Annotated in this window: 85 protein-coding genes, 2 rRNA genes, 3 pseudogenes, 1 riboswitch and 1 other annotated feature (1 of these 92 running past the window's edge); of the genes and pseudogenes, 42 read left to right on the top strand and 48 right to left on the bottom strand. The window is 64.2% G+C overall.

Annotation, left to right across the window (positions count from 1 at the left end):
- The 4 genes from GCU53_RS00620 to nudC all read left to right on the top strand — a co-directional run.
- Window positions 1–1,950, top strand: a 23S ribosomal RNA gene (locus tag GCU53_RS00620) (it extends 942 nt beyond the left edge of the window).
- Between the two features lie 156 nt (window positions 1,951–2,106).
- Window positions 2,107–2,222, top strand: a 5S ribosomal RNA gene (rrf, locus tag GCU53_RS00625).
- Window positions 2,223–2,533: 311 nt separating this feature from the next.
- Window positions 2,534–4,186 carry a FimL-related protein gene (locus GCU53_RS00635; RefSeq protein ID WP_167520007.1) on the top strand — a complete coding sequence of 551 codons (1,653 nt, stop codon included), beginning with the start codon at window positions 2,534–2,536 and terminating at the stop codon, window positions 4,184–4,186.
- 144 nt (window positions 4,187–4,330) lie between these two features.
- Entirely contained in the window at window positions 4,331–5,164 is an 834-nt protein-coding gene (gene nudC / locus GCU53_RS00640) for an NAD(+) diphosphatase (RefSeq protein WP_152389735.1), read from the top strand.
- A gap of 65 nt (window positions 5,165–5,229) precedes the next feature.
- Here the strand turns inward: nudC and GCU53_RS00645 are convergent, their stop codons facing one another.
- Both GCU53_RS00645 and GCU53_RS00650 read right to left on the bottom strand, forming a co-directional pair.
- The gene (locus tag GCU53_RS00645) at window positions 5,230–5,544 is read right to left on the bottom strand and encodes an SCP2 sterol-binding domain-containing protein (protein ID WP_152385911.1); all 315 of its coding nucleotides are present in this window, start codon (window positions 5,542–5,544) and stop codon (window positions 5,230–5,232) included.
- Window positions 5,545–5,598: 54 nt separating this feature from the next.
- On the bottom strand, window positions 5,599–6,309 hold the full coding sequence (locus GCU53_RS00650; RefSeq protein ID WP_152385912.1) for a histidine phosphatase family protein: 711 nt from the start codon (window positions 6,307–6,309) through the stop codon (window positions 5,599–5,601).
- A gap of 202 nt (window positions 6,310–6,511) precedes the next feature.
- On the opposite strand from GCU53_RS00650, the gene sohB reads away from it, so the two are divergent.
- The gene (sohB, locus tag GCU53_RS00655; protein WP_167520104.1) at window positions 6,512–7,534 is read left to right on the top strand and encodes a protease SohB; all 1,023 of its coding nucleotides are present in this window, start codon (window positions 6,512–6,514) and stop codon (window positions 7,532–7,534) included.
- A 22-nt stretch (window positions 7,535–7,556) separates the two neighbouring features.
- Here the strand turns inward: sohB and GCU53_RS00660 are convergent, their stop codons facing one another.
- The 5 genes from GCU53_RS00660 to cfa form a co-directional block, all read right to left on the bottom strand.
- Window positions 7,557–8,597, bottom strand: a complete 1,041-nt coding sequence (locus GCU53_RS00660) for an IS630 family transposase (RefSeq protein WP_152385914.1) — start codon at window positions 8,595–8,597, stop codon at window positions 7,557–7,559.
- A gap of 90 nt (window positions 8,598–8,687) precedes the next feature.
- Window positions 8,688–9,185, bottom strand: coding sequence for a DUF934 domain-containing protein (locus GCU53_RS00665; RefSeq protein ID WP_152385915.1), 498 nt, complete (start codon window positions 9,183–9,185; stop codon window positions 8,688–8,690).
- A complete protein-coding gene (locus tag GCU53_RS00670) occupies window positions 9,169–10,827 on the bottom strand; it encodes a nitrite/sulfite reductase (RefSeq protein ID WP_152385916.1) in 1,659 nt (552 codons plus the stop codon). The genes GCU53_RS00665 and GCU53_RS00670 overlap by 17 nt, the downstream gene beginning before the upstream one ends.
- A gap of 220 nt (window positions 10,828–11,047) precedes the next feature.
- Entirely contained in the window at window positions 11,048–11,269 is a 222-nt protein-coding gene (locus tag GCU53_RS00675; RefSeq protein ID WP_152385917.1) for a DUF2970 domain-containing protein, read from the bottom strand.
- Between the two features lie 13 nt (window positions 11,270–11,282).
- Window positions 11,283–12,446, bottom strand: a complete 1,164-nt coding sequence (gene cfa, locus GCU53_RS00680) for a cyclopropane fatty acyl phospholipid synthase (RefSeq protein WP_152385918.1) — start codon at window positions 12,444–12,446, stop codon at window positions 11,283–11,285.
- 286 nt (window positions 12,447–12,732) lie between these two features.
- Window positions 12,733–12,866: riboswitch (cobalamin riboswitch) on the top strand.
- A 105-nt stretch (window positions 12,867–12,971) separates the two neighbouring features.
- Here cfa and GCU53_RS00685 point away from each other — a divergent pair.
- Genes GCU53_RS00685 through GCU53_RS00695 form a run of 3 tightly spaced genes read left to right on the top strand, consistent with a single transcriptional unit; the run spans window position 12,972 to window position 18,018 of the window.
- Window positions 12,972–17,270: a cobaltochelatase subunit CobN gene (locus GCU53_RS00685; RefSeq protein WP_244306960.1), complete on the top strand. Its 4,299-nt coding sequence runs from the start codon at window positions 12,972–12,974 to the stop codon at window positions 17,268–17,270.
- Window positions 17,271–17,272: 2 nt separating this feature from the next.
- On the top strand, window positions 17,273–17,725 hold the full coding sequence (locus GCU53_RS00690) for a MotA/TolQ/ExbB proton channel family protein (protein ID WP_152385919.1): 453 nt from the start codon (window positions 17,273–17,275) through the stop codon (window positions 17,723–17,725).
- Complete coding sequence (locus tag GCU53_RS00695; protein WP_039804382.1) at window positions 17,722–18,018, top strand: DUF2149 domain-containing protein; 297 nt, start codon at window positions 17,722–17,724, stop codon at window positions 18,016–18,018. Before GCU53_RS00690 ends, GCU53_RS00695 begins: the two co-directional genes overlap by 4 nt.
- 52 nt (window positions 18,019–18,070) lie before the next feature.
- On the opposite strand, the gene GCU53_RS00700 is transcribed toward GCU53_RS00695, so the two are convergent.
- The 4 genes from GCU53_RS00700 to GCU53_RS00715 all read right to left on the bottom strand — a co-directional run bounded on the left by GCU53_RS00700 (window position 18,071) and on the right by GCU53_RS00715 (window position 23,293).
- The gene (locus GCU53_RS00700; RefSeq protein ID WP_208845399.1) at window positions 18,071–19,213 is read right to left on the bottom strand and encodes a lactonase family protein; all 1,143 of its coding nucleotides are present in this window, start codon (window positions 19,211–19,213) and stop codon (window positions 18,071–18,073) included.
- Window positions 19,214–19,424: 211 nt separating this feature from the next.
- On the bottom strand, window positions 19,425–20,960 hold the full coding sequence (gpmI, locus tag GCU53_RS00705) for a 2,3-bisphosphoglycerate-independent phosphoglycerate mutase (RefSeq protein WP_152385920.1): 1,536 nt from the start codon (window positions 20,958–20,960) through the stop codon (window positions 19,425–19,427).
- 378 nt (window positions 20,961–21,338) lie between these two features.
- Window positions 21,339–22,691 carry a GntP family permease gene (locus GCU53_RS00710; RefSeq protein ID WP_152385921.1) on the bottom strand — a complete coding sequence of 451 codons (1,353 nt, stop codon included), beginning with the start codon at window positions 22,689–22,691 and terminating at the stop codon, window positions 21,339–21,341.
- Between the two features lie 77 nt (window positions 22,692–22,768).
- Window positions 22,769–23,293: a gluconokinase gene (locus GCU53_RS00715; protein ID WP_152385922.1), complete on the bottom strand. Its 525-nt coding sequence runs from the start codon at window positions 23,291–23,293 to the stop codon at window positions 22,769–22,771.
- A gap of 335 nt (window positions 23,294–23,628) precedes the next feature.
- Here GCU53_RS00715 and gntR point away from each other — a divergent pair, with 335 nt between their 5' ends.
- Window positions 23,629–24,660: an HTH-type transcriptional regulator GntR gene (gntR, locus tag GCU53_RS00720; protein ID WP_152385923.1), complete on the top strand. Its 1,032-nt coding sequence runs from the start codon at window positions 23,629–23,631 to the stop codon at window positions 24,658–24,660.
- Between the two features lie 227 nt (window positions 24,661–24,887).
- Entirely contained in the window at window positions 24,888–26,714 is a 1,827-nt protein-coding gene (edd, locus tag GCU53_RS00725) for a phosphogluconate dehydratase (protein WP_152385924.1), read from the top strand.
- Window positions 26,715–26,721: 7 nt separating this feature from the next.
- Here edd and GCU53_RS00730 read toward each other — a convergent pair whose 3' ends face one another.
- A complete protein-coding gene (locus GCU53_RS00730; RefSeq protein ID WP_152385925.1) occupies window positions 26,722–27,591 on the bottom strand; it encodes a MurR/RpiR family transcriptional regulator in 870 nt (289 codons plus the stop codon).
- A gap of 174 nt (window positions 27,592–27,765) precedes the next feature.
- Between GCU53_RS00730 and zwf the strand changes: the two genes are divergently transcribed.
- The 8 genes from zwf to GCU53_RS00770 all read left to right on the top strand — a co-directional run bounded on the left by zwf (window position 27,766) and on the right by GCU53_RS00770 (window position 39,059).
- Window positions 27,766–29,235 carry a glucose-6-phosphate dehydrogenase gene (gene zwf / locus GCU53_RS00735; RefSeq protein ID WP_152385926.1) on the top strand — a complete coding sequence of 490 codons (1,470 nt, stop codon included), beginning with the start codon at window positions 27,766–27,768 and terminating at the stop codon, window positions 29,233–29,235.
- 148 nt (window positions 29,236–29,383) lie between these two features.
- Window positions 29,384–30,073, top strand: a complete 690-nt coding sequence (locus GCU53_RS00740; RefSeq protein WP_167520008.1) for a bifunctional 4-hydroxy-2-oxoglutarate aldolase/2-dehydro-3-deoxy-phosphogluconate aldolase — start codon at window positions 29,384–29,386, stop codon at window positions 30,071–30,073.
- Window positions 30,074–30,144: 71 nt separating this feature from the next.
- Complete coding sequence (gene pyk, locus GCU53_RS00745; protein WP_152385927.1) at window positions 30,145–31,590, top strand: pyruvate kinase; 1,446 nt, start codon at window positions 30,145–30,147, stop codon at window positions 31,588–31,590.
- Window positions 31,591–31,604: 14 nt separating this feature from the next.
- Window positions 31,605–31,751 carry a hypothetical protein gene (locus GCU53_RS25345; protein ID WP_167520009.1) on the top strand — a complete coding sequence of 49 codons (147 nt, stop codon included), beginning with the start codon at window positions 31,605–31,607 and terminating at the stop codon, window positions 31,749–31,751.
- On the top strand, window positions 31,744–33,057 hold the full coding sequence (gene eno, locus GCU53_RS00750) for a phosphopyruvate hydratase (protein ID WP_152385928.1): 1,314 nt from the start codon (window positions 31,744–31,746) through the stop codon (window positions 33,055–33,057). Before GCU53_RS25345 ends, eno begins: the two co-directional genes overlap by 8 nt.
- A gap of 72 nt (window positions 33,058–33,129) precedes the next feature.
- Window positions 33,130–34,755, top strand: coding sequence for an NADP-dependent glyceraldehyde-3-phosphate dehydrogenase (locus tag GCU53_RS00755; protein WP_152385929.1), 1,626 nt, complete (start codon window positions 33,130–33,132; stop codon window positions 34,753–34,755).
- Between the two features lie 609 nt (window positions 34,756–35,364).
- Entirely contained in the window at window positions 35,365–36,588 is a 1,224-nt protein-coding gene (locus GCU53_RS00765; protein WP_167520010.1) for a maltoporin, read from the top strand.
- A 530-nt stretch (window positions 36,589–37,118) separates the two neighbouring features.
- Entirely contained in the window at window positions 37,119–39,059 is a 1,941-nt protein-coding gene (locus GCU53_RS00770) for a DNA topoisomerase III (protein ID WP_208845401.1), read from the top strand.
- Between the two features lie 12 nt (window positions 39,060–39,071).
- Here the strand turns inward: GCU53_RS00770 and GCU53_RS00775 are convergent, their stop codons facing one another.
- From GCU53_RS00775 to GCU53_RS00790, 4 genes are all read right to left on the bottom strand, one after another.
- Entirely contained in the window at window positions 39,072–40,142 is a 1,071-nt protein-coding gene (locus GCU53_RS00775; RefSeq protein WP_152385932.1) for a lipocalin-like domain-containing protein, read from the bottom strand.
- Window positions 40,132–42,624: an ABC transporter permease gene (locus GCU53_RS00780; protein WP_152385933.1), complete on the bottom strand. Its 2,493-nt coding sequence runs from the start codon at window positions 42,622–42,624 to the stop codon at window positions 40,132–40,134. Before GCU53_RS00780 ends, GCU53_RS00775 begins: the two co-directional genes overlap by 11 nt.
- Window positions 42,621–43,289, bottom strand: coding sequence for an ABC transporter ATP-binding protein (locus GCU53_RS00785; RefSeq protein ID WP_152385934.1), 669 nt, complete (start codon window positions 43,287–43,289; stop codon window positions 42,621–42,623). Before GCU53_RS00785 ends, GCU53_RS00780 begins: the two co-directional genes overlap by 4 nt.
- 471 nt (window positions 43,290–43,760) lie before the next feature.
- Window positions 43,761–44,789 carry an IS5 family transposase gene (locus GCU53_RS00790; RefSeq protein WP_425278158.1) on the bottom strand — a complete coding sequence of 343 codons (1,029 nt, stop codon included), beginning with the start codon at window positions 44,787–44,789 and terminating at the stop codon, window positions 43,761–43,763.
- Between the two features lie 69 nt (window positions 44,790–44,858).
- On the opposite strand from GCU53_RS00790, the gene GCU53_RS00795 reads away from it, so the two are divergent.
- The 7 genes from GCU53_RS00795 (at window position 44,859) to GCU53_RS00825 (ending at window position 54,452) form a co-directional block, all read left to right on the top strand.
- On the top strand, window positions 44,859–45,278 hold the full coding sequence (locus tag GCU53_RS00795) for a hypothetical protein (protein ID WP_152385936.1): 420 nt from the start codon (window positions 44,859–44,861) through the stop codon (window positions 45,276–45,278).
- Window positions 45,279–45,507: 229 nt separating this feature from the next.
- Window positions 45,508–46,563 (top strand): lipase family protein, encoded by a 1,056-nt coding sequence (locus GCU53_RS00800; protein WP_152385937.1) that lies wholly within the window; start codon window positions 45,508–45,510, stop codon window positions 46,561–46,563.
- A gap of 47 nt (window positions 46,564–46,610) precedes the next feature.
- Window positions 46,611–47,501: an acetoacetate decarboxylase family protein gene (locus GCU53_RS00805; protein WP_208845403.1), complete on the top strand. Its 891-nt coding sequence runs from the start codon at window positions 46,611–46,613 to the stop codon at window positions 47,499–47,501.
- A gap of 3 nt (window positions 47,502–47,504) precedes the next feature.
- Complete coding sequence (locus GCU53_RS00810; RefSeq protein WP_208845405.1) at window positions 47,505–49,115, top strand: patatin-like phospholipase family protein; 1,611 nt, start codon at window positions 47,505–47,507, stop codon at window positions 49,113–49,115.
- 1 nt (window position 49,116) lies between these two features.
- Window positions 49,117–50,841, top strand: coding sequence for a GMC family oxidoreductase N-terminal domain-containing protein (locus tag GCU53_RS00815; RefSeq protein ID WP_152385939.1), 1,725 nt, complete (start codon window positions 49,117–49,119; stop codon window positions 50,839–50,841).
- A gap of 144 nt (window positions 50,842–50,985) precedes the next feature.
- A complete protein-coding gene (locus tag GCU53_RS00820) occupies window positions 50,986–52,479 on the top strand; it encodes a metallophosphoesterase (RefSeq protein ID WP_152385940.1) in 1,494 nt (497 codons plus the stop codon).
- Window positions 52,480–52,481: 2 nt separating this feature from the next.
- Window positions 52,482–54,452: a CHAT domain-containing protein gene (locus GCU53_RS00825; protein ID WP_152385941.1), complete on the top strand. Its 1,971-nt coding sequence runs from the start codon at window positions 52,482–52,484 to the stop codon at window positions 54,450–54,452.
- Between the two features lie 244 nt (window positions 54,453–54,696).
- Here the strand turns inward: GCU53_RS00825 and GCU53_RS00830 are convergent, their stop codons facing one another.
- The 3 genes from GCU53_RS00830 to ppnN all read right to left on the bottom strand — a co-directional run bounded on the left by GCU53_RS00830 (window position 54,697) and on the right by ppnN (window position 60,548).
- Window positions 54,697–56,781 carry a helicase-related protein gene (locus tag GCU53_RS00830; protein ID WP_152385942.1) on the bottom strand — a complete coding sequence of 695 codons (2,085 nt, stop codon included), beginning with the start codon at window positions 56,779–56,781 and terminating at the stop codon, window positions 54,697–54,699.
- Window positions 56,782–57,086: 305 nt separating this feature from the next.
- A complete protein-coding gene (locus GCU53_RS00835) occupies window positions 57,087–59,036 on the bottom strand; it encodes a hypothetical protein (RefSeq protein WP_244306963.1) in 1,950 nt (649 codons plus the stop codon).
- A gap of 138 nt (window positions 59,037–59,174) precedes the next feature.
- Complete coding sequence (gene ppnN / locus GCU53_RS00840; protein ID WP_152385944.1) at window positions 59,175–60,548, bottom strand: nucleotide 5'-monophosphate nucleosidase PpnN; 1,374 nt, start codon at window positions 60,546–60,548, stop codon at window positions 59,175–59,177.
- A 604-nt stretch (window positions 60,549–61,152) separates the two neighbouring features.
- Between ppnN and GCU53_RS00845 the strand changes: the two genes are divergently transcribed.
- Window positions 61,153–61,761, top strand: a complete 609-nt coding sequence (locus GCU53_RS00845) for a cell wall hydrolase (RefSeq protein ID WP_152385945.1) — start codon at window positions 61,153–61,155, stop codon at window positions 61,759–61,761.
- A gap of 64 nt (window positions 61,762–61,825) precedes the next feature.
- Here GCU53_RS00845 and GCU53_RS00850 read toward each other — a convergent pair whose 3' ends face one another.
- Window positions 61,826–62,227, bottom strand: coding sequence for a hypothetical protein (locus GCU53_RS00850; protein WP_152385946.1), 402 nt, complete (start codon window positions 62,225–62,227; stop codon window positions 61,826–61,828).
- A 162-nt stretch (window positions 62,228–62,389) separates the two neighbouring features.
- Window positions 62,390–63,508: an MBL fold metallo-hydrolase gene (locus tag GCU53_RS00855; protein ID WP_152385947.1), complete on the bottom strand. Its 1,119-nt coding sequence runs from the start codon at window positions 63,506–63,508 to the stop codon at window positions 62,390–62,392.
- A gap of 724 nt (window positions 63,509–64,232) precedes the next feature.
- Here GCU53_RS00855 and GCU53_RS00860 point away from each other — a divergent pair.
- The 6 genes from GCU53_RS00860 (at window position 64,233) to GCU53_RS00885 (ending at window position 74,458) form a co-directional block, all read left to right on the top strand.
- Window positions 64,233–68,213: a non-ribosomal peptide synthetase gene (locus GCU53_RS00860; protein WP_152385948.1), complete on the top strand. Its 3,981-nt coding sequence runs from the start codon at window positions 64,233–64,235 to the stop codon at window positions 68,211–68,213.
- A gap of 75 nt (window positions 68,214–68,288) precedes the next feature.
- Window positions 68,289–69,530, top strand: a complete 1,242-nt coding sequence (locus GCU53_RS00865) for an NAD(P)-binding domain-containing protein (protein WP_152385949.1) — start codon at window positions 68,289–68,291, stop codon at window positions 69,528–69,530.
- Window positions 69,531–69,533: 3 nt separating this feature from the next.
- Window positions 69,534–70,643 carry an HlyD family secretion protein gene (locus GCU53_RS00870; RefSeq protein ID WP_152385950.1) on the top strand — a complete coding sequence of 370 codons (1,110 nt, stop codon included), beginning with the start codon at window positions 69,534–69,536 and terminating at the stop codon, window positions 70,641–70,643.
- An 11-nt stretch (window positions 70,644–70,654) separates the two neighbouring features.
- The gene (locus tag GCU53_RS00875; RefSeq protein WP_208845407.1) at window positions 70,655–72,211 is read left to right on the top strand and encodes a DHA2 family efflux MFS transporter permease subunit; all 1,557 of its coding nucleotides are present in this window, start codon (window positions 70,655–70,657) and stop codon (window positions 72,209–72,211) included.
- The gene (locus GCU53_RS00880) at window positions 72,211–73,653 is read left to right on the top strand and encodes an efflux transporter outer membrane subunit (protein ID WP_152385952.1); all 1,443 of its coding nucleotides are present in this window, start codon (window positions 72,211–72,213) and stop codon (window positions 73,651–73,653) included. Before GCU53_RS00875 ends, GCU53_RS00880 begins: the two co-directional genes overlap by 1 nt.
- A gap of 85 nt (window positions 73,654–73,738) precedes the next feature.
- Window positions 73,739–74,458: a 4'-phosphopantetheinyl transferase family protein gene (locus GCU53_RS00885; protein ID WP_152385953.1), complete on the top strand. Its 720-nt coding sequence runs from the start codon at window positions 73,739–73,741 to the stop codon at window positions 74,456–74,458.
- Window positions 74,459–74,702: 244 nt separating this feature from the next.
- Here the strand turns inward: GCU53_RS00885 and GCU53_RS00890 are convergent, their stop codons facing one another.
- Window positions 74,703–74,891, bottom strand: coding sequence for a YgaP family membrane protein (locus tag GCU53_RS00890; protein ID WP_152385954.1), 189 nt, complete (start codon window positions 74,889–74,891; stop codon window positions 74,703–74,705).
- 682 nt (window positions 74,892–75,573) lie between these two features.
- Here GCU53_RS00890 and GCU53_RS00895 point away from each other — a divergent pair.
- Complete coding sequence (locus GCU53_RS00895) at window positions 75,574–76,398, top strand: inositol monophosphatase family protein (protein WP_152385955.1); 825 nt, start codon at window positions 75,574–75,576, stop codon at window positions 76,396–76,398.
- Between the two features lie 162 nt (window positions 76,399–76,560).
- Here GCU53_RS00895 and GCU53_RS00900 read toward each other — a convergent pair whose 3' ends face one another.
- The 3 genes from GCU53_RS00900 to GCU53_RS00910 all read right to left on the bottom strand — a co-directional run bounded on the left by GCU53_RS00900 (window position 76,561) and on the right by GCU53_RS00910 (window position 78,475).
- Window positions 76,561–77,580, bottom strand: coding sequence for a substrate-binding domain-containing protein (locus tag GCU53_RS00900; protein WP_152385956.1), 1,020 nt, complete (start codon window positions 77,578–77,580; stop codon window positions 76,561–76,563).
- Between the two features lie 327 nt (window positions 77,581–77,907).
- On the bottom strand, window positions 77,908–78,129 hold the full coding sequence (locus GCU53_RS00905; RefSeq protein ID WP_244306966.1) for a hypothetical protein: 222 nt from the start codon (window positions 78,127–78,129) through the stop codon (window positions 77,908–77,910).
- A 103-nt stretch (window positions 78,130–78,232) separates the two neighbouring features.
- On the bottom strand, window positions 78,233–78,475 hold the full coding sequence (locus GCU53_RS00910) for a hypothetical protein (protein ID WP_152385957.1): 243 nt from the start codon (window positions 78,473–78,475) through the stop codon (window positions 78,233–78,235).
- A 418-nt stretch (window positions 78,476–78,893) separates the two neighbouring features.
- Between GCU53_RS00910 and GCU53_RS00915 the strand changes: the two genes are divergently transcribed.
- Window positions 78,894–79,874: an IS5 family transposase gene (locus GCU53_RS00915; RefSeq protein ID WP_152385958.1), complete on the top strand. Its 981-nt coding sequence runs from the start codon at window positions 78,894–78,896 to the stop codon at window positions 79,872–79,874.
- Between the two features lie 365 nt (window positions 79,875–80,239).
- Here the strand turns inward: GCU53_RS00915 and GCU53_RS00920 are convergent, their stop codons facing one another.
- From GCU53_RS00920 to GCU53_RS00950, 7 genes and pseudogenes are all read right to left on the bottom strand, one after another.
- Window positions 80,240–81,817, bottom strand: a complete 1,578-nt coding sequence (locus tag GCU53_RS00920) for a GMC family oxidoreductase (RefSeq protein WP_152385959.1) — start codon at window positions 81,815–81,817, stop codon at window positions 80,240–80,242.
- Between the two features lie 2 nt (window positions 81,818–81,819).
- Complete coding sequence (locus GCU53_RS00925) at window positions 81,820–82,338, bottom strand: sugar dehydrogenase complex small subunit (RefSeq protein ID WP_152385960.1); 519 nt, start codon at window positions 82,336–82,338, stop codon at window positions 81,820–81,822.
- Between the two features lie 75 nt (window positions 82,339–82,413).
- A complete protein-coding gene (locus GCU53_RS00930) occupies window positions 82,414–84,882 on the bottom strand; it encodes a glucan 1,4-alpha-glucosidase (RefSeq protein WP_152385961.1) in 2,469 nt (822 codons plus the stop codon).
- A 771-nt stretch (window positions 84,883–85,653) separates the two neighbouring features.
- Window positions 85,654–85,974: pseudogene (locus tag GCU53_RS00935) on the bottom strand (SMP-30/gluconolactonase/LRE family protein); the annotation flags it as partial.
- Window positions 85,975–86,338: 364 nt separating this feature from the next.
- Window positions 86,339–87,613 carry an OprD family porin gene (locus GCU53_RS00940; RefSeq protein ID WP_152385962.1) on the bottom strand — a complete coding sequence of 425 codons (1,275 nt, stop codon included), beginning with the start codon at window positions 87,611–87,613 and terminating at the stop codon, window positions 86,339–86,341.
- Window positions 87,614–87,826: 213 nt separating this feature from the next.
- Window positions 87,827–89,407, bottom strand: a complete 1,581-nt coding sequence (locus tag GCU53_RS00945; RefSeq protein ID WP_152385963.1) for an aldehyde dehydrogenase (NADP(+)) — start codon at window positions 89,405–89,407, stop codon at window positions 87,827–87,829.
- 114 nt (window positions 89,408–89,521) lie between these two features.
- Window positions 89,522–91,075 carry a UxaA family hydrolase gene (locus GCU53_RS00950; protein WP_152385964.1) on the bottom strand — a complete coding sequence of 518 codons (1,554 nt, stop codon included), beginning with the start codon at window positions 91,073–91,075 and terminating at the stop codon, window positions 89,522–89,524.
- A 502-nt stretch (window positions 91,076–91,577) separates the two neighbouring features.
- Between GCU53_RS00950 and GCU53_RS00955 the strand changes: the two genes are divergently transcribed.
- From GCU53_RS00955 to GCU53_RS25855, 4 genes are read left to right on the top strand one after another with little or no spacing between them, the layout of a single operon-like run.
- Window positions 91,578–91,844 (top strand): hypothetical protein, encoded by a 267-nt coding sequence (locus tag GCU53_RS00955; protein ID WP_152385965.1) that lies wholly within the window; start codon window positions 91,578–91,580, stop codon window positions 91,842–91,844.
- 52 nt (window positions 91,845–91,896) lie between these two features.
- Window positions 91,897–92,157: a hypothetical protein gene (locus GCU53_RS25845; protein WP_244306969.1), complete on the top strand. Its 261-nt coding sequence runs from the start codon at window positions 91,897–91,899 to the stop codon at window positions 92,155–92,157.
- Window positions 92,158–92,204: 47 nt separating this feature from the next.
- Window positions 92,205–92,516 (top strand): amidohydrolase family protein, encoded by a 312-nt coding sequence (locus tag GCU53_RS25850; protein ID WP_244306972.1) that lies wholly within the window; start codon window positions 92,205–92,207, stop codon window positions 92,514–92,516.
- On the top strand, window positions 92,488–92,661 hold the full coding sequence (locus tag GCU53_RS25855; RefSeq protein ID WP_244306975.1) for a hypothetical protein: 174 nt from the start codon (window positions 92,488–92,490) through the stop codon (window positions 92,659–92,661). Before GCU53_RS25850 ends, GCU53_RS25855 begins: the two co-directional genes overlap by 29 nt.
- Window positions 92,662–92,670: 9 nt before the next feature.
- Here the strand turns inward: GCU53_RS25855 and GCU53_RS00965 are convergent, their stop codons facing one another.
- The 5 genes from GCU53_RS00965 to GCU53_RS00985 all read right to left on the bottom strand — a co-directional run bounded on the left by GCU53_RS00965 (window position 92,671) and on the right by GCU53_RS00985 (window position 98,448).
- Window positions 92,671–93,768, bottom strand: coding sequence for an IS630 family transposase (locus GCU53_RS00965; protein WP_152385966.1), 1,098 nt, complete (start codon window positions 93,766–93,768; stop codon window positions 92,671–92,673).
- 87 nt (window positions 93,769–93,855) lie between these two features.
- Window positions 93,856–94,953 carry an IS630 family transposase gene (locus tag GCU53_RS00970; RefSeq protein WP_152385967.1) on the bottom strand — a complete coding sequence of 366 codons (1,098 nt, stop codon included), beginning with the start codon at window positions 94,951–94,953 and terminating at the stop codon, window positions 93,856–93,858.
- Between the two features lie 87 nt (window positions 94,954–95,040).
- Window positions 95,041–96,138, bottom strand: a complete 1,098-nt coding sequence (locus tag GCU53_RS00975) for an IS630 family transposase (RefSeq protein ID WP_152385968.1) — start codon at window positions 96,136–96,138, stop codon at window positions 95,041–95,043.
- Window positions 96,139–96,317: 179 nt separating this feature from the next.
- Window positions 96,318–97,267, bottom strand: a protein-coding gene (locus GCU53_RS00980; protein ID WP_208845411.1) for an IS630 family transposase whose coding sequence is annotated in 2 segments (ribosomal slippage) — window positions 96,318–96,926 and window positions 96,929–97,267 — 948 coding nt in all. Because the reading frame shifts where the segments join, the coding sequence is not laid out codon by codon here.
- Window positions 97,268–97,356: 89 nt separating this feature from the next.
- On the bottom strand, window positions 97,357–98,448 hold the full coding sequence (locus GCU53_RS00985; RefSeq protein ID WP_152389741.1) for an IS630 family transposase: 1,092 nt from the start codon (window positions 98,446–98,448) through the stop codon (window positions 97,357–97,359).
- 165 nt (window positions 98,449–98,613) lie between these two features.
- Here GCU53_RS00985 and GCU53_RS00990 point away from each other — a divergent pair, with 165 nt between their 5' ends.
- A complete protein-coding gene (locus tag GCU53_RS00990; RefSeq protein ID WP_152385970.1) occupies window positions 98,614–99,960 on the top strand; it encodes an IS701 family transposase in 1,347 nt (448 codons plus the stop codon).
- Window positions 99,961–100,021: 61 nt separating this feature from the next.
- Here GCU53_RS00990 and GCU53_RS00995 read toward each other — a convergent pair.
- Both GCU53_RS00995 and GCU53_RS01000 read right to left on the bottom strand, forming a co-directional pair.
- A protein-coding gene (locus GCU53_RS00995; protein ID WP_425278168.1) for an IS630 family transposase occupies window positions 100,022–100,968 on the bottom strand; the annotation gives its coding sequence in 2 pieces (ribosomal slippage) (window positions 100,022–100,623 and window positions 100,623–100,968; 948 coding nt in all).
- Between the two features lie 385 nt (window positions 100,969–101,353).
- Complete coding sequence (locus GCU53_RS01000) at window positions 101,354–102,286, bottom strand: transporter (protein WP_152385971.1); 933 nt, start codon at window positions 102,284–102,286, stop codon at window positions 101,354–101,356.
- Window positions 102,287–102,529: 243 nt separating this feature from the next.
- Here GCU53_RS01000 and GCU53_RS01005 point away from each other — a divergent pair, with 243 nt between their 5' ends.
- Entirely contained in the window at window positions 102,530–104,437 is a 1,908-nt protein-coding gene (locus GCU53_RS01005; RefSeq protein ID WP_152385972.1) for a sigma-54-dependent Fis family transcriptional regulator, read from the top strand.
- A 198-nt stretch (window positions 104,438–104,635) separates the two neighbouring features.
- Here the strand turns inward: GCU53_RS01005 and yiaY are convergent, their stop codons facing one another.
- From yiaY to GCU53_RS01045, 6 genes and pseudogenes are all read right to left on the bottom strand, one after another.
- Window positions 104,636–105,784 carry an L-threonine dehydrogenase gene (gene yiaY, locus GCU53_RS01010; RefSeq protein ID WP_152385973.1) on the bottom strand — a complete coding sequence of 383 codons (1,149 nt, stop codon included), beginning with the start codon at window positions 105,782–105,784 and terminating at the stop codon, window positions 104,636–104,638.
- 221 nt (window positions 105,785–106,005) lie between these two features.
- Window positions 106,006–107,535, bottom strand: a complete 1,530-nt coding sequence (gene exaC, locus GCU53_RS01020) for an acetaldehyde dehydrogenase ExaC (RefSeq protein WP_152385974.1) — start codon at window positions 107,533–107,535, stop codon at window positions 106,006–106,008.
- Between the two features lie 205 nt (window positions 107,536–107,740).
- Window positions 107,741–107,908, bottom strand: coding sequence for a zinc ribbon domain-containing protein (locus tag GCU53_RS26730; protein WP_425278160.1), 168 nt, complete (start codon window positions 107,906–107,908; stop codon window positions 107,741–107,743).
- Between the two features lie 58 nt (window positions 107,909–107,966).
- Window positions 107,967–109,203 (bottom strand): annotated as a pseudogene (locus GCU53_RS01035) (IS3 family transposase).
- Window positions 108,795–108,925 (bottom strand) — a sequence feature (AL1L pseudoknot). It overlaps the preceding pseudogene by 131 nt.
- Window positions 109,204–109,250: 47 nt before the next feature.
- Window positions 109,251–109,574 carry a hypothetical protein gene (locus GCU53_RS01040; RefSeq protein ID WP_152385975.1) on the bottom strand — a complete coding sequence of 108 codons (324 nt, stop codon included), beginning with the start codon at window positions 109,572–109,574 and terminating at the stop codon, window positions 109,251–109,253.
- Window positions 109,575–109,943: 369 nt separating this feature from the next.
- A complete protein-coding gene (locus GCU53_RS01045; RefSeq protein ID WP_152385976.1) occupies window positions 109,944–110,246 on the bottom strand; it encodes a hypothetical protein in 303 nt (100 codons plus the stop codon).
- Window positions 110,247–110,634: 388 nt separating this feature from the next.
- On the opposite strand from GCU53_RS01045, the pseudogene GCU53_RS01050 reads away from it, so the two are divergent.
- Window positions 110,635–111,616: pseudogene (locus tag GCU53_RS01050) on the top strand (IS5 family transposase).
- Between the two features lie 91 nt (window positions 111,617–111,707).
- Here GCU53_RS01050 and GCU53_RS01055 read toward each other — a convergent pair.
- Window positions 111,708–111,989, bottom strand: coding sequence for a hypothetical protein (locus GCU53_RS01055; protein ID WP_152385977.1), 282 nt, complete (start codon window positions 111,987–111,989; stop codon window positions 111,708–111,710).
- Between the two features lie 385 nt (window positions 111,990–112,374).
- Between GCU53_RS01055 and GCU53_RS01060 the strand changes: the two genes are divergently transcribed.
- The gene (locus tag GCU53_RS01060) at window positions 112,375–113,415 is read left to right on the top strand and encodes an IS630 family transposase (RefSeq protein WP_152385914.1); all 1,041 of its coding nucleotides are present in this window, start codon (window positions 112,375–112,377) and stop codon (window positions 113,413–113,415) included.
- Window positions 113,416–113,429: 14 nt separating this feature from the next.
- Here the strand turns inward: GCU53_RS01060 and GCU53_RS01065 are convergent, their stop codons facing one another.
- Window positions 113,430–113,774: a ubiquitin-activating E1 family protein gene (locus tag GCU53_RS01065; RefSeq protein ID WP_152385978.1), complete on the bottom strand. Its 345-nt coding sequence runs from the start codon at window positions 113,772–113,774 to the stop codon at window positions 113,430–113,432.
- 124 nt (window positions 113,775–113,898) lie between these two features.
- Window positions 113,899–115,263, bottom strand: a complete 1,365-nt coding sequence (locus GCU53_RS01070; protein WP_152385979.1) for an OprD family porin — start codon at window positions 115,261–115,263, stop codon at window positions 113,899–113,901.
- Window positions 115,264–115,343: the final 80 nt, after the last annotated feature.

Raw genomic sequence — 115,343 nt, forward strand, 5'->3', positions numbered from 1 at the left:
GGTGCTAACGTCCGTCGTGAAAAGGGAAACAACCCAGACCGTCAGCTAAGGTCCCAAAGTCCTGGTTAAGTGGGAAACGATGTGGGAAGGCTTAGACAGCTAGGAGGTTGGCTTAGAAGCAGCCACCCTTTAAAGAAAGCGTAATAGCTCACTAGTCGAGTCGGCCTGCGCGGAAGATGTAACGGGGCTCAAACCAGGCACCGAAGCTACGGGTGCATCGCAAGATGCGCGGTAGAGGAGCGTTCTGTAAGCCTGTGAAGGTCAGTCGAGAGGCTGGCTGGAGGTATCAGAAGTGCGAATGCTGACATGAGTAACGACAATGGGTGTGAAAAACACCCACGCCGAAAGACCAAGGGTTCCTGCGCAACGTTAATCGACGCAGGGTGAGTCGACCCCTAAGGCGAGGCTGAAGAGCGTAGTCGATGGGAAACGGGTTAATATTCCCGTACTTCTGGTTACTGCGATGGGGGGACGGAGAAGGCTAGGCCAGCTTGGCGTTGGTTGTCCAAGTTTAAGGTGGTAGGCCGATCACTCAGGCAAATCCGGGTGGTCAAGGCCGAGAGCTGATGACGAGCCTTCTTTTACGAAGGCGAAGTGGTTGATGCCCTGCTTCCAGGAAAAGCCTCTAAGCTTCAGGTAACCAGGAATCGTACCCCAAACCGACACAGGTGGTCGGGTAGAGAATACCAAGGCGCTTGAGAGAACTCGGGTGAAGGAACTAGGCAAAATGGCACCGTAACTTCGGGAGAAGGTGCGCCGGTGAGGGTGAAGGATTTACTCCGTAAGCCCATGCCGGTCGAAGATACCAGGCCGCTGCGACTGTTTATTAAAAACACAGCACTCTGCAAACACGAAAGTGGACGTATAGGGTGTGACGCCTGCCCGGTGCCGGAAGGTTAATTGATGGGGTTAGCGCAAGCGAAGCTCTTGATCGAAGCCCCGGTAAACGGCGGCCGTAACTATAACGGTCCTAAGGTAGCGAAATTCCTTGTCGGGTAAGTTCCGACCTGCACGAATGGCGTAACGATGGCGGCGCTGTCTCCACCCGAGACTCAGTGAAATTGAAATCGCTGTGAAGATGCAGTGTATCCGCGGCTAGACGGAAAGACCCCGTGAACCTTTACTGTAGCTTTGCACTGGACTTTGAGCCTGCTTGTGTAGGATAGGTGGGAGGCTTTGAAGTGGGGACGCTAGTTCCCATGGAGCCATCCTTGAAATACCACCCTGGCATGCTTGAGGTTCTAACTCTGGTCCGTCATCCGGATCGAGGACAGTGTATGGTGGGCAGTTTGACTGGGGCGGTCTCCTCCCAAAGAGTAACGGAGGAGTACGAAGGTGCGCTCAGACCGGTCGGAAATCGGTCGCAGAGTATAAAGGCAAAAGCGCGCTTGACTGCGAGACAGACACGTCGAGCAGGTACGAAAGTAGGTCTTAGTGATCCGGTGGTTCTGTATGGAAGGGCCATCGCTCAACGGATAAAAGGTACTCCGGGGATAACAGGCTGATACCGCCCAAGAGTTCATATCGACGGCGGTGTTTGGCACCTCGATGTCGGCTCATCACATCCTGGGGCTGAAGCCGGTCCCAAGGGTATGGCTGTTCGCCATTTAAAGTGGTACGCGAGCTGGGTTTAGAACGTCGTGAGACAGTTCGGTCCCTATCTGCCGTGGACGTTTGAGATTTGAGAGGGGCTGACCTTAGTACGAGAGGACCGGGTTGGACGAACCTCTGGTGTTCCGGTTGTCACGCCAGTGGCACTGCCGGGTAGCTATGTTCGGAAAAGATAACCGCTGAAAGCATCTAAGCGGGAAACTTGCCTCAAGATGAGATCTCACTGGAGCCTCGAGCTCCCTGAAGGGCCGTCGAAGACTACGACGTTGATAGGTGGGGTGTGTAAGCGCTGTGAGGCGTTGAGCTAACCCATACTAATTGCCCGTGAGGCTTGACCATATAACACCCAAACAATCTGCACGCAGCACGCTGCGGCAGCGGGTGGGGTCGAAGCCGACAGAACCGAAGATTCGCCTGAACCGCAAGAGCACCGCGACACCGATATCACATGCCCGATACGGGAGGGCGCCGCACAGCGACCTCCCCACCGAATTGCTTGACGACCATAGAGCGTTGGAACCACCTGATCCCATCCCGAACTCAGCAGTGAAACGACGCATCGCCGATGGTAGTGTGGGGCTTCCCCATGCGAGAGTAGGTCATCGTCAAGCGCCCTTTCCGAACCCCCGAGCCGTCATCCGGCTCGGGGGTTCTTGCTTGCGCCCCCGGACGCCCCGGCGGCGGCCGGGGGGGCGAAAGCAGGGCGTGGAGCGGGCACGGGCATGAGCCGCTTGCGCCGGCCGTCGACCCGAAGCCGTGTGCTGGGTCGCACTGTCCGGAGAGGGGAGTTGCTATAGTGGCATAGATTCAGTTGGATCTGGTTTTTACAGAAAAACCAAGTTCCAAGTGGATGCAAACAAATCGATGATGACTGTGTCGATAGAAGCTCACAAGGATTTAGCACGGGAGGTGCAATAAATTCATGGTCAATGCTATGTCTCTCGCTTTGGTGCGTGATGAGCTGTTCGCCACCATCGAGGAGGCCGAGCAGAGGCTCGAGCAGTTCATCGTCGAGCGCCAAAACAGCAGCCTTCTTCAGCAAATCGTTCTAGATCTACAGCAAGTACGCGGTATCCTCAGCCTCATTGAGCTAACCGGAGCCGAGTTGCTGGCCTTCGAGATACTTCAGCAAGCAATCGATATACCTGTAGGTATTGGAAAGAACCATGATAGCCGTCTAGCAGCTTTGAGCAATGCTTTATATATGTTGCGCAGGTATCTTGAGAGCGTGGATGTTCACCATCAAAATTTGCCAGAAATATTATTGCCTGCGATAAACGAATTGCGTCAGGCTGCAAGTTTGGCACCCCTCCCAGAGAGCCAATTCTTTAGTATTTGTCTTGATGTGGCTTCTCCTGCCTGCTCCTCTGTCGCGGCAGAAGGCCCAAGAGTCCAGGCTAATGAAGTGGCACGCTTGCGGCATATGTATCAAATTGGCCTGCTTGGTCTCATTCATGAGCACAGCTTGTCCGCTAGCTTGGGGCTTATGGCTCGTGCAATGTCGCGCTTGGAGAGGATCTTCATCAGCCAGCCTCAAGGCCGACTTTTCTGGATCTGCGCTGCAGCTCTTGAGGCTCAACTCGATGGTCGGCTGTTGCCCCGGAAGTCGCGAAAATATCTGTTTGCTCGTGTCGAGCGCGAGCTCAAGCAATCCTTGGCCTGTTCCAATTACGAGGCTCCTCCAAGCCTGCTGACAGAGCTGATTTATCTGGTCGCCTTGACGGAAAGCTGCGGTCCGCGTGTCACCGCGTTACGTGAGGTCTTCGGCTTCGAGAGATTGCCGTTTACCGATCAGCTTCTGGAAAAAGAATACAGGCGCCTGAAGGGGCCCGGCAGAGCGGTCATGCGTTCTTTATCTTCTGCCATTCGCGAGGAGTTGACTGGCATTAAGGACGCTATAGATCTCATCGAGCGTGGTTGCGGGCAGGAAGAGCATTTGCTCGGACTGCAAATCTCACTGGGTAAGCTGGCAAAAACGCTCACCATGGTTGGCCTCATTTCGGCTGGCAACCTTCTGCAGGGGCTGCTGCCAACGTTGCTAGGCTGGAGTTTGACACAGCCGCTCGATTCGCAATTTCTTTCTCGCTTGGCAGAGGCTCTATTGCACGTGGAGGGAGTGATTGCTGGCCTTGAATGTAGTGAGCGCTCCCTGCAGCCAGAGCAGGAGGCCGACTGCTTCGCCAGGCATCAATTAGCCGAAGCGCGAATCGTTGTTCTGGATGAGGCAAAAGCTAGTCTTGCGCTTGCCAAGCGGGCGATCACTGCCTACCTGGAGTCCCAAGGAGAAAGGATGCATTTGGTCAATGTACCGCTCAGTCTCGATGCAGTCCGTGGCGGACTCTGGTTTCTCGGGCTGGAGCGTGCGGCATCGCTGATTGGCGCCTGTGCCGAATACATACAGTTCCGGATGCTGGACTCTCAGCAAATACCTGCCGAGTCTATGCTTGATACCCTGGCTGATGCCTTGATCAGCTTGGAGTACTATCTGGAAGGTGGTACTCCAGACACTCAACTTCATGTTCTCGATTTGGCCAGTGAGACTCTGCGTGCTTTGACCTTGCCTGCTGTTGCCTGACTTGCGCTGTTTTCTCGTTTCCACGATCATCGGGTAGATTGCGTAAGCCCATGTGGCTGCTCTGTCATAGACTAGGTGTTAGTCCCTGATTTGGTGCCTGCAAGCCGACTTTCGAAGGGACAGGCAAGAGGATCCCTTCAAATGATGAGCCGGCGTCAGAGGCCTGGGATAATAGATGTTGAGCTTTCATCGGGAGGCTTGGCGCTAGCGCATTGCCGTCAGCATTTCCTGCTGGGTCCGCAAGGGCCGCTGTTTCCTTACCAACACCTGCAAGGGCAGGGCTTGCCAGTGCTTGTCGAGCACATGCTCGGCAGTTTCGATGGCAAGCCTGTTCGTCTGCTCGAGTTGGAAAGTACTGCTGAAGTGACAGGTTGTTGCTGGCAGACACTGCGACAGCTAATGCTGGAAAATGATTCCAAAACCTTTCAATTGCTCGGCTATGCCGCGCAGATCGGTACTTGGGCTCGCCAGCATCGCTTCTGTGGCAGCTGCGGAGCGCCGATGGCGCTGCTGCCGGGGGAGCGAGCGATGCATTGCGTCCATTGTGAAGAGCAATACTATCCACGCTTGTCGCCAAGCATGATTGTATTGATCACTCGCGGTGATGAGGTTCTCCTGGCTCGTTCACCCCGTTTTTCCACGGGTGTTTATAGCACCCTCGCAGGTTTTGTTGAGCCAGGTGAAAGTGTTGAACAGTGCGTAGTACGTGAGGTGCGCGAGGAGGTTGGCGTTGAAGTTCGTCACTTGAGATACATAGCCAGCCAATCCTGGCCTTTCCCTCACTCCCTGATGCTCGGGTTTCATGCCGAATATGCGGGTGGCGAAATCGTTCTTCAACCCGAAGAAATTGAAGACGCGCGTTGGTTCAATCTGACCGATCTACCCCCATTGCCCTCCAAGTATTCGATCGCCCGCTATTTGATCGAGCTTTATCGGGCGCAACGTCTTGAACTTGATGAGCCGCTTTTGCCAGGTTGAGCCGGAATTGCCGGATAGCTGGTTCCAACAGCCATCCGGCGGTAGAAGAGCATGGGGTCCTGGGCTCAGAACGGGAACAGCTCGCTCAATTTCATCGCCAGCTTCACATCACCCTCCGCGCGCAGCTTGCCGAACATAAAGGCTTGCATGCCGCCAATCTCGCCAGTGGTAATGCCTTTGAATGTCTTGCTGTCCATGACCAAAGTGACGTTGGGCTCGTCAGCGTCGCCATGGTGGACCTCGCAGGTACCGTCCTTGACCACCAGATAGTGGTTGTCGGCATCCTTGATGGTGAATTGGAACACTAGATCCAGGCCGGAGGCGGCATTAGGGTCAAACCTGGACTTCATGGTTTCGATGATGTCGGCAACAGAAGACATGTATTGCTCCTTTTCAAGGGGAGGAGTGTGTGCAGGTGGTGAAAGCTTCGGAATTCACAAATAAGTGATGAGTTCCGGTGTCTGCAGCGTTTCCAGGTGCGCATGGCTGTTGAAGGAGGCCAGGGTCACCTCATTACCTTCGAATCTTAACTGGCTGAAGGAGGTGTTGGCGATCTGCCAGGCGAGTTCGAAGGCTTTGTGGGCAGACAGACCAACGATCAGGTGAAGCAGGGTGATGATGGGGCCGCCAGATGTGAATACGGCAATGCGTGCCTGTGGCGCTGCGTCAGCCAACAGGCGATTGAGACCGTCCTGGACGCGTGCGCGAAAGCCGTCCCAGCTCTCCAATGTCTCTTTCTTGTGCCCGCCGGAAATCCACTGCTCAATGACTTGGCCGAACAGTCGCTGGAAGCTGCCCGGTTGGGACGCTGCCCGCTGCAGGGCCCGCTGCATGTCCTGGCGGGAGGGAAACAGGTCTGGAAGATGGGCCTCGAGCACGGCATTGATATTGATTTCATCAAAGGCCGGATCGGTTTCGATCATGGGGATCTGCATGCCGGCGAGATGCAGCTGTTCTAGCGTAGCGCTCGCGGTGTGCTGTTGGCGCTTGAGCGAGCCACTGATGCAGCGGTCGAAACCGACTCCCTGGCGGCCAAGATGGGCACCAAGTATTTCGGCCTGACGCCTGCCCAGAGGAGAAAGCACGTCGTAGTCCGGGGCGCCGAACGAGGCCTGTCCATGTCGAATCAGATAAATGCTGCCCACGTCCCTATCCTTGTGGTTATTGTTATTTTTCCGAGGTTAGGAGGGCGCCTCGAAGGCTGTCAATGGTAGATCTTGCGTCGTCCATGGAACGCTGCTTCCTTCTGTTGTGCTGGCCGGAGCATAACCCTCTCGGTATGCTTGAGCGCTTCGACAACGCCCGAAGCCGGGCGTTTTATGAGCGTTTCGAATCAAGGGGATGGCTGTGGAGTTTCTTCTCGATTATGCCGGCTTTCTGGCCAGAACCGTGACAGTAGTGGTGGCTGTTCTGGTGATCTTGGTCGCCATTGCAGTCTTGCGCAGCAGAAGCCGTCACAGGGGCGAAGGGCACCTTGAAGTGCACAAGCTCAATGACTTCTACAAATCCCTGCGGGACAGTCTGGAGCAGGTAGTGCTGGACAAGGACCGCCTCAAGGCCCGGCGCAAGGCGGAAGCCAAGGCCGAGAAGCAGGAGCGCAAGGAGGGCAAGGCGAAGTCTCGAGTCTTCGTGCTGGACTTCGATGGCGACATTCGGGCTTCCGCTACCGACAAGCTGCGTCATGAGGTGACTGCCGTGCTGAGCATGGCCAAGTCCGAGGACGAAGTGGTTTTGCGTCTGGAGAGCGGTGGGGGGTTGGTGCACAGCTATGGTCTGGCTGCTTCGCAGCTGGCCCGTATCCGTCAGGCGGGTGTGCCCTTGACCGTATGCGTCGACAAGGTGGCAGCCAGTGGTGGCTATATGATGGCTTGCATCGGCGGGCGAATTCTCTCCGCGCCCTTCGCTATTCTCGGCTCCATTGGTGTAGTGGCGCAGTTGCCCAACGTGCACCGGTTGCTGAAAAAGCATGATATCGATTTCGAAGTGCTCACTGCCGGAGAGTACAAGCGCACCCTGACGGTATTCGGTGAAAATACCGAGAAAGGCCGGGAGAAGTTCCAGGAGGATCTGGAAACTACCCATGAGCTGTTCAAGAGCTTCGTCGCCCGTTATCGGCCGCAGCTGTCCATCGACGCGATCGCCACCGGCGAGATCTGGCTCGGACAGAGCGCGCTGGAAAAGCAACTGGTCGACGAATTGATGACCAGCGATGAATACCTGGCAGGAAAGGCTGACGGTGCAGAGCTGTTTCAGCTGCATTATGCCGAGAAGAAGAGCCTGCCGGAGCGTTTCGGCCTGGGGGCCGCCCTGGCGCTGGACCGTGTTCTCCTAAGCTGGTGGGAGCGCCTGAGTCGGAGCCGTTACCAGTGAACTATTAATCAGGCCCTTAAATTCACGCCATGGCATAGCGTGCTGCAGGATGCTGGAAATAGGCCATGACCTTGTCGGGCAAGCTGCCGAGTGTGTTCATGAAAGCCATCGCCTTGTCCAGCAGGCTGGCCTTGTCATGGCTGACCGGGCCGCTGCGCAGCGCCGTCTTGAAATCCCGATTCAGGTACTCGTCGGGATTGGACTCGGGCGCATAGGGTGGTAGGAACACCAGTTCGATCCTGTCCTGCTTGTCACTGAGCCACTCGCTGACCACCTTGGCATGGTGGACGCGCAGGTTATCGACCACCAGGAAGATCTTCTGCGGTGTCCCTTCAACGAGGCGGCTCAGGAAGTCGATGAAACGCAGCGCGTTGATACTGCCTTCGACGATCTGGAAGGCCACCTCGCCACGGGGCGAAATTGCGGAGATCATCGACAGCTTGTGCCAGCGAGTGGGCGTCGCCAGCACTGGCGTCTGGCCCCTGGGGGCGTAGCCGCGTATCCAGTTCGCATCCTCCTTGACTGCGGTTTCGTCCCCCCAGTGAATCACCGCTCCTTCGGCAGCGGCGCGCGCCTTGACCTGGGGGTAGGTCTGCTTCAGCCAGCGCTCGATGTCCTCCGGCCGCTGCTCCTGCGCCCGCTTCACGGGACGCTGAGGCGTAAACCCCCAGCGCTTGAGATACTTGCCGATCAACCGGTCCTGCAGCTCGATCCCGAGGCGTTCCCTGGCCAGCGCCTTGATGGCCGGGCGCGTCCACAGGGCAAACGGCAACTGCAGCTGCTGCGGGGGTTGCTCGACGATTTGCTCGCGCAGCCACTGCTCGTCGGCCGGCGTCAGCTTGCGGCAGGCGCCCGCCGGGCGCCCCCGACGCTTTTCCTCCAGGGCTTGCGCGCCCTCGCGGTTGGCACGGGTCAGCCAAGTCTTGATGGTGGTCGGATGCACACCGGTGACCGAGGCCAACTCCTCGACTTTCATGTTGGACTGCTGGCGCAGGCGAATCACTATCTGGCGAAGCAGCTTGCGACTCTCTGCGGTCAGTTTGCGGGCGTCGATCTTTTCCATGCCTGAAGTCTAACTAGACGTCTATTTAAGGGCCACCTTAATAAAAGAGGGAGCCCCGCCAAGCGGGGCTCACTTTTGCGTGGGTGAGTCTCAGCCTTGGCGGCGGCGAAACAGCGGAGTCTGGTCGACGGCGCCCTGATAGCAGACCGAGAAGTCCTGCAGGCTCTGCAGGGCATCGTGGGGATCGCGGTCCGCGCGGATAGCGAAGGCATCAAAGCCACAGCGCTGCATGAAGAACAACTGGTCGCGCAGCACGTCGCCGATGGCGCGGATCTCGCCCTGATAGCCATAGCGCTCGCGCAGCAGGCGGGCGCTCGAATAGTGGCGGCCGTCGGTGAAACTGGGGAAATTCAGGGCGATGACCTTGAAGTTGCCAAGCTCGTCGGCGATTTCCTCCACTTCCTCGTCGCTGTCCAGCCATACGCCAAGGCCACCGTCGCGGACCTTCAGGGCGTGGGCATGCTCGCGCCACAGTGCCAGGGGAACGATCAGATCGTCGGAGTTGGACAGGCCATCGAGTGTGGCGTCCTTGTCGAGCAGATGCCAGGTTTCGTCGATCACCTGGCCGTTTTTAATGATTCGCTGCATAAACGCGCTCCTTGAACGGTTCGATGCCGATGCGGCGGAAGGTATCGATGAAACGCTCGTCCTCGACGCGCTTTTCCACATAGACGGTGATGATCTTCTCGATCACCGCGGCCATTTCCTCTTGGGCGAAGGACGGGCCGAGGATCTGTCCCAGGCTGGCGTCACGGCTGGCGCTGCCGCCGAGGGATACCTGATAGAACTCCGCGCCCTTCTTGTCCACGCCGAGGATGCCGATGTGGCCGACATGGTGATGGCCGCAGGCATTCATGCAGCCGGAAATGTTTAGATCGATCTCGCCGATGTCGAACAGATAGTCGAGATCATCGAAGCGGCGCTGGATGGCCTCGGCGATCGGAATCGACTTGGCATTGGCCAGCGAACAGTAATCGCCGCCGGGGCAGCAAATGATGTCGGTCAGGAGGCCAACGTTCGGCGTGGCGAAACCCAGCTCACGCAGTTCGCCCCACAGCTCGAACAGACGGGCCTGCTCGACGTCGGCCAGGATGATGTTCTGCTCGTGGGAGTTGCGCACCTCTCCGAAGCTGTAGCGGTCGGCCAGGTCGGCGAGGGCGTCCAGCTGCTTGTCAGTGATGTCGCCCGGGGCGGTGCCGGTGGGTTTCAGCGACAGGGTCACGGCAGCATAGCCCGGCTTCTTGTGCGCGAACACGTTGCGAGTACGCCAGCGGGCGAAGCCCGGATGCTCGACGTCGAGGCGAGCGAGGGCAATCTCTTGGTCTTCGAGGGAGCGGTAGGCCGGATCGACGAAGCAGCGGCCGATGCGCTCGACCTCCGCCTCGGTAAGGGTAGCCGGACCGTCCTTGAGATGCATCCATTCGGCATTGACCCGCTCGGCAAACACTTCGGGGGTCAGTGCCTTGACGAGGATCTTGATGCGCGCCTTGAACTTGTTGTCACGACGGCCATAGCGGTTGTAGACCCGCAGCACGGCATCCAGATAGGTGAGCAGGTGCTGCCAGGGCAGGAACTCGTTGATGAAGCTGCCGACGATAGGCGTCCGGCCCAGGCCGCCACCCACGGAGACGCGGAAGCCCAGTTCGCCGGCACTGTTGCGCACGGCCTCCAGGCCGATGTCGTGCACCTCGATGGCCGCACGGTCGTTCACCGCGCCGTTGACGGCGATCTTGAACTTGCGCGGCAGGAAGGCGAATTCCGGGTGAAAGGTGGACCACTGGCGGATGATCTCGCACCAGGGGCGCGGGTCTACCAGTTCGTCACGGGCAACACCGGCGAACTGGTCGGTCGTGGTATTGCGGATGCAGTTGCCGCTGGTCTGGATCGCGTGCATCTGCACCGTCGCCAGTTCGGCGAGGATCTCCGGGACGTCCTCCAGCTCCGGCCAGTTGAACTGCACGTTCTGCCGGGTACTGATATGGGCATAGCCCTTGTCGTAGTCGCGGGCGATCTGGGCCAGCTTGCGCAGTTGGCGGGAGGAGAGCAGTCCGTAGGGAACGGCCACGCGCAGCATGGGTGCATAGCGCTGGATGTACAGGCCGTTCTGCAGGCGCAGCGGACGGAATTCCTCTTCGCTCAGCTCGCCGGCCAGGTAGCGGCGGGTCTGGTCGCGAAACTGGCGGACCCGGTCCTCGATGATATGTTGATCGTACTGGTCGTATACGTACATGAAGTGTCCTGTCGGTCAGGCTGCTTACTGCTTTTTTCTGCGCGCACGGCCGCGCACCGCTTTCGGAGAAGCGGGCCACGATAACAGTTCAGGGTTATACGTAAAAGTAATGTTTTTCTATATAGCTAGGTTTTTTTGTTATTGAAAGGTGGAGCGCGAGTACTCCGAGGTGCATCTTCGGCCTGAAGCCGCTTCTGTATGAAGCGAGAAAGGGGGGCATTCAGGACTGGACCAGATGCAGGATCAGCTTGACCACGCCGACCAGGGCCAGCACGAACAGGGCGGTGAAGCCGATGCCGAGTAGAATGAAGTGGCTGGGTTTGCCCCGGGAGAAATCCCGTGTCCGGTTCTTGCCGCTCTGCACGCCGAGAGCGGCGGCCAGCACGCTGTGCAGCATCTGCCGGAAGGTCAGGGGCTTGTCGTCGTCGCGATCATCGTCCATGGGGCCCTCCGCTTCAGAACGGCGGGCGCCGATAGCCGCCCGACACGCCGTTCTTCGACAACACGTACTGCCAGAGCTGGATGTCCCGGGCGCGGAAGGCGCCCGCGCAGGACAGCAGGTAGTAGCGCCACATGCGCCGGAACCGTTCGCCCAATTCGGCGGCGAAGCGCGGCCAGGCCGCCTCGAAGTTGGCATGCCAGGCCATCAGGGTCTTGTCGTAGTCCGCGCCGAAATTGTGCAGGTCCTCGAGCACGAACAGCCCATCCAGCGCATCGCCGATCTGTCCGAGGGAGGGCAGGTCGCCATTGGGGAAGATATAGCGGTCGATCCACGGATCGGGTGTCGAGTGTCGTTGGTTCTTGCCGATGGTATGTAGGAGGAGCAGGCCGTCATCGGCCAGGCAGCGCGCGGCGACCTCGAAGAAGTGGCGGTGGTTCTTGCGTCCCACGTGCTCGAACATGCCGACGCTGACGATACGGTCGAAGCGTCCCTGGATCTCGCGGTAGTCCTGCAGGCGAAACTCCACGGGCAGGCTGGCGTAGCGCTCCCGGGCCCAGGCCTGCTGCTCCCGGGAGATCGTCACCCCGACGCACTGCACGCCATATCGCTCCGCGGCATAGCCCATGAAACTGCCCCAGCCACAACCGATGTCCAGCACGCGCATGCCCCGCTCCAGACCGAGCTTGCGGCAGATCAGCTCGAGCTTGGCCTCCTGGGCCCCGGCCAGGTTGGTGGCGCTTTTCCAGTAGCCGCAGGTGTAGGTCATGCGCGTATCGAGCATGGCCTCGTAGAAGTCGTTGCCTAGGTCGTAATGAGTCTCGCCGACCTTCCAGGCGCGCCGGCGGTTCTGCAGGTTGAGCAGGCGCGAGCGCAGCGCATGGAAGACCAGCCGAGCCGGCCTCACCTGCCGGTCGATGCCGGTGCGCAGGAGACGGAAGAAGAACTCGTCCAGCCGCTCCGCCTCCCAGGCACCCTCCATGTAGGCCTCGCCCAGCCCCAGGTTGCCCTGGGCGAAGACCCGTTCGGGCACGCCGCCGGCCTTGAGCTGCATGTCCCAGGGCCGGTTGCCGCCGATGCGGATGTCGGCCTGCTGCAGCAACTCGACCGTCAGGCGATGCAGCCCGGAGTCCTGGGAGAGGTAGTCGGACCCTGCGTTGAATGTGAATTCTCTGCTCATGGTTGTCCCGTCCTTGCCTGGCTCTGGCGGAGCAGTTCCGAGTGGCACCTCGAAATCTGCCGGCTATCGGCCGAGGCAACGCGCCCACGCAAAGTCAGATTAGGCAGGGACTTGCAGGACGGCCAATAATCCGTAGCAAAGGCCCTGGAAAACCGCCAGCGGGACGGCTTTGCCAGCGCTTCTGGCACTGGCCGATGCCCGTCTCTCCAGCCTGGTATCCCTTGAGGCGCTGCCCTTGCCCAGGCGCTGTCCGCCGCGTAAGGTGGCGCCCCTGCCGGCCGTTGGCCGGCGACATGGAGAGCGCGGTGCCCGGATCAAGGTCCGGGGTAAATGGGAAGTCAGTCCATGCTGACGCTGCCCCCGCAACGGTAGGGCCGTTCCACGGCCGAGCCCGACACCAGCCCGTTCTTCCGAAGCAGGTCGCGGTGGGCGGCCATGCGGCCGCCAGCTGTGGTCGTTCCGGTGCCTTGCCGCCGATGCTGCGTCCGTTTCGCGTGCCCACCGCCTTTCGATCCGGAATTGGGCATGCCATCTCTACTTTTCCTTCGCCGCTTCGGCCTGGTTCTGCTGCTCGGGCTGCTCGCTCCCTGGGCTTCGGCAGCGCAACTGAACGCCATCGTTTCCCGCTACAGCGCCGCCGAGTTCGCCGGTGCGGTTGCACAGTTCCAGCGAGACAATCCGCAGTGGCGGATCAGCGCACGCACTCCGGAACAACTTGCCGAACTCGATGAGCCGGCTCTGCGCGCCTGGCTGGGCGAGGCCCGGGCGCTGCTCGGCGTCGGTCTGTTCGGCGCCGAGGTGGAGCGCCTGGGGCCGCTGCTCGGCCAGGTCGCGCCGGCGGACAGCTTCCTCATGCACAGCGAACATGCCCTGGTGCAGCTCAGTCGCAGCCGCGGGCAGCCGCTGTTCGGTTCGCGCGAGACGGTCGAGGCCCTGGGCCGGCTGCGCCCGCAGGGCGAGCTGGCCGGCTGGATCGCCCGCCAGCAGGCCGAACATCCGCACCAAGCCGACTGGATCGCCGCGCGCAGCTACTGGCAGGCCGGCGGCATCGACAACGTCGCCGGCCTGCTGGCCTGGCTGGCGGCCCGCCATGACCCGGATGTGAAGGTTCCGGCCGTGCAGGCGCGCCCGTCGCTGCGCTTCCAGCAGCATGGCGCGCTGCGCGGCGAGGACGAACTGACGTACTCCGGCGACGCGCTGGTCGCCGTGATCGACCACGGCCGCGCCGACCGCGCTGGCGACCGCGAGCTGAACGACGCCCTCTGCCAGCGCCTGGAAAGCCAGGGCCTTTCCTGCGTCAGCCTGTTCGCCGACTGGGGGCCGGGCTCGCTCGCGGCGGTGCGCTGGCTGAAGGAAGGACGGCACCCTCCGCTCGCCGCCATCGTCGTGCTGCAGGACTTCGTGGTCGGCGGCGGCGAGGGCCGCGAGGAGGTCACCGGGCTGTTCGAGCAGTTGAACGTGCCGGTGCTCAAGGGCCTGCGTCTGGAGGATCGCGACGAGACCGGCTGGCAGCTGTCCGGCGATGGCCTGGCGCGCGACAAGGTGCACTACCAGCTGGCCATGCCCGAACTGCAGGGCAGCAGTCAGGCCACGGTGCTGGCGGCCTGGCATGAGCGCCAGGAGGATCCGCGGTCGGGCATCCGTTTCGGCGTCGCCGCGCCGCTGCCGGACCAGCTCGACGCCTTCGCCGCGCGCATCCAGCGCTGGCGCGCCCTGCAGCAGAAGGCCAACGCCGACAAGCGCCTGGCCATCGTCTACTACAACCACCCGCCGGGCCGGCACAACATCGGCGCGGACAACCTCGACGTGCCGCAATCGCTGTTCGAGATCCTCACCCGGCTCAAGGCCGAGGGCTACGACACCGGCCCGCTGCCGGCCTCGCCCGAGGCGCTGCTCGATCTGCTGCAGGCGCGCGGCGTCAACCTGCCGGAACAGGGCGACGCCCTGGCGGCCATGGCGGACCAGGTGCAGAGCCTGAGCGCCGAGGATTACCGCCGCTGGTTCGCAACCTTGCCGGCGGCACTGCAGGCGGAGATGGTACAGGGACCGCTCGGCTACTGGCACGCCCAGCTGCGTCGCGCCCTGGACAGCGGCCGCAGCGAAATCGCCCGCGGCCTTTTCGAGAACGGCTCCGGCGAGCTGCATCACGTGCTGGACGGCGTGGCGCATCCGGCGCGCTCGCGCGCCCTGAACCTGCTGGCCCAGCTCGAAACCCTCTACCGCGCCGCCTTGGAGACGCCGGGACAGGCCGACTGGACGCAGGCCGAAGCGCTGGTGCAGGCGCTCGCCGCCACCGGCATCGAGGGGCTGCGCGGCTGGGGCGCGGCGCCGGGACGGGTGATGGTGCAGGGCGAGCGCCTGCTGCTGCCGGGCATCCGCTTCGGCAAGGTGTTCGTCGGTCCGCAGCCGCCGCGCGGCTGGGAAATCGACCAGGAACTGCTGCACGCCAACCTGGTGTTCCCGCCGCCGCACCAGTACCTGGCCTTCTACCACTGGCTGCGCGACGGCTTCCGCGCCGATGCGCTGATCCACCTCGGCCGGCATTCCACCTACGAGTTCCTGCCGCGCCGGCGCGCCGGGCTGAGCGACGAGGACTACCCGATGCAGGTGGTCGGCGACCTGCCGAGCATCTACCCCTACATCGTCGACGGCGTCGGCGAGGGCATCCAGGCCAAGCGCCGCGGCCTGGCGGTGATGATCGACCACCTGACCCCGCCGCTGGTGGCCACCCCGCTGTACGACGACCTGCTGCGCCTGCGCCAGCTGATCGAGAGCTTCGAGGCCGGCAGCGGGCAGGTGGACGGCCCGGCGCGGCGCGCGACCATCGCCGAGATCCGCCGGCTGATCGGCAGCTCCGGGCTGGAGCCGGAGCTGCGCCAGTCGATGGCCGAGCCGCTGGCGGCACGCGGCATCGGCTTCGAGCAGGCCGACGACGACCTGCTGGTGCACGAGCTCGGCCACTACCTGACCGCCATCCAGGAGCGCTTCATGCCCATGGGCCTGCACGTGTTCGGCAAGCCCTGGCGGCAGGAGGCGGTGGACACCCTGGTCAGGTCGATGGGCGAGGGCGGCGAGGCCTTCCGCCCGGCATTGGTCGACTCACCGCGGGCCGAGATGGCGGCGCTGCTGAATGCGCTGGGCGGCCGCTTCGTCGCCCCCGGCAAGGGCAACGATCCGATCCGCACCCCCGAGGCGCTGCCGACCGGGCGCAACTTCCACGCCCTCGACAGCAGCCTTCTGCCCAGCCGCATCGGCTGGCGCATCGGCAGCGAGATGGCGGCCAAGGCGCGGGTGCGACCGCTGCCGGCGGACGGCCGCGAGGCGGTGATCCTCTGGGCCTCGGACACGGTGCGCGACGAGGGTGCGATGATCGCCTTCGGCCTCGACCTGCTCGGCATCGAGCCGCAGTGGAACAGCCGCGGCATCGTCGAGGGCATCCGCCTGCGCGAGCTGGCGCCGGGCGAGCAGCGCCGCGACCTGCTGTTCACCACCTCCGGGCTGTTCCGCGACCTCTACGCCGACCAGCTGGCGCTGCTCGAGCGCGCCGTGCTGCTGGCGCTGAACGCCTCCGCCGAGCGCATCCGCCGCGACTACCCGGCCCTGCGCCCTGCGCTGGCCGAGGCGCTGGCGCCCTTGCAGGGCATGGGCGAGGGCGGCAGCGAGAGCCTGGACGACAACCGGGTGGCGGCGCACTGGGTGGAGGACGCCGCCGGGCGCCTCAAGACTGGGCTGTCTGCCGGCGAGGCCGGACGCCTGGCCGCGCTGCGCCTGTTCGGCGTGGCGCCCGGCGCCTACGGGGCCGGCATCAACCGCCTGGTCGAGCGCTCCGGCAGCTGGCAGGAGCGCGGCGAGCTGGCCCGCGCCTACGTCACCCGCATGGGCCACGCCTACGGCCTCGCCCGGCAGGGCGAGGCGGCGCAGGCGGCCTTCGCCGACAACCTCAAGCAGGTGCGGCGCACCTACCTGGGCCGCTCCAGCAACCTCTACGGGCTGATGGACAACAACGACGCTTTCGACTATCTCGGCGGCCTGAGCTTGGCGGTCGAGCAGCTTTCCGGGCAGGTGCCGGAGAACTTCGTTGCCTGGCACAACGATCCCGCCCAGGTGCGCCTGCAGCCGCTGGCGCAGGCGCTCCTGGCCGAGCTGCGCGGGCGCTTCCTCAACCCGGCCTGGATCGAGGCGCTGATGCGCCACGACTACGCCGGCGCGCGGACTATGGGCAGCGAGTTCCTCGAATACCTCTGGGGCTGGCAGGTGACCAATCCGGAGATCATCGGCGACAGCGCCTGGCAGGAGGTCAAGGCGGTGTACCTCGACGACCGCTACGAGCTCGGTCTGGCCGACTTCCTCGAACAGGGGCAGAACGTCCATGTGAAGAGCAACATGCTGGCGCTGATGCTGGTGGCGATCCACAAGGGCTTCTGGCAGGCGGACGCGGCCACCGTCCAGCAGCTCGGCGAGCAGTTCGCCCATCTGGTCGGTGCCCACGGCCTGCCGGGCAGCGGCCATACCCGGCCGGATCATCCGATGCTGCAGTGGCTGCTGCCGCAATTGCCGGCCGAGCTGCGCGCCGGCCTTGAAAGCCGCCTGCAGGCCGCGCAGCTGCCGGCGTCCGAGGCCCAGGTGCCGAGCACGCTCAGCGAGCTGCAGCCGGCGGAGCAGGACGGGACGCCCGAACAGGGCGCGCAGGCGCAGGCCGACAAGGGGGAAAGCCTGGCTCAGGCGGCGGATGAGCACCTCTGGCTGGCGCTGGCCGGCCTGGTGCTGCTGCTCGGCCTGGGGATCTGGCGCGGGCGTGGCCCGCGCGTTGCGAAAGGAGTGTGAGGATGCTGGACAGTGCGATCTTCGCCTGGATTCACCAACTGGTCGGCTGGCTGCTGGAGCCGGTGACCGTTGCCATGCTGGCGCTGCTGGCGCTGGCGATCTGGGACGTCGGCGTGGCCTGCGGCGAGCGCTTCGGTGGCCTGGCGCGCTGGCGCCTGCTGCCGGCGCCCGAGGTCGAGCGGCGCGCCCGGCGGCGCCTGGAGCGCTCCGACCTGATCGCCCGGCTGGGGCCGATCCTCGGCCTGATGGGCACCCTGATCCCGCTCGGCCCGGGCCTGGCGGCGCTCGGCGACGGCGACCTCAAGGTGCTCGGCGTGGCCATGCGGGTGGCCTTCGACGCCACCGTCATGGGCCTGCTCGGCGGCATGGCCGGCTTCGTCCTCGGCCGCCTGCGCCGGCGCTGGTACGACGAGCTGCTGGATGCCATGGAGCGCGAACGGGAGGGCGCCCGATGAGCCGCTGGCGATCGAGCCGTTTCGACGAGGTGGACACCGACCCGCTCGGCTCGGTGGCCAATCTGGTCGACCTGATGCTGGTGTTCGCCTGCGGCCTGCTGGTGGCCCTGGCCGCGCGCACCGACCTGCTCGCCCAGCTCAAGGCCGAGCGCCAGCCGGTGGCGGTGGAGCGTGGCCGCGAGCTGCCGCGCCTGCCGGATAGCCTTGACGGAGCCGCCGGCCAGGGGCTGGAGAGCGTCGGCCAGGTCTACCGCGACCCGCAGACCGGCAAGCTGATCCTGATCGGCAAATAGCCGGCGAGGCGCCGGCCAGGGTGCTGTTGTCCGTACATCCCGGCCGCATCCTTCAGGGGCTGGTGGCGAACTTCAGGTCGGACGGCGACGGGAAAGGCAGGGTCTGGGTGATCCTGCCCGCCTTGCCGGTGTCCGGGTCGCGTTCCATGACGATGATCGCGTTGCTGTTCTGGTTGGCGACCAGGATGAAGCGGCCGGTCGGATCGAAGGTGAATTCGCGTGGCTCCTCGCCCTGCACCGAATGGCGCGAAACCACGCTGAGTCGCCCGTCGTCCGGATCGATCCGCAAGACCACCAGCTCGTTGGCGGTGCCGCGGTTGGTCGCATACAGGAAACGACCGTCCGGCGAGACGTGCAGGGCGGCGGCCTTGTTCTGGCCCTGGAAGCCCTCGGCGGCGAGCGGGACGCTCTGCTTGAGGGTGAGCTTGCCGTCGGCATGATCGAAGACGGCGATCGTCCCCTGCATCTCCAGGGTCACGTAGGCCTGCCTACCGGTCGGGCCGAACACCAGGTGACGGGGCCCCGAGCCCTCGGGCAGCTCGACGAAGGGCTGCGCCTTGTCGGCGCTGAGCGGATGCTCGGGATGGGCCGCGGGGTCGTAACGGTAGACGTAGATCCTGTCGGCACCGAGGTCCTGGGCGAACACGTAGCGCCCGTCCGGCGACTCGACCGCCGAATGCACGTGGGGCGACTGTTGGCGCTCGGGGTGGGCCTGGCTGGCTCGATGGGTCTTGACCTGGCTGACCGGGTGGAGACGGCCGTCGGCATCCACCGGGATCACCACCAGGGTGCCGCCCGGATCGGCTTCCACCGAGTAGTTGGAGACGAACAGGTGCGTGCCGTCGCGGCTGACGCTGAGGTGCGTCGGTTCGGTGCCGAGCGACTTCACCTCGTTGATCTTTTCCAGGCTGCCCTTGGCCGGATCGACGCGGAAAGAAGTGACGCGGCCGATGATGTCGCGCTGGCCAGGACCGTTTTCATTGACCGCGAACAGATACTTGCGGTCCGGGGAGAAGGCCAGCCAGCTGGGGTTTTCCGTCTTCATCACCTGCAGCGGCTCGCTGGAGATGGTCCCGCTCCGGCTGTCGAAGCTGTGCACGTAGATGCCCTCGCTGGGGCCGGCGGTATAGCTGCCGATCCACAGCGGATAGGTGTTTTCCGCCGCCATGCCGGTGAAGGGGAGGGCTGCGAGCATGCAGACTGCAGCAGCACGCTGCGATGTTTTTTTGGTCATCTGGGATTCGCCTTGAAGGACTTGTTGTTGTGACCGGATCGCACGGCTGCCGCGGCCCCTGCCGGCTGCGGCAACGCATGCATGGACGGGGTTGTCCCGTCCTGAATGGCATGGATCCGGACATGCCATCCGTTTCTCCATGAAGCTGTAGCAGCTCCTGCGGGATGAGCCCTCAGGCCGGCTCGACCAGCGGCTGGCCGGTCATTTCCTTCGGCTGCGGCAGGCCGAGCAGCTTCAGCATCGTCGGCGCCACGTCGGCCAGCACGCCGCCGTCGCGGATGCGCAGCGGGCGCTGGCCGACATAGATGAACGGCACCGGCTCGCAGGTGTGCGCGGTGTGCGCCTGGCCGGTGCTCTCGTCCTCCATCTGCTCGACGTTGCCGTGGTCGGCGGTGATCAGCGCTTCGCCGCCGACCTTCTCCAGCGCCGCGACGACGCGCCCGAGGCAGGCGTCCAGGCATTCCACCGCCTTGACCGCCGCCTCGAACACCCCGGTATGGCCGACCATGTCGCCATTGGCGTAGTTGGCGACGATCACGTCGAAGCGTTGGCTTTCGATCGCCTCGACGATGCGATCGGTGAGCTCCGGTGCGCTCATCTCCGGCTTGAGGTCGTAGGTGGCGACCTGCGGCGAGGGAATCAGGATGCGCTCCTCGCCCGTGAAGGGCTCCTCGCGGCCGCCGGAGAAGAAGAAGGTGACGTGGGCGTACTTCTCGGTCTCGGCGATGCGCAGCTGGGTCTTGCCGTTGTTGGCCAGGTACTCGCCGAGCACGTTGGTCAGCTCCGCCGGCGGGAAGGCGCAGGGCGCCGGGATGCTCGCCGAATACTGGGTGAGGGTGACGAAGCCGGCCAGCTGCGGCAGGCGGGGGCGCTCGAACTCCTTGAAGCCGGCTTCGACGAAGGCGCGGCTCAGCTCGCGGGCGCGGTCGGCGCGGAAGTTCATGAACACCACGGCGTCGCCGTCTTCCACCTTCACCGGCGCGCCGATGGCGGTGGCCTTGACGAACTCGTCGCTCTCGCCGCGCGCGTAGGCGGCTTCCAGACCGGCCGCGGCGGTCTCGGCGGCGTACTCGGCCGTGCCGTCGACGATCAGGCGGTAGGCCTGCTCGATGCGGTCCCAGCGGTTGTCGCGGTCCAGTGCGAAGTAGCGGCCGATCAGCGTGGCGGTACGGCCCTTGCCGAGCCGGCCGAAGCAGGCGTCGAGGGTCAGCAGGGGGCTCAGGGCGCTCTTCGGCGGGGTGTCGCGGCCGTCGAGGAAGGCATGCAGGTAGAGCTTCTCGGCACCGCGCCGCACGGCCAGCTCGGCCATGGCGGCGATATGGTCCTGGTGGCTGTGCACGCCGCCCTCGGAGAGCAGGCCGAGGATGTGCACCGCCTTGCCGGCGGCGACCGCCTGATCGACGGCGGCGCAGATCGCCGGGTTTTCGAAGAACTCGCCGTCCTGGATGGCCTTGGTCACCCGGGTGAGATCCTGGTAGAGCACGCGGCCGGCGCCGAGGTTCATGTGGCCGACCTCGGAGTTGCCCATCTGGCCGTCGGGCAGGCCGACGTCCATGCCGGAGCCGGAGATCAGGCCATGCGGGCAGGTGGCACGCAGGGCCTCGTAGACCGGGGTGCGGGCGGCGTGGATGGCGTTGTGGGCGGGGCTGTCACTGTGACCGAAGCCGTCGAGGATGATGAGGACCAGCGGTTTGGGCATAGCAGTCATGTTGCGACCCTCCTGGGAAGGCTGAGGCTGGGGAAGAAGGCCCGGCAGGCCGGGCGTCCTGGAATTCTGTGGAGGCAGTTGCCGGTGGACGGAGCCCCGGCTGGTGTCAGGCGGGTGTGGCGTGCGGGTGCCTGGGGCGGCAGCGGCATGCGCTCATCCATGAAGGCGTGGACTCCGCCTGGCGGGCATTGCATGCGTGCTCGATGAGCGATGACGGGCCGTCATGGATGTCTTGAATGCTTTGTTGTAAGTTTACGTAAATTTACGGCTTTCAATTCTTTTTGGTCAAGATTATGTATGGTTTATTACGAAATCGTTCGATGCTCAATCGTTTCTCCTGCAGAACGGGCCTGGAGGCGAGTACGCCTGTCGGCGCGCTCAGACCACCAGCGAGAGCAGCAGGATGAACAGCAGGCCGACCACGGAGAGCAGGGTCTCCATGGCGGTCCAGGTCTTGAAGGTTTCGCTGACGCTCATGTTGAAGTACTGCTTGACCATCCAGAAGCCGGCGTCGTTGACGTGCGAGAGGATCAGCGAGCCGGCCCCGGTGGCGAGCACCAGCAGCTCCCGGTTGACCCCCGGCACCAGCTCGATCACCGGCACCACGATGCCGGCGCCGGTGATGGTGGCGACCGTGGCCGAACCGGTGGCGATGCGGATCAGCGCGGCGACCAGCCAGGCCAGCAGGATCGGCGAGACCTCGGCGTTCACCGCCAGCTGGCCGATCACGTTGCCCACCCCGCTGGTCACCAGCATCTGTTTGAAGCCGCCGCCGGCGCCGATGATCATGACGATGGCGGCGGTCGGCGCCAGGCTCTCCTCGAGCAGCTTGAACACCCGCTTGGGCGCGAAGCCGCGGGCGTAGCCGAAGGTGTACAGCGACAGCAGCAGGGCCAGCAGCAGGGCGCTGATCGGGTGGCCGATCAGGTCCATCCAGGCACGCAGCAGGTGCCCCTCGGCCAGGGTCACGTCGGCGAAGGTCTTCAGCAGCATCAGGAACACCGGCAGCAGCACGGTGACCAGGGTCACGGAAAAGCTCGGCAGGTTGCCGGCCTCGGACTCGTGGGCGAGCTGCTCCATCAGCTCGGGCGAGGGGGTGCCGGGCACCCGGCGGGCGATGAAGGAGGCGAACAGCGGGCCGGCGATGATGGCGGTCGGCAGGGCGACGATCAGGCCGTAGAGGATGGTCTTGCCGATGTCGGCGCCGAACACGCCAATGGCCAGCAGCGGGCCGGGGTGCGGCGGCACCAGGCCGTGGACCGCGGAGAGGCCGGCGAGCAGGGGGATGCCGATCCGGATCAGCGAGACCCCGGTGCGCCGGGCGACGATGAACACCAGGGGGATCAGCAGGACGAAGCCGATCTCGAAGAACAGCGGGATGCCGACCAGGAAGGCGGCGAACATCATCGACCACTGCACGCGTTCCTTGCCGAAGGCCTGGATCAGGGTGCGGGCGATCTGATCGGCGCCGCCGGACTCGGCCATCATCTTGCCGAGCATGGTGCCCAGGGCGAGGATGATGCCGACGAAGCCGAGGACGCCGCCGAAGCCGTCCTGGAAGGCCTTGATGACCTGGTCCACCGGCATGCCGGAGGTCAGGCCGAGGAACAGGGCGGAGATGATCAGGGCGAGGAAGGGGTGCAGCTTGAAGCGGGTGATCAGGACGATCAGGCCGACGATGGCGACCAGCGCATCGAGCAGCAGCAGGGTGGTGTGGGACAGGCCCGGCATGGGAGTTCTCCTAGTTGTCGTTGTTATGGGCGGAGGCTGTTTAGGCTAGCGCTGCCTTTGAGCGCGAAGACTGTCGCTCAATCCGGAACATACTCCTGCCACCATTTTTGGGCGGCGGTGGCCAGTTGCTGCACGTCGCCGTCCGAGGCATCCAGGACCAGGGTCCGCGGTTCGTGCAGGGGTGGCTCGAGGATGGCGAACTGGCTGTCGATCATGCTGGCCGGCATGAAATGGCCGGGGCGCTCGGCGACCCGACGGGCGGCGACGGCGGGGCTCAGTTCGAGGTACACGAAGCCGAGCCCGGGCACGGCCTGGCGCAGGCGTTCCCGGTAGCTGCGCTTGAGCGCCGAGCAGGACAGCACCGGACGCCGTCCGGCGGCGATGGCGTGGCGCAGCTCGTCGCACAGGATGCCGAGCCAGCCGTCGCGGTCCTCGTCGGTCAGCGGGATGCCGGCGCTCATCTTGCGGATGTTTTCCGGTGGGTGGAAGGCATCGCCCTCGATGCAGATGGCGCCGCTGAGCCGGCAGAGCGCCTGGCCGACGCTGGACTTGCCGCAGCCGGCGACGCCCATGATCACCAGGGCAGGAATGGGTGAGTGCATATGTCACCTCGTTGGGTGGATAGCGCCACCTTCGCCGAGGGCGAAGCAATTCGCAAGACGGGGTTGTCGCAGTCCAGGGGCGTTGTCGTGACTCGTGCCCGGAGGCTTGCCGGGATGACGGCAGCCATGGGCGGATCGAGCGTTTTCCAGCGATTGCCGTGCCCTGCAGGACAGCGCTATCCTATGGGGCGTCCTCTGGTTTGACAAGCCGGTCGGAGGGGATGGGGGGAGACGGCGACGGCGCAGCGGGGCGAGAATGGTCGACCCGCAGGTGCTGCAGTCTTCCACGGTGCCTGCCGTTCCATTCCGATACTGCTCATGGTGCGACTGTCTAGATGACCACCCCCAAGAACGATAAGAATACCCGTACCACCGGACGCCCGACGCTCAACGAAGTGGCACGCCGTGCCGGCGTCAGTCCGATCACCGCCTCCCGGGCCCTGCGCGGCATTCCCAGCGTCGCCGAGGAGCTGGCGCAGCGGGTCCGCGAGGCGGCCGGCGAACTGGGCTATGTGGCCAACCCGGCGGCGCGGGCCCTGGCCTCCGCGCGCAGCCAGACCGTGGCGGTGGTGGTGCCCTCCCTGGGCAACCAGCTGTTCGTCGAAACCCTCGAGGCCATCCACGCGGTGATGCGGCCGAAGGGGCTGGAGGTGCTGATCGGCAACTCCCACTACTCGCGCGACGAGGAAGAGGATCTGATCCGCAACTACCTCGCCTATCAACCGCGCGGCCTGCTGCTCACCGGTTTCGAGCGCACCGAGAGCGCCCGGCGCATGCTCGAGTCCAGCGGCATTCCCTGCGTCTACATGATGGATCTGGATTCCGGCGCCGGCCTGCACTGCGTCGGCTTTTCGCAGATACGCGCCGGCGCGGCGGCGGCCGAACACCTGATCGCCCGCGGCCGGCGGCGGATGGCCTTCGTCGGCGCCCAGCTCGACCAGCGCACCCTGCTGCGCGGCGAGGGTTTCCGTCGGGCCCTGCAGCAGGCCGGCCTCTACGATCCCGCCCTGGAGCTGCTGACCCCGCGGCCGTCCTCCGTCGGTCTCGGTTGCGAACTCTTCGCCCAGCTCATGGCCACTCATCCGCAGATCGACGCCATCTTCTTCGGCAACGACGACCTGGCCCACGGCGGTCTGCTGGAGGCCATGCGCCGCGGCGTGAAGATTCCCGAGCAGGTGGCGGTGCTCGGTTTCAACGACCTGCCGGCTTCGGCCTTCACGGTGCCGCGGCTCAGCAGCATACGCACGCCGCGCGAGGCCATCGGACGCCGCGCCGCCGAACTGTTGCTCGCGCTGATGGCTGGCCAGCCGATCGCCGAGCCGGTGCAGGACATCGGCTTCGAGCTGATGGTGCGCGAGAGCACCTGAGGGTTTCGAGCGGGAGCGATTGCTTGTGGAGGGCTTCGACGTGCGTTGCATGACGGGCTTCTTCCAGTGGTGCCACGGTTGAGCCTGCTCCCGGGAGTAGTGGTGCTGTTGCAAAATTCTTGTTGTTTTAATATCAAAATAGGCCAAATAAAGGGCTGGTTTTTCAATTGATACAGGGTATATTGGTTTTTATACAACAAATATACCCGCTACCTGGAGTTTATCCCATGCATCCCCGAGTCCTTGAGGTAACCGAGCGTCTGGTTGAACGCAGCCGCGCCACGCGCGAACGCTATCTGGCCATGATCCAGGCCGCCGCCGATGAGGGGCCGCAGCGCGGCAAGCTGCAGTGTGCCAACTTCGCCCACGGCGTGGCCGCCTGCGACGGCAGCGACAAGCAGCGCCTGCGGCTGATGGACTCCGTCAACGTGGCCATCGTCACGGCCTACAACGACATGCTCTCCGCCCACCAGCCCTACGAGCACTATCCGGAGCGGATCAAGCGCGTCCTGCGCGACATGGGCTCGGTCGGCCAGGTCGCCGGCGGCGTACCGGCCATGTGCGACGGTGTCACTCAGGGCGAGCCGGGCATGGAGCTGGCTCTGGCCAGCCGCGAGGTGATTGCGCTGTCCACGGCGGTGGCCTTGTCCCACAACATGTTCGATGCGGCCCTGTACCTCGGCATCTGCGACAAGATCGTCCCCGGCCTGCTGATGGGCGCCCTGCGCTTCGGCCACCTGCCGGCGCTGTTCATGCCCAGCGGGCCGATGGTCTCGGGCCTGTCGAACAAAGAAAAGGCGGATGTGAGACAGCGCTACGCCGAAGGCAAGGCCAGCCGCGACGAACTGCTCGAGTCCGAGATGAAGGCCTACCACGGCGTCGGCACCTGCACCTTCTACGGCACCGCCAACACCAACCAGATGCTGATGGAGGTGATGGGCCTGCACCTGCCGGGCTCCTCCTTCGTCAATCCGGGCACCCCGCTGCGCGACCTGCTGACCGAGGAGGCCGCCCGTCAGGTCACCCGACTGACCAGGCAGGGCGGTCAGTTCGTGCCGCTCGGCCGGATCGTCGACGAGCGCGTGCTGGTCAACTCGGTGGTGGCGCTGCACGCCACCGGCGGCTCCACCAACCACACCCTGCACCTGCCGGCCATCGCCCAGGCCGCCGGCATCCAGCTGACCTGGCAGGACATGGCCGATCTCTCCGAGGTGGTGCCGACCCTGACCAAGGTCTACCCGAACGGCAAGGCCGACATCAACCACTTCCAGGCCGCCGGCGGCGTGGCCTTCCTGGTCCGCGAGCTGCTCGACGCCGGGCTGCTCCACGAGGACGTCGAGACGGTGGTCGGGCGCGGCCTGCGCCGCTACACCCAGGAGCCTTTCCTCGACGGGGAGCAACTGGTCTGGCGCGACGGCCCGGCGCAGAGTCTCGACGAGAACATCCTGCGTCCGGCGGCCCAGCCCTTCTCGGCCGAGGGCGGCCTGCGGGTTATGGTCGGCAACCTGGGCCGGGGCGTGATGAAGGTGTCCGCGGTGGCGCCCGAGCATCAGGTGGTGGAGGCGCCGGTGCGGGTGTTCCGCGACCAGCAGGAGTTGGCCGATGCCTTCAAGGCCGGCGAGCTGGAGCGCGACCTGGTGGCGGTGATGCTGTTCCAGGGCCCGCGCAGCAACGGCATGCCCGAACTGCACAAGATGACTCCCTACCTGGGCGTGCTGCAGGACCGCGGCTTCAAGGTGGCGCTGGTGACCGACGGGCGGATGTCCGGGGCTTCCGGCAAGGTGCCGGCGGCCATCCACGTCTGTCCGGAGGCCATCGATGGCGGCCCGCTGGCCAGGCTGCGCGACGGCGACGTGGTGCGTGTCGATGGCCGCGCCGGCACCCTGGAGGTGCTGGTAGACGCCGCCGAGCTGGCCGCCCGCGAACCGGCGAGTGTCCCGCAGGGCGCGGGCGTCGGCTGCGGCCGCGAGCTGTTCGGCTTCATGCGCGCGGCATTCAGTACGGCGGAGCAGGGCGCGAGCGCTTTCACCGCCGGTCTGGAGGGGCTGAAGTAGGAAGTGGCTAGAGAAGTTCGTCGTCGCTTGGATAACGGGTGCTGTTGAGGCTTTCCTTGATCTTGCGCAGGTGCGGCTGGAAGTCGATGCCGCGGCGCAGGGTCATGCCGGCGGCCAGCACGTCGAGCACGGTGAGCTGGATGATCCGCGAGGTCATCGGCATGTAGATGTCGGTGTCCTCCGGCAGCGGGATGTTCAGGCTCAGGGTGCAGGCCTTGGCCAGCGGTGAGCCGGCGGCGGTCAGGCCGAGCACCGAGGCGCCGTTCTCGCGGGCCAGGTGCGCCACCTCGACCAGTTCGCGGGTGCGCCCGGTGTAGGAAATGATCACGAAGAGATCGCCGGTGTGGGCCACGGAGGCGAGCATGCGCTGCATCAGCACGTCGCTCTGCGCCGACACGGCGAGGTTGAAGCGGAAGAACTTGTGCTGGGCGTCCTGGGCCACCGAGGCCGAGGCGCCGAGGCCGAAGAAGTGGATCTGCCGGGCCTGGATCAGCAGGTCGACCGCCTTGTCGATGAGCTGCGGGTCGAGTGCCTGGCAGGCGCTGTCCAGCGAGGCGATGGTGCTGCCGAAGATCTTGCGGGTGTAGGCCTCGGGACCGTCGTCGGCCTCCACCGCGCGGCTCACGTAGGCGGCGCCGCTGGCCAGGCTCTGCGCCAGTTGCAGCTTCAGTTCGGGATAGCCGCTGACGGCGAAGGAGCGGCAGAAGCGGTTGACGGTCGGCTCGCTGACCTGGGCGGCCTGGGCGAGCGAGGCGATGCTGTAACGGGTGGCTTGCTGCGGGTCCTGCAAGATGACTTCGGCGACCTTGCGCTCGGCCTTGTTCAGCTCTTCCAGACGGCTCTGGATCTGTTCCAGCAAATTGCGCGTGCGATCCATGTTGGTTCCTGGGATGGATGATGCATTGAGAGTCTTATCGTAACTGGGCGCTTCCGAGAGGAGCCACTGGAAATCCCGGTTATGGAGAAATGTAGTTTTATTACGCAATTCTTGTTGATGAAACGATTCAACAGTGCTTTCATAAATCCGTACTTTGACAAAAGAACAAACACCATGACCGTTACTCCTGTCGAGCCTTGCACCTTCGTCCTGTTCGGAGCCTTGGGTGACCTGGCCTTGCGCAAGCTGTTCCCCGCCCTCTACCAACTGGACCGCGCCGGCCTGCTGTGCCCGGACACGCGGCTGCTGGCGCTGGCCCGCGAAGCCGGCGAGGAGAGCCGCCACCTGGCGACCATCGCCGAGCACCTGCGCCGCCACGTGCCGGGCGCGGAGCTGGACGAGAGCATCCTGCAGCGCTTTCTCGGCCGCCTGGACTACCTGTCGATGGATTTCCTCGAGCCCGGCGACTACGCCGCGCTGGCCGAGCGGGCCGGCGACGCCGAGCGGCTGGTCGCCTACTTCGCCACTCCGGCCGCGCTCTACGAGGCGATCTGCGCCGGGCTGGCCGAGGTGGGCCTGGCCGGGCGCACCCGCGTGGTGCTGGAGAAGCCGATCGGCCACGACCTGGCCTCCTCGCGCAAGGTCAACGAGGCGGTGGCGCGGTATTTCCCCGAGGACCGCACCTACCGGATCGACCACTACCTGGGCAAGGAGACGGTGCAGAACCTGATCGCCCTGCGTTTTGCCAACAGCCTGTTCGAGACCCAGTGGAACCAGAACCACATCTCCCACGTGGAGATCACCGTGGCCGAACAGGTCGGCATCGAGGGCCGCTGGGGCTACTTCGACAAGGCCGGCCAGCTGCGCGACATGATCCAGAACCACCTGCTGCAGCTGCTCTGCCTGATCGCCATGGACCCGCCGAGCGACCTGTCGGCCGACAGCATCCGCGACGAGAAGGTCAAGGTGCTGAAAGCGCTGGCGCCGATCGACGCCGCCCAGCTCGGCCAGCAGGTGGTGCGTGGCCAGTACGTGGCCGGCAACATCCTCGGCAAGCCGGTGCCCGGCTACCTGGAGGAGGAGAACGCCAACCCGCGCAGCGACACCGAGACCTTCGTCGCCCTGCGCGCGGAGATCCGCAACTGGCGCTGGGCCGGGGTGCCGTTCTACCTGCGCACCGGCAAGCGCATGCCGCAGAAGCTGTCGCAGATCGTCATCCACTTCAAGGAGGCGCCGCACTACATCTTCGCCGAGGAGCAGCGCCCGCTGATCGGCAACAAGCTGATCATCCGCCTGCAGCCGAACGAGAGCATCGCCCTGCAGGTGATGACCAAGGAGCAGGGGCTGGACAAGGGCATGCAGCTGCGCAGCGGCCCCTTGCAGCTGAATTTTTCCGACACCTACCGCAGCGCGCGGATTCCCGACGCCTACGAGCGGCTGCTGCTGGAGGTGATGAAGGGCAACCAGAACCTGTTCGTGCGCAAGGACGAGATCGAGTACGCCTGGCGCTGGTGCGACCGGCTGATCGCCGGCTGGCGCCTGCAGGGCGAGGCGCCCAAGCCGTATGCGGCGGGTAGCTGGGGGCCCCTGTCTTCGATTGCACTGATCACCCGTGACGGGAAGAGCTGGTATGGCGACTTCTGAGGCCGCCCGGCACGCCCCGAGCGCATTCGGCAGTGTTCCGGCTCGCCTAAGACAGCGCTATCTGACAGCCGGCCAAGCGTCACTGTGCCTTTTCCCGCGTTTTTCCGACTTCTAACCGGTGCCCGATGAGCCCGAAGGACCAACCGATATGAGCAGCATCCAGAACAACAAACCGGCCACCTCCCAGAGCGTGCCGAGCATGGCCGACAAGGTCGCCCTGATCGATCGGCTGTGTGCGGAGGCCCGCATCCTTCCCGTCATCACTATCGAGCGCGAGGCGGACATCCTGCCGATGGCCGATGCCCTGGCCGCCGGCGGCCTGCGCACCCTGGAAGTCACCCTGCGCTCCGAGCACGGCCTGACCGCCATCCGCGTACTGCGCGAAGCGCGCCCGGAGCTCTGCGTCGGCGCCGGCACCGTGCTCGACGAAAGCATGCTGGCCGATGCCGTGGCGGCGGGGGCGCAGTTCATCGTCACCCCCGGCAGCACCCCCGAACTGCTGAAGGCCGGGGTGAGCTGCCCGGTGCCGCTGCTGCCGGGCATCGGCAGCGCCTCGGAGCTCATGGTCGGCTACGCCCTGGGCTACCGCCGCTTCAAGCTGTTCCCGGCCGAGATCGCCGGCGGCATCCCGGCGCTGAAGGCGCTCGGCGGGCCGTTCGGCAACGTCCGTTTCTGCCCCACCGGCGGCGTCAACCCGAGCAACGTCAAGAACTACATGGCCCAGCCCAACGTGATGTGCGTGGGCGGCTCCTGGATGCTGGACAGCGCCTGGACGCGCGCAGGCGACTGGCAGCGCGTTCAGCAGGCCAGTGCCGAGGCCCTGCAACTGCTGGGCTGACCGGTCAGCCGAAGGTTTTCCGCTTGCCCGTTGTTGCACAGATAGAAAGTTCCCTTGGAGGACTCTACAAGATGCTGCGTAGAACAAAGATCGTCGCCACCCTCGGCCCAGCCACCGAAACCCCCGAAGTCCTCGAAGGCCTGATCAAGGCCGGCGTCGACGTGGTGCGCCTGAACTTCTCCCACGGCAAGGCCGAGGAGCACATGGCCCGCGCCGCCCTGGTCCGCGAGATGGCCGCCAAGCACGGGCGCTTCGTCGCCATCCTCGCCGACCTGCAGGGGCCGAAGATCCGCATCTCGCGCTTCGCCGAAGGCAAGGTGATGCTGGAGAAGGGCCAGCAGTTCATCCTCGACGCCGCCCTGGACAAGAACGCCGGCGACGCCAGCCGCGTGGGCATCGACTACGAGGCGCTGATCACCGATAGCAAGCCCGGCGACATCCTGCTGCTCGACGACGGCCGCGTGGTGCTCAAGACCCTCAAGGTCGAAGCCACCCAGCTGGTCTGCGAGGTGCTGGTCGCCGGCCCGCTGTCCAACAACAAGGGCATCAACCGCCAGGGCGGCGGCCTGTCCGCCTCGGCGCTGACCGACAAGGACTGCGAGGACATCAAGACCGCCGCGAGCATGCAGGTCGACTACCTGGCGGTGTCCTTCCCGCGCGATGCCGCCGACATGCAGCATGCCCGCCGGCTGATGCAGGAAGCCGGCGGCAACGCCGGGCTGGTGGCGAAGATCGAGCGCGCCGAGGCGGTGGCCGATGCGCAGGTGCTCGATGGCATCATCCTCGCCTCCGAGGCGGTGATGGTCGCCCGCGGCGATCTGGGCGTGGAGATCGGCGACGCCGAGCTGGTCGGCGTGCAGAAGCGCATCATCGAGCGGGCGCGGGTGCTCAACCGCGCGGTGATCACCGCCACGCAGATGATGGAGACCATGATCACCCAGTCGCTGCCGACCCGCGCCGAGGTGTTCGACGTGGCCAACGCGGTGCTTGACGGCACCGACGCGGTGATGCTCTCGGCGGAGACCGCCGCCGGCGCCTACCCGGTGGAGACCGTGGAAGCCATGGGGCGGATCATCCTCGGCGCCGAGAAGCACCCGCTGGCGCATCGCTCGAAGCACCGCATGGACCAGGTGTTCCACAAGATCGACGAGACCATCGCCCTGTCGGCGATGTACGCGGCCAACCACCTGGAAGGGGTCAAGGCGATCGTCTGCCTGACCGAGAGCGGCGACACCCCGCGGCTGATGTCGCGGATCCGCTCGCATCTGCCGATCTACGCCTTCTCCCGCCATCCGCGCACGCAGAGCCGCGTGGCGCTGTTCCGCGGCGTGAACCCGGTGCCCTTCGAGACCGACCGGATCGCCGAGGCCGAGCTGAACGCCCGCGCGGTCAAGGAGCTGATGCAGCGCAACCTGGTGTTCGAGGGCGACCTGGTGCTGATCACCAAGGGCGCTGGCAACGCCCAGGGCGGCACCGACACCCTGCGCATCGTGCGCGTGGGTGACGTCATCCACTGAGGGGAGGGGCTTCGATGCCGCACTGCACGCACAGCCGGGAAGCCGAACAGGACTGGCCGCGGGACTTCGACATCCGCGCCGCCTACGCCGAACAACAGGAACTGCTCGCCGAGGGCGAGGCCGTTTCGATCCCTGCACAGGACAAGAAACACGATGAGTAAGCCGAGCACTTCGATTCAGCACGTCGCCGCCCGCGAGATCCTCGATTCGCGCGGCAATCCCACCGTCGAGGCGGTGGTCACCCTGGCCGGCGGCGCCGTCGGCCTCGCCAGCGTGCCCTCCGGGGCCTCCACCGGCAGCCGCGAAGCCCTCGAATTGCGCGACGGCGCGCTGCGCTACAAGGGCAAGGGCGTGATGAAGGCGGTGGACAACGTCAACGGCGCCATCCGCGAGCGGGTGCTCGGCCTCGACGCGCTCGACCAGCGCGCGGTGGACGGCGCCATGCTCGAGCTGGACGGCACCGACAACAAGGCGATCCTCGGCGCCAACGCCGTCCTCGCCGTGTCCCTGGCCACTGCCAAGGCCGCTGCCGCGGCCCGCGGCCTGCCGCTCTACGCGCACCTGGCCGGGCTGTACGGCACCCCCGGCGAGTACAGCATGCCGGTGCCGATGATGAACATCCTCAACGGCGGCGAGCATGCCGACAACAACGTCGACATCCAGGAGTTCATGATCCAGCCGGTCGGCGCGGCGAGCTTCAAGGAAGCGCTGCGCATCGGCGCCGAGGTGTTCCACACCCTGAAGGCGGTGCTCTCCGAGCGCGGCCTGAGCACTGCGGTGGGCGACGAGGGCGGCTTCGCCCCCTCGCTGGCCTCCAACGAGGAAGCCCTGGTGGTGATCCAGGCGGCGGTCGAGCGGGCCGGCTACGTGCTGGGCAAGGACATCACCCTGGCCCTGGACTGCGCCGCCTCGGAGTTCTACAAGGACGGCCAGTACCGGCTGGCCGGCGAGGGCAAGAGCTTCGATTCCAAGGGTTTCGCCGACTACCTGGCGAGCCTGTGCGAGCGCTACCCGATCGTCTCGATCGAGGACGGCCTGGACGAGAGCGACTGGGCGGGCTGGGCCTACCTGACCGAGAAGCTGGGCGACAAGGTGCAACTGGTCGGCGACGACCTGTTCGTCACCAACACCAGGATCCTCAAGGAAGGCATCGAGAAGGGCATCGGCAACTCGATCCTGATCAAGTTCAACCAGATCGGCAGCCTGAGCGAAACCCTGGACGCCATCCGCATGGCCCAACTGGCCGGCTACACGGCGGTGATCTCGCACCGTTCGGGGGAGACCGAGGACACCACCATCGCCGATCTCGCCGTGGCGACCCGCGCCGGGCAGATCAAGACCGGCTCGCTGTGCCGCTCGGACCGGGTGGGCAAGTACAACCAGCTGCTGCGCATCGAGGAGGCGTTGCAGGGCAAGGCGCCCTATAGCGCCGAGTCGCTCCTGAAGCGCCGCTGCTGCAGCCGTTGAATCCAGTCGGACGGTCGATGCGCCCGGTGCGAGCCGGGCGCATTTCCACATCACAACGAGGACGACACAAGCATGAGCACCGAGAGCCGTCTGCACAACCTTTTCCCCTCTGCCAACGACATTCCCGAGCAATACCGCCTGGGCGCGCCGATCGAGCAGCGCGAGTACCTGATCGATGGCAAGCTGTGCCGCTGGGAAGGCCCGCTGGCCGCCGTGCGCAGCCCCATCCACCTGAAGACCGACAAGGGTGACGAGCAGGTCGTCCTCGGCAGCACCCCGCTGCTCGACGCCGACGCCGCGCTGACCGCCCTGGACGCCGCGGTCAAGGCCTACGACAACGGCCAGGGCCTGTGGCCGAGCATGCCGGTGGCCGAACGCATCCAGCACGTCGAGACCTTCCTCGCCCGCATGCGCGAGCAGCGCGAGGCGGTGGTCAAGCTGCTGATGTGGGAGATCGGCAAGAACCTCAAGGACGCCGAGAAGGAGTTCGACCGCACCTGCGACTACATCGTCGACACCATCCAGGAGCTCAAGGAACTGGACCGCCGCTCCAGCCGCTTCGAGCTGGAGCAGGGCACCCTCGGCCAGATCCGCCGCGTGCCGCTGGGCGTGGCGCTGTGCATGGGCCCCTACAACTACCCGCTGAACGAGACCTTCACCACCCTGATCCCGGCGCTGATCATGGGCAACACCGTGGTGTTCAAGCCGGCCAAGTTCGGCGTGCTGTTGATCCGCCCGCTGCTCGAGGCGTTCCGCGACAGCTTCCCGGCCGGGGTGATCAACGTCATCTACGGGCGCGGCCGCGAGACCGTCAGCGCGCTGATGGAAACCGGCAAGATCGACGTGTTCGCCTTCATCGGCACCAACAAGGGCGCCAGCGACCTGAAGAAGCTGCACCCGCGCCCACACCGCCTGCGCGCCGCGCTCGGCCTGGACGCCAAGAACCCCGGCATCGTGCTGCCCGAGGTGGACCTGGACAACGCGGTCAGCGAGGCGATCACTGGCGCGCTGTCGTTCAACGGCCAGCGCTGCACGGCGCTGAAGATCCTCTTCGTCCACGAGCAGGTGGTCGATCAGTTCCTCGAGAAGTTCAACGCCAAGCTCGCCGCGCTCAAGCCGGGCATGCCCTGGGAGCCGGGCGTGGCGCTGACCCCGCTGCCGGAGCCGGGCAAGACCGACTTCCTGGCCACCCTGGTGGCCGACGCCCGGGCCAAGGGTGCGAAGGTGGTCAACCCGGGCGGCGGCGAGGCGCGCGAGACCTTCTTCTACCCGGCGGTGCTCTACCCGGTGACTCCGGAGATGCGCGTCTACCAGGAAGAGCAGTTCGGTCCGCTGGTGCCGGTGGTGCCCTACCGCGACCTGCAGACGGTGATCGACTACGTGCGCGAGTCGGACTTCGGCCAGCAACTGTCGATCTTCGGCAACGATCCGAAGCAGGTCGGCAAGCTGGTCGATGCCTTCGCCAACCAGGTCGGGCGGATCAACATCAACGCCCAGTGCCAGCGCGGCCCGGACAGCTTCCCGTTCAACGGCCGGAAGAACTCGGCCGAGGGCACCCTGTCGGTGTACGACGCGCTGCGCGTGTTCTCGATCCGCACCCTGGTGGCGACCAAGTTCCAGGAGGACAACAAGCAGCTGATCAGCGAGATCATTCGCAACCGCGAATCGAGCTTCCTGACCACCGACTACATCTTCTGACGGGCGATGCCGGACAGCGCTTCCCGTGCTGTCCGGCCGCTATCCGGGCCGCGTTCTGTCTGTATTTTCTCGCTCCGGGGACAGGCTGAGAAAACGATGTCCGGATAGCGGATCCGGCTATACCTTGAAACAAAGTTGCTCTATCATGAGACCAGCTGAAACGTTTCAGCTTAAGCCGCTTCACTGCGCTGTTTCAGTCTGAGGAATGCCCCCTCATGGCTTCGAATAAATATAAGAAGGTTCACTGACATGCTGTATTGCCCATCCTTGTCTCCTGAATTCATTCGCTGCCCCTCTCTTGTCCGTTCCTCGGCTGTCTGCGCCTGCCCGAGCGGCCCCGTGTGGAAGCGTTCTTCCACGCCAGCACGAAGTCCCTTGCTCACGCCTGGCTCCTGAGGCCTGTGAAGGCGCGAGGGCGAGGGTAAAGCCCTTCATCTCCCGGACGACCAGGTAGCCCTGCGCACTGGAGTCTGTCGGTGCAGCGATGATATAAAGATAGCGCTATCTACTGGATTGCAAGTTCTTGGCGGTAATCGGCGATTGTTCTGGGTACAGGTCTTTACCGGCCAGAAAACAATAAGAATCGGAGCGGTTATGAAAAGAAGTTTGATGAAAAAGACACTTTATCCACTGTGTGTCTTTCTTGCGTTTCCCCTGTCAGCCCAGGCGCTCAATTTCAGCGGCTATTACCGCCTCGGGATCGGCGGCAACAGCAAAGGCGGTACGCAATCCTGCTTCCAGTTGCCCGGTGCGCCCTCGAAATACCGGCTCGGCAACGAGTGCGAGCAGTGGAGCGAACTTGCCTGGGACCACGATATCGCCCTTGCCGATGGGTCGACGCTCTCCGGCATGGTCATGGGCGGCTTCTACAACCCCATCGGGCACAAGCCGAAGTTCAAGGACTCCAACGAGCATGGCGGTGGTTCCTCGCGGATCCAGCAGATGTTCGTCGAGTGGAAGAACGCCGCGGTGCTCAACGGCGGCAACTTCTGGGTCGGGCGCCGCTACTACAAGCGGAACGACATCCACATGACCGACTTCTACTACTGGAACCAGAGCGCCACCGGTTTCGGTTTCGACGAAGTGCCGATCGGCGACCTGCGCTACAGCTACGTCTTCTCGCGCAAGGACAGTTATTGGCAGAACCCCTACGTCACCCGCCACGACTTCAACGTCAACGGCTTCAAGACCAACCCCGGCGGCGAAGTGCAGGTGGGCGTCAGTTATCTGCAGGAGCCAGGCGGTAGCGACAAACACAGCGGCTGGTCGGTGGCCGTGCAGCACAAGCAGGAAGGCTTCCTCGGCGGCAAGTACAACACCTTCGCCCTGCAATACGGCGAGGGGCCGGGCACGTCGCTGGGTTACACCGGAGATTCCAACCTGGACAAGGAAAACAAGAGCTGGCGTATGGTCGAGTACTTCGACTGGCAGACCACCGAGCGTTTCGGCGGCCAGTTCCAGGTGATCTACCAGAAGGACGTCCGTCCCGATGGCGACAACATGCGCTGGCTGTCGGTCGGCGTGCGGCCGGTCTATGCCTTCACCGAGACGTTCAAGCTGAGCGCCGAGGTCGGCCACGACCAGATCAAGGCGACCGACGGCACCCGCAAGTTGACCAAGTTCACCGTCGCGCCGACCTGGTCGCCGGGCGGTCCGGGCTTCTGGGCGCGTCCGGAGCTGCGCCTCTACTACACCTATGCCACCTGGAACGAGGCGGCGCAGCGCGCGGCCACCGAAATGAACCCCGATTCCGCGCTGTCCGAGACCGGCGCCTTCGGTACCGACCGCCACGGCAGCAACTTCGGCGTGCAGGTCGAGTACTGGTGGAAGTGAAACCGGGGGCCGGCCGGTTCGGCGTGGCGGACGAAAGCCCCTGGCCCGTGACCGATGGGCAGCAGGATCCGGGCAGGCGATGGCCGGAAGGGAAGGGGAGTCGAGGCTCCCTTTCTGCCTGTCTCTGATCGAGAGCGAGCGCCGCGACTCCGCCCCAGGAGTCCGCAAGGCCTGTGTGACGGTGCTGTACAAGCCCGCCCTTGTCGAACCGGACATCTCTACGCCTCTTGTTTTTATAGGCTCTGTAGTTAACGTTAACATAGCGTTTTTGCAACCTTTTGGCAAGGCCATCGCCCGTGCGTTTTCATGGGGGTGTGTCCTTTGCTGTTGGTTTCTCGATAGGATCTGCGGAAGCAGAACTTGAACCCTGTCGGGGAGAGGCGCCGCGCCGACAATATCGCCTCGGACGTACCTCCTATGGCCCTTGGCAACACGGGCTCCGTTATCTGTATGGCCATACAGATAAAGGTTGCCTGAACGCCCGTTAATGCACATGCTTGGCGCCATCGCGACAACCCACGATGGCGACCATGCGGCTCTTCCTCTGCGAAAAACCCTCCCAGGCCAAGGACATCGCCCGAGTGCTCCAGGCCACCCGGCGCGGCGACGGCTGCTGGCTCGGGCCGGACGTGACGGTGACCTGGTGCATCGGCCACCTGCTGGAAACCGCGCCGCCGGATGCCTACGACGCGCGCTACAAGCGCTGGGACCTCGCCGACCTGCCCATCGTCCCCGAGCGCTGGAAGATGCTGGTCAAGCCGAAGACCGCCAGCCAGTTCAAGGCGGTCAAGCGCCTGCTCGGCGAGTGCAGGGAACTCGTCATCGCCACCGACGCCGACCGCGAGGGCGAGATGATCGCCCGTGAAATCCTCGAACACTGCCGCTATCGCGGGCCGATCCAGCGGCTGTGGCTGTCCGCGCTGGACGACGCCTCGATCCGCAAGGCGCTCAAGGCGCTCAAGCCGGGCGCCGAGACCTTCAGTCTCTACCACTCCGCCCTGGGCCGTTCCCGCGCCGACTGGCTGATCGGCATGAACATGAGCCGGCTGTTCACCCTGCTCGGACGCCAGTCCGGCTATCAGGGCGTGCTGTCAGTGGGCCGCGTGCAGACGCCGACCCTGCGTCTGGTGGTGGACCGCGACCGCAGCATCGCCGACTTCGTGCCGGTGCCCTTCTGGGCCATCGAGGTGCAGCTGCTGGCCGCGGGCACGCCTTTCACTGCCCAGTGGCGTGCGCCGGAAGATGCCTGCGACGACCAAGGGCGCTGCCTCAAGCAGGCGCTGGCGCAGCAGGCGGCGGAGGCCATGCGGCGCGCCGGCAGCGCGCAGCTGATCGAGCTCAAGACCGAGCGGATGCGCGAGGCGCCGCCGCTGCCGTTCGACCTTGGCACCCTGCAGGAGGTCTGCTCGAAGAGGCTCGGCCTCGGCGCCCAGGAAACCCTGGACATCACCCAGGCGCTCTACGAGACGCACAAGGTCATCACCTATCCGCGCAGCGACTGCGGCTACCTGCCGGTCAGCCAGCACGGTGAGGCACGGGCGATCCTCGCCGCGCTGGGCCAGGCCGATCCGGCGCTGGCCGAGCTGATGCGCCATATCGATCCGCAGCGCCGCTCGCGGGCCTGGAACGATGCCAAGGTCGGCGCTCATCACGGCATCATCCCCACCGCTGCCGCGCAGAGCCTCGACCGCCTGGTCGGCAAGCAGCGTGCCGTCTACACCATGATCCGCGCGCGCTACCTGGCGCAGTTCCTGCCCAACCACGAGTACGACCGCACCCAGGCCGATTTCGACTGCGCCGGCCATGCCCTGCGTGCGGTGGGCAAGCGCATCGTCGAGACCGGCTGGCGGCGCGCGCTGCCCGAGGCCCTGACCCCGGCGAAAGGGCGCGAGGCCCCCGAGCCGCAGGCCCTGCCGGCGCTCACCGAAGGGCAGGACTGCGTGGTGGACGAGGTGACGCTCAAGGACCTCCGGACCCAGCCGCCCAAGCCCTACACCGAGGGCGACCTGATCAAGGCGATGAAGAACGTCGCCAAGCTGGTCGACGACCCGCGCCTCAAGCAGAAGCTCAAGGACACCACCGGCATCGGCACCGAGGCGACCCGCGCCGGGATCATCCAGGGCCTCATCGACCGCGGCTACCTGGTCAAGCAGGGCAAGGCGCTGGCCGCCACGCCGGCCGCCTTCAGCCTGATCGACGCTGTGCCACGGCCGATCGCCGACCCCGGCACCACGGCGATCTGGGAGCAGGCGCTGGACATGGTGCAGAGCGGCGAGATGAGCCTGGAGGAGTTCGTCGCCAAGCAGTCGGCCTGGATGAGCAAGCTCGTCGAGCGCTGTGCCGGCCTGCGCCTGACCATCAGCGGCCCGGCGATTCCGGCCGGCCGCGCCGGCGCGCCCTGGAAGAAGAAGCGCAAGGCGGGCAGGGCCGCCGGCGGCCGGCGCAGCGCCAAGCCGGCCGCGCCGGCCTGAAGCGGGCCGGCTTCAGTAGCCGGTCATTTCCAGGTAGCCGCGCCCGCCGGGATTGCCCTTCAGGCGCACCGGGCCTTCCCAGTAGGGGAAGGCGGTGCCCATCCAGGCGCGCGGCTGGATGGCCTCGGCCTGCACGTCCACGCCATGCCCGGGCACCTGCACGCGCCAGCGGGTCGGGACCTTGCGGCCGTTTTCCTGACGCGTCCAGGCCCGCTCGGTAAGGCGGATCTGCTCGCCGCGCAGAGCCTCGGTGCGACCGTCGGCGGCGATCCAGGTGCCGGCGCGGTAGTGCTCGCCGTCGCGCTGGCGCACCCGGAACAGCATCAGCTTGGCGCCGCCATCCAGATGCAGGGAAAACCAGTCCCAGCCTTCCTGCCCGGCGGCCAGCGGCCGGCTGCTCCATTCCCGGTCGAGCCAGGCCCGCCCGTTGACCCGATGACGTTCGCCTCCGTGCTCGATCTCGCCTTCGATTCGGTAGAACGGCTGGCTGTAGTACCAGGAGGCCTGCCCCTGACCGGATTTCTCGCTGTAACCCTGCTCGCCGTGCAGCACTAGCGGGCCCTCGCTGACCAGGTTCAGGCGATAGCCGAAGCCCGGGCCGGCGGCCTGCATCTGCAAGCGTTCCAGCCCTTCGCCGTCCCTGCTGTACAGCGACCAATCGTCGATCCAGGCGCGAAAGGGCCGAGCTTCGACGCCCGCCTGGCCAATGCCGCCGCGGGCCAGGGTTTCGCCGTAGCGGTGGGCGGACGGGCCGGTCAGGGCGGCGTGGCCCATCCACAGGTTGGGACTGCTCCAGCCGGGTTCGTCGGGGCCCGGGCGCAGCGCCGAGCGGAACAGCGTCCACTGCACGCCCCAGTCGCGGCCCTGCGCGTCGGTCAGGTTGGCGGTGACGTACCACCACTCAACGCGATAGCCGTAGTGGGCGCCGTGGTCGGCTGGGAAACTCAACGGGCGTCCCCGCTCGACCTGGGCGTAGGCGGCGGCCTCTCGTCCGAGACCGGCGAAGCCGGCTTGCGGTTCCGGTACCTGGTCGCAGGCCGCGAGCAGCAGGGCGGCGCCGAGGGCGAGATAGCTAGCGTTCATCGGCGAACTGCCGCAGCAGATCGACGGGCTGGCGTCGCGCCAGGCGCCAGACGGGTCCGGCAGCGGCCAGCAGACTGGCGAACAGGCCGAGCAGCGCGAGCTCGAGCAGTTGTCCGGGCAGGATCTGCAGCGGCAGGCGCCAGCCGAAGGCCTGCACGTTGACCACCGCGACCAGGCACCAGGCCAGCAGCAGGCCCAGGGGCATCGCCAGCAGCACGGTCAGGCCGGCCAGCAGCAGCGTCTGCCCCAGCGTCAGCCAGACCAGCCGCGCGCGTTCGACGCCCAGCGCCCAGAGCGGCGCCAGCTGGCCCAGGCGGCTTTCGCCCAGGGTTAGCAGGCTGATGAACAGGGCCACTCCCGCAATGAGGAGGATCAGGCTGTTGAGCGCGGCGGTGGCGACGAAGGTGCGCTCGAACACCCCGGTCGACCAGCGCTTGAGCGAGGCCTGGTCGGTCAGCCGCGTGCTGTCGAGAGCGTAGCGCTGCGCGAGCTGCTCCTTCAGCACCCCGATCCGCTCCGGCGCCAAGTGCAGGCCGAGGCTGGCCAGGCGCGTTTCGCGCCAGTGACGACGCAGCCAGTCGGCGTTCACCAGCATATGGCCCTTGGGGTTGCCGTAGTCGGCGTATATCCCCACCAGCTTCAGGCGCTGCTCGCCGGCATCGGCCGGCAGAAGCAGGCTGTCGCCCAGCGCCAGATCGAGGCGCCGTGCCAGTTGCTCGCTGAGCATGGCGCCCTGGCCGGCGGCCAGGCGCGCCCAGGCATCGGGCGCTTGCGCCAGCAGCGTCCAGTGCTGGCGGTAGCGCGGCTGGTCGACGATACCCTGCACCTGCACCGGCCATCCCGCGAGGCGCAGCTCGACGCGCCAGCTCGGCAGGACGGCCGCGACGCCGGGCCGGCCTTCGAGCCAGGCAGCGATTTCCAAGGCCTGGGCAGTATCGCGCGGCGTCAGGTACAGGTCGGCGGACAGGCGCTGGTCGAGCCAGCCGACGAAGGTCCTGCGAAAGCCCTCGGTCATGCTGCCGACCCCGACGCTGGCGCCCAGTGCCAGCAGCAGGGCCATCAGGGCCAGCGCCAGGACCGGCAGCTGCTGGCGGCTGTCGGCCACGAACCACTCGGTCAGCGGCCGGCGACAGCGACGCGCCAGCAAGGCCAGTGCGACGTCGAGCAGGCCCGGCAGCGCCAGGGCCGCCGCCAGCAGCAGGGCAGCGATCATCAGCAGGGCGCTGGAGAGGCTGTCGCCGAAGCGCCAGCACAGGGCGGCCAGCAGCAGGAGCAGGGCGGCCAGCAGCGCCTGGCGCTGCAGCCAATGGCTCTGGGTCGTGCGCCAGGCTTGCGGCTGCGCCAGCGCCAGGAGTGGCAGGCGGGCGGCGCGCAGCAGGCTGTTGCCTCCGGCCAGCAGCACGCCGAGCAGGGCGATGGCGAGGCCCGCCAGCCACCAGAACGGCGACAGGCTCAACTGCCCGGATACCTCCGCGCCATACAGGCCGTGCAGGCTGGCTGCGACGTCGGGCAGCAGCAGGCTGGCCAGGAAGTAGCCGCTGGCCACTCCGGCCAGGCCGCCGAGCAGGGCGAACAGCCCCAACTCCACGGCCAGCGCGCCGATCAGCCCGCCCAGGCTCAGGCCGCAAGCCCGCAGGGTGCGCAGCAGGCCGCGACGTTGCTCCAGGGCCAGGCCGATGGCGGCGTGCGCGATGAACAGTCCGACGAGAAAGGCCAGCCCGCCCAGCGCCGTGAGGTTGAGGTGGAAGCTGTCGGTCAGGCGCTGCAGATCGTCGCCATCGCCCGCCGTCTGTACTTGCAGCAGCGGCGCCAGCGCGGCCGGCAGGGGCGGCGGGCGGGCGGCGAAATCCGCCGGCAGCAGCAGGCGCGAAAGCTGTCCCGGCGCCTGCAGCAGCCTTTGCGCCTGGCCGATGTCGACGACGATCACGCCGGGCGCCAGCCGCTCCTGCACCCGCAAGGGCGGCAGGCGCTGGCCGTCACTGGTCAGCGCCGGCTCGCCGGCTCGCAGGCCGAGGCGCTGCAGGGTATCCGGGGCGATCCAGGTCTGTCCCGGCGGGCCGATGAAGGCGCCGAGGTCGAAGGCGCCGCCGGGCCGTCCGGCCAGCGCGGCGCCCGGCGGCAGGGTCAGCGGCTCGATGCCGAGCAGTTGCACCACGGACGACTCCCCGGCGGTCTCGCTGGCGCCGGCCAGGCGCAGGCGTCCTTCCAGCAGCGGCGAGACCGGCCAGCCGCTGCGGCGCAGCTGCACATGCAGCGCCTGGTCGAAGCGTTCTCCGTGGCGCGCCACCAGCCGGGCCGGCGCCGTGCCGGCGAGCAGGGCGCTGGCGCGGGCATAGTCGGCGCGGGCCTGGCCGTTGAGGGCCTGCACGCCGGTCCACAGGGCGGTGGCCAGCCACAGCCCGGTGAGGATGCCGAAACATTGCAGGCGGTGGCGCCGCCAGTGACCGAGCAGGACGAGCAGGCCGATCCGCAGCGGTCTCATCGGGCCTCCCGGGCCTGCACGCGGCCCTGGTGCAGGTACAGGGTCCGCGCCAGGCGCGACGCCTGGCGGGCGCTGTGGGTGACCATCAACAGGCTGCAGCCGGTTTCGCCGACCAGTTGCAGCAGCAGGTCGAGCACTGCCTCGCCGCTGGCTTCGTCGAGGCTGCCGGTCGGCTCGTCGGCCAGCAGCAGGGACGGCCTGGCCGCCAGCGCCCGGCCGATGGCCACGCGCTGCTGCTGGCCGCTGGAAAGCTGTTCGGGATAGCGTGCCAGCAGGGCCACCAGCCCCAGGCGTTCGGCCAGGTACTCGACCCAGGCCGGATCGTGGCGTCCGGCCAGACGGGCCTGGAAGGCCAGATTGCCGGCCACGCGCAGGCTGCCGATCAGGTTGAACTGCTGGAAAACCAGGCCGATGCCCTCGCGCCGCCAGCGCGCCAATTCCGCCTCGCGGCGCTCGTGCAGGGGCTCGCCGTCGACCAGGATGCGCCCGCCGTCGACGCGCTCCAGCCCGGCGATCAGATGCAGCAGCGTGCTCTTGCCGCTGCCGGACTCTCCCATCAGCGCCAGGCTGGTGCCCGCCGGCAACTGCAGATCGACCCCGCGCAGCACCGGCAGGCTGCCTTGGGCGGTGACGAACGACTTGCGCACATTCTCGACGATCAGCATGCGCAGAATCCCCTCACGGTGGGATGAGAAGCATAGTCGGGCCGGCCTGGCCGAAGGTTATGGCGGGCAGGGGCTGCCGGCACTGATCGAGGCGTGGGTAATGGCCGTCCACCGTATCCGCTGGCAGGGCACGGATGCGCGCCAAGGTCGAGTTCCCGTTGCGGGTGATCAAGCGGCGTGACGACTTTTGCTGGACGGCCCAGGAGAGGTGCGTCTGTAAAGTGCAGGAATCAGGGTAAGGCCCTGGTTTTCGGATGCATTACCCGTTTTTGGCCGGGTGGATAAGGGGTTGATCAAGCCATTGCCGGATCGGTGCCGACTTGTTCGGAGTTTCCCCAATAGGGCACCTCTAAAAACACCCACCTGAGCTAGGTCGAGCAGTGACGAACCCAGCGCTTGGCATCCGTTGACCGGGTTGATGTCTCGCAGAAGATCCTGCTGCCGGTCGCGGTATGCAACCGGCGACCTGACTCAGGCCATTTCCAGCAGTCTCGACATCCGCTTGAGGTTGTAGACCGCCGATTTGACCACCAAACCGAACTCCGCCCGGACCAAGCCAATGCTCCGGACCCTCTTGCCGCCCATCTGGGCGAGGCTGGCAAATACATGCTCGACCCTGGCCCGGGGGCTGGCAATGCGTTTGTTCCGGGCCTTGCCCGGCTCTCCGATAGGCTTGCCGGCCTGGCCCTTGCGCTGGATATGCGGTCGCCAGCCGATCAGCTTGAGCCAGCGCTCTCTGGGCTTGTCGTGATAACCGCGATCCGCCCAGAAGTCACGGCTGCTGTTGTTTCGGTCGAGCACATCCACCAGGTGCAGGGTATCGGCCTCGCTGGCATCGCTCACCCGCACGCCGCGGATCAGCTTGTGCCGACGATCCACGCTGACCGACAGCTTGTAGCCGAAGTACGATTTGCCGTGCTTCTTCGTCCAGCGCGCCTCGACATCCTTTTGTCGGCGCTGGGCGGGTGACCACTCCACCGGCACAGCCTGCTCCTTCACCACGGCCTGCTCATCGGCTGTGTTGTGCTGGATGGGCGCGCGAACGATGCTGGCATCGATGATCTGCCCTTTGCGAGCCCGGAATCCGTGTGCCTGCAACTGACGCTGCACCTCGGCAAAGATCTGGTGCTCGACATTGGCCTTGACCAGGCGCTCGCGAAAGAGCCAGATCGTGTTGCGATCCGGCACTCGGCCGGCGTGCTTGAGACCGGCAAAACGCTGGAAGCTCATGCGGTCGAGCAACTGGAACTCCATCTGCTCGTCGGACAGGTTGAACAGTTGCTGGAGTACCAGCAGTCGCGTCATCTGCTCCGTTGGATAAGGCGGCCGGCCGCCCTTGGCCCTACTGGGCCTGGGAGCCCAGCGGTCGATTTCGGCGGCCAAGGATGCAAAGTCCACATGCTTGTTCAGTAGGGCCAGTGGGTCGCCCAAGCTGTCCAGCTTGGCTTCACGCTCCTGGTCGGCAAAAAGACTGAACATCAGCAGGCTCCGGGTGATCAACAGGCGGATGATCTTACCCGGCGGCCGGGCTGGTTTTTAGAGGTGCCCAATAGACCACTTGGAAAGTGCGTGAATTTCGATATCATTTTGTCCTCTTGCAAGGTGCGGCAAATGAATCAATCAGGGAAAGAGCAGGGAATGGTGATGCTCGCGCCTGGCGCAAACACCAGGGTACCGGGAGTTCGGAGCACATGGACTCCAAAATGCCGAAACTCTTCGGCCTTCGGGGATTACACAGCGGCTGCCCTGCTGCCTGTAGGCGCAAAGCGCCATCCCCAAAACGACCCCGCTTCGTTCCAGACCTCGCACGAATGGATGGAGTGGCGTGGGCGTCAAAGAAAAGGCGACTGCAACCTGAAGCTGGCCTGGCCTCCCGCCGGCAGTGATCGCACTGGCAAGTCGACGCTCATCGGCGAGTTCTACAACCAGAATCACCCATGGAATTTCTGCGCACTGGCCGAGGGAGCGCAATTATCAATGGCACCTTAACTTGAGTTCCGGGCGAGAGGCGCTGGAGTTTCAGCGCCAACTCGAATCTTGTGCGAAAGCCGGATTGATACTTGGCGAGCGGGGCAAGGGCAGGAGTCGGAGCCATTTCGGAGTTTCCCCTGCCGAAGTGGTCGGGTGTCGTGCCCGGCTCTGACGGCCGCCTTGAGGCTGCGCTTCGAAAAAGCACACAACTATAAATCAGGGCTGAAGTTTCAAGGATACCTCTGTCATGTCTTCAAGCGCCTTCATTGAAAGTAATGTTTATACAAAGCGCATCGTTCCCTTCGTCGCAGGAGACGGCAGGGCGCTGAATCTCATCAACATCCGATCTTCGGAAAAAGTGCCTGACAAAGGCCCCGTAATTCTGGTTCATGGGGCCGGTGTCCGCGCTTCGATATATCAGGCACCCGTAGAGATGGATATCGTGGATGCACTGATAGCCAGCGGATACGATGTCTGGTTGGAAAACTGGCGTGCCAGCATCGATTTCGAGGCAAACCTCTGGACCCTCGACCAGGCCGCTTTGTTCGATCACCCGGCAGCAGTGAGCACGATTATCGCTGAAACCGGGGCCCAGACAGTGAAGGCCATCATTCACTGCCAGGGCTCGACCAGTTTCACCATGTCGGCTATCGCCGGGCTGCTGCCTCAGGTTTCGGTCATCATCAGCAACGCCGTCTCGCTGCATCCGGTAGTGCCCGGGTGGTCATCCTTCAAGCTGAACCGGATGCTGCCCGTGGTCAAACTGATGACTCAATACCTCAACCCCCACTGGGGCGTGGAGGCTCCCACACTGGCGGCCAAGCTGATCACCCTGATGGTGAATCTGACCCATCACGAGTGTGACAATCCCGTCTGCAAGCAGGTCAGTTTCACGTATGGAAGCGGATTTCCGGCACTCTGGCGGCATGAGAACCTCAATGAGCAGACCCATGAGTGGATCAAGTCCGAGTTCGGGGCGGTACCGCTGCGTTTCTTCGAACAGATAGTTCGCTGCACCCGGCGAGGCAATCTGGTATCGGTTGAGGGTTTTCCGGAGCTTCCCGAAGATTTCGCCTCCTTCGAGCCAAAGACAGCGGCCCGGTTCGCTTTTTTCGCCGGTGAAAAGAATCTTTGCTTCCTGCCGGAAAGCCAGGTCAAAAGTTATGAATACTTTTCCAAATGGCGCCCGGCTTGTCACACATTACATTTGTTGCCTGACTATGGTCATCTGGATGTATTCATGGGGAGAAACGCGGCCCGTGACATATTTCCATTGATCATTCATGAACTCGAAAGGCAATGAGAGTGCTTGCTGCAGTGCTTCACGATCAAGGACCAAGGAGAGACTCGTTGTTCGACAAGATTCCGGAGCGTATAAGAGACTACGCTGGCCGTTTTTCGCTGGTTGATGGTGTTCCGTTCAAGCTGCCTGTGGCGGCCACCAATTCTCCGGCCTTGATGGCCATCTTTCCAATCAATGCGGAGAAAGCCAAGGCGTTTTTGCCCAAGGATATACATCCGTTGCGCCTATGGAAGAAAGCCCTGCTGATTGTGACGGTAATCGATTACAGGGAAACGCCCATCGGCAAGTACGTCGAGTACAGCATTGCCATTGCCTGTACCCATGGCAAGAAGCCGGCCCCCAGGTTGCTGCCGGCACTGTTCATGAACTTTTTCAAGGCCGGCCAGTACGTGGTGGATCTTCCGGTTTCCTCCGAAATTTCCGTGAAGGGGGGAAAGGGTATATGGGGCATGCCGAAGCACCAGGGGCATCTGAACTTCACTGTTTCAGAAGACCGTGTCAGCAGTCAGTATGACCTGGATGGAAAGCTGGTTGCCTATGTCGAGATGGAACGCCCGAAAAGGATCTGGCTGCCGGTGCGAACCAAGGCCTCCAACTACTGCTCGTTTCGCGGCATGTTGATGAAGTCGGACATCTTTCTCGATGCCCGCTGTGGTATTCGCCTCTTGCGCAGTACCAAGGCCCGTTTTGTAATTGGCGACCACCCGCGTCTGCAGGCCATGAAAGAGCTGGAAATCGGTGATGCCATTGCCAGCGTATTCTTGCCCTCGATCACCGGAACTCTGGATGATCACATCGAAAGCTGGTTTTTGGATTTCGATCAACTGCCGGAGAAGGCTCCGGAAGGAATGGAGTCGGTTGTCGACCTGAGCCTGAGCGAGGACTGGCTGTCTCCGCCTTCCGCACCGATTCCCCCCCGTACGGATGGCAGGCACTAACCCATGTCCATGCCTGCCAATTCGTTGCCGCAGGGGGCAGCAGCGTCGACCCCTGATGGACCCCGAAGAGCCCTGATTCTGCCCGGAGGCGGATTGCGCCTTTCCTATGCAGCCGGTGCCTTGTCGGAGATCCTTGCGCGCGGACTCACCTTTCAGCACATGGATGCCACCTCGGGTGGGGCACTCAATCAGGCCATGCTGTTCTCGGGGCTCGGCATCGAGGAGATCTGTCAGCGCTGGCGAACCCTGCGCATGCGGGACACCTTCTCTCCGATGCCGCTGGCCAATTATCTCCTGCCTTCCAGATTCATGGCGGCCAGTGCTTCCAAGGCCTTCCGCGAGAAGGTTTACCCGCATCTGGGGATCGATTTCGAAAGAGTCAGAGCTGTGGAGGGCATTCAGGGAACCTTCAACCTCTGCGATTTCTCGACCAAGACGAACCGGGTCATCCCTCATCAGGAGATGACCGAGGATTTTCTGGTCGCCAGCATGTCGCTACCGGCAACCTTGCCGCCCGTCGAGGTCGACGGCGTTCATTACCTGGACTCGGGGTTCATTCAGGACGCCAACCTGATGGAGGCCGTGCGGCGGGGAGCCAGCGAGCTCTGGCTCATATGGGTGATGGGCAACGTTCCGCACTACCGCAGCGGCCCTCTGAACGCCTATGTGCAAATGCTGGAAATGAGCGCAAACAGCGCCCTTATCAGGGAAATGCAGCACATCCGCGAGATAAACGAACGCATTGCTCGTGGGGAGCAGCCTTACGGTCACCGGCAGCCCATCCGGCTTCACCTGATCAAACCCAAACACCCTCTGCCTTTGGATCTGGCTCTTTATACCGGCGCCATCACCCATGGCCAGTTGATCGAAATGGGTCGGGCTGATGCGCGCGCTTATTTCGCCAGCATGGTCCCGGAAGGTGTTTCATTAGAACCTGAGACTTTAAAAATGACGGTACGGAATCCCGGTTTACAGTTCAAGGAAACCATGGCGGGCGGTTTTGCCCTGGGCGTTACCGAGGCTGCGCAAGGGCAGGCCAAAGGCACACAGCAGAATCAGCAACTGGTCATGCATGCGGAAGTTGGCATCGAGGACATGACCGCCTTCGTCAACGACCCCGCGCACAGGGGACAACTGACGGGAAGTATCGACTTCGCTCCGCTGGGAATGGGTATCAGGGCGAACACAGGCGTATTCAACCTGTTCAAGCCCACCGATGACCCCGCCATGACCTTCATGGTCTATGAGCTGGGCTTCCGGCACGAAGGCAAGGATTACTATCTGGCCGGCCGCAAGGAAGTGCGCAACGGCCCGATCTTCAGACTGTGGCCGGAAACCACCACCCTCTATACCCGCCTCCATGAAGGCACGGACGCGAGCGGTCCGGTCATCGGTGCCGGGACCCTGAGTCTTGGCATGATGGATCTGATGAGGCTGCTATCGACCGTCCGTATCACAGAGGCGAATGGCCTGTCGGCACGCCTGAAAACCCTGTGCAGCTTTTTCACCTTCTTTGGCCGATCACTCTGGGATACCTATGTGAGGCACACCCGGAAATCGGCAACGCCTGTGAATGGACTCTCCGAAAACCCTGTCAAGGGATCACAAGAATAAGATGAACATCAAGTATGACTATGAAGCTGTCGTGATCGGCAGCGGTTTTGGGGGCTCGATCAATACCTGCCGCCTGGCCAAGCGCTGGCCGGGGGCAGTCCTGCTGCTGGAGCGTGGCAAGCGCTATCCCATGGGCTCGTTTCCGCGTTCCCCCCACGATATAGCGAACAGCTTCTGGAATCTGCTTCCCGAGCAGAGGCAACGACCAAAGTCCATTGCTGGTCAAGAAGCGCACGGACTGTTCGACATCAGAAATTTCGATCATATCGATGCGGTGGTCAGCGCCGGGTTGGGTGGCGGCTCGCTGATCTATGCCAACGTGTTCCTGGAGCCTCCCGAGGAGGTATTCGACGACAACTGGCCCGCAGCAGCCAGGAAAGAAGCCTTGCAGCCCTACTATGCGGTCAGCAAGGAAGTACTGGGGGCGAGACCGGTGCCGCAGGACAGTGACCCGCGGCGCAAGGTCATTCGCACCGAGCTGTTTCAGGAGTTCGCGCAATCCGAAGGGCGCGAGTCGAAGCTGCTGGACATCAATGTGTTCTTCGGCAACGACTTCGACAATCCGACCCCCATCGGCCTTCAGGAGAAGAACCGCTACGGGGCGGTGCAGACCTCCTGTGTGTACTGTGCGGAGTGCGACCTGGGCTGCAATACGCACTCCAAGAACTCCCTGGATCTCAACTACCTGCATGTCGCCGAGCAGCGCCATGCGGCCCGCATAGAGACCGAGGCGCTCGGGCAGAAAATCGTTCCCCTGAACGAGCGGGGCGAGGAGGATCCGTCGGCGACCGGGGAGCATGGCTACCGGGTCTATTGGCTCGATCTCAAGAACGGGCATGCCCAGTGCAGTGCCCTGAGCCGTCGCGTGGTGGTGTCCGCCGGTACGCTGGGTTCCACCGAACTGCTGATGCGCTGCCGGGATCTTTACAAGACGCTGCCCGGTATCAGCCCGCAACTGGGGCAGCACTTTTCCGCCAATGGGGATTTTCTCTCCTTTGTGATCGATGGAAAGAAAGCGGCCAATCCGAACTATGGCCCGGTCATCACCCAGGGTACGGATTACAACCTGCTCAAGGATTTCGACCGCAAGCACGCCTTCATCCTCGAGGACGCCAGCTATCCGAACTTTGCCGCCTGGTATACCGAGGGCATCCGGCCTGGGCTTTCGCACTTCCATGCCTTCGTGCGTACCGTGCGGCTGATGGCTTCTCGTTTCCTGCAGGGCCTCAGTACCGGGCATATCGGCTATGCCTTCAACGAGCTGCTCAAGGGTGGCCTGTCCTATACCAGCATCGTGCTGCTGTGCATGGGCATCGACAAGGGCAACGGCGTGATGAGTCTTTGCAAGGAGGGATTCATCCACGTGAAGTGGCCCTACAAGGAAAACATGGGCCTCTATGGCGCCATCGAGCGCATGGGCAAGCGCTTCCGGGACTGGACTGGCGCCAAGGCCTTCGTGCCCCTGCCGAACTGGCTATGGCCCATGAAGCGCAATGTGACCGTGCATGCGCTGGGCGGCTGCCGTCTGGCCGACAGTCCGCAGCGGGGGGTGACCAGTGCGGCACCGGAAACCTTTGGCCAGGTGTTCGGCTATCAGGGGCTCTATGTGGCCGACGGCGCCTTGCTGCCCACCGCCGTGGGGGCAAATCCGGTGGCGACCATCAGCGCGCTTTCCGAGCGGGTGGCCGAGGGCATCACCGGGATCCGCCCCACGGCGGATCTCTAAAGAGAAGCGGCTTTTTACGGTATCCGGGCAGGGAAGACAGGTACCTGGCCGGCAGGCGCGACGTCTGCCGGCACCCTGACCGGGCCAGGGTCAATCGAGCAACGTCTGCGTGCCAGGCATTGGCCGCATCAGGACTGGATTCTTATGGAACATTTTCCCGAATTCGATGAAATCCATGTGATTTCGGACATTCACATGGGGGGCGACACTCCCGATTTCCAGATTCTCCGGGAAACCGGGCGACTCGCCGGCTATATCGGCTGGGTGGGCCAGCAATGCCCCGAGGGGCGGGTGGCGCTGGTATTCAATGGCGATGTGTTCGATACCCTCGCCGAAAGCTCCACCGGATACATCGCCATCGAGCGGGCCGTGGACGTCGTCGGCCGCATCATGGGCGATCCCTCATTCCGCGGCATCTGGGATGCGCTGGCGCACTTTGTGGCGCTGGAAGGGAGAACACTGGTTTTCGTGATCGGCAACCATGACATCGAGATGTCTTTCACCGGCGTGCAGCGGCTGATCCTCAACCGGCTGGCGGGAGACGATCCGCTGAAGCGGGGCCGGATCGAGTTTTCCACCGTAGGGGCCGGTTACAGCTGCACGGTCGGAGGCGCCAGAGTCTATTGCACCCACGGCAACGAGGTGGATGCCTGGAACTACAACCATTACGAGAGTCTGGCCAGGGTTGGGCGGCGCCTGAATGCCGGCCTCGGTTTCGATCTGCGCGAGTGGCGGCCCAATGCCGGAACGCGGATGGTCAAGGAGGTCATGAACAGCGTCAAGGAGCGCTACAAATGGATCGATCTGCTGAAGCCGGAAACCCAGGCTGCCGTCGGGACGCTGGTGGTGCTCGATCCCGCCCAGGCGAAAAAGATCGGCGACCTGTTATCCATCCTTGGAGAGAAGGTGCTGAGCGAAAAGGATATGAACCAGCGCCTTTCCGCCGATGATCCAGTCTCCCGGTCGCCGGAGTCGGTCGGCGCCGCCACGCCGGTGAAAGAGCCCTGGCTGGGGCCGAACCTGGGCGCGGCCGCGGTGCAGACGACCGTCGATGCGGACAGCCTGCTGCTTCAGGCCGAAATGAATCTCGGCAAGCCTCTGTCCCAGCTGGCAGAGCAGGATGGCCAGCTGGGAACCGGGCAGCTGATCGTGGATCGCCTGACCGGCTGGATGCGCAATATCTCCAAGGACGAAGCCCTGCGCCGGGCCTTGAAGGACTGGCTGGCCGACGACAGGAGCTTCGATCTGCAGGATCGGGACGACACCTTCAAGGCGGTTACCGCCAATGTGGGACAGTCCGTCGACTTCATCGTGACGGGGCACACCCACCTGGAGCGGGCGATCGACATGGGCCGCGGTCGTTACTACTTCAACTGTGGCACCTGGATTCGCCTGTTGCGCTTCAGCCAGGCCATGCTCAAGGATCAGGCATCCTTCAAACCCGTCTATGACGTATTGATGGACGGGCGCATGGAAACCATCGACAAGGCGAAATTCGGAGACGCTTCCTTTGTCATGAACCAGACCAGCGCCGTTTCCATCCGGCAGGAAGGCGGACAGGTGGTAGGTCGTCTCTACCATGTATTGGGTGACGGTACGGGGACTCCCGAAGAAGTCCGCAAATTCGCGAGGCCCTGAACATGGAAGACGCTTCCGCCATTGCCAGTGTCAAGCTGGAGCTGTTACGGAGCGGGCCGGCCCATAATCAGCTGCTGTCCCCTCTGACCACCTATATCGCGCTGTGCGGCTCCGATGGGCCGGTGACGCTGAACATGCCCTTCGAGCAACGCCAGTTGCTGAGCCGCCTGCAACGCCTGCGCTATCAGCTGGACAGGACCCAGACTTCCGAGGATCAGCGCGAGTCGGAGCTGCGCGATCTGGGCGAAGTGATCGGCAAGGTGCTGGGACAGGTGCCTACGCTGCTGGCCGAGCTGGGCAGCGCCAGTTGCACTACCGGCCGGCTCGTCCATCTGCGCCTGGTGATGTCCGCCTTCGAACTGGGCATGGTGCCTTTCGAGACCGCGATCGCTGCAGAGGGTTTTCCGGGAGCCGGCTCCCCTCTGTTCCTGCAGACGCGCATGCCGATCTGCGTGACCCGCGAGTTCCGCCGTGGCCGCGCCCTGCCGCTCGAGTGGAACCGGGAGCCTCGCATACTTTTCGCCTTCGCGGCGCCGGATGGGCTGTATGTGCCGGCCCAGAGCCATCTGCAGGCCTTGCGGGAAGCCATCGAACCCTGGGTCAGGATCAAGGAAGACCCCAAGGCCCGCGTCGAGGAAGTCAAGAGGCGGCTGACGGTGCTGCCCAACGCCTCTCTCGAGCAAATCCGCACGCTCTGTGCCTCGGGCGAGTTCACCCATGTGCACATCCTGGCCCACGGCAAATCCTTCCGGCATTGCGGGGACGAGCGCTATGGCCTGGCCCTGTGCGCCGAAGGCAGCACGGCGACCGACGTCGTGGATGGGGAGCGGCTGGCCATCGCATTGATCGCTACCGATCCGCTGGGCCATACCCGGCACCGCCCGACGCTGGTCAGTCTGGCAACGTGCGATTCCGGCAACATCAATTCGCTTCTGACGCCGGGGGGCAGCATCGCCCACGAACTGCATGCAGCGGGCATCCCCTGGGTCGTCGCCTCCCAGTTCCCGCTGTGGATGAAGGCTTCGGCCGTTGCGGTCAGGGAGCTGTATTCCGGGCTGCTGAAGGGAGCGGATCCGCGCTGGGTGCTTTATGAGCTGCGCCAGCGTCTGCGCACGGATGTTCCGGAAACCCACGACTGGGCCAGCATCGTGGCCTACTCGACCGTCTCCAAGGATTTCGAGCAGCAGGTCGGCCAGTTCCGTGACCAGCAGATGCGGCGGCGGATCGAGGTCAAGTTCGAGCGGATCGACGAGTTGGTCGGCGCCAACAGCGAGGCTGGAGCCGAGCGTCCGATGCTGACAGAGGCCCAGAAGCAGGAGCTGGCACCGCTCGCCGCGGCCATTCGTGCGGATCTGGAAAGCTGGCGGGCCGAGTCGGGATGTCTGCTGCCGGGCAACACGGAAATGGCCCACCGGTTCGGTATCAGCGGCGCCTGTGAAAAGCGTCTGGGCATCGCCTTCAACCAGATCGATGAATCGGCCGAGCAGCAGGCCTATGAAGCCTGCCGGGATTTCTACCTGCAGGCCTGGAGGCTCGATCCCTGCAACCACTGGGTCATTACCCAGTATCTGGCGATACGGGCCATCCTGGCACTACGGGAAGAAACGGGCCGGCCGGCGGATACGGTCGAGCAGGAAACGAGGCAACTGGCGGCCGAGTACGGTGTGATCTGGCAGGCGGTTCGTCAGGTGGTCGACTGGCGCATACGCAACTTGACGGGACGTGAGCAGGCTTATGCCTACAGTACGCAAGCGGAGCTGGATCTGCTCGGGACCGTCTATGCCGGGGACATATCTGGCGAGACGCTGAAAGGCCAGTTGGCCTCGCACTGCAAGGCCCTGCGGGAGCGGGAGGCACTCAATGCCCTGCCGCTGGTTTCGGCACGCCGTCAGTTCCGGCGTTATCTGCAGGACTGGCCCAGCCCGCTGTGGAACGATCTGGCCAGAACCGCGCTGGAGAATCTGTCCCCATAAGTTCGAGCGAGCGTTCGGCATGAACGTAACGCTCTCGGCTGATGTTGCCAAGACATAGGGTCTGTTGACGTTTTGGCGTAGGCCGCGGCAACGCGGCTCACGTCAAAGCGTCAACAGACCCTAGATAAAAAAACAGGCAATCCCCCAGTTTTGCCGGGGGAAATCAACGATATACGCTCCGTGAAACGGCCATTCTTTGAGCGTCCGATATCGAGGCCTGCATCCTGGGCCAGGACCAAACGTCCTAGCGGCGTCTGCGCGTCGCGCTCAGGATCTCGAGGATGCGGTCGTTGAGCTCCTCCCGACGCTCCCTGGCCGCTTCCTCCTCGATGAAGTATTCCGGCAACGCGCGCCACAGGTGGATGTACACCTCGAGCTCGTGCAGGGTTTCCTCCAGGCTGCGCAGATCCTGCAGGCGTCCCGGGTGTGGCAGCGGCACCACGCCGCCCTGATGGACATGGCGCAGCCAGGCCAGGGCGCTGAGCCGTGCCGGACTTTCCGGTCCGCCGTGGATCGGCACGCTGGCGAAGATCCAGCGCAGGCGCAGGTCGATGGCCGGGTCGTCGAGCCGCTTGATCCAGTTCATCAGCTCTTCCGGCAGCACCGCCATGAAATGCCTGCCGTAGTTCACCGACTCGATGAAGGTCAGCCAGACCCTGAGCAGGCTGCGCTCGCCGAGGGCGTCGGCCAGGGTCTTCAGGTGGCCGTAGCTTGGGCGCACCGCGAATTTCTTGAGGTCCAGCGGCGGGTCGGGCTCGTCCAGTCCGCGCCGGATGGTGTGGATCACGGTGTGCTCGAACCCTCCGGCCAGACCGCTTTCGGAAAAGCCGTAACGCCCGGCGCGCCCGGCGATCTGCTTGATCTCCTGACCGGTCAGGGTGCGCACCGTCACCCCGTCGAACTTCTCGTCGGTCCTGAAATAGAGGCGATGGGCCGGCAGGTTGAGGCCCATGCCGATCGCGTCCGTGGCGACCATGATCTCCACTTCGCCCTCGCGGAAGCGTCTTGCCTGTTCGCGCCGGACGACCGGCGACAGGGCGCCGTAGATCACCGCGGCGCTGCGCCCCCGCTGCTCCAGCAGCGCCTTGAGCTCCAGCACGCCGCGGCGGCTGAAGTCGACGATGATGGAGCCGGCCGGAATCCGCTGCAGACTCGGCGGTTTCGAGTCGATGGCCAGCGGCGTGAGGCGCCGGGTGCGCTCGATCACCAGCTCGTCGTTGCAGATCCGGCACAGGTGCTCCAGCGACGGCGTCACCAGCTCCGGACCGGTCATGATCAGCCGCTCGGTGTAGGCGCCGACCAGCGCGTCGGTCCAGGCCCAGCCGCGCTGGGCATCGCCCAGCAGCTGCACCTCGTCGACGATCACCACGTCGAAGCGGATGTTCTGGAAGCGGCCGAATTCCTCCATGGTGCAGCAGTAGTGCGTGGCACCCTCGCGGATGATCTGTTCCTCGCCGGTGATCAGGGTGCAGGGGATGCCCTGTTCCTCCAGGCGCTCCTGGTTCTCCAGGGCCATCAGTCGCAGCGGCGAGAGATACAGGGCGCTACCCGCCCTGGCGGCCTGCTCCATGGCCCGGTGCGTCTTGCCGCTGTTGGTCGGCCCCAGGTAGGCCAGCCAGCGGCGCTTCAGACGCCGCGCCCGGTACAGCTCGTGGTACTGGCTGAAGCGGGCGTCGGTACGGCGCAGCTCGCTGAGCACCATGGCCGTGCGCATCCGCTCCTTCAGCTCGAGAAAGTGCTTGCGCAGGCGCCGCGGGCTCTGGCGCAACAGGCGGATCAGCACCGGCCGCTCCACCTGGTCGAGGTCGAAGTCCTCGGCGAGCTCGAGCAGGGTTTCCAGGTTGCGCCGGTAGGACGCCAGCTGGGCGGCGTGCAGCGACTCGACCTCGGCCTCGTCGAGCACCCGGTTGTCCGGGAACTCCAGCTCGGCCGGCAGGTGCAGCGGCTCGCCGTGCAGCTCCAGGGTCAGCGTGTAATGCGCGCCATGGCGGAACAGGTTCATCCGCCGGGTGAACCAGCGGGCGAAGTCGACCCAGTTCGGATACTTCGATAGCCGCGCCAGGGTGGCCTGCTGCTCGTCCTCGGGCAACTCGGCGTAGTAGGCCTGGAAGGGTTCGAGGAGCAGGTCGAGGCGCTTCTGCAGGCGGCCCTGCAGCTTGCTCCAGAACACATCCGCGCGGTGGACCTGGCGCAGACCGGGTATGGCGTAGATCACCTGGCGTGGCACGGCGCCGACCTCGACCGGCGTGCCGAACGCCGTGAGTGCCACCGGCGCCTGCTGCGCCCTGCCTGCTTCCAGATCTTCGAACAACTGCTGGCGCCCTGTCATGCTCACCTCCTGCATCGGGCCGGACAAGGCCGGTATCCACCCGGCCATGGCTCCGGGGGCTGGTTCAACATCCATGAGCACAAGCAGTGCGTCCTGGTTTGCTTATGGCGCCACCCTCACGCCGAACCAGCATAGCGCGACCGGTCGGCGAGCGGCATGCGAGGCAGTTGGCCGGGGGCGTGGGACATTCCCGGCCCAGTCATGGGCCAACTGCACCCGAAAGCCCCCAGGCGAAGCCCTGTCCTTCCTGTCCGAGCCGGCAATCCGCCCAGGTCGGACGCTGCCCATGCCATAGGCACAGTGGCTCAGCCTTCGGCCACGTCGTCGAGTTCGCTCGGGGCCAGTGCCGGGCGGATCTCGTCGTTCAGTCGCCAGAAGCTGTGCATCACCGACACGAAACCGGCCAGCGGGCCGAGGAGGGCGCTGTTGACCTTGGCCGCCTCCTGATCGAGGGCGCGGGCGATGTCCTTGGTGCGTGCCTGACCGTTGTCGTACAGGAACTGCAGGATCTGCAGCTGCCCCTTGGGCAGTTTGGCCAGCCTGGCCTGCTCTTTCTGCAGCGGGTTGGCGGCGCTGGCGCTGACAGCGAGCGGCGAGGCTGTCAGGGTCTCCATGATGCGCGACTTGCGCGGCGGGGCGGCCTCCACGGCCTCGTCCGCGACTTCCGGCTCGGCTGCCTGGACCGGGGCCACGGGCCGATCGCCGATCGGTACCTGGTCGGCCATCGCCGGCTTGATGGTGTAGCGGCCCTGCGCGTCGCGGTCCAGCCAGTCCCGGCGCAGCGTGACCAGCGATACCGAGGCCGGTTCGTCCGGTCCCATCGCTTCCATCACCTCGTCCGGCGAGCATCCCGGGTGGCTGAGGATGTATTCCAGCACTTGCCTGTCGAGCCCGCTCAGGCCGGCCAGGGCGGGCGAGGTGGCGGCGGGTCTGGCCGTCCTCGCCGCGGCTGGGGCGGACTCCATCCTCGCTGCCGGGCTGGACGCGCGCGGCGTTTCGGCGCTCTGCACGGGGGGTGCTGCCGTCGCGCGGCTGGCGCTGGCCGGCGTGGACTGGCGGACGCCGCCCGGCGCCTGCTTGCCTATGGACATGCACTCCAGCACGTAGTCCCGCACGGTGTAGCCGGCGAAGGTGAAGGGGTCGAGCCAGAGGCCGGTCAGGCCCTTGAGCGCGGCGGCGACTTCCACGCTGCCCAGTGCGGTATTTCTGGCGATCTGGGCGGCATTCTGGTTGGGATTGGCCATGATCCAGGCCAGCAGCTTGCGCTCGATCTTGCCGAGTCTGGCGAAGGCTTCGCGCAGGCGGGCGAACACCTGCTCCTTGGGCTCGTCCGCTCCCGGGAGCTCGACAGGCGCCGGCTCGGGTTTGGCAGCGGGAGCGGGGGAGGCGACGGCCGTTATCGTCGGCTTGGCGACGGGGGCGGCGTCGGCCTTGGCCTCGGCACGCTTCTGCATGGCTTCCTGCGCGCGCGCGCGCGCCTTGAGCAGTTCATCGGCCACCCACTGCGGTGGTGCCGCGGCCGGCGCCTTGTCGTCGGCTTCGGCCGGCGGTCTGGGGGCGGCCGGGCGGGGCGTATCGACCTTCGAGGGCGGTGCCTCGAGCGCTGCTGCCGCACGCGGGGCTTCAGCCGTCTGCTGGGCTTTGTCGAGTGGAGAACGGGCCTCCGCACGGGCAACTGCATCCTGTGGCTGGGACGGGCTGCCCGGCTTCATTGCGGCAGGCGCTGCGTCTGCCGACCTTGCGATCGCTTGCGGCGGTTGCGCGGCGGGGGCGGCTGCTTCGGGCTGTACGGCTGCGACCGCCGGCCCGGCGGCCGGCAGGGTGGCGCTGCGGCGCAGGTGCAGGCGGCCCAGCAGTTCGTACAGCTCCGGGGCTGCACTGGCCTGGGCGGCCCTGCTCACCTGACCGATCGCATCGTCCAGCCGGTTGGCCTGAACCAGTTCCTTCACCCGGCTTTCAAGCGTGGCGAGATCCTGAACGCCATCCGCATCCCTGCCGGTCCCGGGTTGTCCGAGCAGCAGGACCATTTCCAGGCGCCAGAGGATCTGCGGCGAGGCGACATGATTCTCGAGGGATTCGGTCAGCAACTCCTGTGCAAGCGCGTCCTGGCCGGCGCTGGCCAGATGGCGCAGGGCGCCGGTCAAAGCCTTGAGCGAGCCATCGGGGCCGGCTTCATGCAGGAGGGATTCGAAAGCGGCAAAACTGTGGGTGCGAGCAATGCCCCACAAACGCTCGATGAGAGGTTTGTGCTCCAAACGGAAATACCTATGCGTTGGGGTCGGCAGGCCGACATGGTGGTGCGGAAAAAGCCGCGGACTATACCACGAGGCTCCTGTGTTCCGGCCCGATCTCGACGACCTGGGGAGACGGCGAGACGGGCCGGGCGTGGGTCTTCAGGTCACCAGCCGATAGCAGGGCACGTAGGGCGTGCCGCCCGGCAGCTTCATCCGGTGCTGCTCGACGAAGGCCCGCAGCAGCTCGTCCAGCGGCCGCATCACCGAGGCCTCGCCATGGATCTCGTAGGGGCCGTACTGCTCGATCAGGCGGATGCCCTTGTCCTTGACGTTGCCGGCGACGATCCCGGAGAAGGCGCGGCGCAGGTTGGCCGCCAGCTGGTGGGCGGGGAGGTCGCGGCTCAGCTGCAGGCCGGCCATGTTGGCGTGGGTCGGGTCGAACGGGCGCTGGAAGCCCGCCTCGATGCGCAGCAGCCAGTTGAAATGGAAGGCGTCGTTGCGCTCGCGGCGGAACTGCTTGACTTCCTTCAGACCATGGGCCATCTGCCGCGCCACCTCGACCGGATCGTCGATGATGATCCGGTAGTGGCGCTGCGCGGCTTTCCCCAGCGTGGCGCCGACGAAGGTGTGCAACTGCTCCAGGTAGGGCGCCGCGCTCCGGGGGCCGGTGAGGATCACCGGAAAGGGCAGGTCCTGGTTGTCCGGGTGCATCAGGATGCCGAGCAGGTAGAGGAACTCCTCGGCGGTGCCGGCGCCGCCGGGGAAGATGACGATGCCGTGGCCGACGCGCACGAAGGCCTCCAGGCGCTTCTCGATGTCCGGCAGGATCACCAGTTCGTTGACGATCGGATTGGGCGTCTCGGCGGCGATGATCCCCGGCTCGGTCAGGCCGAGGTAGCGGCCGCCGACGATCCGTTGCTTGGAATGGGCGATGGTGGCGCCCTTCATCGGCCCCTTCATCACCCCGGGCCCGCAGCCGGTGCAGATGTCCAGTTTGCGCAGACCCAGTTCGTGGCCGACCTTCTTGGTGTACTTGTACTCCTCGATGCTGATCGAATGGCCGCCCCAGCACACCACCATCTTCGGCTCCACCCCGGGACGCAGGGTGCGGGCGTTACGCAGCAGGTGGAAAAGGTAGTCGGTGATGCCCTGGGAGCTGTTCAGGTCGATGCGCAGGCTGTCCAGTTCGCTCTGGGTATAGACGATGTCGCGCAGGGCGCTGAACAGCATCTCGCGGGTGCTGGCGATCATCTCGCCGTCGACGAAGGCGTCCGCCGGTGCGTTGAGCAGCTCCAGGCGCACGCCTCGGTCCTGCTGATGGATGCGAACCTCGAAGTCCTCGTAGGACTCGAGAATGGTCTTGGCGTTGTCCGTGCGGGCGCCCGTGTTGAGGATCGCCAGGGCGCACTGGCGGAACAGCGTGTAGAGGCTGCCCGCCCCAACTTCGCTCAGTTGCTGGACTTCGCGCTGGGACAGCGTCTCCAGGCTGCCCTTGGGGCTTACCGAAGCGTTGATTACTTGTCTTGAGTCCATTTTCGGTCCCCTGTGAACGATGCCACGGGCCGGGAAGGGCCGGTCGCATCGGGATGGTGAAAGCCGAACGCAGTCGCGCGCAGAGGGCATTCTCTCTGGCGACCAGGAAAAACGGCAAACGTCTGGCCGTGATCGCCTGGGGCAGGCGCCTCCTCCATAGAGGAGAAGGCGACGGCTGCCTCGCCAGAGAGCATGGTCCGATCTTACGCCGGCTTCGTGTGAACCGCTGCGAAAGCGGTACGACGAACGGCGGCTCTGGCCGCCTCCCGCCTGTCCTGCAACCGAAACGCCTGCAAGGTCCATGCAATCGCGCGCCTTGAGCGCGTTCGGCGGCCGGCGGAACGGCGGCCCTTTGACCGTCGGCTAGAATGATTCGATCGCCGCAGTGGCGATCCGATGAGGCGAAGTTGGCGTGAGGCGCTCCGGGCGACGCACTGGCGAGTCGCAGGCTCATTGCGAAATTCCCAAGAAAATACGGCTGTTCGTTACGTACGGGATGCAGCTTGCGGGTTTCTGATTCGTTCCACGGACTCGCGAGTCGCAGAACGGCTGGTCGGCGTGGCACAGGTGGGGGCCAACTTTGATTCACTCGGAAGGTTCGACCATGCGTTTTATCTGGATATGTCTCGTGGCCAGCGCTCTCGGGGGCCAGGCGATAGCGGCAGACCGGGAGCAAAACGCGGAGGCGGCAGTGGACAAGGCGGAGGCACTGGAACGGAAGGCCGCGGCCGAAGAGGGCGTGACTCCCCGGGCCAAGCCCATCACCCGACCCGAAGCGCAGGCGGTCGATCCGACTGGCAAGGCGCCCCTGGACGATGCGATCACCTGTCTCTCACGCAGCATCTACTGGGAGGCCAAGGGTGGCTCGCCTGCCGACATGGAGGCGGTCGCCAGCGTCGCTATGAACCGGCTAGGTCATGAAGGTTTTCCGGACACGCTGTGCGAGGTCGTCAAGCAGGGCTCCGAACAGGGCTCCTGTCAGTTCTCATGGTGGTGCGATGGGCGCCCGGATCAGGTGAAGGAGGACGAGCGCTACGAACTGGCCAAGGAGGTGGCGCGAAAAGCGCTCAACCAGCAACTCAGGGACCGGACCGATGGTGCCTTGTACTTCCACGACAGGACCGTATCCCCGGACTGGGCCGTGAAATACCTCAGGACAGCCGAAACCCGCAAATTCCTCTTCTACAGGCCACGCAAGGATACGCGCCGATAGGCCCTTGAGTGTCCGTGTCCACTGGCGGCCGGGCGAGTCTTCCGGCCGCCTCCGTCTTTTCGGGTCAGGTGCCGCGCAGGAGGTCGTGGGCGTCGAGCAGCCGGTAGGCGATCTCCGGATGCTTCTCCAGGCCGCGGCGAATGGCCGCCGGGATGGACTGGCGGGTCTTGCGGCACAGGCCGGGCAATTCGTCGATGTCGATGCGGATACCGCGCATGCTGCGCACTTCGTTGAGGCCCGGGGCGATTTCCAGGCGGATGCCCAACTGCTCGTGCATCCGTCGCTGCATGTGCTCGAGATCGGCCAGGCTGGCGAGACTTTCCAGGCGCTCGAGCAGACGCTTCTCCTCCTGGCGCGTCAGGCGCAGGATGCGCAGGTCGGCGCCGGGCGTGTCCAGCAGCCGTTCGCGCCCGCAGGTGCAGACCCCGGGCGGACAGGGTTGGCGGATCGGGAAAGAGGGCATCATGGGCATCGATCATAGCGGTCCGCGATCACCGTTGCCCATTGCCTGAACGCCCGAACACAACCCCATGCGGGAAGGCCTGCGCGGCTGACTCGCCCAGTGGACTCCAGCGGGTCGGGGACTGTCAGCCGGCGGCAGATTCCAGGGCGCTGGCCGAGCAGTGCCTTATGATCGTATGGCGGGACGAGGCGGCTGGTCTTTCGCTGGAAGCGCCAGACGCTCGGCCTCCTGCGCCATGGCGTCCTGCCAGAGGCCCCTGGTCACTTCTCGCCACCAGGGCTCCATTGCCTCTGCCCGGGCCGGCTCGACCGGTTCACCCAGGCGTGGCATCAACAATCCCTCTGGAGCTTTCGCCAGCAGCACATCGGCCGGCTGGGCCCATGGGTGCATCGCCAGATTGAAGGTGCCCCAGTGCACGGGCAGGAGACGCCCACTGCCCAGTTGTGCCCAGGCCCGCAGGGCGTTGTCAGGCCCCAGATGCACATTTCCCCAGGATGGATGGAAGGCGCCAATCTCGAGCATCACCAGGTCGAAAGGGCCGAGCCGCTGGCCGATCTCGACGAAGGCCGGGGACAGCCCGGTGTCGCCGCTGAAGAACAGGGAGTGCCGCTCGCCGTGCAAGGCGAACGACGACCAGAGCGTTGCGTTGCGATCTCGAAGCCCGCGTCCGGAGAAGTGATGCGATGGTGCGGCGGTGATCGTCAGTCCGGTCGGCAGCACCCTATGTTCCCACCAGTCGAGCTCGATGATGCGCTTGGCTGGCACACCCCAGGCTTCCAGGTGCAGCCCGACGCCCAGCGAGGTGATGAAGGGGACCTGGCGCGCGGCCAGCGCCCGGATGCTCGGATAATCCAGGTGGTCGTAATGATCGTGCGAGATCAGCACCGCATCGAGCGGCGGCAGGGCAGCGATGTCGACCGGCACCGGCTGAAAGCGTTTGGGGCCGGCGAACGGCAACGGTGAGGCACGCATCCCCCACACGGGATCGGTCAGCACCCGGTGTCCATCGATTTCCAGCAGCACGGTCGAATGGCCGAGCCAGGTGGCCCGCAGCCCGGTTTCGACTGGCCGGGCCCAGGCGGAGCATGGATCGAGGGCGGGAAGCGGCCGCGCCGGCGTGCGACCCTCGCCACGAAACAGGAAATCGACCAGTGTCGGCCGGTCCTCAGGCATGCGCTGCGCGCTGGACGGATAGGTGTTCACGAAACCGCCATCGACATACTGCCGGGAGGCCTGCATGCGTTCCCGTCTGAGCCCATCGGCGCGCCGAGCAAAAACAGCCATCTTTCATCTCCTGTCGATCGGGCCAGCCCCGGTTTAGGGAGGGATGGATTTCCCTCGCCTCGGACACAGGATTTTTGACCAGCCCCAAGCCAATGAGCTTCCTCCGCTGATCGGTACCCTCCGTTCGCCAAGGCCGGTTGAAATCGATCCTGCCCTGTCAGTCGTGGGCAGGCTTTCAAACACTCATGCGAGCCTTCGGGGCTTCCGGTCGACGCGCCTGGCCGCGTCGTGATGCCGCGATCGATTGTTGTCGGTTTGGGCGTGGAGCGGCAGGACAAGATTACGTTTGAATTAAATATTCGTTGCGTAAAAGCTTCGACTGAGGATTTCCGGTTGAAGTTATGAGCAGGGCAGTTGCGTGACGCTTTGACACAGTCTCTTCAATACGGCGCTATGTTGCACTTGGGTTCTGGAAATGACATACTTATGCCATTATAAGAAAATTGTAAGATTTCGCGTGTGGCAAAAGATGCACAAGGCACTTTCTTATAGTAAGTCACCGGTTTAAGCGTGTTGTCTGGCAGTGCGCGGTAAGAACTTGGAAAGTTTCTAAGGTAAGTTGATTCGGACGGGATAGCCGAAAGCTAGGCTCCGGAGTCGTCGTCGTTTTTCTGGCGGCGGTTTCCAGTCATTCCTTTACGTGCAGACTTTCGGCATGGCGTTCCTGCCATGCATCTCCCTTCGAACTTCTCTTGATAACTTCATTAATTAAGAAAAATTGAAAATGTTCGACGTATTGGAAGAGCGGCCGGCTGTTTGCGAGCCCGTGCCTGAGCCATGCCCCTTAACCGGTTTGCAACATGCTTATTGGGTTGGTGAGCAAAAGGTCTACAAGTTTCACACTATCCCGTTTCTTTATTTCTGCTATTTCACCGAGAGCCTCGATGTTCCCCGGCTCGAAGCGGCACTCCAGACAGTGCTCGAGGCTTATCCCGAGTTGTCCATGGAGTTTCTCCCCGACGGCACTCAGCGTCCGGCCCAGGAGCCGGTCGGAAAGATCTCTCTCGAGATGACCGACTGGCGCGGCCAGCCGCCGATCGGCACGGCAGAGCTGCAGGAGTTGCGCAAGAAGGACATGGAGAGCAAGCTGGCCCTGCTCGGCGCCAGGGTGCAGGTGACGGCGTTCCTGGATCGCGTCGCCGACGGCTATTACGTCAACTTCGGCTTCCGCCTGATCTCCTTCGACGCCTTCTCGGTTCGCCTGTTCTACAACGCCCTGGTGCGGGTCTATAACGGCATGGGCCTGCCCGAGGAGCCGCGCGCCTTCTTCGCCGAGTTCATGGCCAAGCGCCAGGCGCTCAAGGAGACCAGTGTCTTCCAGCGCTCCATGCAGTACTGGCAGGAGCGGATCGCCACGCTGCGCAACGCTCCGGAGCTGCCCGTGGTCGACCACGAGCGCATGCCGGAGGAGTCCCGTTTCCGGCGCATCCGCCTGGTATTCGGCCCCGAGCGGGTGGCCCGCCTCAACGAGCAGGCGCGCAAACTGGGCATCAGCCCCAGCATGCTGTTCTGCACCGCCTATACCGATGTGCTGCGCCTGTGGTCGCGCAATCGCGCCTTCACCATCAACATGCTGATGAGCCACCGCCCCTCGGGCGATCCGCGCTTCCAGCGCGCCTTCGGCAACTTCGGCAGCACCCTGCTGCTCGAGTGCGCCGACAGCCCGGGGCTGTTCGCCGAGCGGGCCAAGGTGCTGCAGCGGCAGCTGGCGCGGGACATGCGCCACTCCCGTGTCGAGGGCGTCGACGTGATCCGCGCCATGGGCAGCACCGGCACCGGCCTGCCGGTCATGCCGGTGGTGTTCGCCAGTTCCCTCGGCCTCGACCTGCCGGAGGGGCTGCTGCTGCCCAACGAGTTCGGCCTGAAGAACATGGGCGGCGGCCTGCACACCCCGCAGGTCTGGCTGGACTGCCAGGCCTATATGTACCTCGACGAGATGGTGGTGAACTGGGACTACGTGGAGGGCCTGTTCCTGCCCGGGGTCATCGAGAACATGTTCGAGGCCTTCGAGCAGCAGATCGAGGCCATCCTGCAGCACGAGGCCCCCCAAGAGGCGCTGCTGCTGCCGCGGGTCCCGCCGAAGGCGCTGCTGGCGCGCCAGGCGGCCAACCGGACCGAGCGCGAGCTGCCGACCGGCCGGATGGAGCACTTCGTCGCCGAGGCCTGCACCCGCTACCCCGAGCGGGCGGCGATCATCGCCCCCGACCGCGTCGTCGACTACCGGAGCCTGTGGGGCTGGAGCACCAACCTCGCCGCCCGGCTGCGCCAGGCCGGCGTCGGCAGCGACGATCTGGTCGCCGTGGTGGCCAAGCGTGGCTGGCGCCAGGTGACGGCCCTGCTCGGAGTGGTCCAGTCCGGCGGTGCCTACCTGCCGATCACCAGCGAGCAGCCGGCGGCGCGCAAGGAATGGCTGATCTCCCGTCCGGGGGTCAAGGTCGTGCTGATCGAGCGCGAACTGGCCATCGACCTGGCGCTGCCGCCGGACGTGCGCGTGCTGCTGCTGGACGAGGTGCTGCCCGATGCGCCGCCGCCGGCGGTGGCGCTGGAGCCGGCCCGGGGAGAGCGCGATCTGGCCTATGTGATCTTCACCTCCGGCTCGACCGGCCAGCCGAAGGGCGTGGCCATCGATCATCGCGGGGCGGTGAACACCATCCAGGACGTGATCGCCCGCTTCGGCCTGACCTGCGAGGACCGGCTGATCGGCCTGTCCAGCTTCAACTTCGACCTGTCGGTCCACGACATCTTCGGCGGTCTGGCCATGGGCGCTGCCCTGGTGCTGCCGCCGCACAGCGAGACGCCGGCGCCCGACCAGTGGGCCGCCTGCGTGCGCGACCACGGTGTGACGGTATGGAACACCGTGCCGGCCTCGCTGGAGATGCTGATCGAGTTCCTCGGCCCGCAGGCTGCCACCTACATGCACAGCCTGCGGCTGGTGATGCTCAGTGGCGACTGGATCCCGATCACCCTGCCGGAGCGGCTGAAGAAGGTGGTACCGGGCGTCACCCTGATCAGTCTCGGCGGCGCCACCGAAGCCTCCATCTGGTCCAACTACTTCCCGGTCGGGCAGCTCGCACCGGGCTGGAAGAGTATTCCCTACGGCTGGCCGCTGTCCAACCAGAGCTTCCATGTGCTGACCCGGGAACTCGAGCCGGCTCCCGACTGGGTGCCGGGCGACCTGTACATCGGTGGCATCGGTCTGGCCCGCGAGTACTACAACGACCCGCAGCGCACCGCCGAGAGCTTCATCGTCCATCCGCAGAGCGGCGAGCGCCTGTACCGCACCGGCGACGTCGGCCGCTACTTCGACGACGGCTGCCTCGAGTTCCTCGGCCGCCTCGACGGGCAGGTGAAGATCCGCGGCTTCCGCATCGAGCTGGAAGAGATCGACGCCAACCTCGCCCGCTGTCCGGGAATTCGCGCGGCCACCACGGTGGTGGTGCGCAGTGGCGAGGACAGCCGTCTGGTGGCCTTCTACCAGCCGGCGGCCGAGCCGCTGGAGGCCGAGGCGATCCGCGCCCACCTGGCCGCCAGCCTGCCGTCCTACATGATTCCGTCCCAGGTCATGGCGGTGGAGAGCCTGCCGGTCACCGCCAACGGTAAGGTGGACCGCAAGGCGCTGTCGGCCATGGCCGACGCGCTCGGCCCGGAGACTCGGGCCCGGCGCAGTCCGACCAGCGAAACCGAGCGGCGTCTGGTCGGTCTGTGGAGCCAGTTGCTCGGCGTGGAAGCCCTGGGCATCGACGACGAGTTCTTCGAGCTGGGGGGCACCTCGCTGCTGGCCGTGCGCCTGATCAACGAGATCACCCGCGCGTTCGGCCAGACCCTGCCGCTGGTGTCGCTGCTGCGCCACGGCACCATCGCCGCCCAGGCCGCCATGCTCGACGCGGCCGAGCACGCCGGCCACCAGCGTACCCCGCTGGCGGTGATGCGCGAAGGCGGGCCGGCCACCCTGGCCCTGGTCCACCCGGTGGGCGGCAACATCCTCTGCTACCGGGAGCTGATCGAGCTGCTGCCCGCCGGCGTGAGCGTGCTCGGCCTGCAGTCCCCCGGCGACGGCGCCCCGCGCCAGCTGGAGGCGCTGGCCGCCAGTTATGTGGATGCCCTCTGTGCCCAGGCCGCCGAGCCGGCCTCGATCCACCTGCTGGGCTGGTCCATGGGCGGGGTGATTGCCCAGGAAATGGCCCGGCAGATGGAGGCGCGCGGCATCGCGCCGAACGGGGTGACCATGATCGACAGCTGGATGGCCGCACCGCAGAGCCAGGGGGGCCTGCGCCTGGAGGGGGAGGCCCTGCTGCTCAACTTCCTCCGCGACCTGCTGTCCGGCGAGCCGCTGCCGATCGACTTCGACAGCCTGTCGCGGCTGGACGAGGCCGAGCGGCCGGCAGCCATCGTGCAGGCGCTGAAGCAGGCCGGCGGCATCGGCTCCGACCTGTCCCGGGAGGAGTTCCTCGCCCTGCTGGACGAGTATCGGGCCAATTACGACGCGCTGGTCGGCCATGCGCCGCGCCCGACGACCACGCCCGCGCGCCTGTACCGGGCCAGCCGCAGCATGGATTTCCCGCTGCTGGCGCCGTTCGCTCTGGCGGAGGCCGCGAATCTCCAGGTCATCGACTGGGAGGGCGATCACTTCTCGGTGGTCGAGCGGGACTCCCTGCGCGAGATTCTGGCGCACCTCTCGAATTCCGGCGAGGTCGCCCTCTGGTAGAAACCGGACAACCGCGACCGCTCCGCCGCAGCGCTGGGCGGTCGTCCCTTTTCCCAGTCACGGATTGGAATTTCAATGAGTGGACATTTCGACACCCTGATCGTCGGTGGCGGTCAGGGCGGGCTCTCCACGAGCTACTACCTGACCCTGCAGAAGCGTTCCCACCTGGTGCTGGAGCGTGGCGACATTCCCGCGCCCGTCTGGCGCGACGACCGTTGGGACTCCTTCACCCTGGTCACGCCCAACTGGGACTTCCGCCTGCCCGGCGCCACCTACGCCGGTGACGATCCCGACGGCTTCATGCCCCGCGAAGAGATCGTGCGGACCTTCGCCGACTACGTCCGGCGCCACCAGCTGCCGGTGAAGTACAACACGGAGGTCACGGAAATCTGCGCCGACCCCGCCGGATTCCGCGTCTCCACCCGCAATGGCGACTGCTACACCGCACGCAACGTCGTGGTCGCCACCGGCCTGTTCCAGTTCCCGCGCCGGCACGCGATGGCGGCCAGGCTGGCCCCGTCGGTCTGCCAGATGCACTCCGGCGCCTATCGCAACCCGGCGGCGCTGGCGCCCGGCGCGGTGCTGGTGGTCGGCAGCTCCCAGTCCGGCTGTCAGATCGCCGACGAGCTGAACCGGGCCGGCCGTACCGTCTACCTGTGCGTCGGCCGGCACGACCGGGCGCCGCGCCGCTATCGCGGCAAGGACATCTTCGAGTGGATGCGCCTGTCCGGGCTGGCCGACCAGACCGCCGACAGCCTGCCTTCGCCGAAGCTCAGGTTCACCCCCAACCCGATCATGGCCGGCCGCCACGAAGGCGGCAGCCTCAACGTGCACCGGCTGGCCCGCAATGGCGTGCAACTGCTCGGCACGCTGCAGGACATCGACGGAGCCTGCCTGAGCATCGCGCCCGACCTGCACGACAACCTGGCCGGCACCGACCAGCGCGAGGCCGAGCTGCTGGGCAAGATCGACATGCTGGTGAAGATGCGCAACCTGGATCTGCCCGAGGAACAGCCCGAGCGCCTCGAGGACGGCTACGCCGCGCCGCTGAGCGAGCGGCTCGACCTGGCCGCGGCCGGCGTCACCACGCTGATCTGGGCCACCGGCTATGGCTTCAGCTTCGATCTGGTCAGGTTCCCGGTGTTCGACGAGGACGGCTATCCGCTGCAGCAGCGCGGCGCCACGGCCCAGCCCGGGCTCTACTTCGTCGGTCTGCCCTGGCTGTACAACAAGCGCTCGGGCCTGTTGAGCGGCGTCGGCGAAGACGCCGAACACATCGCCGGACACATCCAGGCGCGGGACAACGGGAAGGGGTAGGTCGTGAGCGAAGGAGCACCGGCGAACACCGCCGCACAACCCGCAGGACCGGCACCGGGAAGCACCCGGAAGGCCAAGGTGATCCTCGCGCTGATCGCCCTCGTCGGCCTCGCCGTCGTGGGGCGCATGTGGTGGCGCAGCACCTATTTCGAGGAAACCGACAACGCCTACGTGGAAGGTTACATCAGCACCATCGCGCCCCGGGTCGATGGCGTGGTGACCAAGGTCCTGTTCGAGGACAACCAACAGGTGCGCGCCGGCGACGTGCTGGTCGAGCTCGATCCGGCCGACTATGCCGTGCGGGTCGACGAGATCAAGGCCCAGATCCAGGAAGTCGATGCCGAACTGCTCAGGCTGGATGCCAGCATCGAGCAGGGCGAGGCCAGGGTTCGTGCCCTGAGCGCACGCTCGGCCCGGCATCTGGCCGAGCTCAAGCGCTACAAGCAGGATGCCGAGCGCCAGCTGGCCCTGCGCAACCAGGACATGAAGGCCGTGACCGGGACGGAGCTGGACGCGGCCATCGCTGCCCGCGACGGCGCCCAGGCGGATTACACCGCCCAGCAGGAAGAGATCCGTGCGGCCCAGGCCGGTGTCGAGGCGACCCGCTCGTCGCGGGCCGTCCTGCTCGCCCGCAAGGAGGTGCTCGCCGCCAAGCTGCGCGATGCCGGGCTGCAGCTCGAATACACCACCCTCAAGGCACCGGTGGACGGCCAGATCGGCAACAAGTCGGTCGAGGTCGGCGACCATGTGACCAAGGGACAGCGCCTGGTGGCGATCATCCAGGACGGGGTCTGGGTGACGGCGAACTTCAAGGAAACCCAGCTGCGCGATCTGCTCCCGGGACAGAGGGTCAGCATCCGCCTCGACACCTTCCCCGGGCAGGAGATCGAGGGCCGGGTGGACAGCTTCGCGCCGGCTTCGGGCGCCAAGTTCGCCCTGTTGCCGCCGGAAAACGCCACCGGCAACTTCACCAAGATCGTCCAGCGCGTGCCGGTGAAGATCACCTTCGCCCCGCAAACGCCCAAGGCGCTGATGGAGCGGGTGGTGCCGGGCATGTCCGCGCTGATCGAGATCGATCTGCGCCAGGAGGCGCCCAGGGTGGCCGCCCAATGAGCGGCCAGCCCATGCCCGCCGCGGACCAGGTGACCTCGCGGACCTGGATCGCCATCGCCGCGGCGGTCCTCGGGGTGTTCATGGCGGTGCTCGACACCCAGATCACCAACGCCTCGCTGCCGGAGATCCTCGGTTCGCTGTCGGCCTCCATGGAGGAGGGCTCATGGATGAGCACCACCTACCTCGCGGCGGAGGTGGTGGCCATTCCGCTGACCGGCGTCTTCCTGCGGGTCTTCGGCGCGCGCGCGTTCATTCTGGGCAACACGGTGCTGTTCCTGGTGTTCTCGACCCTCTGCGGGATGGCCTGGAACCTGGAGTCGATGATCGTCTTCCGCACGCTGCAGGGCTTCTTCGGCGGCGCGCTGATTCCGACGGCGATGACCCTGATCATCGTCAGTTTGCCGCCGGGCAGGCGGCCGATGGCGCTCGCCTGGCTGATGCTGGCCAGTACCCTGGCGCCGACGCTGGGGCCGACGGTCGGCGGCATCCTCACCGAGTTCTACAGCTGGCCGTGGATCTTCTACATCAACTGGCTCCCCGGCATCCTGATGTTGGCCGGCATCGCCATCGGTCTGGATGCGCAGCCGAAGAAGTTCGAACTCCTGCTGAAGATGGACTGGCTGGGCATCGCCGGGATGATCATCGGCCTGGGTGCGCTGATCGTCTTTCTCGAGGAAGGCAACCGCAAGGACTGGTTCGACTCGGAGTTCATCCGCACCACCAGCTTCATCGCCTTCGCCGGCATCCTCCTGTGGATCGGCAGCCAGCTGCTGCGTCCCGACCCCTTCGTCAATGTCTGGCTGTTCGGCCGGCGCAACTTCTGGGTGTCGTCCGGGGTCGGCGCGGTGGCGGGCCTGGGGCTGTACGGCTCGACCTTCGTCCTGCCGCTGTTCCTCGCCCACATCGCCGACTACAACTCGCGGCAGATCGGCGAGACCATCATGTGGATGGGCCTGCCGCAGATCATCATGACCCCGGTGGCGGCGGTGCTGGCCAAGAAGATCGACAACCGCCTCATCTGCTCGGCCGGCCTGCTGCTGTTCTCCGTATCCTGCTTCATGAACGCCTACATGACCGCCGATACCGGCTACGACCAGTTGATCGCCTCGCAGATATTCCGCGCCCTCGGACAGCCGCTGATCCTCATCGCCCTGTCCAACATGGCCATCCACCGGATCGAGCTGGCCAACCTGTCCTCGGCCTCCAGCCTCTACAACATGACCCGCGTGCTGGGCGGTGCGGTCGGCACGGCCATCCTGTCCACGGCCATCACCATGCGCGAGCACCTGCATTCCGAGCACCTGGTCGAAGCGGTTTCCCTGTTCTCCTCAGCCACTCGCGAACGGATCGCGGCGATTACCACGATGCATATGAACAACAACGGCGACATCGCCCTTGCCACTCAGCAGACCATGGCCACCCTGAACGGCGTGGTTCAGCGCGAGGCCTTCGTGATGGCCTACAGCGACAGTTTCTTCATTCTGGGCAGCATGCTGCTGGCGTCGGTCGGCCTGGTCTGGCTGGCGGACCACATCGTGGCTCCCGGCGCCAAGGGGAAGGGCCAGTGATGAACAACCGACTTTCCTTCCTGCTGGGACTGGCCGTCCTGCTGCAGGGCTGCAGCATCGAGCCCTTCGTGCCGGCACCCGATCCGGAGCTTCCGGCGAGCTACCGCAAGGCTTCCCCGGACGCGCCGAACAACGTGGATGTCCGCTGGTGGCGGGTCTACCGGGACCCGGCGCTCGACTATCTGGTCGAGAGCGTGCTGGAGCGCAACCCCTACACCCAGTTCGGCGAGCTGCACGTGGCCGAGGGGCATGCCGGCGTGCTGGGCGCCCGGGCCGACCTGTTGCCCAACCTGAACTTCGGCGCCAGCCGCGACGAGAGCCACACCTCGACTACCACCCCGCTGGGCGAACTGCTCCAGCAGGGAACCATCGCCGGCCAGAGCAACCGCATCACCACCAATACGTCCTGGCAGATCGACCTCTGGGGACGGATCGCCCAGTCCGTCGAGCTGGCCAAGGCCAAGCTGGGCGTGGCCGAGGCCACCCGGCGCAGCGTGGCGCTGATTCTCGCCCGCGAGGTGGCGGTCGCCTACTGGCAGTTCCGCGCCGCCGAGGCCGACTACGAGCTGCTGAAGCAGATCCGCGCCGAGCGCGAGGAGACGGTGCGGCTGATCGGCCGGCGTCTGGACATCGGCCTCAACACCGAGCAGGACCTGCTCGAGGCCAAGGTCAGGCTGGCCAGGGTCGAGGCCGAGATGCACGAGGCCGTGGTCAAGCGCGACATGAACGAGCAGGAGCTGGCGATCCTGATGGTGGTGGATGTGAAGGACTTCCGCGTACCGTCTCCCCCGGAGTACGCGCTGCCCGACATTCCCAAGGTCGCCCCCGGCCTGCCGGCGATCATCCTGTCCCGCCGTCCGGACCTGATGGACTCGTCCGAGCGCCTGCGCGCCCTGATCGCCCAGGAGCGGATCGCCGAAACCGCCTTCTATCCCAGCATCAGCCTGACCAGCCGCTACGGCTTCGCCTCCCAGGACCTGAGCGACATCACCGATCACGCTTCCCGGGAGTTCTCCTTCGTGCCGATCTCGCTGTCGCTGCCGATCTTCGATGCGGGGCGCAACCGGGCCAACCTGGAGGCGGCGCGCCTGCGCTACCAGCAGCATGTGAACGTGCACAAGGTCAACATCCTCATCGCCCTGCGCCAGGTGGACGACGGCCTGACCCAGGTGCAGGCGGCCGAGGAGCGGCTGCGCATCCTCGGCGAGGCGCTGGAAGCCTCCCGTCGGCGCGCGGATGTCGCCGAGGCCCGCTATGCGGTGGGGCAGAACAACTATCTGGAGGTCAACCGGGCGCGCGCCGATGCGCTGTCGCTGCAGCGCAAGCAGGTACGCAGCCGCATCGATGGCCTGATGGCCACGACCATGCTGATGGAGGCGCTGGGGGGCGGCTGGAACGAGTCCGTCGAAGGGAAGCAGCAGACCGTCGCCAAGGCCGACTAGGGATTGCACGGCGAGCCTGCAGCCGGTGCCCGTGGGGTTTTCCCGCGGGCGGGCACGCAGGATCGTCCCGGGAGGCCCCCGCACCATGGACTACACCACTCGCCTGGCGGCCGGCGGGCGCTGGCCGGCGGACGTGGAACTCTGGCATCTGCATATGCCCGCTGCGGCGTCCGAGCGGGACTGGCCCTGGCTGGATGCCGGCGAACATGCGCGCGCGGCGCGTTACCGCCAGCCGGGAGACCGCATCCGCTTCGCGCTGACGCGCTCCCGGCTGCGGCAACTGCTCGCCGCCCGTCTGGACATGTCGCCCGCCGCGCTGCACTTTGTCAGCAACCCCTGGGGGCGCCCGGAGCTGGCCGGCGGCGCTGGCTTGGCATTCAATGTGTCCCATGGCGGCGATCATGCGCTGATCGCCATCTCCGCCGCCCGCCAGGTGGGCGTGGACATCGAGCGGATCGATCCCACCCTCGATTGGCAGGCGCTGACCGGGCTGGTATGCACGGCTGCAGAAATGCGGGCCATTCTGGCGCAGCCCCAGTGGCGCCATCGGCAGTGCTTTTTCCAGTGCTGGACGGCCAAGGAGGCTCTGCTGAAAGCCTGCGGACTGGGCATCGGCGCCGGACTGCTGGGCCTGGAGTTCGTCCATCTTGGGCAGGAAGCCCGGGAGGGGGAGGACGCCGGCGGCAGTCTGATGCTCAAGGGACGTTTACTGCATTACCACTGGTTGGGCGAGATTTCCGGCTACAGCGCATGTATCGCCTACGGGCAGGCCCCGTCTCTGGAGCCTGGCTTCTCCGGGGAGTGAGGGCGGCCGACGGCAGTGCCCCGGTATTCCTGCCGCGTCCGGACCGGCCGTGATTCCGGTCTGTCAGACTCCGTCCACGATCTTCAGGGCAGTGGCGAAGGGCTTGGAGCAAGGTCCGACAGGCGCATGTGCCGTGCCCATCGGGAGGCGGCCGGGCTGCTGATATCCGGATGCAGCCGATTGCCCGGCGGGTCCTGCGGGTAGCGTCGCGCGGGACAGCCCGGTTCCAGCCCGGCCAATGGCGCTAGTTCTTCACCGAGCAGCTGCGGGCGCCGAACAGCATGTGAGCCGGGCACCATCTGAGCAGTCCGGTAGCCAGAAGCAATACGCCGGCCCACGCCCAAAGCGGGCCCCCGGCGATAGCCCAGATAATCAATGCAATGCCGACCACGAGGCGGGCGATTCTTTCGATGTTGCCAATGTTTTTCTGCACGATAAGTTGTCCCTTTACCTGATAGTAGTGCCTTGTAGCGGTGTTATAAGCAGTACGTCTTTTTACAGGTTCACCCCCGACTCCATGGCAGCCCGGAGTTCTGCCAGCCATTCGGCAGGCAATGTTCCGTTCTCCGCGCGCTGCCGGCACGGCACGCGGTGACGACCGCGATACTCCGCAGCTCGGTTTGGAATTCAGCGACGAAGTTGGAGTATGGGTTCCGTAGCATCGACTTGGGCAGCACGGTCCACCAGCAAATAGCGTACGTCGACATACATCATGCGGGTGATAACGAAGAACTTGCTTTCCACCGGATTGCGTACATCGACGGGCAATATCTTATCACCACTCTTTTATTGCGGCTGTCGCCAGATCAATAAAGCGAGCCTGTGCATTCACTGCAGCGATTGCCCGGGCTCATGATGCGATGGAAACAAGCCGGGACGAGATGGACTTCCGAGCTGAGCGGAGTCTCGATTTTCAAGTCCTGCGTCAAGGCCGATGGCAACAACGCCCAGTCCGTTGAACGAGTAGCCGGGAGCTGTTCGGCGAGAAGCGAACAAAGTATGGCTTTCGAGGACACATCCAGGCCTTCAGGGCCAGGCCTGTCCTTCACAAGGCTTGAGCTTCGCGCCGAAGACCGTAACCTGAGCGTCTTCACTGTTTCCAGACGGGAAATGCCATGACTGCGAAAGTTGACGTAACGGCGCTTGCCGACCTGCTGCGACGGGCGGCGAAGGCCGAAATACTGCCCCGTTTCCGGCGCCTGGGCAGCGCTGACGTGCGAGCCAAGACGGAGGCAACGGATCTGGTGACCGAGGCCGATGAACAGGCCGAGCAGATGATAAAGGCAGAGAGCGCACGGCTCTGGCCGGACGCCCTGTTCATCGGTGAGGAGTCGGTCGCGGCGGATCCCAGGTTGCTGGGCAGGCTGAAAGAGGCCGAGCTCGCCATCATCGTCGACCCGGTCGACGGTACCTTCAACTTCGCCTCGGGCATTCCGGCGTTCGGCGTCATGGCCTCGGTCGTTCTTGCGGGCGAGACGATTGCCGGCATCATCTACGACCCCATGGGGGACGACTGGGTGATGGCGGAGAAAGGCAGCGGCGCCTGGCTGAGACGGCCGGATGGCGAGGCGAAGCGGCTTTCCGTGGCAGCCCCTGTCGCACTCGACCAGATGGTCGGCATGGCTTCGACCGGATATCTGCCGAAAGACCGGCAGCCGCACATCCTCGCGAATCTGTCCAAGGTCCGCTTTGCCGCCAACTACCGCTGCGCAGCGCACGAACACCGGACCTTCGCTGCCGGCCATGTGCATTACCTGATGTACTACAAGCTGATGCCCTGGGATCATCTCGCCGGCACTCTGATCTGCCAGGAAGCGGGTGCCTACACCGCTCGCCTCGACGGAACTCCCTATCTGCCCCATCATCTGGACGGCGGCCTGCTGATTGCCCCGGACAAGGCCTCCTGGGAACTGCTCCGGCACGAAGTCTTCACGGTTTGACCTCATTCTCCGCCAGGCCGCAGCCCGGGAAGAGGGCAGGCATGCGCTCGGGTTTTCCCGGTGGCACGGCAGGTCCGGGCTCGTGGAAGGCACCGGCTTGCCGGAGAGGGAGCGGATCGGACAGGCCAACTGCCGAGTGGCGCTGGCTTGTTCGAGGTCTCCTCAACGTTCGGAGCCGATGTGCATCGGTGCTTTCGGCAGATAGACATGGCTGTCGATGAAGACCTCTTCGGGGACGGGCTCGCCCTGTGCCAGACGCTTCAGTATCCGGTAACTTTCACGGCCGATCTCGCGGCCCTTTATCGCCAGATAGGCTTGTACCAGACCGTCTTCGAGTAAAGCCAGCTGTGCCGCATCAGGTTCGTTGATGGTCATGATAATGACCGGGCGTGTACCTTTTTGATCAAGTTCGGCGAGTATCGGCGCTATCTGGCGGCGAAACTCTTCCGCTTCGTAGACCAGCCAGCTTCCCGGCGTGATGATGGCATCGACCTGGCTGCCGGAGTTCAGCAAAGTGGCGAGCTTGAGTAGCGCAGTCGGCGGGTCGTTGGCCTGATAGAGAGGACAACGTTTCAATTCGCTCCAGCCGTTTTCGCCCTGCAACGGGCCGGTCGTCCCATTCTCGACGCGGCCGCCGCGTAGCTGCTGGCGGATGCCTCGAATGCGCGTTTGGAGATTGGTTTCCTGTGGGCTGCCGGTCAGGATGCATAATTTTCCGCCTTTTGGTCTGAAATGCTGGGCAAGCCCTCCCAACTGCTGGCCGAAGGCAAGATTGTCGAGCCCGACATAACTCTGGCGCAAATGCTGCTCTTCAGGCGCGAAGTCCGAGTTGAGGGTAATCAGTGGCGTTTTTCCCAGTCGTCTCAAGGCATGCTCGGCCAGCCATTTCGAATGGGTCACTGCCAGGGCGATGCCATCCAGATGCATATCGAGGGCCTGCTCCAGGACCTCGTTCTGGCGGCGAAAATGGGTAGGGCCCGAAGTTCCCAGCAGTAGACACGTATCGCCTTGAGTCTGGGCGGCCTGAGCACAGCCTTCGGCCGCCTGGATGAAAAAGGTTTGATCGACCCGCTTGGCAATCAATGCGAACCGAAGAGGTTCGGCTTCGGCGAGAGCACTAACCTGCAGTCCGCAAAACAAGGCTGCTGCCCAAAGAAAGCAGGAATGCAAACTTCTTTTCAAGGCGGTACCTGGCGGGTCAACACATCTTTAGAAAAGAATAGTCTTTGAATGGACAGATGATCGAGTCCGGATGGACTTGCATCGGGTAAATGCAGAGTGGCAGGCAAGCGCTATCGTCGCGCCAATGATCGGCGTCGATTCAATCGACGCCAATGGACGTGAACAGGCGGCGGACGCCCGATGCTTCGGGCGGCTTCCCGACGATGGACAATACGGTCGGGCTTTAAACCGGAAAATGATGAGCACCCGATAGGGACAATGCCTGTGTCCCGTTCTGCGTTGAAGGCCCCCCTTCCTTCAGGAAGAGGGGCAACCGGGGAAGACCGCCTACTCTCCCGAGGCCTTTTTCCAACCGTTGAGCAGTCGAAGCAGAGAGGGGTCCGTGACGGTGCTTTCGGCGGCCTGGATCAGGCAAAGCCCGAGCTCGCGGGCACTCGACGGGTGGATATACAGATCGTGCACATTGTCTTGGCTGCTCAACCTGAGCACCACAACGCCATCCTTGGTTATAACCTGCGCTATTTCCACTTCCAGCTCTAAGTTGTTCATGGTTATGACTCCGGTGACTTGTGGCAAGCCATCATGAGGGCAGCTGGTACGCTGCGAATGCCTGCCAGGTTGCTTTACCTCCTCAGGAAGTACCGGCAGTAGCTCAATGCACTGTTTTCTGCTTTTGTGGGGAATCCCCAAGAAGTCCGATCAACTTGTCTCCGACGCGCAAGAGTTGTTCCAGATCCAACGCCGCGTCGACCATCCGGCCATACAAACGGACCAGCTCGATTCGCTCCAGTGTTTCAGAGTCCAGCGTCTCCAGCTCACAGCTGGCCATATTGTCCAGGAATACCTCAACCTCCTGCCGAAGGCAGCGCTTTAGCTCGGCTACGTGCCTGTTCATACTTCAAGCTCCTCAGCCCCTTGCAGTACATCCACCCCCAGCTCGTTGACCCGGATATGAGAAAAGGATGTATTCGTGCATATCCATTTCAATCGGCAATTGAATCGGGAGTGATAAAGGTGTCATCTAACATCGGATAATTGCCTGGCCTTGAAAAGGGTGATTTTAGATTCTTTTGGGATAAAAAAGTTCTTATGCATTGCTTTGCAATGAAAGTAGTCTTCATATATTCGTTAAAAAGCTTTGCCCGCAGCCGCCGGTTCCGGTTCTCAGTCGGAAAAATCATTCCCCGGCGGGTATCTTCGGACATCCGGTTGTCTCGCGTGGGAAATGCCGGATAGGCACGCCCATAAGGAAATCCTGAAAAAGACTTCCCGATTCTGGTGAAATACACCCGCTCCCTTGTCCGAGTTTCCCGATGAAGCAACTGTCCTTCGCCGATGCCGAGTATGCCGGCAAGCGCAAGCAGACCCGCCGCGAGCGCTTCCTGCTCGAGATGGACCAGGTGGTGCCGTGGCAGGGGCTGATCGCCCTGATCGAGCCCTACTATCCCAAGGGCGAAGGCGGTCGGCCCGCCTACCCGCTGGCAGCCATGCTGCGCGTGCACCTGATGCAGAACTGGTTCGGCTACAGCGATCCGGCGATGGAGGAAGCGCTGTACGAAACCACTCTCCTGCGCCAGTTCGCCGGCCTGAGCCTGGAGCGCATCCCGGACGAAACGACCCTCCTCAACTTCCGTCGCCTGCTGGAGAAGCACGAACTGGCCGGGGGAATACTGGAGGTGATCAACGGCTATCTGGGCGAGCGCGGACTGTCGCTGCGCCAGGGCACCATTGTCGACGCCACCCTGATCCATGCGCCGAGCTCGACGAAGAACAAGGACGGCAAGCGCGACCCGGAAATGCACTCGACGAAGAAGGGCAACCAGTACTACTTCGGCGCAAAAGCTCACATTGGTGCCGACGCTGAGTCGGGTCTGGTGCACAGCGTGGTGGTCACGGCAGCCAACGTGGCAGATGTCACCCAAGTCGACCAACTGCTGCATGGCGAGGAAAACGTAGTGAGTGCCGATGCGGGCTATACCGGCGTAGAGAAGCGCCCCGAGCATGAAGGTCGGCAGGTCATCTGGCAGGTCGCGGCCCGGCGCAGTACCTACAAGAAGCATGGCAAGCGTAGCGCCTTATACAAAGCGATCCGCAAGATCGAGAAGGCCAAGGCCCAGGTACGAGCCAAGGTCGAACATCCGTTCCGCGTGATCAAGCGCCAGTTTGGCTACACCAAGGTGCGCTTCCGGGGATTGGCCAAAAACACGTCACAGTTGGTGACGCTGTTCGCCTTGTCGAATCTGTGGATGGCGCGCCGATATTTACTGGCGAATGCAGGAGAGGTGCGCCTGTAATGCGGGAAACGGTTGCTGCGACGTGCTCGCGGCAGCTAAAAAACGCAGAAACGAGCGGGTGATCTGATCGTTTTTGATCGATTCTCCGCTTTCAAAGTCGGCGGGGGGCTGAAGTCAGCCAGAAATACATGACTACTTCAGACCATCCATAACTTGCCGAAGTTGCGGGTGACCATGGACAGGTATTTATTGGAAAGGGTCTTCAACGCCAGCTGGGCATTATCGCCAGCGACCTCTCTGCTGCATGCCTCGGACAGACGATAAACGCGTCGATAATCGAGCGGCTTGCCACTGGGCTATCGCTGACGCAGATCGGCGGCGCTTCAGGGCAGAGGAAGGAGCACGCATCCCTGCGTGCGAGGGGCTCAGGCCTGTTTCAGGCGCTCGGCCAGGCGCAGGGCGAGGGCGGCGATGGTCAGGGTGGTGTTGACCGAGCCCACGGTGGGCATCACCGCGCCGCCGGCTATGTAGAGGTTGGCGTGATCGTGGCTGCGGCAGTCCCTGTCCACCACCGAGGTCTTCGGGTCGTTGCCCATCAGGGCGGTGCCGGCGATGTGGTTGTTGTTGGCGAAGTGATCCTCGAACACCACCTCGGTGCCACCCAGCAGCTTCGCCGCGTGGGTGTAGACCTCGCGGGTGTGCCTGGCGCTCTTGCGCACGTAGTCGTCCAGCGCGTAGGTGAACTCCGGCTTGGGAATGCCGGCCACGCGCTCGGTGGCGCTGGGCACGATGCGGTTCTTCGGGTTGGGCAGGATCTCGTGAAAGCTGTCGAAGCGCACCGAACGGGCGGCCTGGTCGCGGATCTTCGCCTCCAGTTCGGCACCGAAGAGCAGCGGGCCCTTGTGGATCAGCTTGCCGGCGATCCGGTCGAGCGGCGACATGTTCGACAGGTGGATCTTCTTCGAGGCGTAGTCGCGGCGGAAGGAGCCGTCGCGGAAGTCGATCAGCGAGGTCATTTCCTGCGGGCCGCGGCCGGGCCAGAGCTCCTCGCTGGCGAGGAAGGTCACGCCGGTGCCGGGGTGGTCCATGAGATTGCGGCCGACCAGGTCCGAGCGGTTGCCGACGTCGGACATCAGCATCAGCTTGGGCGTCTCGACGCCGTTGGCGGCGAGCACGAAGGTCCTGCCTTCGACCCGGTGCTCGTTGCCCTGCGGGTCCTTGTAGTGGGCGGCGACGATGCGCCCGTCCTTGCCCTTCTCCAGCTTGAACACCACGGCGTTCTCGATCAGCCGGGCGCCGGCCTTCTCGGCCTTGTCGACGTGGACGATGCCGTTGTACATGGCGCCGATCGGGCAGATCGGCATGCAGTTGTTGTTGCCGCAGCAGGGCGGGCGCTGGTCGTAGACCGTGCTGTTGCGCGCCACCGGCTCGGTGACCACGCGATAGCCGTTGGCGTTGAGCACGCTCTTGACCCGCTCCTCGTTCCACGACAGCGGCAGCGGCGCCATCGGATAGGGCGTCGAGCGCGGCGAGCCGAGGTCCTCGTCGCCCGGTCCCCATACACCCAGCTCGGCCTCGGCGCGGCCGTACCAGGGCTCCAGGTCGGCGTACTCGATCGGCCAGTCGAGGCCGACGCCGTAGAGGGTCTTGAGCTTGAAGTCGTTGGGCAGAAAGCGCCAGGTCGAGGCCGCCCAGTGCCAGGTGGTGCCACCGACGGCGCGGATGTACTGCACATCGTAGGGATGCTGGCCCTTCTGGATCAGGTAATTGTTGTTCGGATTGAACTCCGGGTGCGGGGCATGGGCGGGCGACGGGTAGGGCGCCTGATTGTCGTACTTGTCCGCCTGCTGGCGGAAGCGTTCGGCGATCTCGTGGCGCGCCATGCGCGGACCGGCCTCGAGGATCAGCACGTCCTTGCCGGCCAGGGCCAACTGGTGGGCGACCAGGGCGCCGGCCACGCCGGAGCCGACGATGACGAAATCCGCCTTTTGCGCAGTGGCCATGTTCAGGCCCTCCCGACGGCGGGTTTCTCGGCCCAGGCACCGGGCATGCCGAAGCAGAAGGCCCGCGGTTTGAGAATGCCGCCGGCGGCCTTGAACATCAGGGCATCCGGGTAGCCGACCACCGTGGCGGTGTAGTCGCTGCCGATCATGCCGAGATACCAGGCGGAGAGGACCTGCCGGGCCGTGGCCTCGGCCTTCTCGCCCAGGCCCTGCGGGGTCTTGCCGAGCTTGCCCTGCAGTTCGCCGAGGCTGGCAGCGAAGCCGGCATCGCGCTTGACCAGGGTGTCGTAGAGGCGCTGGCCGAAGCGGGCGTCGAGGTCGTTGCGCCCGGTGAGGCGTCTGGACAGATCCATGAAGGCCGCCAGTTCGGTTTCGACCGCGGCCCAGACCGGAGCGGCCGGGCTCAGCAGCAGGGCGCCGCTGGCGGCACCGACGCAGGCGGCGCCGAGCAGGCGGCGGCGGGAAAGGGAGAACGCAGGCACGGGCGACGCGCCAGGCATCGCGGAGGCGTGTTTTGACATCTAGACCTCTCGTTGTTGTGGATGAGTGGCGCCAGGCAGCGCAGTAGCGCTGTCCGGCGCCGGGTGGGTATCAGGTCATTTCGCGAGCTTCTCCGGGACGATGGGGTAATGGTCCCAGACCTTCTGGTCGGTCAGTGAACGGACCAGCTTGACGTATTCGGCGTGGCTCCAGGCCAGAGGGGTGGCGGTGTCCGTGCCTTCGCCCTTCACGTAGCCGTGGCGGCTGTTGTTGCCCACGCCGTCCCATACCTGTTCCGGCAGCATCATGCCCTCGTTGGCGAACAGCTCCATGGCCTTGACGTAGGTGTTCTTCAGCTTCGCCAGCTGCTCGGCATTCAGCGCCTCGACGCCTTCCGGCAACTGGGCCGTGCTGCGGGCCAGCTCGTAATGACCGCGCTCGCCGGTGAAGATCGGCCAGACGCGGCCGCGCAGCCCGGAGTTGAGCACCGGCGCCTCGGTGGCCGGGAAGTTGGTGGCGGAGATTTCGCTCTCGCCGTAGCCGTCGTTGCCGTAGCGGCGCCAGCCGGGGAATTCGCCCTCGACCCCCGGATAGGTGAACAGGTACTTGACCTTCAGATTCTCGGGCAGCTCCTGGCTGTCGAGCTCGTCCAGACTGCCGACGATGTGCGGGTCGCTGGCCGGACGCACGCCGTAGCGCACCAGCTCCAGGAAGCCGGCATCGAGCACCTGATGCTCCGGCAGGCCGGGGCGGCTGTTGTTGTCGAGCAGGGGGGCGCCGTCGTTGGGGTTATCGTTTTGGGTGATGCGCAGGTAATGGCGTCCGTCGCCCAGGCTGCCCTTCTGGGTGAACATGGTCGCTTCCAGCTTGTCGGAATAGCCCTTCGCGGCGCCCAGGAAACTCTTCGCCGCCTCGGCATCCCCGGCATGGCCGGCGAGTTCGGAGGCGGCCACCAGGCCGGCGATGACCGCCGCGGTGGTCGACGGCGAGTAGCCCCATTGCTCCTCCCAGCGCTCCTGCTGGGTCTGCGGCGGGACGACCTTCCAGTCGTTCCAGCCGACCTTCACCTGGCCGCCCTTGACCAGGAATTCCGCCGCCGGCTTGAGCATGGTCTGGTACCAGTGCCTGATCTGGGCGTCGTCGAGTACGCCGGCCTGCCAGAGCTTCCAGCCCAGCATGATGGGCATGGCGGTCTGGTCGAGCTGCACCCCGACCCATTCGATCTCGCCATCGACATGGGTCTTCTGCAGGAACCAGCCGGTGGCGCCGGGGCCGGCGTTCTCGGCCTTGCCGTCCTGCTTCTGTTCATGGATATAGGCCGAGGTGTCGCCCTGCTCGAGCGAGGTGGCTTCGCTGACCTGGACCTTCTTCAGGTATTCGAAGGCGACCTTCGGCGTTTCGCGGTCGCCGAGCGCCAGCAGCGCCATCGCGCACTGGTAGAAGTCGCGCGGCCAGACCGCCTTGTAGCCGGTGGTGCCTTTGTCCGCCGGCACTGTCTCGCCCCAGGGGTTGGACAGGGAGGCGATCAGCGCCCCGGCGTTGCTCTTGTCTTCCTGCGCCTTGAGCACCAGGGCGCTGACGTTGAGCAGCTTGCCGTTGTCGGTGCTCTGCGCGTACATGGCCGGCAGGCCGGAGAGCGAGGCCAGGTAGTCCTGCCAGCCGATCGCCTCGCCCTCGCCGTTGTAGTGGGCCAGCACCTTGGCATAGCCGCGGGCCAGCGTCGCGTCCGCCGCCCGGTCGGCCTGCTGGCGGTCGTTGCCAAAGCCGACCACCAGGTCGAGGGTGGTCTCGTTGCCCGTCTGGGGGAGACGCGCCAGCATGGTGACGTTACCGGGCGCATCCCCGGTGCTGGCGTACTGGTTGTCGAGCTTGCCGTCCTTGAGGTCGGTCAGGCCGTCGGAAGTCCCGGCGAAGCCGACGGTGGGTTGTTCCAGGGGGCGGCTGGCCTTGACCACCAGGGTCGTCTCGCCTTCCCGGGCGTACAGCGCCTGTCCGTCGACGAAGGCGCTGTCGCCGCTGCCGTCGTTGCCGATCGCCGGATCGACGTGCACATAGGCCTGGATGCCCGGCTCCTTGCTGCGGAAGATGACCCGCATCATCAGCGAGTTGGCGTCCGGATCGGTGAAGACGTGCTTCTCGATCTCGTAACGGCCTTCCTTGTCGCGGTTGACGATCTTGTAGGCCAGCGAGGTGGGGCGGCCTGCGCCGTCGACCGACAGGTACTGCACTTCGCTGTCGGTGTCCTGTGCTTCCAGGTCCAGGAAGTCGGGGCCCTGGATCACCAGTTGCATTTCGCGCAGTTGGGCTTCGTGGATCAGCCCGAACATGGTTTCGGTGACGATCCCCTGGGCCAGCGAGAACCAGACCTTCGAGACTTCGCCGGTGGCCGCTTGCGGCGAGTACTGGCCGTCCTTGTACTGCTCGTAGGAGGTGCCGATGCCGGTCTTGCCCGAATACGACCAGAACGGCGCCGCACCCGGCGCACCCGGCGCCACCTGGTCGGCGCCCATCGCGACCTGACCGATTCCCAGAGCGCCGATCAGGACGCTCAGCAGAGTTTTACGGAACCTTACTGGCTGTTGCATATGACCTTCTCTTTTTCTTGTATGGAGGTGTGGAGAAGCCGCCGCCATGGCGGCATGGGTGAGTAAAGACCGGCTCAGGCACGAGGCTGTCCCGTACCCGGGATCGGTCTGTCTTCGCACGGGCACCGTGTCGCCACCGGCGCATGGCGAGTCGCCTGCCGTAGCGCCGGCACCGGTGTCTGCAAGTGTCGAAGGGGGAAAGGGGAGCGGGAGCTGGCGCACTCGCGAGCGGCGGACGTACGGATGACGAATGCCTGGCTTGGGGCAGGCGCGCAATCAAAGATACCCATGGGACACCCTGGTGGTGAGGCAGCGCTATCTTTGCGAGCGGCAATCCCTTCGCAAAGCCTGTCTGTCTCCCTGATCTTGTTATTTTTATCCCGTCTCGTTCGGCTGCTGGCGAAGCGGAACGAATGGGCGGTCGAGGGAGGCCGGATCGATTGGCACGCAAATACCAGTTCCCCCTAAGGTAGCGCTATCTTATGCGTGGTGCTTTGCACCTGGCAAGTCGGGTTTGATTCCGAGTATGTAAGTGCACCAGGGGCCGACGCCTGATCGGCTTCCCGGTCGGACAAGTCCATTCCGCTCATGACGGGACAGGAAAATGTCATCGTATGATCTTGATAGGAGAGAGACGGACTGTTCGGGTCTTGCAGGAGCTTTTTGCAAGCCCCTTGGAAAATTCTTCGACCGAGCCGCCAGCCATTGTCCGTATCATCGAAACGGGGAAAGTCCATCGATGACGCGCTGTTCAACTGCACTTCGAATATTGATCCGGTTGTTGGGAATATCGCTCAGCAGGACGTAGCGGCCGTCGCCGAACCAGACCGGGCCTTCCGCCCAGCGCATGCCGGTGGCCAGCCGTTCGACGCTGGCGTTGAACAGTCGATATTTCAGGAAGCTTTCGGCGAGTGCCACGACCAGCGGGTCCGGATAGCGGAGTCCCAGTGGTTCGGCTCTGGCGATATTGTTAAAGACGGAAAGGCCGCTGGCGACCGTGACAGCGGAAATTGTCAGGGATTGCTTGAGAAAGCACTTTCTGGAATGTGCCGGGGAAGATTCGAGGGCTCCAGAAGTTGTGTCGTTCGACATCAAGTTTGTCTCCATTGTTTTTCTTGTAGAGAAGTGCAGGCGCAGATCCGTCCAGCCTGTTTCCTGGCGGCGGATGCAAGCGAAACGATTGATTGGCGAAAGTGGCAACGGAGCCAATCCGATGGATCTGCGGCGGCCTACTTTAGATCTGATATCATACAACTTGCAGGGCTTTATCGAGGCCTGAAGGGCGAATCCCAGATGGCTGGAGCGGCCGAACGTGGGGCGTCTGGAGATGCCACTCTTTCAAGATCTTCGGCTATTTGCGACCGAGCTGCGGGAACGGATTCATCGGCGAGCATCGATAAACAACCGCAGGCAGCACGCATGAATTCGCTCCCTCAAAGGCCCGCTCCGTAGCCGTTCAGAACAGTGACAGCGGGTACTGGACGATCAGGCGCTGCTCGTTGAACTGGTTGTTGCTGCCGTAATCGCGACGCATGGTGGTGTTGCGCCAGCGCAGGGTCAGGTTCTTCGCCGCGCCACTCTGCACCACGTAGGCCAGCTCGCTCTCGTGGCCCCATTCCTCGCCGTCGTCGACCGCGCCGACGTGGATGTTCTTGCCGCTGATGTAGCGGGTCATGAAGGTCAGCCCCGGCATGCCCAGCGCGGCGAAGTTGTAGTCGTAGCGCAGTTGCCAGGAACGTTCGCGGGCGTTGTCGTAGCTGGAGTTGTAGCTGTCGTTGGCCAGGGTGCCGCCGCTGGTGCCGTTGACCCGCAGCCACTTGCTGTCGCCGCTGACCCGCTGCAGGCCCAGGTAGAAGGTGTGCGCGTTGTGCTTGAGGGAGAACAGCCCGGACAGCACCTTGTTGTCCAGATGGCCTTCCAGCGCCTCGCCGTCCTCCTCGCCGTCGAAGTAGCCGATGTTGGCGCCGAGGGTCCATTCCTTGCCCAGCGGCTGGGTGTGCAGCAGCTGGACGTAGCGCTGCTTGTAGATGTCCTTCAGGCGCGCGTACCAGAGGCCGACGGTGGTGCGCTTGTCGTTGAAGGCGTATTCGGCGCCGGCGAAGTCGAAGTCGTCGGAGGTGCGGTCGCTGGTGTAGGGGCTGGTGCCGAACAGCGTCATGTCCTCCATGCTGCCGTCGTCGCGCGGGCTGTTGCCGGTGATGTGGCCGGCGTAGAGGGTCAGGTTCCTGACCTCCTTCGAGGTGAGCATGGAACCCTGGAAGGTCTGCGGCAGCGAGCGGCCGTCGTCGGAACGCAGGATCGGCAGCACCAGGTACCACTCGCCGACGCGCAGCTCGGTCTCGGAATATTTCATCTTGCCGGAGACGGCGATGCGTCCGAACTTGTCGGCCGGATCGCCGTCGCGGCCGAGCGGCAGCAGCTGGGTGCCGCCGGTGCCCTTGCCGCCGTCGAGCTTGACCGAGTACAGGCCGAGCACGTCGACGCCGAAGCCGACCGGCCCTTGGGTGTAGCCGGACTTGAAGTCGAGGATGAAGTTCTGGGTCCATTCCTCGGCCTTGCTGCGGGTGGCGTTGTCGCCCTTGAAGTCGCGGTTGATGAAGAAGTTGCGCAGGGTCAGGCTGCCCTTGGCGTCGTCGACGAAGGCCGCCTGGGCGCCAGTGCTGGCGAGCAACAGGACGAAGGCGAGGGCAGGGGACTGACGGAGCGAAAAATGCGAGAGGCTGTTCTTCATTGTTGTTGTTACCGGCGAAGATCGGTGGAAAAGGCGCAAAAAGTCCCCTCCGCGGGTGCGGATGCATCGGGCGAAAGGGGAAGGCCGGCGACGGGCGCCGGGCTGGGAGTCAGGGACTGGAGCGGGTGTTGGGTAGAGCGGTCATGAAGGCTTCCCGTTATTTGTTGTTATCAGGGAGTCCGGGGGCCTGCGCCCCCGGTTGACCGGCAAGGATTAGAGCGCCTCGCGGCTCGGCTGGCCGTCGACCAGGCGCAGGATGCTCAGTGGGTTGGCGTTCTGCAGCGCCTCGGGCAACAGCGCATCCGGGTAGTTCTGGTAGCACACCGGGCGCAGGAAGCGGTCGATCGCCAGGCTGCCCACCGAGGTGCCGCGGGCGTCCGAGGTGGCCGGGTAGGGGCCGCCGTGGACCATCGCGTCGCAGACTTCCACCCCGGTCGGGTAGCCGTTGAGCAAAAGGCGCCCGGCCTTCTGCTCGAGCACCGGGACCACGGCGGCGAAGGCGGTCAGGTCCGCCGGCTCGGCGATCAGGGTGGCGGTGAGCTGGCCGTGCAGGCCGTGCAGGGCGCGGACCAGCTCGGCCGCATCGGCCACCTCGACGACCACGCTGGTCGGCCCGAAGACCTCCTCCTGGAGCAGCGCGTCGCCCTCCAGCAGCAGGGCGACGTCGGCCTGGAACAGCTGCGGCCGGGCCTGCTGGCCTTCCTGCTTCTGCCCGGCCAGGTGCCTGATCTTCGGATGGGCGTGCAGGGCGGCGATACCCTGCTCGTAGCTTCTCAGGGTGCCGGCGTTGAGCATGGTCTGCGGGCCCTGGTCGGCCATGGCGGCGGCGAAGGCGGCGAGGAAGGCGGAGAACTCCGCCGAGCGCAGGCCGACGATCAGCCCCGGGTTGGTGCAGAACTGGCCGCAGCCCAGGGTCACCGAGGCGGTCAGCTCCCGGGCGATCTGCTCGCCGCGCTGCTTCAGTGCCGCGGGCAGCAGCAGCACCGGGTTGATGCTGGACATCTCGGCGAACACCGGGATCGGCTGCGGCCGGGCGGCGGCCATGTCGCAGAGGGCGCGGCCGCCCTTGAGCGAGCCGGTGAAGCCCACCGCCTGGATTGCCGGGTGCTTGACCAGCGCCTCGCCGACGCCGTTGCCGTAGATCATGTTGAACACCCCGGCGGGCATGCCGGTCTTCCCGGCGGCGCGCAGGATGGCGTCGGCCACGCACGCGGCGGTGGCCATGTGGCCGCTGTGCGCCTTGAACACCACCGGGCAGCCGGCGGCCAGGGCCGCGGCGGTGTCGCCGCCGGCGGTGGAGAAGGCCAGCGGGAAGTTGCTGGCGCCGAACACTGCGACCGGACCGAGGCCGATGCGGCACTGGCGCAGGTCGACCCGCGGCAGCGGCTGGCGCTCGGGCAGGGCGCGGTCGATGCGCGCGCCGTGGAAGTCGCCGCGGCGCAGGACCTGGGCGAACAGGCGCATCTGGTTGCTGGTGCGGCCGCGCTCGCCCTGGATGCGCGCGGCGGGCAGGGCGGTCTCGCGGCCGACCAGGGCGACGAAGTCGTCGCCGAGGGCGTCGAGCTCGGCGGCGATGGCCTCGAGGAACTCGGCGCGGCGGGCGGCGGGCAGGGCGCGGTAGGCCGGGTAGGCAGCGGCGGCGGCCTCGGCGGCGGCGTTCACCTCGGCGGGAGTGGCCTGGTAGAAGTCATGGGGCAACTTCTCGCCGGTGGTCGCGTCGAGGCTGTGGACGATGACGTCGCCCTTGTTGCTGCGGACTCCTGCGATGTAGTTGTGACCGATGATCCGGGGCATGGGGGACTCCTTGATTCTGGGGGAATAGAAAGCCTCCGCCGGCGAGGCGAAAGGAAACGGGCTTCGGAGAACAGGGATGCGGCGGCCCTCCCGGGGAGAGCCGGCCGGGGCGCTTCAGGTGATGGCGCCAATCTGCCAGGGCACGAACTCGTTCTGGCCGTAGCCGTGCACCTCGCTCTTGCTGCGCTCGCCCGAGGCGATGCGCAGCATCAGCTCGAACACCGCCTCGCCGCAGGCCTCGATGCTGGTCGAGCCGTCGGCGATGCTGCCGCAGTTGATGTCCATGTCCTCCTCCTGGCGCTGCCACAGGGCCGTGTTGGTGGCGAGCTTGATCGAGGGCGCCGGGGCGCAGCCGTAGGCCGAGCCGCGGCCGGTGGTGAAAGCGATCAGGTTGGCACCGCCGGCGACCTGGCCGGTGGCCGAGACCGGGTCGTAGCCGGGGGTGTCCATGAACACCAGACCCTGGGCGCGGACCCGCTCGGCGTATTCGTACACCTCGACCAGGTTGCCGGAGCCGGCCTTGGCCACGGCACCCAGCGACTTCTCGAGGATGGTGGTCAGGCCGCCGGCCTTGTTGCCGGCCGAGGGGTTGTTGTTCAGCTCGGCGCCCATCCGCTCGCAATAGGTCTCCCACCAGCGGATGCGGGCGATCAGCTTCTCGCCGACCTCGCGGCTGACCGCGCGGCGGGTCAGGAGGTGCTCGGCGCCGTAGATCTCCGGAGTCTCGGAGAGGATCGCGGTGCCGCCGCAGGCTACCAGGCGGTCCACTGCATTGCCCAAGGCCGGGTTGGCGGTGATGCCGGAATAGCCGTCCGAGCCGCCGCACTGCAGGCCGACGACCAGGTGCCGGGCGCTGACCGGCTGGCGCTCGACGCGGTTGGCCGCGCTCAGCAGTTCCCTGACCTGGGCGATGCCGCTGGCCACGGCCCGGGCGGTGCCGCCGCTGTCCTGGATGGTGAAGGTGCGCAGCGCGTCGCTGCGCTCGAGGCCCTGGCTGGCCAGCAGGCTGTCGATCTGGTTGGTTTCGCAGCCCAGGCCGACCACCAGCACGGCGGCGAAATTGGCATGCGCGGCATAGCCGCCGAGGGTCCGGCGCAGCATGCCGAGGCCCTCGCCACTGGCGTCGATGGCGCAGCCGGAGCCGTGGGTCAGGGCGACCACGCCGTCGACGTTGGGATAGTCGGCGAGGGCGGCGGGGTTGATGTCGCGGCGAAAGTGATCGGCAATGGCCCGGGCGACGGTGGCCGAGCAGTTCACCGAGGTGAGGATGCCCACGTAGTTGCGGGTGGCGACACGTCCGTCAGGGCGCACGATGCCTCTGAAGGTGGGGCCTTCCAGCGCGGCGGCGGTGGGCCGGGCATCGGCGCCGAAGGCGTAGTCGCGGCTGAATTCGCCCATGCTCAGGTTGTGCACGTGGACGTGCTCGCCCGGCGCGATGGCAGCGCTGGCAAAACCGATGATCTGCCCGTAGCGGCGCACCGGCCGACCGGCGGCCACGGCCCGGACGGCGACCTTGTGCCCGGCTGGAATGGCCTGGCGCACCTGCAGGTTTTCTTCGGGAAGGAGCTGGCCCGCCTCCAGGGGCCGGCGGGCGATCAGGACGTCGTCCTGGGCGTTGAGGCGGATCACGGCGCTGCCGTTGTCGCCGGTTCTGGCAATCAGTTGCATGGGGAGTCTCCACTACTGCAAGCAGGCGCCGAGACGATCACCCCGCGGCGCCTGGCCGTTGTCGCGAACGGCCTGGAGGTGCGGTGTCTCGTAGCCTGGGCGCTGCGGGTGTTGTTGTTGGACGGGCCGGGGCGCTGCACGGCAGGGCTGGGGCCACTGTAATCAGGCCGCGGCGGCTTGCCCAATGAGCGCTTTGGATTGACCGATAACCTTTCGTCATGCCGCCGGCAAGAATCTCCCGGTGTCTGTTATCGACCAGCGACCATGCATGGCCTCCGTGCTTTCTGCCGCTCGCGCAAAACCTCAACAGGCCCTAGATTTATCAGAGGAAGGGAATTACCCGAGCCACGAGGCGAGCCATTGCATGCTCCAGGATGGCCCGGCGGGCGTAGAGGGAGCTGTGCGTAACGGATTCGAGCCGATCGTCATCGCTCCAAACCGGTACGTGGAGGCGCAACTAAAGCGCGAGCACAGCTTCGTCGTTCCACAAGGAGGTGTAGCCATGAATCTGAACGATCTGAAAGAAATTGATCGAACCTGGACGAACACACCGGTGCCCCTGGCAAATCCAAAGCCGCCACTGCATATCGCGCTCAGGTGCATCGGGCAGTGCTTTCAAGTGTTCTTCTCCATCTTGTCGGCTGTGTTGTATATCGCAGTGCTGACGGCCTTTTCGCTGGTCTTTGCCGGTTCGGCGTTGATTGGCGGAATACTGTGGATTGGCGGCCGGCTCGTACGGCGCAAAAACGCTAATGGCAAGGGGCCGTGACATCCTTTCTGGCCTCCCGCCTTGCTCGCCGCCGTAGCCGCTGTCGCCGGCCATGACGCGCCTGCTGTCCTTCCTGCTGATCGCCTGCCAGCCCTGGCAGGCAGGTGCCGAGTCCGCGGACGAAGCGCTGCTCGTACAGGGCGGCTACGTGATGACGCTGGACCCGACACTGGGCGACATGGATGGCGGCAAGCTGCTCATTCGCGACGGCCGCATCCTCGCCGTCTGGACGCCGGCGACGCCCGGCGCATCGACGCCCGCGGGCAGATCGTGCTGCCGGGCTTCGTCGACACGCATTCGCACCTGTACGTGACCACGATGCGCGGGCAGTTTCGCAACCGCGACGGGTAATTCTTCTCGGTGAGTTCGCGTCTGGCCGCGGCGATGACGCCGGAAGATACCCGCACCGCCATGCATCTCGGCGCACTGGAACTGCTGCAGGGCGGCATCACCACGACCGCCGACTTCTTCGACAACATCCTCACTCCGGCGCATGGCGAGGCCGGGCTGCAGGCGCTGGAGGCGTCCGGCATCCGCGTGGTGATGAACTACGGCGGTCAAGACTACTCGCTACCCGATCGACCTCGCGCAGTTGCGCGCTCTGGCCGAACGCCGAGGCAAGGACGCACGGGGGCGGATCCGCTTGGCCTGGCGCCTGCCGCGCAATCGTGAGGATTCCGACAACTGGGCGATGCGCCAGCAGGAATACGACACCGCACGCGCCCTCGACCTGCCGATCCAGGTGCACGTCAGCGGCGAGCCCGGTCCGATGTTCGATGCGCTGAGCGAGCACCGCGTCGGCTACGGGCTGACCTAGTGTGGTGAATCACAAGTTCGCTTCATTATTTCTTTGCAAGGCTCGAGCAGCCCTGCCGACAGAGGCCAGGATTTCACCTGCTCCCTTACGCCAGCGGAAGGGCCTTGGATTCTGGTTGTAAGTCGCCAGGTAATACTCGATGGACTGCTCGAGATCCTTCACGCTGGTATGGGCCTGGCGCCTTATCCACTTCTGGGTGAGCATCGAGAAAAAGCGCTCCACCAGATTCAGCCATGACGCGGACGTCGGGGTGAAATGCACGTGATAACGCGGGTGCGCGACAAGCCAGGCGCGCACCTTGTCGGTCTTGTGCACGGCATAGTTATCCATGATCAGGTGGATGGCCTTGTCGCTCTCGACCGTTTCCTCGATGGCCCTGAGAAACTCCAGGAATTCTGCGCTGCGGTGACGGCGCTTGAGACGTCCGATCACCTCGCCGGTGGCCACATCCAGGGCGGCAAACAAGGACGTCGTGCCATGGCGCTGATAATCATGGGTACGGGTCGCCGGATACCCAGGCTCCAGCGGCAGCCCCGGCTGTGTTCGATTGAGCGCCTGGATCTGGCTTTTCTCATCGACGCACAGTACCAGCGCCTTATCCGGCGGATTCAGGTAGAGCCCTACGATATCCTGCACTTTGTCGACAAAGGCGGGATCGGTGGACAGCTTGAAGGTGTGCTCCAGGTGAGGCTTGAGCCCGAAGGCTCGCCAGATACGCTGTACGCTCGCCGGTGAAATATGGGTGGCCTTGCTCATCCGGCGCGAGCTCCAATGACTGGCATCGTCGGGCCGGGTCTGCCGCACCCGGTCGACCACTTCCTGGACCTTTTCATCGCTGATGCTGCGTGGGCGGCCTGAGCGCGGCTCGTCATTGAGGCCTTGCAGGCCCAAACGGGCGAAGCGAAGGCGCCACCTCGAAACGGTTTGCGCCGTAATGCCGAGCCGTCGAGCAATGGAAGAGCCGGACTCGCCTCGAGCGCAGGACAGAATGATCTCGGCGCGCAGCTGCATATCGGCAGGCCCCTTGTGCCTGGCTCGGCGGCGGGTGAGTTCGGCATGCTCGTGTTCGGTCAGTTCGATCCGAACGGCTGGGCGGCCTGTTTTCATCGCATGCCCTCCGAAAAAACTCTGTCAGCTCCGCGGTAGACAAGTCTTATCCTGAGTAGTTGTGATTCACCACACTAGTGTGGTGAATCACAAGTTCGCTTCATTATTTATTTGCAAGGCTCGAGCAGCCCTGCCGACAGAGGCCAGGATTTCACCTGCTCCCTTACGCCAGCGGAAGGGCCTTGGATTCTGGTTGTAGGTCGCCAGGTAATACTCGATGGACTGCTCGAGATCCTTCACGCTGGTATGGGCCTGGCGCTTTATCCACTTCTGGGTGAGCATCGAGAAAAAGCGCTCCACCAGATTCAGCCATGACGCAGACGTCGGGGTGAAATGCACGTGATAACGCGGGTGTGCGACAAGCCAGGCACGCACCTTGTCGGTCTTGTGCACGGCATAGTTATCCATGATCAGGTGTATGGCCTTGTCGCTCTCGACCGTTTCCTCGATGGCCCTGAGAAACTCCAGGAATTCTGCGCTGCGGTGACGGCGCTTGAGACGTCCGATCACCTCGCCGGTGGCCACATCCAGGGCGGCAAACAAGGACGTCGTGCCATGGCGCTGATAATCATGGGTACGGGTCGCCGGATACCCAGGCTCCAGCGGCAGCCCCGGCTGTGTTCGATTGAGCGCCTGGATCTGGCTTTTCTCATCGACGCACAGTACCAGCGCTTTATCCGGCGGATTCAGGTAGAGCCCTACGATATCCTGCACCTTGTCGACAAAGGCAGGATCGGTGGACAGCTTGAAGGTGTGCTCCAGGTGAGGCTTGAGCCCGAAGGCTCGCCAGATACGCTGTACGCTCGCCGGTGAAATATGGGTGGCCTTGCTCATCCGGCGCGAGCTCCAATGGCTGGCATCGTCGGGCCGGGTCTGCCGCACCCGGTCGACCACTTCCTGGACCTTTTCATCACTGATGCTGCGTGGGCGGCCTGAGCGCGGCTCGTCATTGAGGCCTTGCAGGCCCAAACGGGCGAAGCGAAGGCGCCACCTCGAAACGGTTTGCGCCGTAATGCCGAGCCGTCGAGCAATGGAAGAGCCGGACTCGCCTCGAGCGCAGAACAGAATGATCTCGGCGCGCAGCTGCATATCGGCAGGCCCCTTGTGCCTGGCTCGGCGGCGGGTGAGTTCGGCATGCTCTTGTTCGGTCAGTTCGATCCGAACGGCTGGGCGGCCTGTTTTCATCGCATGCCCTCCGAAAAAACTCTGCCAGCTCCGCGGCAGACAAGACTTATCCTGAGTAGTTGTGATTCACCACACTAGTGTGGTGAATCACAAGTTCGCTTCATTATTTCTTTGCAAGGCTCGAGCAGCCCTGCCGACAGAGGCCAGGATTTCACCTGCTCCCTTACGCCAGCGGAAGGGCCTTGGATTCTGGTTGTAGGTCGCCAGGTAATACTCGATGGACTGCTCGAGATCCTTCACGCGGGTATGGGCCTGGCGCTTTATCCACTTCTGGGTGAGCATCGAGAAAAAGCGCTCCACCAGATTCAGCCATGACGCAGACGTCGGGGTGAAATGCACATGATGACGCGGGTGTGCGACAAGCCAGGCACGCACCTTGTCGGTCTTGTGCACGGCATAGTTATCCATGATCAGGTGTATGGCCTTGTCGCTCTCGACCGTTTCCTCGATGGCCCTGAGAAACTCCAGGAATTCTGCGCTGCGGTGACGGCGCTTGAGACGTCCGATCACCTCGCCGGTGGCCACATCCAGGGCGGCAAACAAGGACGTCGTGCCATGGCGCTGATAATCATGGGTACGGGTCGCCGGATACCCAGGCTCCAGCGGCAGCCCCGGCTGTGTTCGATTGAGCGCCTGGATCTGGCTTTTCTCATCGACGCACAGTACCAGCGCCTTATCCGGCGGATTCAGGTAGAGCCCTACGATATCCTGCACCTTGTCGACAAAGGCGGGATCGGTGGACAGCTTGAAGGTGTGCTCCAGGTGAGGCTTGAGCCCGAAGGCTCGCCAGATACGCTGTACGCTCGCCGGTGAAATATGGGTGGCCTTGCTCATCCGGCGCGAGCTCCAATGACTGGCATCGTCGGGCCTGGTCTGCCGCACCCGGTCGACCACTTCCTGGACCTTTTCATCACTGATGCTGCGTGGGCGGCCTGAGCGCGGCTCGTCATTGAGGCCTTGCAGGCCCAAACGGGCGAAGCGAAGGCGCCACCTCGAAACGGTTTGCGCCGTAATGCCGAGCCGTCGAGCAATGGAAGAGCCGGACTCGCCTCGAGCGCAGGACAGAATGATCTCGGCGCGCAGCTGCATATCGGCAGGCCCCTTGTGCCTGGCTCGGCGGCGGGTGAGTTCGGCATGCTCTTGTTCGGTCAGTTCGATCCGAACGGCTGGGCGGCCTGTTTTCATCGCATGCCCTCCGAAAAAACTCTGCCAGCTCCGCGGTAGACAAGACTTATCCTGAGTAGTTGTGATTCACCACACTAGCTGGATCACTTCGCAGTGGTGACCCGGCAGGGCCTGGGCATCGACGGCAACTCGCTGGCCGGCAGCGCCGGCATGTTCGCCACGCTGCGACTAGACCCTTTTCATCCTGACCAGCCATAGCCGCAATGACGGATATAACGTTCGCATTCGGCGGACGGAAAGCGCTCCAGCAAGGTGCCGATGGCCGACCACAGGGTATCGACCGTGCGGGCGGCGGCCTTGCGCCGCAGCGCCTTCAGCTTCGCGAACACCTGCTCGATCGGGTTGTAGTCCGGACTATACGGCGGCCAATAGCGCAGCTCGGCACCGCGCGCCTGGATGGCCTCCCGCACACCGGCCACCTTGTGCGAGCCGAGGTTGTCCATCACCACGATGTCCCCGGCACCCAGGGTGGGCGCCAGCGCCTGCTCGATCCAGGCGCGAAACGCTTGCCCGTTGATCGGCCCATCGAGAGCCAGCGGAGCGACCAACCCGTCGCTGCGCAGCGCACAGACGAAGGTGGTCGTCTTCCAATGACCCTGGGGCACCTGTCCCGGACAGCGTCGCCCGCGTGGCGAACGTCCCCGGCTCGGGCTCATGTTCGTGCTCGCCCAGGTCTCGTCGAGAAACACCATGCGGCGCACGTCGAGCAGGGACAGCCCTGCGGCCCAGGCGTGGCGAGCCTGCGCTACGTCGGCACGTTGCTGCTCGGCGGCCTGGAATGACTTTTTTTGAGTGTCAGCCCCAACCGCCCCAGCGTTTTCCACAGCGTGGTCAGGCTCACCCGCACGCCATGCTCGGCCTCGATCCACTGGCACAACTGCGTCAGTGTCTGCTCGGGGGCCGCGGCCACGCGCTCGGTCAGCGCCTCTTCGAGCCCCTGGAGTCGAGGGGGTACGTGGTTGCACTGGACCCCGGCACTGACCTGGCCCAGTTTCTGTCGCGAGCGTGCCCGCGCCACATAGGACTCGCTCACCGCGAAGCGCCTGGCCACCTCGCGAGTCGAGCCGTCAGCCGCCAGCACCCGATCGCGCAGATCCTGCCCGTAGGCCTGCCCTCGACGCCATCCCATGAGCCACCTCCCGCGCTTGCGAACCCATGCTTCCGTTCAGCTTGGCTGCCCGATCCCGGCTCGGCCACAACCACTAGTAGCCTGTCTGGTTAATCCAATAACTCATTCCGAATAACTGCCAGCTTTGCTCGATGCACCGAGCCGATAATCGACTCAGCCGTTTTGTTCCAGCGGAACGGCTTGGCCGAATGTTCGTTATGAGCCTCGATGAACCGACGAATAGCCGCTCTCAGATCAGCCACGCTGCTGAAGGTGTCACGATAAAGCGCCCGTCTTTCCAACTGAGCGAACCAGCCCTCCACGGCGTTCAGCCAGGAGGCGCTGGTCGGCGTGAAGTGCAGCTTGAAACGGGGATGCTTCCCCAGCCACTCCTTGACGGCCGCAGTCTTGTGAGTCGAGCTATTGTCCAGAATCACATGCAGGTCCAGCTCGGACGGGGTGCTGCGGTCGATCTGTCGCAGGAACTCGAGAAACTCCCTGGCCCTGTGCCGTTGCGTGATACGGCCCATGACCTTGCCCGTCAGGATGTCGAAGGCGGCATACAAGCTGGCCGTCCCATGACGCTTGTAGTCATGCGTCCGCCGCTCAACCTGCCCGGACTTGAGCGGCAGCATGGGCTGCGTGCGATCCAGCGCCTGGATCTGCGTTTTTTCGTCAACAGACAGCACAAGGGCGTTGTCGGGCGGATTCAAGTACAGCCCGACGACATCGACCACTTTGTCTGCAAAGTGCGGATCGTTACTGATCTTGAAGGTTTTCAAGCGGTGCGGCTCAAGATCGGCAGCCGCCCACACCTGTGCGACTTGCCAGATGCTGACCCCGGCGTACCTGGCCATCAATCGCAGGCTCCAGTGGGTAGCCTCGCGCGGCACCCGCTGGGTCGTCAGCGTCAGGATTTCCTTGATCTTCGCCTCGTCGAGCTTGCGCGGTGCTCCGCTGCGCCGCAGGTCGCTCAGTCCCTCAAGGCCAGCCTCCTGATAGCGCTTGCGCCATTTGAAGATCACTGGCGCGGAGACGTGCAGCTGCTCGCTGATCTCCCTGGGCGTGAGGCCATTGGCCAGCAGCAACAGAATTCTGGCTCGCTGGCCGATGCTCTGAGGCAGCGACCCCAGGCGCAGCCAGCCTTGCAGCTTATCGGCATCACCGGGGTTCAAGAGAAAAGGGGCTGCTGGCCGGGCCATATGAATGCTCAATCCATGGCGATAGAGCGCACAGTACTGGCCCGGCATTGGGTTAACGAACTTTACAGACAGCCCACTAGTCTTACTGTGTCATAAGGAATCGAGGAGAATACAGCCGTTTCAACAGCTGGCTGGATTCTGGATTCACGAGCGAACGGATAACGGATGGAACAGCGCTTCGAAGCTTACCTCGATCATCTGTGCGACTCCCTGGGCCACGTGGACCGGCATGAAGGTCTGCGTGGGTATTGTCAGGGACTGATGTTGCCGCTGGCACGAAAGAGCGTCGAACCGCTGGCTGCAGGAATCGATCCCCATGCAGTGCGGGCACGCCACCAGTCACTGCATCATTTCGTAGCCAAGTCCGACTGGTCGGACGAGGGATTGCTCGAGCGTGTGCGGGCCTGGGTGGAGCCGGCGCTGCTGCGCGAGGGTGGCACCGAGCGCTACTGGATCATCGACGACACGGGCTTTCCGAAGAAGGGCAAGCACTCGGTCGGTGTGGCGCGCCAGTACTGTGGCCAATTGGGCAAGCGGGACAATTGCCAGATTGCCGTGAGTCTGACGCTGGCTACCGAGAGGGCGAGTCTTCCCGTGGCCTGGCGGCTGTATCTGCCCGAGGACTGGGCGGCAGATACGGCGCGGCGCACCCGCGCCGGCGTGCCGGAAGGGGTTGGGTTCCAGACCAAGCCCACGATTGCACTGGAACAGGTCAAGGCCGCTCTGGCTGCGGGAATTGCGCGGGGTGCTGTGTTGGCCGATGCCGGCTACGGCAACGATACGGGATTTCGCGATGGATTGACCGAGCTGGGGCTGGCCTACGCCGTCGGCGTGCAGGGAGCGACGACCGTCTGGCCGCAAGGCAAGGCGCCTCTGCCCCCGGAACCGTGGAAAGGCGTGGGACGCAAACCCCGTCTGCTGCGGCGGGATGCCGAACATCGGCCGGTCAGCGTGAAGGCGCTGGCGCTCGGTCTGCCGGCCAGCGCTTATCGTACCGTCACCTGGCGACAGGGCAGCAACACGGCACTGTCCGGTCGCTTTGCCGCGGTTCGGGTGCGGGCGGCGCATCGTGACCACCAGCGGACTGCCGCACGCGACGAGGAGTGGTTGCTCATCGAGTGGCCCGAGGGGCAGCAGGAACCGGAAAAATACGTCCTGTCGACCCTGCCCGCGGACACGTCTTTCGAACGGCTCGTTGCCGTGACCAGGATGCGCTGGCGTATCGAGCGTGATTACCAGGAACTGAAGCAGGAGTTCGGTCTTGCCCATTATGAAGGGCGAGGCTGGCGTGGCTTTCACCATCACGCCTCGCTGTGCATTGCCGCCTATGGCTTTCTCGTGGCCGAGCGCCTGCATCATCCGGCCACCCAAAAAAACGCCACACTCCGCCCGCCATCTGTCTTACCCAACGAGTACGTTCCGCGGGGCCGCTCAGCGGCCCCAGCGTCATCAAGCCAACTCGATCACGACCTTACGCTGGCTGATCGCCCAGCGGCTGGCGAGCTGTCTTGATCGCTGTCCGTGCTGCGGACGGAAAAATAGCGAGCAGATGAACGTCTAGAGCATTTTTACCTTATCCCGATTCATATCCGGCTGCCTCGAAGTAGTGCCTGCAGTCCTGTGCAGAGAACTGCGCAATCGCCTCGCCAATGCTCTGCCACAGCTCCGGCACGGTCCGCGCCGCCGCCTTTCTCAGCAGTGCCTTGAGCTTGGAGAAGGCCATCTCGATCGGGTTCAGGTCGGGGCTATAGGGTGGCAGGTAGCGCAGTGTGGCTCCTGCGCCTTCGATGGCCTGGCGTACCCCCGCCACCTTGTGGGCCGGCAGGTTGTCCATCACCACGATATCGCCGGGCGTCAGCTCGGGTACCAGAACCTGCCCGACATAGGCCAGGAAGACCGGGCCGTTCATGGCGCCATCGAGCACCAGCGGCGCGCTCAGGCCATCCAGCCGCAGGCCGGCGGTAAAGGTCGTGGTTTTCCAGTGGCCGTGGGGGATCGCGGCCCGGCAGCGCTCGCCGCGAGGGGCCCAGCCCCGCAGGCGGGCCAGGTTCGTCGAAGCGGCGGTTTCGTCGACGAAGATCAGCTTGCGCCAATCGAAACCGGACTGCTCCTCGATCCATCCCTGTCGGACTGCCTGGACGTCCGGCCGTTGCTGCTCGGCTGCATGCGCCGTCTTTTTTTGAACGTCATGGCGTGCCGGTCGAGAAACGTCCACACCGTCGCCAGGCTGACACGGACGCCACGCTCCCGTTCGAGGGTCGCGGCGAGTTCGGCCAGCGTCAGGTCGGGGGTCTGCTCGAGCAGGCCGAGCAGGTAGTCCGCATGGGGATCGAGCCGCAAGCCCCGGGGCTTACCCTGTCGGCGGGCGACGAGTTCCCCGCCTTCCCGGAAGCGCCGTACCCAGACGATCGTTGTTGCCGTCCCGACGTCGAATCGCTCGGCGGCCTGCCGAGCCGACAGCCCACCCATGGCCGCGTCGACGACGCGCTGGCGAAGATCCGCACTGTATGCCCGAGCCATTCCGGTCCCCTTGTCCGAGCGGGAGAGGAGAACCGAAATGACCAGGAAGAGCAACCCCTGTATGTCGAATTCGTATTTTCTAAAAATGCTCTAGCTTTATGACACAGTAAGAGTAGTTAGTCAGGCCAAAAATGCTCTAGCGGCATTAGCCGCGCGAAGGACAAGCTTCTGAGCACACAACAAGTACACTGTATCTTTAGCATCAAGCAGAACCTCTTTTATTGTTATGGCGAAACTCTCACTTGCAAAGTTGATTGGAAATCTATGGATTGTCCTGTGGTTTAATTTTCGAAAAAAGAAAAACTTAATAACGATGTAAGTTGAGGGGTCAGCGCACTCTAAAACTTACCCAAAGCCATCATGGAGAGAGTAATAATCCAGTGGCTCAAAATAGCTGTAGAAGCCTTAGACTTATACGTCCATCCTCCTTAAAACCATTGTCAACTAAAATATCTGAACCAAGATTTATCATCAGTTGCGTGCTTGGCGAAACGAAGAAAGAGGTTCCAACAGTATACCTAAGGGTGTCAGGTTCATCGTTCATGCTCACGCCATCGATTTTACTCTCGCCTCCCCAGAGTTTCGATAGACTAGCACGAACATCAAATGTATCGGTAAAGTTGTAGCGTAGAAAAATCTGACCCTGGTATAGGGCATCCTGCCTTTTTGTAACACCACCGCTTCCATAGTCATCATTCTTACCGAAGAAAGTTACATCACCAACCAAGTCGAGACTCACTTTGTCGGTCAGGGCAGTAGCATAGCCAGCTTGCAAAGCAAATTTCCAACGATTCTCACCGAGGTTGACCGCTCGGTCTCTTTCATAACTACCGATGGGTACATAGAGGAAAGGGGTTATACCGAAATAACGCTGTTTAACCAGATCATTTAGCGGCCAGACAGTGGCAGCCAGGATTAAGTCACCAATACCACTATCACTACCAAGGCTTTTCGTTTCACCATTAGCCCGCATACTGCCGAATGGCAATAGGAATTGAGGGTCGACAATATACTTGCCAAGTTGCATATAGTGCACAATGCGCAGGATACCTATATCGGAGTCTAGACCAGCAGCACTGGACCGCTTATGCCCATCGACATAAATTTCATTGCGCTCTGCATGCTGATAGTACAGCAAACCTATAGTGCTACCATCAGGAAGCGGCGCATAATCACCGGCTTCAACATCCACAGCTGCGACGTCGCAAGAGAATGCAGCCGACAAGCAAAATAATGAAACATGCAAGGTGCACATAATATGTAACTGACGCAAAAGCGAGGAATTGCTATTGCCGGCCAGCTTAACAAACCAGCTCATCAATATTACCTTATTGTTTTTGTTTATGGTTGACACTGTAACTCTTGAAAATCAAGAAAATCATTTTGTATAGAGCACACTACATGCCAAAAAATAAAAATACAGTAAATTCAGTAGGTTGCGTAAAGATATGTCGTTACCATGGGTCACAAAAGCAGTATTTTCAGTATCCTTGTCTCAATTTGATACAATCACCTGGCTCGGATCCAGTACAAACTTGATACACACCTATAGACGCATGCCATGAACAAAACCAATAACACAGCAGCGACAGCTTTTGCCCTACCCACCGACCTGGCACAGTACAATTCATTAGTTGCCCGATCTTGGAATCGTTCGCGTGACTATGGGTTGTCTCCGTCCGATAGGCTTTTATTCGATGCCCCATTGGTGGCCAGTGGTGACGAGATAATCGAGTGCAACCGTCTACTGCTTGAATACGCCACTCCAGAAATGCAACAACTGCACTCCGCCCTAGCCATGCAGGATTGGGTGCTTGCCTGTATAGACCCGCAAGGAGTGGTGCTAAGTACCTTCAGTGATCGTAATCAAACCACACGAGAACTCAACCAAATATTTCGCATCGGTGTTCAGATGTTAGAGCAAAATGTTGGTAGCACCGCTCCCAGCTGCGCTTTAGTAGAACAAGTACCAGTTGTCTTCTCTGGCACTGAGCATTACTTAGAAGAGGCTCGGCAGTTCTCGTGCTTAGCCACGCCGATCTTCGGTCTCGACGGTAGACTCACCGGAGTTCTGAACCTCAGCAGTAAACAAAGCGTGCCTTCGCTCTATATATTTGAATCTTTAATACTTACTGCCCGCACCATCGAGAACCGCCTGTTCACGCAACTTGATGATGTGTTATTGGTACACTTGCATCACCGCCCGGAAATTCTCGCTACACCGTTGGAGGGACTGTTGACCTTCGATCTGTCTGGCAAGCTGCGCAACGCCAACCGTATCGCCAGAGAGGTGTTGCAGCTTGGTAGCAACCTAGCTGGACTGGATTTCGCCGATCTATTCGAGCTACCGTTCGCTCATGTTGTTCGTTATCGTCATCATGACCTCGGCAAGCCGCTGCATCTGCGCAGCCACCTTGGCAGTAAACTGTACTCCTACATAACAGTTAGTCCGACTAAGTATCCGAAGTCGAAGCCAAGGTCTGCGACGGCGCAACTCACCAAGCCGCCACTACCATCGACACCTTCCCCCTGCCTACAGGATCCAGCCGTACAAGCAGCTCTCAGCCGTGGGCACAAGGCCTTTGCGCATGACATACCAGTGTTGATCAATGGCGAAACCGGTGTCGGCAAGGAAGTTTTCGCCCGGCTGCTGCATGATGGCAGCAATCGGATGGGCGAGCCCTTCGTGGCAATCAACTGCTCGTCCATACCAGCCAGCCTGATCGAATCTGAACTGTTCGGCTATGTCGAAGGTGCTTTTACCGGCAGTCGCAAAGGTGGTGCCACAGGAAAAATCGAGCAAGCACATAAAGGCACCCTCTTTCTTGACGAGATTGGTGACATGCCTCTTGAACTGCAGGGCCGCCTACTGCGCGTTCTGCAGGAGCGCAGCTTGACTCGTCTAGGCAGCAACCAGGTAATCCAAGTGGACTTCGCATTGATCTGCGCCACCCACCGTGACCTCAAGCAGCTCTGCACCATCCAGGAGTTCCGCGAAGACCTCTACTACCGTATCAATGGATTGCGCGTGACCCTGCCGGCTCTACGCCAGCGTCAGGACTTGGCAATACTGATTGAGCATCTGCTACGAGCAGAAACTACGGCACGCCAACCACTCAGATTGAGCATGGCGGCGCAGCAGGCGCTACTGGCCTATCACTGGCCAGGTAATATTCGCCAGCTCTATCAAGTGCTGCGTTTGGCGGCGGCGTTGGCAGAGGACGAATGGGAAATCGACCTGAAGCATCTGCCAGAGGAAATATGGGAAGGTCACGAAAGCAAGATCGAACGCTTGGCCAAGATCGATACACCACAGCTGCATGCAGGAAGGACTCTGCAAGCCTCCGGACTATATGCAATCAGGTCGGCCTTAGAGGCGACCGGCGGTAATATCTCGGCTGCCGCGCGCAGTCTTGGCATCGCACGGGCAACTCTGTATCGAAAACTGAAGAAGCTGGAGCAAAGCTAATAGCCCCCTTATCAGAAGGCACGGAAGGCCCGCTTGGGCCGGCCCGCCAAGGCAAGGAGCGGCGTGCAAAGAAAAGCGAAAAAGTTGCTCCCCGCCACCAGAGGGGTAGGTCATGGCGGGGAGCACAGTGACGGTGAAGCCGGGAACGGGAGTCCGGGCCGGCCGGAGCGGGGCAGCCGGCCCGGGCGATCCGCCGCCTTAGAAGGCGCTGCGGAAGATTTCCTCGATCTGCTGCTGGTCGGCCGGACGCGGGTTGGTCAGGCCGCAGGCGTCCTTCAGGGCGTTGGCGGCCAGGGTCGGGATGTCGTCGGCCTTGGCGCCCAGCTCGGCGAGGCCGCCCGGGATGCCGATGTCCTTGGACAGGGTGCGGATCGCCGCGAGGGCAGCCTGGGCGCCCTGTTCGGCGCTCATGCCCTGGACGTCGACGCCCATGGACTTGACGACGTCGCGCAGGCGATCCGGACAGACGCTGGCGTTGAAGCTTTCCACATGCGGCAGCAGGACCGCGTTGCAGACGCCGTGGGGCAGATCGTAGAAGCCGCCGAGCTGGTGCGCCATGGCATGCACGTAGCCCAGCGAGGCGTTGTTGAAGGCCATGCCGGCGAGGAACTGGGCGTAGGCCATGTTCTCGCGGGCGGTCATGTCGCCGCCGTTGGCCACGGCGTTGCGCAGGTTGGCGGAGATCAGCTCGACGGCCTTCAGGGCGCAGGCGTCGGTGATCGGGGTGGCGGCGGTGGAGACATAGGCCTCGACCGCGTGGGTCAGCGCGTCCATGCCGGTGGCGGCGGTCAGGCCCTTGGGCATGGCGGCCATCAGCGAGGGGTCGTTGACCGAGAGCCGCGGGGTGACGTTGCGGTCGGCGATGACCATTTTCACGTGGCGGGTCTCGTCGGTGATGACACAGAAGCGGGTCATCTCGCTGGCGGTGCCGGCGGTGGTGTTGATGGCGACCAGCGGCAGCTGCGGGCGGGCCGAGCGGTCGATGCCCTCGTACTCGCTGATGTGCCCGCCGTTGGCGGCGCACAGGGCGATGCCCTTGGCGCAGTCGTGGGGCGAGCCGCCGCCCAGGGAGATGACGAAGTCGCAGCCGCTGCTCTTGAGCAGGGTCAGACCGTTTTCGACGTTGCTGACGGTGGGGTTCGGCTTGGCACCGTCGTAGAGGACGGAAGCGATATCCTGCTGGGCCAGCAACTGGGAAACCCTGTCGGCCACGCCGGCTTTCGCCAGGCCGGCATCGGTGACGATCAGCGCCTTGCGAAAGCCGTGGTTCTTGATCGCGCCCATGGCCTCGTCGAGGCTGCCGATGCCCATCATGTTCACTGCAGGGATGAAGAAGGTGCTGCTCATGAGGATTTCCTCTCTATTGTTGTCTTGTTTTAAAGCGACCTTGCACACCAGGCGGCCGCGCCGGACCGTCCCGATGCCCGCGCGGGTCGCGCACGCGGGCACCGGCGGGGAGGTGCGGCCATCGGCCAGGTTTTTACCGTGATTCGGGCGAGGGTTCGCCCTGACCGTCTCGATTCAATTCCGTCCCCTGCCCGCGGAGGGCTGGGGACGGGGGCAGTGCATCAGAAGAAGCCCAGCGGGTTGATGTCGTAGCTGACCAGCAGGTTCTTGGTCTGCTGGTAGTGGTCGAGCATCATCTTGTGGGTTTCGCGGCCGACGCCGGACTTCTTGTAGCCACCGAAGGCGGCGTGCGCCGGATACAGGTGGTAGCAGTTGGTCCACACGCGGCCGGCCTGGATGCCGCGGCCCATGCGGTAGGCGCGGTTGATGTCGCGGGTCCAGACGCCGGCGCCCAGGCCGAACTCGGTGTCGTTGGCGATGGCCAGGGCCTCGGCTTCGTCCTTGAAGGTGGTGACGCCGACCACCGGGCCGAAGATCTCCTCCTGGAACACGCGCATCTTGTTGTGGCCCTTGAGCAGGGTCGGCTGGATGTAGTAGCCGCTTGCCAGGCTGCCTTCCAGGCGCTCGGCGGCGCCGCCGGTCAGGACTTCGGCGCCTTCGCTGCGGGCGATTTCCAGGTAGGAGAGGATCTTCTCGAACTGCTGGCTGGAGGCCTGGGCGCCGACCATGGTGTCGGTGTCCAGCGGATGGCCGCGCTTGATCTGGCCGACCTTCTTCATCACGACCTGCATGAAGTCGTCGTAGATGGATTCCTGGATCAGCGCGCGCGACGGGCAGGTGCACACCTCGCCCTGGTTGAAGAAGGCCAGCACCAGGCCTTCGGCGGCCTTCTCGATGAAGGCCGGCTCGGCCTGCATGATGTCCTCGAAGAAGATGTTCGGCGACTTGCCGCCCAGTTCGACGGTGCTCGGGATGATGTTGTCGGCGGCGCACTTGAGGATGTGCGCGCCCACCGGGGTGGAGCCGGTGAAGGCGATCTTGGCGATGCGCTTGCTGGTCGCCAGCGCCTCGCCGGCCTCGCGGCCGAAGCCGTGGACGACGTTCAGCACGCCAGGCGGCAGCAGGTCGCCGATCAGCTCGAGCAGCACGGTGATCGACAGCGGGGTCTGCTCGGCGGGCTTGAGCACGATGCAGTTGCCGGTGGCCAGGGCCGGGGCGAGCTTCCAGGCAGCCATCAGCAGCGGGAAGTTCCACGGGATGATCTGGCCGACCACGCCCAGCGGCTCGTGGAAGTGGTAGGCGACGGTGTTCTCGTTGATCTCGCCGGTGCTGCCTTCCTGGGCGCGGATGCAGCCGGCGTAGTAGCGGAAGTGGTCGGCGGACAGCGGCACGTCGGCGTTGAGGGTCTCGCGGACCGGCTTGCCGTTGTCCCAGGTTTCGGTGACGGCCAGCACTTCGAGGTTCTGCTCGATGCGGTCGGCGATCTTCAGCAGGACGGCGGCGCGTTCCTGCACCGAGGTGCGGCCCCAGGCGGCGGTGGCGGCGGTGGCGGCGTGGGCGGCGTCCAGTGCCTTCTCGATGTCCTCGGCGGTGGAGCGGGGGAATTCGGCGAATTCCTCGCCGGTGACCGGCGAGCTGTTGGTGAAGTACTGGCCTTTCACCGGGGGCACGAACTGGCCGCCGATGTAGTTGCCGTAGCGGACCTTGTAGGAAACGATGGCGCCTTCACTGCCGGGATGGGCATACCGCATGGAGGATTCTCCTGATTCTTGTGGTTCTTGGATTTTCTGGGGAGTGCGCAAGAGCACGTCTGCGAATGGTTAAGGCAGGAGGTGTGCCAAGGTGCCGCAAGCCCACAGCCTGTGCGGATTCGCCGCAGTTTGTCGGGGCTGGGGCGGGGTGTTCTGTGACAGGCCTGAAACAGGGGCGAGACACCTAGGGCGAGACACTTGTGTCTCATAAGCTTGCAGTGATAGTCGAAGCCGGACTTGACATCTTCTCCGCCCAAAAGGGCGGGGGGATTCCCACGACTGGACGGCCATGCCCGGCCGCGAGAATGTTCCTGGCCGCATTCACATCGCGGTCGTGCGTGACACCACACTCACTGCAAGTCCACTCCCTCATTCCAAGTCCCGCGATGCCTTGAACCGCCCCGGGAATTCCGGAGGCTCGTTGGCGTGAGTCACGCCACCATGGCGGACTCGTCAAGTTGTCGATAATAAGCCGCTTCGGCCTCGGCCGGAGGTACGTTGCCGATCGGCTCCAGCAGCCGCCGGTGATTGAACCAGTCCACCTAGGCCAGCGTGGCCAGCTCCACCGCTTCCCGGTTCTTCCAAGACTGGCGATGGATCACCTCGGCTTTGTAGAGTCCGTTGATGGTCTCGGCCAGGGCATTGTCATAAGAGTCGCCCACGCTACCTACGGACGGCTCGATGCCAGCCCCGGCCAGGCGCTCGGTATAGCGGATCGATACGTACTGCACCCCGCGGTCGCTATGGTGGATCAGGCCACCCTGGCTGACGGGGCGGCGGGCGTACAGGGCTTGCTCCAGGGCATCGAGCACGAAGTCTGTCCGAGCCGAGCTGGATACCTTCCAGCCAACGATGCACCGGGCGAATACGTCGATGACGAAGGCCACGTAGACGAAGCCCCGCCAGGTGGAAACATACGTGAAGTCCGATACCCACAGCGCATCCGGGCGCTCGGCGCGGAACTGGCGGTTCACCCGATCCAGAGGACAAGGCGTAGTCTTGTCGCTGGCCGTGGTCTTGACCGGTTTGCCACGCACCACGCCTTGCAGGCCGAGCTTTCGCATCAGGCGCTCCACCGTGCAGCGGGCTACGGCAATGCCTTCGCGCTGCAACTGCCGCCAGACCTTACGTGCCCCATAGACCTGGAAATTCTCATCCCACACCCGCTGGATATGCCCGCATAGGATCTCATCGCGCTGCACGCGCGCTGGGCGCTGGCCGGGATCGGCCCGCCGCGTTGCATGCAAGCGGTACGTCGACGGGGCGATCGGCAGCACTTTGCAGATCGGTGCGGCCGGCCAGGCTCGACCCCAGAGAGCTCGCGGTGTTCGTCGATAAATGTCTTCATGGCTTGAAGCGGCGGTCGAGCTCCGCCTGGGCAAAATACGCCGAGGCCTTGCGCAGGATCTCGTTGGCCTGTCGCAGCTCACGCACCTCCCGTTCGAGCGCCTTGATCCGTTCACGCTCGGGCGTCGTCTGGCCCTCACGCAGTCCGCTATCGCGCTCGGCCTGCCTTACCCAGCGGCGCAGCGTCTCGGCCGTGCAACCGATCTTCGCCGCGATGGAATTGATCGCCGCCCACTGCGACTCGTGCTCATCCTGATGCTCAAGCACCATACGAACCGCCCGTTGCCGGACTTCAGGGGAATACTTCGTGGCTGTCTTCATGGCTCCATCCTCTCAAGAGTTGGAGCCTCCGGGAAACCCGGGGCGGTTCAGCTCTTCTCGCGCAGGATCATGCAATGCAGCGGGCTGACCTCGACGCACAGGGTCCGGTCCTTCGGCAGCCGATCGGCAATGCCGCCCTGGCCGGCCTGCGGTTCGAGGCAGGTTTCAGTCGGCTGGATGTCCAGCCACTGCACCAGGCGTTCGGCGACCGGGGCCGGCGTGGAATAGAACTGGTGGGATTTGGCGTCCGGGAGCTGGCCGCTCACGGCCACTTCCTTGACGACCTGCTTCGGGTTGTAGTCGAACTGCCAGTAGCGCAGGTTCTTGTGCTTGCCGCCGTTGCACGGGACGCAGCCCAGGGCTTCCAGCACGTTCCCACCTCCTCCAGCAGGTGCTTGGAAAGCTCGGCCGAGCTGTAGCGCACGCAGAGCGTGTTGGGCACGAAGAAACACCCCCACGGGCGTGGGGAAGACGGCCAAGTTGAGCAGACGGGACGTCGTGCCGCGGAAAACACCTCCACAGGTGTGGAGAAGACTCGACCTCGCCAAGAATCGGAGTGAAATTGTTGCGGCCTTGCTCGAAAAGTTGCATGGGGCAAACCTCCTGGGTATGTCCCCACGCTCTCATGGCTTCGATAAATCCCAAGTCGGCAGCTACAAGCCCGGGCAGTTTGTTGTCGATAGCTGTCAGCAGCTATTTAAGAGAAAGTTTATTTCTTGCAATGTGTTGATTGAGCGAAATTAATCCTTCTGGTTTTCCACGCTGCATATATACCCCTGCGGACCAGTGACAATCGTGGTTCTGCCGTCAATACCTTTCTCGAGCTGCATCTTGATAGCTCCACTGTCATACATGGTCATTGTCAGAGAGTCGACATTGCCAAACGATTTCCAATTTGTGTCTTTGTACGCGCAGCTAATTTGGCAGCCAGACATCTTACATGCTATTTTTTCTTCCGTGTAATTGTTGGTCGCCTGTGAAACGCCAACAAATGCATTCAGTGCAATAAAAACCGACATCATGCCGAGAATATGTGTTTTCATTTCTTCTCCTTGAAAGGACCGATTGACAGTCGGATTACTTAATTGTTCCCTGGCCCCGCAGGGCAACGTCGGCTGCTGCCAGCAGACACTCCAAGGATGGTTTATTTTCTGCAATTATCAGTCGATAACGAGCGGCTTGGCCCCGTCCCAATGATCGGGCGGAATGACCTCGGTGGCGAAGGCAACCCTCATCCCCAGCGTCGGCGCTCTTGCGCTTGAGCAGGAGCGCGGCCGCGCCGACACACATGGCCTCCGCATCTGTAGAGAAACACTGTCCCTTCTTGTTCGAAAGGGCATGTTGATTGAAACGAGCGACTCGTTGGGGAAATCCTGAAAAAGACTTCCCGATTCTGGTGAAATACACCCGCTCCCTTGTCCGAGTTTCCCGATGAAGCAACTGTCCTTCGCCGATGCCGAGTATGCCGGCAAGCGCAAGCAGACCCGCCGCGAGCGCTTCCTGCTCGAGATGGACCAGGTGGTGCCGTGGCAGGGGCTGATCGCCCTGATCGAGCCCTACTATCCCAAGGGCGAAGGCGGTCGGCCCGCCTACCCGCTGGCAGCCATGCTGCGCGTGCACCTGATGCAGAACTGGTTCGGCTACAGCGATCCGGCGATGGAGGAAGCGCTGTACGAAACCACTCTCCTGCGCCAGTTCGCCGGCCTGAGCCTGGAGCGCATCCCGGACGAAACGACCCCTCCTCAACTTCCGTCGCCTGCTGGAGAAGCACGAACTGGCCGGGGGAATACTGGAGGTGATCAACGGCTATCTGGGCGAGCGCGGACTGTCGCTGCGCCAGGGCACCATTGTCGACGCCACCCTGATCCATGCGCCGAGCTCGACGAAGAACAAGGACGGCAAGCGCGACCCGGAAATGCACTCGACGAAGAAGGGCAACCAGTACTACTTCGGCGCAAAAGCTCACATTGGTGCCGACGCTGAGTCGGGTCTGGTGCACAGCGTGGTGGTCACGGCAGCCAACGTGGCAGATGTCACCCAAGTCGACCAACTGCTGCATGGCGAGGAAAACGTAGTGAGTGCCGATGCGGGCTATACCGGCGTAGAGAAGCGCCCCGAGCATGAAGGTCGGCAGGTCATCTGGCAGGTCGCGGCCCGGCGCAGTACCTACAAGAAGCATGGCAAGCGTAGCGCCTTATACAAAGCGATCCGCAAGATCGAGAAGGCCAAGGCCCAGGTACGAGCCAAGGTCGAACATCCGTTCCGCGTGATCAAGCGCCAGTTTGGCTACACCAAGGTGCGCTTCCGGGGATTGGCCAAAAACACGTCACAGTTGGTGACGCTGTTCGCCTTGTCGAATCTGTGGATGGCGCGCCGATATTTACTGGCGAATGCAGGAGAGGTGCGCCTGTAATGCGGGAAACGGTTGCTGCGACGTGCTCGCGGCAGCTAAAAAACGCAGAAACGAGCGGGTGATCTGATCGTTTTTGATCGATTCTCCGCTTTCAAAGTCGGCGGGGGGCTGAAGTCAGCCAGAAATACATGACTACTTCAGACCATCCTTGGCACTGGCGCGTCGAGAAGTCGTGCGCCATCAATGCGGAGATTATTTTCTCTCGCTCGCCGGGCGGCAGCATGCTCTGCTGATCCCTACGCAAAGGGCACTCGACGCAGGGCACCTTCAGGCGAAAATGAGCGGCCAGCAGATTATCCCCGGCGTCTTCGTCCTCCACCTCCGACAACTCAAGCAGCAACTGCCCATCCTGGCTGTTTTTCTCGTCCGTCACTTGAACCTCCTGTTTCTGCAGCGAAGTATCTCATCTCGATGCTGCCCCCCTTTCGGACAATCCCAAGTCCCAGGTTTCTTCTGAATGCTGGGTGTCCGGCCCAGCGGCTTTCCCAGCCAGAGGCGGTGTGTTTTGCTGGGAATTGGCGCGGCGGCGAAACCGAGTCCGTGCCCTCTGGTTGGGAAGGGAGCTTTCCCGCCACCTAGACGGCTGGGAAGCTCGCCGCCATCTGCTCGCCGGTTTCGAGATTGATAGAGAGGCAGTGTTTCGCCGTGCGCCCATAGCGCAACAACTCCCACACGATGCCCATGCCGCGCCGTGATGACGGCGCGGTTGATAAGATATTAAGGTGGCCCTTAAATAGACGTCTAGTTAGACTTCAGGCATGGAAAAGATCGACGCCCGCAAACTGACCGCAGAGAGTCGCAAGCTGCTTCGCCAGATAGTGATTCGCCTGCGCCAGCAGTCCAACATGAAAGTCGAGGAGTTGGCCTCGGTCACCGGTGTGCATCCGACCACCATCAAGACTTGGCTGACCCGTGCCAACCGCGAGGGCGCGCAAGCCCTGGAGGAAAAGCGTCGGGGGCGCCCGGCGGGCGCCTGCCGCAAGCTGACGCCGGCCGACGAGCAGTGGCTGCGCGAGCAAATCGTCGAGCAACCCCCGCAGCAGCTGCAGTTGCCGTTTGCCCTGTGGACGCGCCCGGCCATCAAGGCGCTGGCCAGGGAACGCCTCGGGATCGAGCTGCAGGACCGGTTGATCGGCAAGTATCTCAAGCGCTGGGGGTTTACGCCTCAGCGTCCCGTGAAGCGGGCGCAGGAGCAGCGGCCGGAGGACATCGAGCGCTGGCTGAAGCAGACCTACCCCCAGGTCAAGGCGCGCGCCGCTGCCGAAGGAGCGGTGATTCACTGGGGGGACGAAACCGCAGTCAAGGAGGATGCGAACTGGATACGCGGCTACGCCCCCAGGGGCCAGACGCCAGTGCTGGCGACGCCCACTCGCTGGCACAAGCTGTCGATGATCTCCGCAATTTCGCCCCGTGGCGAGGTGGCCTTCCAGATCGTCGAAGGCAGTATCAACGCGCTGCGTTTCATCGACTTCCTGAGCCGCCTCGTTGAAGGGACACCGCAGAAGATCTTCCTGGTGGTCGATAACCTGCGCGTCCACCATGCCAAGGTGGTCAGCGAGTGGCTCAGTGACAAGCAGGACAGGATCGAACTGGTGTTCCTACCACCCTATGCGCCCGAGTCCAATCCCGACGAGTACCTGAATCGGGATTTCAAGACGGCGCTGCGCAGCGGCCCGGTCAGCCATGACAAGGCCAGCCTGCTGGACAAGGCGATGGCTTTCATGAACACACTCGGCAGCTTGCCCGACAAGGTCATGGCCTATTTCCAGCATCCTGCAGCACGCTATGCCATGGCGTGAATTTAAGGGCCTGATTAATAATTCTGGGTGCCCAGCGACTCGGCGGCTGAGCAGGACTTGCGCGGATCGTCCTGCAGGATGGCCAGCTCCGGGTAGACCTCGATGACCGAGGGATAGTGCTCCCGGTGGCGGAGGCTGAGGGTGCCGAACACCGCTTGGCCATGCCGGTGCCCGTTGCCCAGGTCGAGCCACATGCAGGACGGCTTGAAATAGCCGCCGTAGTGGGCGAGTGCCCGTCTGGCCGAGGGCATGTCCACCGCCGTGATGACCAGATCGGCACGGGCGATGGCCTTTTCAGTTTCCGGGCCGGGAAAGCGATAGGGCAGGCCGGTCCAGTCCAGCCCGAGCATCAAGCGCATGACCTATGGCTTCAGGGACATGGACTACTTCTTCCTGAAGATCAAGGCCGCCTTCCCTGGGAAAAGACGATGAACCTTTTAAAAGGCGCCTGCGGGGAGGCCCCGGTAGGCGCCAGGGTTCCGTTCAGAACAGGAGTAAGTCAAGGGGGTGTTCGAGGATCAGGCGCAGCTCGTCGAGGTTGGCCTCGGCGGTGTGGTCGCCGCTGACGCGGTGGGTGGCGTGCCAGATGCGGAAGCTCAGGTCCTTGGCCGGACCGCTCTGCACCACGTAGCCGAGCCAGATGTCGTTCTCCCAGTGGCGGCCGTCGCGGGTGTTCTGGTAGGCGGAGTAGTGCGGCCCGGCCTTGGTGCCGTCGATGTCGGTGCCGCGCATGTAACGGGTGGTGAAGCTCAGGCCGGGGATGCCGAGGCCGGCGAAGTCGTAGTCGTAGCGCGCCATCCACACCCGCTCGTTTGGGCTGTTGAAATCGGAGGACTGGGAAGCGGTGTCCAAGTAGAAGTCCCAAGTATTCCACAAGTAGTCGAACGGTGTGTCGCCGTCGATGTGGGTACGCGCCACGGTGAAGCTGTGGGCGCCGACGTCGAGGCCGACATGGGCGCTCCAGGAGTCGTTGTTGATGTCGCCCATCAGCGACTTGCCGGTGTCGCGGGTGCGGTAGTACTTGGCGCCGGCCCGCAGTTTCAGCCCCTCGCGCAGCGGCTGGTTCCAATCGACGCCGAGGAAGGCCTGGTTCCACACGTCGTCGAGCCGGCCATGGTGCAGGCGCAGGCGCAGCCGGTCGTTGACCTGATAGTCGGCGCCGAAGTAGACGAAGTCGTCGGCCTCCTTGAAGCGCCCGCCGTAGGCGGTGCCCAGGTCGCCCCGGTGGGCGGTGGCGGTACGGTCGGCGTTGGACTCCAGCTTGCCGGCCTGCAGGGTCAGGCCCTTGATCGAGGTGTTCATGACGGTGCCGCCGCGAAAGCTCTGCGGCAGCAGGCGGATGTCGCTGGTGTTGACCACCGGGGTGAGCGGGCGGACGTCGCCGTAGCGCAGCTCGGTATCCTCGAACAGGCGCATCTTCAGCGCCACGTCGACCCGGCCGAATTCGTCCTTGGGCTCGCCGTCGAAATTGTAGCCGCGCCGCGGGACGATACCGTTGCCCGCCATGCCGTTGCCGACCAGGCCGTCGCCGCCGTCCAGCTTGATCCCGAACTGGCCGCGCACGTCCAGGCCGAAACCCACCACGCCGGGGGTGAAGCCGGACTCGAAGGTGGCGATCACGCCGTGCGCCCACTCGCTGCGGCGGGTCTTCTTCTCGCCGGTCTGTGGGTTGAGGGCGCTGTCGCCGTTGCGGAAATCCTGGCTGAAGTAGATGTTGCGGTTGAGCACCTTGACGGTCGAGCCCTCGAGGAAGCCCTCTCCATCGGCGGCGATTGCCGGGACCGCCAGGGCGATTATCAAGGGCAGGGGCGTGGCCCAGACTGGATTCTTCTTATTGTGGAAACGCATGGATTCATTCCTGTTGCTGGATGCGCAGCGGCGTGCCGTGACCGTTTCTTAGCGTGGTACTGACGGTGCGAGTTCAGCGT

It is taken from the genome of Azotobacter salinestris (genome assembly GCF_009363155.1).
Classification (GTDB): domain Bacteria; phylum Pseudomonadota; class Gammaproteobacteria; order Pseudomonadales; family Pseudomonadaceae; genus Azotobacter; species Azotobacter salinestris.

What these genes read in the sequence shown, in the direction of transcription:
- GCU53_RS00635 (WP_167520007.1), top strand. Translation starts at nt 2,534, where the DNA reads ATGGTCAATGCTATGTCTCTCGCTTTGGTGCGTGATGAGCTGTTCGCC.
- nudC (WP_152389735.1), top strand. Translation starts at nt 4,331, where the DNA reads ATGAGCCGGCGTCAGAGGCCTGGGATAATAGATGTTGAGCTTTCATCG.
- GCU53_RS00645 (WP_152385911.1), bottom strand. Translation starts at nt 5,544, where the DNA reads ATGTCTTCTGTTGCCGACATCATCGAAACCATGAAGTCCAGGTTTGAC.
- GCU53_RS00660 (WP_152385914.1), bottom strand. Translation starts at nt 8,597, where the DNA reads ATGGAAAAGATCGACGCCCGCAAACTGACCGCAGAGAGTCGCAAGCTG.
- GCU53_RS00665 (WP_152385915.1), bottom strand. Translation starts at nt 9,185, where the DNA reads ATGCAGCGAATCATTAAAAACGGCCAGGTGATCGACGAAACCTGGCAT.
- GCU53_RS00670 (WP_152385916.1), bottom strand. Translation starts at nt 10,827, where the DNA reads ATGTACGTATACGACCAGTACGATCAACATATCATCGAGGACCGGGTC.
- GCU53_RS00675 (WP_152385917.1), bottom strand. Translation starts at nt 11,269, where the DNA reads ATGGACGATGATCGCGACGACGACAAGCCCCTGACCTTCCGGCAGATG.
- cfa (WP_152385918.1), bottom strand. Translation starts at nt 12,446, where the DNA reads ATGAGCAGAGAATTCACATTCAACGCAGGGTCCGACTACCTCTCCCAG.
- GCU53_RS00685 (WP_244306960.1), top strand. Translation starts at nt 12,972, where the DNA reads ATGCCATCTCTACTTTTCCTTCGCCGCTTCGGCCTGGTTCTGCTGCTC.
- GCU53_RS00690 (WP_152385919.1), top strand. Translation starts at nt 17,273, where the DNA reads ATGCTGGACAGTGCGATCTTCGCCTGGATTCACCAACTGGTCGGCTGG.
- GCU53_RS00695 (WP_039804382.1), top strand. Translation starts at nt 17,722, where the DNA reads ATGAGCCGCTGGCGATCGAGCCGTTTCGACGAGGTGGACACCGACCCG.
- GCU53_RS00700 (WP_208845399.1), bottom strand. Translation starts at nt 19,213, where the DNA reads ATGCTCGCAGCCCTCCCCTTCACCGGCATGGCGGCGGAAAACACCTAT.
- gpmI (WP_152385920.1), bottom strand. Translation starts at nt 20,960, where the DNA reads ATGACTGCTATGCCCAAACCGCTGGTCCTCATCATCCTCGACGGCTTC.
- GCU53_RS00710 (WP_152385921.1), bottom strand. Translation starts at nt 22,691, where the DNA reads ATGCCGGGCCTGTCCCACACCACCCTGCTGCTGCTCGATGCGCTGGTC.
- GCU53_RS00715 (WP_152385922.1), bottom strand. Translation starts at nt 23,293, where the DNA reads ATGCACTCACCCATTCCTGCCCTGGTGATCATGGGCGTCGCCGGCTGC.
- gntR (WP_152385923.1), top strand. Translation starts at nt 23,629, where the DNA reads ATGACCACCCCCAAGAACGATAAGAATACCCGTACCACCGGACGCCCG.
- edd (WP_152385924.1), top strand. Translation starts at nt 24,888, where the DNA reads ATGCATCCCCGAGTCCTTGAGGTAACCGAGCGTCTGGTTGAACGCAGC.
- GCU53_RS00730 (WP_152385925.1), bottom strand. Translation starts at nt 27,591, where the DNA reads ATGGATCGCACGCGCAATTTGCTGGAACAGATCCAGAGCCGTCTGGAA.
- zwf (WP_152385926.1), top strand. Translation starts at nt 27,766, where the DNA reads ATGACCGTTACTCCTGTCGAGCCTTGCACCTTCGTCCTGTTCGGAGCC.
- GCU53_RS00740 (WP_167520008.1), top strand. Translation starts at nt 29,384, where the DNA reads ATGAGCAGCATCCAGAACAACAAACCGGCCACCTCCCAGAGCGTGCCG.
- pyk (WP_152385927.1), top strand. Translation starts at nt 30,145, where the DNA reads ATGCTGCGTAGAACAAAGATCGTCGCCACCCTCGGCCCAGCCACCGAA.
- GCU53_RS25345 (WP_167520009.1), top strand. Translation starts at nt 31,605, where the DNA reads ATGCCGCACTGCACGCACAGCCGGGAAGCCGAACAGGACTGGCCGCGG.
- eno (WP_152385928.1), top strand. Translation starts at nt 31,744, where the DNA reads ATGAGTAAGCCGAGCACTTCGATTCAGCACGTCGCCGCCCGCGAGATC.
- GCU53_RS00755 (WP_152385929.1), top strand. Translation starts at nt 33,130, where the DNA reads ATGAGCACCGAGAGCCGTCTGCACAACCTTTTCCCCTCTGCCAACGAC.
- GCU53_RS00765 (WP_167520010.1), top strand. Translation starts at nt 35,365, where the DNA reads ATGAAAAAGACACTTTATCCACTGTGTGTCTTTCTTGCGTTTCCCCTG.
- GCU53_RS00770 (WP_208845401.1), top strand. Translation starts at nt 37,119, where the DNA reads ATGCGGCTCTTCCTCTGCGAAAAACCCTCCCAGGCCAAGGACATCGCC.
- GCU53_RS00775 (WP_152385932.1), bottom strand. Translation starts at nt 40,142, where the DNA reads ATGAACGCTAGCTATCTCGCCCTCGGCGCCGCCCTGCTGCTCGCGGCC.
- GCU53_RS00780 (WP_152385933.1), bottom strand. Translation starts at nt 42,624, where the DNA reads ATGAGACCGCTGCGGATCGGCCTGCTCGTCCTGCTCGGTCACTGGCGG.
- GCU53_RS00785 (WP_152385934.1), bottom strand. Translation starts at nt 43,289, where the DNA reads ATGCTGATCGTCGAGAATGTGCGCAAGTCGTTCGTCACCGCCCAAGGC.
- GCU53_RS00800 (WP_152385937.1), top strand. Translation starts at nt 45,508, where the DNA reads ATGTCTTCAAGCGCCTTCATTGAAAGTAATGTTTATACAAAGCGCATC.
- GCU53_RS00810 (WP_208845405.1), top strand. Translation starts at nt 47,505, where the DNA reads ATGTCCATGCCTGCCAATTCGTTGCCGCAGGGGGCAGCAGCGTCGACC.
- GCU53_RS00815 (WP_152385939.1), top strand. Translation starts at nt 49,117, where the DNA reads ATGAACATCAAGTATGACTATGAAGCTGTCGTGATCGGCAGCGGTTTT.
- GCU53_RS00820 (WP_152385940.1), top strand. Translation starts at nt 50,986, where the DNA reads ATGGAACATTTTCCCGAATTCGATGAAATCCATGTGATTTCGGACATT.
- GCU53_RS00825 (WP_152385941.1), top strand. Translation starts at nt 52,482, where the DNA reads ATGGAAGACGCTTCCGCCATTGCCAGTGTCAAGCTGGAGCTGTTACGG.
- GCU53_RS00830 (WP_152385942.1), bottom strand. Translation starts at nt 56,781, where the DNA reads ATGACAGGGCGCCAGCAGTTGTTCGAAGATCTGGAAGCAGGCAGGGCG.
- ppnN (WP_152385944.1), bottom strand. Translation starts at nt 60,548, where the DNA reads ATGGACTCAAGACAAGTAATCAACGCTTCGGTAAGCCCCAAGGGCAGC.
- GCU53_RS00845 (WP_152385945.1), top strand. Translation starts at nt 61,153, where the DNA reads ATGCGTTTTATCTGGATATGTCTCGTGGCCAGCGCTCTCGGGGGCCAG.
- GCU53_RS00850 (WP_152385946.1), bottom strand. Translation starts at nt 62,227, where the DNA reads ATGATGCCCTCTTTCCCGATCCGCCAACCCTGTCCGCCCGGGGTCTGC.
- GCU53_RS00855 (WP_152385947.1), bottom strand. Translation starts at nt 63,508, where the DNA reads ATGGCTGTTTTTGCTCGGCGCGCCGATGGGCTCAGACGGGAACGCATG.
- GCU53_RS00860 (WP_152385948.1), top strand. Translation starts at nt 64,233, where the DNA reads ATGTTCGACGTATTGGAAGAGCGGCCGGCTGTTTGCGAGCCCGTGCCT.
- GCU53_RS00865 (WP_152385949.1), top strand. Translation starts at nt 68,289, where the DNA reads ATGAGTGGACATTTCGACACCCTGATCGTCGGTGGCGGTCAGGGCGGG.
- GCU53_RS00875 (WP_208845407.1), top strand. Translation starts at nt 70,655, where the DNA reads ATGCCCGCCGCGGACCAGGTGACCTCGCGGACCTGGATCGCCATCGCC.
- GCU53_RS00880 (WP_152385952.1), top strand. Translation starts at nt 72,211, where the DNA reads ATGAACAACCGACTTTCCTTCCTGCTGGGACTGGCCGTCCTGCTGCAG.
- GCU53_RS00885 (WP_152385953.1), top strand. Translation starts at nt 73,739, where the DNA reads ATGGACTACACCACTCGCCTGGCGGCCGGCGGGCGCTGGCCGGCGGAC.
- GCU53_RS00895 (WP_152385955.1), top strand. Translation starts at nt 75,574, where the DNA reads ATGACTGCGAAAGTTGACGTAACGGCGCTTGCCGACCTGCTGCGACGG.
- GCU53_RS00905 (WP_244306966.1), bottom strand. Translation starts at nt 78,129, where the DNA reads ATGAACAACTTAGAGCTGGAAGTGGAAATAGCGCAGGTTATAACCAAG.
- GCU53_RS00910 (WP_152385957.1), bottom strand. Translation starts at nt 78,475, where the DNA reads ATGAACAGGCACGTAGCCGAGCTAAAGCGCTGCCTTCGGCAGGAGGTT.
- GCU53_RS00915 (WP_152385958.1), top strand. Translation starts at nt 78,894, where the DNA reads ATGAAGCAACTGTCCTTCGCCGATGCCGAGTATGCCGGCAAGCGCAAG.
- GCU53_RS00920 (WP_152385959.1), bottom strand. Translation starts at nt 81,817, where the DNA reads ATGGCCACTGCGCAAAAGGCGGATTTCGTCATCGTCGGCTCCGGCGTG.
- GCU53_RS00925 (WP_152385960.1), bottom strand. Translation starts at nt 82,338, where the DNA reads ATGTCAAAACACGCCTCCGCGATGCCTGGCGCGTCGCCCGTGCCTGCG.
- GCU53_RS00930 (WP_152385961.1), bottom strand. Translation starts at nt 84,882, where the DNA reads ATGCAACAGCCAGTAAGGTTCCGTAAAACTCTGCTGAGCGTCCTGATC.
- GCU53_RS00940 (WP_152385962.1), bottom strand. Translation starts at nt 87,613, where the DNA reads ATGAAGAACAGCCTCTCGCATTTTTCGCTCCGTCAGTCCCCTGCCCTC.
- GCU53_RS00945 (WP_152385963.1), bottom strand. Translation starts at nt 89,407, where the DNA reads ATGCCCCGGATCATCGGTCACAACTACATCGCAGGAGTCCGCAGCAAC.
- GCU53_RS00950 (WP_152385964.1), bottom strand. Translation starts at nt 91,075, where the DNA reads ATGCAACTGATTGCCAGAACCGGCGACAACGGCAGCGCCGTGATCCGC.
- GCU53_RS00955 (WP_152385965.1), top strand. Translation starts at nt 91,578, where the DNA reads ATGAATCTGAACGATCTGAAAGAAATTGATCGAACCTGGACGAACACA.
- GCU53_RS25845 (WP_244306969.1), top strand. Translation starts at nt 91,897, where the DNA reads ATGACGCGCCTGCTGTCCTTCCTGCTGATCGCCTGCCAGCCCTGGCAG.
- GCU53_RS00965 (WP_152385966.1), bottom strand. Translation starts at nt 93,768, where the DNA reads ATGAAAACAGGCCGCCCAGCCGTTCGGATCGAACTGACCGAACACGAG.
- GCU53_RS00970 (WP_152385967.1), bottom strand. Translation starts at nt 94,953, where the DNA reads ATGAAAACAGGCCGCCCAGCCGTTCGGATCGAACTGACCGAACAAGAG.
- GCU53_RS00975 (WP_152385968.1), bottom strand. Translation starts at nt 96,138, where the DNA reads ATGAAAACAGGCCGCCCAGCCGTTCGGATCGAACTGACCGAACAAGAG.
- GCU53_RS00985 (WP_152389741.1), bottom strand. Translation starts at nt 98,448, where the DNA reads ATGGCCCGGCCAGCAGCCCCTTTTCTCTTGAACCCCGGTGATGCCGAT.
- GCU53_RS00990 (WP_152385970.1), top strand. Translation starts at nt 98,614, where the DNA reads ATGGAACAGCGCTTCGAAGCTTACCTCGATCATCTGTGCGACTCCCTG.
- GCU53_RS01000 (WP_152385971.1), bottom strand. Translation starts at nt 102,286, where the DNA reads ATGAGCTGGTTTGTTAAGCTGGCCGGCAATAGCAATTCCTCGCTTTTG.
- GCU53_RS01005 (WP_152385972.1), top strand. Translation starts at nt 102,530, where the DNA reads ATGAACAAAACCAATAACACAGCAGCGACAGCTTTTGCCCTACCCACC.
- yiaY (WP_152385973.1), bottom strand. Translation starts at nt 105,784, where the DNA reads ATGAGCAGCACCTTCTTCATCCCTGCAGTGAACATGATGGGCATCGGC.
- exaC (WP_152385974.1), bottom strand. Translation starts at nt 107,535, where the DNA reads ATGCGGTATGCCCATCCCGGCAGTGAAGGCGCCATCGTTTCCTACAAG.
- GCU53_RS26730 (WP_425278160.1), bottom strand. Translation starts at nt 107,908, where the DNA reads ATGAGGGAGTGGACTTGCAGTGAGTGTGGTGTCACGCACGACCGCGAT.
- GCU53_RS01045 (WP_152385976.1), bottom strand. Translation starts at nt 110,246, where the DNA reads ATGAAAACACATATTCTCGGCATGATGTCGGTTTTTATTGCACTGAAT.
- GCU53_RS01060 (WP_152385914.1), top strand. Translation starts at nt 112,375, where the DNA reads ATGGAAAAGATCGACGCCCGCAAACTGACCGCAGAGAGTCGCAAGCTG.
- GCU53_RS01065 (WP_152385978.1), bottom strand. Translation starts at nt 113,774, where the DNA reads ATGCGCTTGATGCTCGGGCTGGACTGGACCGGCCTGCCCTATCGCTTT.
- GCU53_RS01070 (WP_152385979.1), bottom strand. Translation starts at nt 115,263, where the DNA reads ATGCGTTTCCACAATAAGAAGAATCCAGTCTGGGCCACGCCCCTGCCC.